We start from the raw sequence: 115,343 nt of genomic DNA, 5'->3' as shown, positions 1-115,343 counted from the left end.
GATCAAGCGGTTTTGATGGCTGATTGAGCTGTCATGCGAAAGCCCCGGCCTGTATAGGTCGGGGCTTTTTTTTGGGCGCTGGGTGGCGGGTCGTGGCGGCCTTTGGGCCGACCATGTTCTTGGGGTTTTGGGTGAATATCCGTTGCTTCGGGTGCTGCCGCTGGCGGTTTCGCCCTTACGGCGAGGCACTTTTTCCAGACGCCGAAAAAGTACCCAAAAAGGCTTGTCCCAACGTTCGGCCCGCTCGCTAAAGCTCGGGGTTCCTTCGCTCCGGGATTCATCCGGGGGGCATCGCCTACGGTTTGCTTCGCTGCACCTCCTCTCGATGTGTTTGGCTTCGCCAAACGGTCGCTGCGCTCCCACCCCCCGGATAAACCCCTCCACTCAGCCTGCCGACGGGACCGGTGGATCAAGATCAAGAGCTGCAGCCGAGCTAACGCTCATCCTGTTGAGTGGGGCGGCTTTGCCGCGTGGGCGGCACGCAAATCAAAATGTGGGAGCGAGCTTGCTCACGAAGGCGGCCTGACAGCCGGCCAGTCTTCTGTCAGATGTACTCAGTTCCACTGTAGGAGTGAGCCTGCTCGCGATGGCGGCCTGCCAGCCGACCAATCTTCTGTCTGATTTACTCAGTCCAATTGTGGGAGCGAGCCTGCTCGCGAAAGCGGCCTGCCAGCCGACCAATTTCCAGCAGGCTGCACCCGAATCAATTGGGCATTCGGTTTCTCACGGCTGTTGGAAAACCATGGCCCCGAGCCATTGCCGCCACATACAGCGTCAACACCAACAATCCTGCAACAATCCACGGAAACGCCCCAACCCCGGGATTGCCCAGCAACAAACCACCCACCAACCCCCCTCCAGCAATCCCGACATTCCACAGCGTAACCAGCATCGATTGCGCCGTATCGGCGGCCTCTTTTGCAGTTTTCGCCGAGGCGGTTTGCAGCAGCGACGGCATTGCACCAAACGCCAGTCCCCAAACAGCGGTGGCGATGTAAACCACGCTTGGCGAGTCGCGCCACAGACCCAGCGCTATCGCTGACAACATGAACAATCCGGCACTGATCAACACCAGTTCGCGCAACCAACGATCAATCAGACTGCCGACGATCCACAGGCTCAGCACCGAGGCGAGGCCGAAGACCAGCAACACGCGATCGACATTTGCAGCAAGCCCGGACGGCAGGAGGAAGGGCGCGATGTAGGTGTACAGCAAGTTGTGTGCGACGACGTAGTTGAGGGTGACAAACAATACGGATCGCACGCCCGGCAAGGTAAACACCTGACGCAGCGGCATGCGCTTCCCTACGCGTTCGCCGGCGAAGTCCGGTACTTGCCAGCGTACCCAGATCACCAGCACAACGGTCAGCGCGGTCATGATGGCAAAACTCAGGCGCCAGCCAACCAGGGTGCCGAGCAGGGTGCCGGCGGGTATTCCCAGTGACAGCGCAAGCGGTGCGCCGAGCATGGCGACGGTGATGGCGCGACCTTGCAGGTGCGGGGCGACCATACGGCTCGCGTATCCCGCCAGCAGTGCCCACAGCAATCCGGCAAATACCCCGGCAATAAAACGTGCAATCAAAGTCAGCCAGTACAGCTCTGACAGCGCGGTAATGCTGTTGGCGATGGCAAAGCCGCCGATGGCTGACAGCAGCAGCGGTTTTCTTCGCCAGCCTCGAGTGGCGATCGTCAGCGGAATCGCCGCCAGAATCGAGCCGATCGCATACAGCGTGACCAATTGCCCGATCAGCGCCTGGGAAACATTCAGGCCGCTGCTCATCTGCGGTAACAGGCCGGCGGGCATGGCTTCGGTCATGACCGTTATGAATCCGGCAGTGGCCAATGCCAGCAGTGCGCCGAGGGGTAATCGCTCGTGGCGATCGACAGGGTGTTCAAGTGCGGGGCAACCGAGTTGGGCATCGTTCATGAGCCGGCATCCATGTGCAAAGTTGACGAGAAGCACAGGGTAGGGCGCTGCACATCGGCGAAAAACGGGTTAAGGTTCCGAACATATCGGACACGGATGTCAGCAATGGGAGAGTGGTATGGATAGCCTTGGCAGTATTTCGGTGTTTGTTCAGGTCGCCGAGACGCGCAGTTTCACTGAGGCTGGCCGGCTGCAAGGAGTGTCATCGTCGGCGGTGGGCAAAAGTATTGCGCGGCTGGAGGCGCGCCTGGGCGTGCGCTTGTTTCAGCGCACCACCCGCAGCGTCACGTTGACCAGTGAAGGGGCGCTGTTTCTTGAACGCTGTCGCAAGATTCTTGCGGAAGTCGAGGCGGCGGAGTTCGAACTGTGCGATGCCGCTGCCAAACCCCACGGCAAATTGCGCATCAGCCTGCCGCAGGTACATGGACTGGTGATGCCGGTGATGAACGAGTTCATGGCGTTGTATCCGCAGATTGAACTGGATCTGGATTTGACCGATCGCATGGTCGATGTGGTTGAAGAAGGTTTCGATGCCGTAATCCGCACTGGTAAACCCCGGGATTCGCGACTGATGGCGCGACCGTTGGGCGATTTTCACATGGTGCTGGTGGCCAGTCCGGCTTATCTGGCGCAGCGCGGCGTGCCGCAAGCGCCGGGCGATCTGGCTGTGCACGCGTGCCTTCGGCACACCTTTCATGCCACTGGAAAACTGGAAAACTGGCCGCTGATTCGCGCGCAGGGAGCCGCAGAGCCGACGTTGCCGACGCGGTTGGTCAGCACGTCGATTGAGGCGGTAAGCCATGCGGCACTGGCCGGCATGGGCATTGCCTGTCTGCCGGACTTCATGACCCGCGAGGCCGAGGCGCAAGGGCACTTGCGTCGCGTGCTCGACGCGCATCTTGAACACATCGGGCAGTTCTGGGTCCTATGGCCATCGAGTCGTCACGCCACAGCGAAATTGCGCGTGTTCATTGATCATCTGGCGTTGCGACTTTTTCCCGCAACTGACGGTCGATAGCGTTGTAACTGCTTTAAGACACTAATCCATGCGCCGCAGGGTCGTGATCTGTTGCACAATACGCCCCGGACTGTTTTCTCTCAGGATGTTCAATGTTGATTTCCACTCCCATGCGTGTTGTCGGGTTGGCGCTGTTGTTGACCGCTGTTGCCGGCTGTTCGAAAGACAAGCCGATGTATGAGCATGAGAACTTCGATGACTCCGGTACGTTTTCGCGCAATTATCCGGTGACCGACGCAGTGAGCTGCGAGGCGGCCCGCCGTGCGTTGCTCAGCCAAGGCTACATCATCACCAGCAGCGACCCGAAACTGGTCAGTGGCCACAAGAGTTTCCAGCAAACCGGCGACACCCACATGGAGATCAGCTTCAACGTGGTCTGCGCCGATGACGGCAGTGCCGGGCACCATGCGACGATGTTCGCCAACGCCTTGCAGGATCGCTACGCGCTGAAGAAAACCAACAACTCGGCCAGCCTCGGCGTGGGTGTGTTGGGTTCGGTGTCGATGCCGATCGGCTCGTCCGACGATTCGATGGTCAAGGTCGCCAGCGAGACGGTGACGTCGCAGAAGTTCTACGAGCGTTTCTTTACGTTGGTGGAATTGTTCCTGCCGGCCGATGCGAAGAAAGCTGCGCATATCGAAGAGAAGCCCAAGGCTGACCTGGGTGTGCCAGAGGCGAAGGCGGCTCCGGCAGCGTTGGTGCCAACACCGTCTCCAACTCCGGCGGCTGAGCCTGCTGCGACACCTGCGCCTGCCGCAGAACCGGCGCCGGCACCTGCTGAGGCGACGCCAGTGACGTCTGAACCGGTTACGCCACCGGCAGAGGCCGCGCCGATCTCTCCGGCCCCGAACGCAGAACCTGCGCCGGCGACCGAAACCATCACGCCACCGGCCAACCCGGACATCCCGCCGCCATCCGAGCCGATTCCGGCGATGCCTGCCTCCGGTCAATAATCCAGCCTCACCCCAAACCCTGTGGGAGCGAGCCTGCTCGCGAAGACGGACTTTCAGTCAGCTCTGTGCTGAATGGTCTGACGCCTTCGCGAGCAAGCTCGCTCCCACAGTGGTTTCTGATGCACTTAAAATCTCGTTACATTCCCCTGACAAAATTGCCGCGATAAATTCCTGACCAGCTGCTACGTTTTATTCATGAAGGCCGGGTTTCACTTTTCCTTCACACGAGCACGTTAAGCTCGAGGCACTGGGCATTTGCTCAGGCCCATTCAAGAGAGCAGCAGGGGGATTACGCGATGGATGAATATCAAGAAGAGCTGCTTGAGTACCAGGCCTTTGAACTGGATCAACCCGAACCCGCCGAAGACGCCACCGAGCTTTAACTTGCAGCTTGTAGCTCACAGCTGCTTTTAAGCCGTTTTGCGATGGCTGCGACGGAATTCGCCGGGCGTCTGGCCGCTCCAGCGTTTGAAGGCTCGCTGGAACGCTTCGGCTGAAGCGAAACCCAGCAGGTAGGCGATTTCGCCGAAGGCCAGTTCGGTGTCGCGGATGTAGGTCATCGCCAGGTCCCGGCGCGTGTCGTTGAGGATTGCGCGAAACTGTGTGCCTTCCTCGGCCAGTTTGCGCCGCAACGTCCAGGTCGGCAGCTTCAGGCGTGCCGCCACTTCTTCCAGGTCGGGTTCCCGGCCACCATTGAGCAACGGCCCCAATAGCTGAGTGATGCGTTCGCGCAGGCTGCGGGTGCGGGTCAATTGTTCCAGTTCCCGTTCACACAGTTGCAGCAGATGCCGCCAGGTACTCGGGCAATGCTCGGGATTACGCTGTGCGAGGCTGTTGAGGTTCAGGCGCAGTTGATTACGCTCGGCGCCGAACTGGATCGGGCAATCCCCCAGTACGCTGTAAGCCTCGCGATAATCGGGCGCTTCGAATTCGATGTCGATGCGTTCAGCGCGCAGCGGCTCGCGGCTGACACTGGAGAGCTGATGTAGCCACCCGGCAATGATCGAGTCTACGACAAAGCGGTTATAGGCGTTATACGGGCTGATCGAGTAGAAACGCAGCCACGCGCCATGGGCGTCTTCGTGGAAACTGGACTGGCCGCGATAGTTGGAACCGTACAACGCCTCGAAACGGATCAGACAGCGCGCGGCTTCGCGCACGGTAGGCGCTTGTGCGGCAGTGACACCGGCCAGCCCGGCCTGGCTCAGGCGACTTAGCTGGCCCATGCGCAGACCCAGCGCCGAATTACCGGTCAGCTGAATCGCCGCGTGGCCCAGACGCATATAGCGCGGAATCGACAAGCGTGCCCCGGCCTCGGCCAGTCGCGCGGCGTCGAGGCCATATTGCTCCAGCAGCGGCTGCGGATCGACCGCATGACTGCGCACCGCATCGGCGAGGCTGTGCACAAAACCCACCGACAAATCCCCAAGGCGCATCGGCAGCGGCTTCATGGCTTACAACCAGATATTCAACAAACGCGCGCCACGGGCCTCGCCATCGGCGAACTGCTGGCCGTTGCTGCTGAGGAAACTCTGACCGGAACTGGCCTTGTCCCAGAACTGCCCACGCAGGAACACGCTGATCCCGGCAATCGCCCGACTGCTCGGCGGTTGTGCGGTCAGCGTCAGACGATGCCAGGCCTGTCCTTCGGTGACTTCACCGGGCTTGAGACTGACTGATCCCGGTGTACTTGAACCTTTGTAGCCGCGCCACGGTTGATTCCACGCACTCTGACCGAACACCTGCGCCGGTACCGCGACCAGTTGCGCGTTTTGCTCATCGAGTTTGCGGTAGTTATCCGGATACCAACTGTCGCTGCCAATCAGCACACCGAGGCGTCCGGCCGGGGTGTCGACCACGTTGAGCGAATGTTTGTCCGCACCCTCGATCACTTCACGTTGGTCGAACACCGGGTGCATCTGCCGCTGCGGCTGACCGAGCGGCAGGCCATCACGGCCAAACACCACGCTGCTGTTGAACAGGGCGCCGCTGCCGGGTCTCAGCCGGCCGTCACGGATGCTCGGTTCCGGCAACACGATCGAACCGGCCACCAGCGTTACGTGAAACTCCTTGGCCAAGCCGCCGAACAGGGCTTGGTAGTCCTTGGCCATGGCCTTGGATTTCATGCGCAGGTACGCGTCATTGAGGCGGTCACTGCCGTTGGCACTGAGCCAGGCGCGGGCGAACAACAACGGATTGCTTGCCGCCAGCCAGTTCATCGCCTCGGCGAGGGATGGCGCCTGGTACAACTCGTCTTTTTCCCCGCTGAGCAGCAGCCAGGTGCCGACGTTCTCCGGCAGCACCACGACGGTTTTGTCGTTCAGCAGGCCTTGATCCTGCGCTTGCTGCAGATAAGCCGCGAGTTTGCGGTGCAAGCGCTCGGGGCTTTGATAGTCGGTGGGAAACAGTTCGGGCTGGATGCCCAGCAGATTGCCACGATCGGCGGGGGTGCCTTGGTCGACTGCCACTTTAATGCGTAAGTCCGACAGGTAATGCCCCGCCGGCCGGTCCGCCGCCCACATGGCGTAGGTGGTCAGGGCGGCGACGAGGGCCATGGAAAAGAACAGGTATAAAAGTTTGCGCATGAAAACCAACAACTACCGGGTACAGGGTATGGCGACTAGGGTAGGGCCCATGGCCCTGGTTGCCAAGGGGCGCTGCGCATTTGGATCAATAAGTTGTCAGTTACGGTCATTGAGTGACAGCGATGCGACTCTTAGTCTGTCGAACATGACTGACGGGAGCCGCAGAGCGCCCGCAACTTTTCCGTGATTGCTCGTTGTGGAGTTACCGATGACCGCCGCTCATTACCCGCACCTGTTGGCCCCGCTGGACCTGGGATTCACCACGCTGCGCAACCGCACCCTGATGGGCTCGATGCACACGGGCCTTGAAGAAAAACCGGGCGGTTTCGAGCGCATGGCGGCGTACTTCGCTGAACGTGCCCGTGGCGGGGTCGGCCTGATGGTCACCGGCGGTATTGGCCCGAACGACGAGGGCGGTGTGTATTCCGGTGCGGCCAAGCTGACCACCGAAGAAGAAGCGCTCAAGCACCGCATCGTCACCCGCGCGGTGCACGACGCGGGCGGCAAGATTTGCATGCAGATCCTCCACGCCGGACGTTATGCCTACAGCCCGAAGCAAGTGGCGCCGAGCGCGATTCAGGCCCCGATCAACCCGTTCAAGCCTAAAGAGCTGGACGAAGAAGGCATCGAGAAGCAGATCAGCGATTTCGTCACCTGTTCGGTACTGGCGCAAACCGCCGAATACGACGGCGTCGAGATCATGGGCTCGGAAGGTTATTTCATTAACCAGTTCCTCGCCGCGCACACCAACCACCGTACCGACCGTTGGGGCGGGAGCTACGAAAACCGCATGCGCCTGCCGGTGGAAATCGTACGTCGCGTTCGCGAAGCGGTCGGCCCGAACTTCATCATCATTTTCCGTTTGTCGATGCTCGATCTGGTCGAGGGCGGCAGCACCTGGGATGAGATCGTCACCTTGGCCAAAGCCATCGAGCAGGCCGGCGCGACCATCATCAACACCGGTATCGGCTGGCACGAAGCGCGGATTCCGACCATCGCCACCAAAGTGCCGCGCGCGGCGTTCAGCAAGGTCACGGCCAAGTTGCGTGGCTCGGTGAAGATCCCGTTGATCACCACCAACCGCATCAACACCCCGGAAATCGCCGAGCAGATTCTGGCTGAAGGCGATGCCGACATGGTCTCGATGGCGCGGCCGTTCCTCGCCGACCCGGACTTCGTCAACAAGGCTGCCGAAGGCCGCGCCGACGAAATCAACACTTGCATCGGTTGCAACCAGGCCTGCCTCGATCACACCTTCGGCGGCAAGCTCACCAGTTGCCTGGTCAACCCGCGTGCCTGTCACGAAACCGAACTCAACTACCTGCCCGTGCAGCAGATCAAGAAAATCGCCGTGGTCGGCGCCGGCCCCGCCGGTTTGTCTGCCGCAACCGTTGCGGCCGAGCGTGGCCATCAGGTGACCTTGTTCGATTCGGCCAGCGAAATCGGCGGGCAGTTCAACATCGCCAAACGCGTGCCGGGCAAGGAAGAGTTCTTCGAAACCCTGCGTTACTTCAAGCGCAAACTGCAGACCACTAACGTTGAGGTGTGCCTGAACACCCGCGTCGATGTGGCGAAATTGATTGAAGGCGGTTACGACGAAATCATCCTCGCCACCGGCATTGCGCCGCGTGTGCCGGCAATTCCGGGCGTCGACAACGCCAAGGTGCTGAGTTATCTGGACGTGATCCTCGAGCGCAAACCGGTCGGTAAACGTGTGGCGGTGATTGGCGCCGGTGGTATCGGTTTCGACGTCTCGGAATTCCTCGTTCACGAAGGCGTGGCCACCAGTCAGGATCGTGCCGCGTTCTGGAAAGAGTGGGGCATCGACACGCAACTGGAAGCCCGTGGTGGCGTGGCCGGGATCAAAGCCGCACCGCACGCGCCGGCCCGTGAAGTGTTCCTGTTGCAGCGCAAGAAAACCAAGGTCGGTGATGGTCTGGGTAAAACCACCGGCTGGATTCACCGTACCGGTCTGAAGAACAAGCAGGTGCAGATGCTCAACAGCGTTGAATACCTGAGCATCGATGACCAAGGCCTGCACATCCGCATCGGCGAAACCGGCGAGCCGCAACTGCTGGCGGTGGACAATATCGTGATCTGCGCAGGTCAGGATCCGCTGCGTGAACTGCACGACGGTCTGGTTGAAGCGGGTCAGAATGTGCACTTGATCGGCGGCGCCGATGTCGCAGCGGAGCTGGATGCCAAGCGCGCGATCAACCAGGGTTCGCGCCTCGCCGCTGAGCTATAAGCAACGCTGCTTGACCTGTGGGAGCGAGCTTGCTCGCGAAGGCGTGGTGGCAGACGACATTGTGTTGGCTGACACTCCGCTTTCGCGAGCAAGCTCGCTCCCACAGGATTTGTGCACACTGCGAACCTTGTGAGCCTGCTCGCGATGGCGGCTTATGAGCGACTAGAATGCCGGCTCTGTCCAGATCGAATCGCCGCCCATGCTTTTGCCCCCCTCCGATTGGCTATCCCAAGCCCCGCTACAACCCCTTCAGCTCGACTGGCTCGCAACCGCCGGCATTGAAGTCGCCCTCCTGCGCCTCGACCAGATCGACCCGCTGATCAGCGGCAACAAATGGTTCAAACTCGTCGAACACCTCAAAGCCGCCGATCGTGCGGGGGCCGAAGGCATCATCAGTCTCGGTGGTGCCCACTCCAATCATCTGCACGCGTTGGCGGCAGCGGGGAAACGGCTGGGCTTCCAAACCGTGGGGCTGCTGCGCGGGCATGCGCAGGAAACGCCGACCGTGCAGGATCTGCAAGCGTTCGGCATGCAACTGCATTGGTTGGGTTACGGTGGCTATCGCGCACGCAATGAACCGGGATTCTGGGCGCCTTGGCACGCGCAGTATCCGCAGTTGTACGCCGTGCCCGAGGGCGGTGGCGGCTTAACGGGGGCGCTCGGTTGTGCGGCCATCAAACAGCAGGCGCAAGCGCAATTGCACACAATTGGCTGGAGTGATTATCACGCTTGGTGGCTGGCCTGCGGCACCGGCACGACATTGGCGGGATTGGTGCTCGCCGAAGCAGGGGCGCACCCGGTCTACGGCGCGTTGGCTGTGCCGGACGATCACGGCGTGGCGCCGCAAGTCGAGTCGATCCTGCAAGCCGCAGGGCAGGGCAACGAGGGTTATGAACTGATCGACGCCAGCCGTGGTGGTTTTGCCAAGGTCGATCCGTTGTTGCTCGCGTTCATTGAACAAACCGAGCAGGCCAGCGGCGTTCCTCTGGAACCGCTGTACACCGGCAAGGCGTTGCTGGCGCTCAAACAGCAAGTCGAGGCGGGCAGATTCGCAGCTGGCACGCGGCTGATCTTCATTCATACCGGTGGCTTGCAGGGCCGGCGCGGTTTTATCGCCAGCCCCTGACGGTCAACCGCGCTTGGGCATCATCCGCAGCAGGGTGTTATCGCGCACCACATAATGGTGATAGATCCCCGCCAGCGCATGCAGGCCGATCAACCAGTAGCCGATAGTGGCAATGAGCACATGCCAGCCCTCGACCTGTTTGGCGAAATTCTTGTTCTCCGCGACCAGCAGCGGCAGATCAAAACCATAGAACATCACCTGATGTCCTTCGGCGCTGGTAATCAGCCAGCCCAGAATCGGCATGCTGATCATGAACAGGTACAACGCCCAGTGCATCAGCCGCGCCAGCACAGTCTGCCATTGTGGCGAAGCAGGGAAGATTTTCGGCGCCGGGCCGAGGCTGCGCGCGAGCAGGCGAAACCACACCAGCACAAACACGGTCAGGCCGAGCATGTAGTGCACTTCGCGGATCAGCGTGCGCCCGCCACTGCCTTTGGGAAAGAGGCCGCGCAACTCCATGCTGGCGTACACCAGCACTAACAGGACCAGCATCAGCCAGTGCAACAGGACCGATACGGTGCTGTAGCGGGATTCGGAACTTGTCCACGGCATACGGTGTTTCCTCACAGATCAGGGTCGAAACCTGCCGTTCTTGAGCGACGGCATGCTTTAACTGTAATCCGCTTTGGCGGATTTGCCTGAGGCTGATCGGACTTTCAATGCCCTGAGTCAGGGCTTTGCCAATAAAAAACGCCAATGTCGGCAAGACGCTGGCGTTTGTGTTTGCAGCGTGCGGCGTAATCAGCTCGATTGCGGCATCTCACCCTTGGCCAGACGCTGGTTGATGTCGGCGATCACTTCCGGCAGATCGGTGATGGTGTCGATCATGTAGTGCGGGCGCGAGCCCTCGAACAGCGCGTGAATGCGTTTGCGCTCGCTGGCCAGCTCATCGCTGCCCAAGGCACGGAAGCCGGCGTAATCCAGACCCAGTGCGTTGCCCGAGCAGATCAGCGCCACCGTCCACATCCCGGCGCGTCGACCTTCAAGGATGCCCGGCACGGTGTCGTCGATCTTCACGCACGCCGCGACATCGTCGATGCCCAGCGCGATCACGTTGGCCAGGGCCTGCGCCGGCCATGGGCGACCATTCGGTACTTCGTCGGTGGCAACCACGTGATCGGCGACGTAGCCGTTGGTAGCGGCCAGTTCGACGACTTTATCCATCACTTGCTTCGGATAACCGGAGCAAGAGCCGATCTTGATGCCTTGCTGACGCAGGTTGGCAATGGTCTCCAGGGCGCCGGGAATCAGCGCCGAGTGCTCGGCGATCTTCTCGATCTGCAGTGGCATGAAGCGGTTGTAGATCGCGGTGACGTCGTCATCGGTCGGCGTGCGGCCGAACGCCTTGCGATAACGTTCGGCTACTTGCGGCTGATCGCAGAGGGTGCGGATGTGGTCCCACTTGCCCATGCCCATCGGGCCACGCGCTTCTTCGATGGAGACCTGCACGTCGAACTCGGCGAAGGCTTCGACGAAGATCTGCGTCGGTGCGAAAGAACCGAAATCGACCACGGTGCCGGCCCAGTCGAGGATCGCGGCTTGCAGCTTGTTTGGATTGACGTAGTTCATGGCAATTAAATTCCTGATTTGGCAATGCAATTCAAACTGTGGGAGCGAGCTTGCTCGCGAATGCGGTCTGACAGTCACCATTGATGTCGCCTGAGACGACGCATTCGCGAGCAAGCTCGCTCCCACAGGGGATTAAGGGTGGGTTTTAGATTTCTAACACTTCCATTTCGCGCAACACGTCGCCAACAGCCGCCACGGCCTGGCGCATTTCGTCCGGACTGACGTGGCCGATGCAGCCGACACGGAAGGTTTCGACCTGAGTCAATTTGCCGGGATAGAGGATGTAACCCTTGGCCTTAACCCGTTCGTAGAAGTCCTTGAACTGATAACGCGGATCTTGCGGCGCATGAAACGTAGCAATGATCGGCGCCTGAATCGCCGCTGGCAGGAAGCTGCGCAAACCGAGTTTGCCCATCTCGTCCATCAGCGCCTCGCAGTTGGCGGCATAACGCGCATGCCGCGCCGGCAGGCCACCTTCTTCGTTGTATTGCAGCAACGCTTCGTGCAGCGCCGCGACGACGTGGGTCGGCGGGGTGAAGCGCCATTGCCCGGTCTTCTGCATATAGGCGTGCTGGTCGAACAGGTCCATCGCCAGCGAATGCGAATTGCCGGCGGCAGCTGCCAGCGCCTCTTTGCGAGCGAAGACAAAACCCATCCCCGGCACGCCTTCCAGGCATTTGCCGGACGCGGCGATCAGTGCGTCGAACGGCACTTGCTGCGCATCCACTGGCAGGGCGCCGAAGGAACTCATGGCATCGATAATCAGGCGTTTACCGTGTTGCTCGACGACCTGAGCAATCTCCGGCAGCGGATTAAGAATCCCGGTGCTGGTTTCGCAATGAATCAGTGCGACGTGGGAGATGTCGCTGTCGGCGCGCAACAGGCGATCTACGTCAGCAGCGGTGGTCGGTTCGTCTTCAGCAGTTTCAAAGGTGCTGAACGAGCGGCCAAGCACTTCGCAGATCTTCGCCAGACGCTTGCCGTAGGCACCGTTGATCAGCACCAGGACTTTGCCGTCACGCGGCACCAGCGTGCCGATGGCCGCTTCAACAGCAAAGGTGCCGCTGCCTTGTAATGGCACGCAGTGGTGAGTCGCGGCGCCATTGAGGATCGCCAGCAATTGTTCGCAGAGGCTGGCGGTCAGTTGATTGAAGCGGTCATCCCATGACCCCCAGTCGACCATCATCGCCTGGCGAGTGCGGGCCGAAGTGGTCAACGGGCCGGGAGTGAGCAGGATGGGTTCGGCGATACTCATTCGTGTGTCCTCGGATAGCGCAGTGGGATGAAGCTACGGGGCATACGTTGCAATTCGCCGTTGCATCAATCAAATTGTTTGTTGTTATGCCAGCCATCAGCGAGAGTTATTCATGAACCTGTTCCAGCTCCGCGCGTTCGACGCCGTGGCCCGTGAAGGCAGCTTCACCCGCGCCGCCGCGCGCTTGTTCATCAGTCAGCCGGCGGTCACCGGGCACATCAAGGCGTTGGAGGAGCACTACCAGATCACCCTGTTGCGGCGCACCGCGCGACGAGTGGAACTGACCGAGGAGGGCACCAAACTCGCGGCGATTACCCGCGCGATGTTTGGCTTGGCGGAAGAGGCGCAGACGATGCTGGAGGCCAACCGGCAGTTGTTGACCGGACGGCTGGAAGTGGCGGCGGACGGGCCGCACATGGTTATGCCGATGCTGGCCAGCCTGCGTGCGCGCTATCCGGGGATCACGGTGAATCTGCGCTTGGGCAATGCTCAGGAAACCCTCGCGGCTTTGTTGTCGGAACACGCCGATGTGGCGGTGTTGACCGAAGTCGAGCCACGCAAGGGCCTGCATCTGCAGGCGCTAAGCGAATCGCGAATTTGCGCGCTGGTGCCAGCGGGGCATCCGTGGGCGATGCGCACCGGAGAAGTGAAGCTCAAGGAGCTGGATCAGGTGATCATGGTGCTGCGCGAGCCGAGTTCGATCACCCGGCGTACGTTTGATGACGCCTGCACGCAGGCGTCGATCCATCCGCGCGTGCTGCTGGAACTGGACAGCCGCGAGGCGGTGACCGAGGCCGTCGCGGCCGAGTTGGGCGTTGGTGTGGTGTCATCGGTTGAGGTCAGCCATGACCCGCGCGTGGTGGCGATCCCGATTGTCGGGCAGGGGCTGGTGAACCGGCACATGATCGGTTGCATGGAGCGGCGGCGGGAGTTGCGCTTGATTCAGGCGTTCTTTGGCCTCGCGCCCGCCGCCCGGTGATCGTTCCCACGCTCTGCGTGGGAATGCAGCCCGGGACGTCCCATCCAAAGCCGAACGCGGAGCGTCCTTTGAGGCGTTCCCACGCAGAGCGTGGGAACGATCAGGAACTGTTCACACAAGACTGTCGCGAACCATATCGAGGAAGGTCGACACCAACCGTCGATTGCTTTGCTCGCGCAAACACACCAGCGTTTCCGTCAGCCGTCGCGTGCAGTCGACAATCGGCAACGCACACACCCGCGAATCCGCGCCAAACTCCGCCGCCGAGACCACGCCGACACCAATCCCGACCACCACCGCCTCACGCGCCGCTTCCCGGCCTTCCACCTGAATCGCCGGGCGAATGCGAAACCCGGCCCGGGCCATTTCCTCTTCCAGTGTCTGCCTTGTCACCGATCCGTGTTCACGCAGCACCAGCGGCGTGTCATCCAGGTCTTCCAGGCAAATCGATTCACGCTCGGCCCACGGATGATTGCGCGAAACAAACGCCACCATCGGATCATTGCGCAGCGGCACACAGAGCAAACGTTCATCACTGACGTCACGCCCGAGCAGGGCTAAATCGGCCTGATAATTGAACAGGCGAAACAGTGATTCATCGGTGTTACCGGTCTCGATCTTCACGCTGATCCCCGGATAGCGTTCGCAGAACCGCGCGATCTGCGGCAGCACGTGCACCGGCGCATCCACCGCCAGAATCAGGCTGCCGGTCTGCAAGGCCTGGGATTCCTGCAGCAACTCCTGCGCTTCGGCTTCAATCACAAACAGGCGCTGGGTAATCGCCAGCAAGCGCTCGCCCAGGTCGGTCAGGCGCACGGAACGTTTATTACGGTGAAACAGCAAAACGCCGAAACGCTCTTCGAGCTTGCGCACTTGGTCGGATATCGCCGGTTGCGTGAGAAAAAGGCGCTCGGCGGCTTTGGTGAAGCTTCCATGCACGGCCACGGCGTGGAAGGCTTTGAGTTGGGCGTGAGACACCGACATGCAGTCACCTGATCGTTAAGTCAGTAACAAGCTGAGCTTATGTGTGAAATACGATAAATCGATTTTATTTATTAAACAGTAATTGCTTTGATCGGCTCACGCCATCGCTGACTGTCCGCTCGGGCAGCACGGTGGCCATGAGCCTGTGCGTGCAACAGCAGGACTCATCTGACCGATATCGCCGTAGGGACGGGGTGATATCGCAGTGCTCAACAATAAAAACACAGGCGTTTTGCTTAACGATTCTGCCGGCACACTCACACCCTGAGGTCAGAACCACCATGAACAAGCACATCGGCACCATTGCGCGTTGGCGCATGCAGATTTTCGCGATTACCTGGCTGGCGTACGCCGCTTTCTACTTCACCCGCAAAGCGTTTTCGGTGGCCAAACTGGGCATCGCCGAAGACCCCACCTTCATGCTCGACAAGATGGCCATGGCCAACCTCGATGCGATCTATCTGGCGGCTTACGCCATCGGCCAGTTCACTTGGGGCATGCTTGCCGACCGCTTTGGCCCACGGGTCGTGGTGCTCGGTGGTTTGCTGATTTCTGCCGCAGCAGCGCTGGTTATGGGCAGTTTTGCCACACTGCCGATCTTCGCTACTTGTATGTTGATTCAGGGTTTGGCGCAGTCCACCGGATGGTCGGGATTGTGCAAAAACCTTGGTAGTTTCTTCCCCTCTCAGCAGCGCGGGCGGGTGCTCGGCCTATGGAGTTCCTGCTACGCGTTCGGTGGCCTGGTGGCGTCGCCCTTCGCCGGTTGGTGGGCGTATACCTTGATGGGCACCTGGCACGCGGCGTTCATTTCCAGCGCGGTGGTGGTTGCCGTGGTCGCGGTGTTGTTTTTTATCTTCCAGCGCAACAAGCCGGAAGACGTCGGCTTGCCGGCGGTTGAGCCGGAGCCTGAACTGACCGCAGAAGAAACCGAAGCCAACAGCAAACTCAGTGTCTGGGAGCCGTTAAAGGAAATCCTGCGTAACCGCACGGTGCTGGTATTGGGCCTGGCGTATTTCATGTTGAAACCGGCGCGTTACGCGATTCTGCTGTGGGGGCCGGTGATTGTCTTTGAACAGATGCCCAGTGTCGGCAAGGTCGGCGCGGCGATCATTCCCACCTCGTTCGAACTGGCCGGGTTGCTCGGGCCGATCCTGATTGGCCTGGCCTCGGACAAACTGTTCGGTGCCCGGCGCATGCCGGCCTGCGTGTTGAGCCTGTTGGCGCTGACCGTGACGCTGGCGCTGTTCATGGGCGCGCTGCACACCGGCAGTGTGTTGTTGGTTGTCGCGTTGCTGTTCGTCATGGGCCTGACACTGTACGGCCCGGATTCAATGATCAGCGGCGCCGCTGCGATCGACTTCGGCAAAGCCAAGGCCGGCGCTACAGCGGCCGGTTTCGTCAACGGCTGCGGCTCGGTCGGCGCGGTACTCGGCGGTTTGCTGCCAGGCTACTTCGATTCGGTAACCGTGTTCATCGTCTTCGCCGGTTGCGCGCTGTTCTCGGCGCTGGTGCTGATTCCGCATTGGAACAGTCGCCCGGTCGGTGTGATGGAACCACGCGCCTCAATCCCCAATTGTCCGCTGACGATCAAACCCCTGCGTTCCTGAAACCCTTTGCCTCGCGGCCTGCTGCGGTGCTCGCGGCAGGCTGGGTCGTGGCCATCTGACTTGGAGAAACCCCATGAGACCGTTTTGGCTGGAGCAGGCCTTGCAGGCCGACAACTCGCAAACCTGCCCGCCGTTGCAGGGCGAAGTCCGCGCCGATGTGTGCATCGTTGGCGGCGGCTACACCGGGTTGTGGACGGCGATCATGCTCAAGCAACAGAACCCTGAACTCGACGTGTTGCTGATCGAAGCGGACATCTGCGGCGCCGGCGCCAGTGGGCGCAACGGTGGTTGTGCGCTGTCGTGGTCGGCGAAATATTTCACCCTTGAACGCCTGTTTGGCGTCGAGGAAGCGGTGCGTCTGGTCAAGGAATCGGAACGCAGCATCCATGCGATCGGCGAGTTCTGTGAGCAGTACGGCATCGATGCCGATTACCGCCTCGACGGCACGCTGTACACCGCGTCCAACCGCGCACAAGTCGGCTCGACCGATGCGGTAATCGCCGCGCTGGAGCGTAACGGCATCAACTCGTTCACCCAGCGTCCGCTCGCCGATGTGCAACGCATGGCCGGCTCCAGCAAACATCTGGAAGGCTGGTTCTCGCCGGCCGCGGCCAGTGTGCAACCGGGCAAACTGGTGCGTGGCTTGCGTCGGGTGGCGCTGCAACTGGGTGTGAAAATTCACGAAAACACGGCGATGACCGGGCTGGAAGAAGGACGCCCGGCACGCTTGCAGACGCCGGATGGCAGGGTGATCGCCGATCGCGTGGTGCTGGCAATGAACGCGTGGATGGCCCGTGCCTTCCCGCAATTCGAACGCAGCGTGGCGATTGTCTCCAGCGACATGTTGATCACCGAACCGCGGCCCGACCTTTTGCAGGAGATTGGTTTGACCAGCGGCGTGACGGTGCTTGATTCGCGGATTTTCGTGCACTACTACCACAACACCCCGGACGGCCGGATCATGCTCGGCAAGGGCGGCAACACCTTCGCGTTTGGCGGGCGGATGCTGCCGGTATTCGATCAGCCATCGCCTTATGCCGGCCTGCTGAAAAACAGCCTTGCGGACTTCTTCCCGGCGTTTGCCGATGTGAAAGTCGATGCCACCTGGAACGGGCCGTCGGATCGCTCGGTCACCGGTTTGCCGTTCTTCGGCCAGATGAGCAGCGCCGGCAATGTGTTTTACGGGTTCGGCTATTCCGGCAGCGGCGTCGGCCCGTGTCATATGGGCGGGCAGATTCTCGCTTCACTGGTGCAAGGCCTGGACAACCCGTGGACGCGCTCGCCGCTGGTCAATGGGCCGCTGGGCTACTTCCCGCCGGAACCTATCCGTTACCTCGGCTCATTGATGGTGCGCAACGCCATCCGCCGCAAGGAGCGCGCCGAGGATCATGGGCGGCGACCTCGGCACCTGGACGTGCGTCTGGCGAAATTCGCCGCGGCGGCGGGCAAGGCCGACAAAGGTTGAAACACTGCTCCTGCAGGCTGGCTCAGCGGGGATCGCTGTTGAGCAACCAGTCGAGCAACAAGCTGCTGTCACGTGCGGGTGGTGGTTCGCGAGGCGTAGGCTTGCGCGAGTTGCCCAGACACAGGATCGGTCGATCCGGGTCGCTGTCGAGGAAACTCACCCACACTTCGCTGCCGGCGCAGGGCAGTTCGTCCAGTGCGATTCGACCATTGGCTCGCGTCATGGCGATGGGTAACCAGATCGCGTCGTCATCAAGTGCTTGCGGGTGTTCCGAGGGCCACAGTCTGACGGCGACTCGACCGTGCTCATCGAGTTGTGCCGGTTGCCCGGCAGGCCCGAACACCTGCGCCAGGTGATATCCGGCAATGCCGGGACGGGCTTGCCTAAGCGCGGGACGAAAATCGGTTGACCAGGGCTGGGCAGCGAAATCGTTGTGGTAGCGGTGCAGGGCAGGGCTCGGGTCAAGAATCGACGGATGCTCCCCGTGATGACGGATCGACGTGAGCCGCCATTGTTCGTTGAAGTGGCTGATCGGATGCGCCGACACTTGCAGCAGATGCCCACTGAGCAAACCGACCCGATCACTGCGGCCATTGATCGTGCGGTGCTGGCAGCGTTGCCGCTCCAGATGCCGACGGCTGCGTTGTTCGTGGTGACGTTGCTCGAGGGAAGGTATTGGCGGCAGGGGATTTGCCGTGATGTGGTTGGCGGCATCGGCGCTGATCACCTGTTGCCCTCGATTACGCACCGCATGCAGCGTGGCGATGGGGGCAGCGTGGTGATGCTGGTACAGCGCACTGACGCAGGGAGAGGGCGTTTGCTCGCCGGCCTTGAAGGCAAGCAGCACCGGCACTTGGGGCAGGCTCAGGCTGTCATCGGCGAATACGACAATGTGGCCGTCCATTCGGTGTTCGAAGTGATAGTGGATGCCTTCCTCCTCGCAAAGCCTGTGCAGCAGCGCCAGATCACTTTCTTCGTACTGAATGCAAAACGGACGGATCGGGTATTGCCCGACGCTCATTTCAATTCGGTAGCTCTCAACGGGCAGGGCATTTTCCTTGAGCAGTTGCTGGAGAATCTGCGGCACGCTTCGTTGCACGAAGACCCGCCGTTTGCATGGCTGGGCCAACTTTTGCAGGCGCGGCACGACAGTTAGTCGATAGCCGATCCGATGCGTGCCGCGATGTTCGCAACGGGCACTGTCGATCAAGCCGTGAACCCCATGCTGGTCATCCAGGCGCAGGTAGGCCGGTTGGTGCAGGAAGTTATCCGGCGCCACGGCGGGGGCCAGGCCGATCAGTTCGATGTCGAAGCGATAGGGCTGGTTGAGCGCTTCCTCACCGTGGAAACGCACCACCGGCAGGCACAGGCCGCTGTCGGTAAGGGTCAGGGTAAAAGGACTTTCCTTGTCATTGAGCATTCGAACAGGCTCTGTCAGGCAATACGGGCCTGAGAGGGTACGAAACCACAGCGCTGAATGGTCATGTCAAAGGTGTTTTTCAGAATCCCCCTACAAGCACTGGTGAAGATGTCGATTCTGCATTGTGTTTTTTTGGTCGATTGCCGACTTTAGGCCGTATAAACTTGGCGCCACGCGTCGGCCAATAGATGTCTCGGCGCCACAGATCAAGAGAGTGAGTAATGGGCGCACAGTGGAAGGTTAAACACAAAGAAGCGGCAGCCAACGCCAGGGGCAAAATCTTCGGCAAACTGGTGAAGGAAATCACCATTGCTGCGCGCAACGGTGCCGATACCGCTACCAACGCACACTTGCGTCTGGTGGTTGAACAGGCCAAGAAAGCCTCGATGCCGAAAGAAACCCTCGATCGCGCGATCAAGAAAGGCGCCGGTCTGCTGGGTGAAGCGGTGCAATACCATCGCGTGACCTATGAAGGTTTTGCTCCGCACCAGGTGCCGCTGATCGTCGAGTGCGTGACCGACAACATCAACCGTACCGTTGCGGAAATCCGCGTGGCGTTCCGTAAGGGCCAACTGGGGGCTTCCGGCTCCGTGGCCTGGGACTTCAACCATGTCGGCATGATCGAGGCTTCACCGGACACCCCGGACGCCGATCCGGAAATGGCTGCGATCGAAGCGGGCGCGCAGGATTTCGAGCCGGGCGAAGACGGCGCAACGCTGTTCCTGACCGATCCTACCGATCTGGATGCGGTGCAGAAAGCGCTGCCAGAGCAAGGCTTCACCGTGCTGTCGGCCAAACTGGGCTACCAGCCGAAGAACCCGGTCAGCGGTTTGAGCGACGAGCAGATGGCTGAGGTTGAAGCGTTCCTCGAAGGCCTCGACAACCATGATGATGTACAGGACATGTTTGTCGGCCTGGCGGGCTGATCGGCTTCATCAGTGATGGCCTCATCGCGGGCGAGCCCGCTCCCACAGGTTCAGAGGCGTCCACACATTTTGTGAACGACCCGGACACTGTGGGAGCGGGCTTGCCCGCGATTGACTGCGCAGCAGTCAGCTTTCCTGCAAAACCGCAATCACTTCAGCAAACCCCGGCCGCGCCAGCACATCCGCCTGACAGCAACGTCGCTCCAGCTCTTCAAGCACCGCACGCAATTCATCGCTCAACCCCGAGTCGATGCGTGCCAGCAATTCCCCCAGCAAAATCCCGAACGCGCGCACTTCGATGCGTTGCAACGCGCGCGTTTCCGCCGTGTCGGCAATAGCGTGGAACGACGCCCCGCCAAAATCCCCGAGCAGGCAATCGCCGCGCTCGTTCAACAGAATGTTGTGCCCGTAGAGATCGCCATGGGTGATGCCTTGTTGATGCAAGTGCTGCGCTGCCGAAGCGATGCCTTTGGCAATGTTCAGCGCAACCTCGGCACTGAACCGGCAATCATCGGCATACACATCGCGCGAGCAGGATGCCAGGCTTGGCAGGTCGGCGAGGTTACGGAAGGACGGATTGATCAGTTGCATCACCAATCCCTGCTGGCCGTCGGGATGGCCACTGATGCGCCCCTCGATGCGGATCAGATTGGGATGCAGGCCGGCGGTGATACAGGCGTTCATTTCGTGCAGCGGGGAACCATCGCTGGTCATTTCACCTTTGTACAATTTCACCGCAACCGACGTCACTGAACCATCGTCGCGTTGCCAGCTCGCCCGGGAAATCACCCCCGAGGCACCTTCACCCAACCGTTGCTCCAGACGCAGCGCCGACCAGTCGATTGGCGGCGTCGCCTCCAGTGCGGCGGCGTCCGCCTCGGTCTCCAGCGGATTACCGGCGTAGGCCAGCCAGGTCAGGCTCGGCAGCGCGAGCAGCCACTGCGGCAGCTCGGTGAACCGGTTGGCGGAAATGCGCAGTAACTCAAGCCGATGGCAGTTGCTCAGCGAAGGCGGCAGCGCTTGCAGACGATTGCCGGACAGCATGAGTTTTTGCAGGGCCGGGCGCTCACCGAGTTCGCTCGGCAGGCTTTCGATGCAGTTGTCGGTCAGGATCAGCCAGCGCAGCTGAGGCGGCAGGGCTTGAGCGGGGACGTTGACGATGCGATTGGCCCTGAAGCCGATCATTGTCAGCGCCGCGCATTGGCCGAGACAGGCCGGCAGTTCGGTGAACGGGTTGTCGGAGCAGAACAGCACGCGCAGGCGCGTCAGACGGTGCAAGTCATCCGGCAGACGGCTCAGGGCGTTGCCGCTGAGATTGAGGATTTCCAGAGTGTCGGCCAGGTCGAAAATCTCGACCGGGAACTCGGTCAGGCCGCAAGACAGATCCAGCCGCGTGATGCCCGACAACTTGCCGGCGCGTAATTGAGCAAGGGTGTGCATGTTTGTATTCGCTAATGATCAGTGGAGCCGCTGAGGCGCTCGGAATGGGCGACATGATAACGGCAATACCCGGATTTGAAATTGGGTCGGTGGCGAAACTTCAGCTGCCTTTTGTGGGAGCGAGCCTGCTCGCGAAAGCGGAATGTCGGCCGCTTATGTATTGACTGACACCCCGTCTTCGCGAGCAGGCTCGCTCCCACAGGGCCGGTGTGGTCAGTCGACGTTGTGCATCTCTTGCAACTGCCCCAACCGACTGCGCGTGCGCGCCAGGTCAATGGCGTGGCCGTCGAGGCTTTCGCGCAAGGGCAGGCGACCCAGTAACGTCAGATGCTTGTCCTGGTCGTACAGCACGTCGATCAGGTTGATGAAGCGTTGTTGCGCGGCGATCGGGCATTCTCCCAGTTCCGGTAGATCATCAATGATCCAGCGGTCGAAACGTCGACACAGCTCCAGATAATCCATGACCGCCGTCGGCTGTTCACACAGATCGTTGAAGGTAAAACCAACACTTCGCTCTTTACACCACCGAGCCCGAATCTGCCGGGTGCCGACCGTTAGCGCAACGCCCGGCGCATCCGCGGGCGCCAGCTTCAGAGCGGCGCGTTGCGCTGGCGTGGCTGGCCACACGTAATGCCCTTGAGTGAATATCTGCTGCGCAGAGTGGCGCGTGTGACTGCGGTAATCGTGCGGGCCACCGACTTCCATCACTTGCATGCGGGTGTTGATCAGCTCGATCACCGGTTTGAAGCGGGCGTGATAGAGCGGATTGGGCAGCAGGCCTTCAGGCGGATAGTTGGAGGTCACCAGCAGCAGAATCCGCCGCTTGAACAACGCCTTGAAAAGCCGGGTGATAAGCATGGCATCACCGATGTCATGCACATGAAACTCGTCGAAACACAGCACCCGACAATCCTCCAGCAGTTCGTCGAGGGTCACTTCGAGGGCATCGTCCTGCTCGCGATGGCTGAACATGCCTTGATGCAATTGCGCGAAGAACTGATGGAAATGCAGGCGCCGTTTCTGCGTGATCGGCAGGGCCTGAAAGAAGCCGTCGAGCAACCAGCTCTTGCCGCGCCCGACGGCGCCGAACAGATAGAGGCTCGGCGCGGTTTGGCCGCTGGCGCCAAACAGCAGACTGGCCTGCTGTGCCATGCAATCGATGACGCGCTGCTGGCTGTGGCTGAGGGTGTAACCCTGACCGCTGGCCTTGTGCCGGAAGTAGTCGCGGATCGACTGGGCACTGGCGTCATGCCCGGCGCTGGCCGGCAAACCCTTGCCGAACCAGCGGCGCAACGCCGGCCAGCGCTGGATCAGTCGCGATCGTTTCGGCGGTTGGGCTGGCACGTTGGCGTCTCCGTGTTCGTAGAACCGGCTCCCGGAAGCGCGGCGACATAGTGTAACCAGACGCCGACTTGGCCAGCCACTGGGACGGGGCGAGAGTGGGCGGTTATTGAACAAACTTATGCGGCACGTACAGCAATTTTTAGCGACATGGCCCGACCACTTGCCAACCTTTCGAAACATATCCCGGGCGATCCCTGGATCCAATCGACTGGCGGAATCGTCGACCGTTGCTAACCTCAATCACAGAAACGACGTCGCAAGCGATCACTGACAAGGAATGGCGCAGTGAATACAGGGGTGGTCATCGGCCTGCTGGGAGTACTCGTTACGCCTGTCTATGCGGCGGATCTTCAGGTCGAAGTGCGCGTCGATGTGCAGCGCGGCTGCCAGTTGATCGGCCAGCAGCGCGAGGCCGGTATCGAGCAATTGGGTGTGCTCGACTTTGGCAGCAGCGCGCGTCTCGATGATCCGGCCGGGCCGTTGGCTGCAGCGCTGACCAATCAGCGCCTGCCAAGGCTGGAGTGCAACCCGGACACGCCGTACCAGATGCGCGTCGACGGCGGTTTGCACGGCGGTGTCGGGGAAGTCCGTTACATGGCAGGGGTGGCGGGCAGCAAGCCGATTCCCTATCGCTTGTATCAGGACGCGGCGCGACGACTGCCGCTGGTGGTGAACGTGCCGGTCAGCGGACGGGTGCCGGACAGCGGCACGGTGGAATTACCGCTATACGCGCGCATCGAGCGTTTGGCTGAAGTGCCGCGAGTCAGCCGTTATTCGGATCTGGTCAAGGTGACGGTCACTTGGTGATCGCGATGACAACAGGCACTCGGTGGACGCGGGTGCACAAGGAAGGCGCTCAAAGATGAGCGCGGTGATCGAGTCAGCGTAAAGGAGCAGGGACGGGCGCAATGACAGGCAGACACTGGATGGTGGTGGCGGCAGGTACGCTGGCTATGCTCGCAGACGATGCGCAAGCGGCGGTCAGCGGGCAGATCAATGCGCGGCTGATCCTGATTGCCGGCTGTGAAGTCAGCAACACCAGCACTCCCGCCAGCCCGGTCAGCAATCTCGGCACCCTCGATTTTGGCCTTCAGGGCCCCACCTGGAACGCGCCGATCAAGGCCAGTCTCGGCAGCGACAGCAGTGGCAAACTCAATGTCGCCTGCAATCCTTCAGTCACCGGTTTCACCGTCACTATCGACGGCGGCACCCACGGTGACGGCAACACCCGACGGCTGAGCAACGGCCGCCAGACCCTTCCTTATCAGCTGTTTGTCGATCCCTCCGGCACCCGGAGCTACAGCATCGGCCAGCAACACAATTTCGCTGTCACCAGCGCTGCGCAGATACCCATTCCGGTATTTGGCTCGGTGGTGGCGAATACCCGCGCGGTGCCGGCAGGGGTCTATACCGACACCCTGACGGTGACGCTCGACTGGTAACCCCGTAGAGGACGGACACCATGCGTACGTTTGCATCAAGGATAGGTTTGTCACTGCTCGGCCTGGCGCTGGTTTCAGGTGCCAACGCCGCCACCACGGTCACCGGCCAGATCACCTCCAGCCTGATTCTGATCAGCAGTTGTCAGGTCAATGGCGCCGGCGGTTCCACCGGGCTGAACTTCGGTGCGTTGAATTTCGGCACCGCCAACAGCCTGTTCACTACGGCCACCGGGCAAGTGCTGGGCGGTGGCGGCGGGGCGCTGTCGATTCTCTGCTCCAGTGGCACCACGCCGACGGTCAAGGTGCGCGCCGGTTCCCATGACGGCATGTCGCCGGGCGGCACGCGAGCGTTGTATGACGGGGTTGCCAATTATGTGCCGTACGACTTGTACACCGATGCCGGGCACTCGCAACTGCTGGCGATCGACGGGACCATCAATCTTGCGGCCAGCACCGGAGTCGCGCAGACGGTGAACCTCTACGGTCAGGCGGTGGGCAAAGCCGGTTTGCCGGCGGGAACGTACACCGACACCGTCGCTGTTGAACTGACGTTCTGATGCCATGTGCCGCCATGGCTGCGCCGCGCTGCTCTTGCTCTGTGCGGGCAGTGCGCCGCTGCCGCTGACGGCGGCGACCAGCCAGAGCTTTCAGGTCAGTGCCACGGTCACTGCGGGATGTCTGGTGGTGGGCGGGGTGTCGAATTATGGCGGGCTGAACTTCGGTTCACGTTCGGCGCTGGCGACCGGCACCGTCCAGGTCGCGCTGACCGGCGGCGTGCAGTTGCAATGTACACCGGGGGTGACGCTGAACATGAGCGTCGATGGCGGCCAGTACAACAGCAGCGGCCGGCACATGCAGGTCAACAGCGGCAGCGCGCGGGTGGCGTATGCGCTGTTTCGCGATGCGGCGTACAGCCAGAGCCTGGGCATCGGCCAGAGTGTGGCGGTGGCCTACAGCGATGCGAACAACATCAGCCTGCCGATTTACGGTCAGGTGCAATTGCCGGGCAATCAGCCTGGGGGGACGTACAGCGACGTGTTGCAGGTGCAGCTGTCGTGGTAAGGCGAAGTTGAATGGCCGACAAGGAGCAGGTTTATGGGGTCAGTTACGTCACGGCATTCTTTCCTGCGCTGTGCGATGTGGACGATGGTCATGCTTGGGGCAAGCCAGGCACATGCGGCGAGTTCGGTGCTGATCTGGCCGATCGATCCGGTGCTGGAGGCTGATCAACAGGCCAGTGCGCTGTGGCTGGAAAACCGCGGCAACGAAACCGCCAATCTGCAGATCCGCGTGTTCGGCTGGAGCCAGAGTGGTTTCGCCGAGCAATACCAGAACCAGCGCGACGTGATCGGCAGCCCGCCGGTGGCGAAAATCGAGCCGGGGCAGAAACAACTGGTGCGCCTGACCCGGACCAAAGAAGTGCCGCCGGGACAGGAACTGGCCTACCGGATCATCATCGACGAGATTCCTTCCGCACAACCCGCGGGCGCTGACGGAGGTAAAACTGCTGCGGCGATCCGCTTCCAGATGCGCTACTCGGTGCCGCTGTTTGCCTATGGCGCCGGGCTATGGAGCAAAGAAGACAGCACCCGCGCGCGAGATCCCAAGGGCGTCGGCCTGCCGCAGTTGAGTTGGCGCACGGTGGCCGTGGACGGCAAGCCGTATGTGGAAGTGCGCAATCAGGGCGCAGTGCATGCGCGGCTGACCGATGTCGCTATAAAGCAGGCCGGGCAGAGCAAACCGTTGGCTGAAGGGCTGCTGGGTTATGTGCTGCCCGGCGCGGTGATGCGCTGGCCGGCACCGACGCCGCTGACCAGTGATTCGGCGTTGCAGGTACGAGTAAATGGCGCGGCACAGGTGCAGAGCATCACGCCAGCCAAGTGAGTGAGTCGTAGCGCGGGCATCTGGCGTCGACGAAAGCGGTATCAGGAGGATTCAGTCCATTGACGGACGTAAAACGCGTATGAACCCAGCACGGGTTCGCCGTATTCAGCGTCCGTTGTGGCTCATCACCGGCGCGTGTTGCCTGATGTTCATTCAACCATCCGGGGCCGGCGATCTGCCGCCGCCACCCAGCGGCATGGAGGCCGTGAGTGATGCACAGTTGTTTCTGGAGCTGGTGGTCAACCAGATGAATACCGGACGCGTGGTGGCAGTGCAGCAGCGCGACGGGCGCTTGTTTGTCCCGGCGACGGCGTTGCGCGAAACCGGCATGAAGCTGCCTGATAATCTCGGCGCCGAGGTCGATCTCGACAGTCTGGCGGGACTGCACAGTGACTACGACAGTGTTGGTCAACGCTTGCTGCTGGACGTGCCGCCGGACTGGCTGCCGGAACAATTCATCGGCAATCGCCAGGCTTACCCGCGCACACCGGCGCTGAGCAGTTTCGGCGCGTTGTTCAATTATGACCTGTACCTCAACGACACCGACGATGCCGGCACTTACCTGGCGGCGTGGAACGAAGTGCGGCTGTTCGACAGCTGGGGCACGCTGTCCAACACCGGGCAGTATCGGCAAACCTTGTCCGGTGATTCGCTCAACACGCTGGACAACGGCTATCTGCGTTACGACACCACCTGGCGTTACTCCGATGACGAGCGGATGCTCACCTACGAGGCCGGTGACGTGATCAGCGGTGCGTTGCCGTGGAGCAGTTCGGTGCGTTTGGGCGGCGTGCAGTTTTCTCGGGACTTTGCCGTACGCCCGGATCTGGTGACCTATCCGTTGCCGCAATTTGCCGGTGAAGCAGCGGTGCCGTCCTCGGTGGATCTGTTCATCAATGGTTACAAATCCAGCAGCGCAGACTTGCAGCCCGGGCCTTACACGCTGACCAATATTCCGTTCATCAACGGTGCTGGCGAAGCTGTCGTAGTGACCACCGATGCGCTCGGTCGGCAGGTCTCGACCACGGTGCCGTTCTATGTCACCAGCACCTTGCTGCAAAAAGGTTTGAGCGATTTTTCCGTGGCTGCCGGTACGTTGCGTCGCGACTATGGTTTGAAGGATTTCAATTACGGCCCGGGTGTCACCTCCGGCAGCCTGCGCTATGGCGTCAGTGACGGCTTCACGCTGGAAAGTCATGCCGAAGCGGCCGATTCGCTGACACTCGGCGGCCTCGGTGGCAATTGGCAGCTGGGTAACTTCGGTGTACTCAACAGCGCGGTGAGTCAAAGTCGTTTCGATGGCGAGGGCGGTCAGCAATTAAGCCTGGGCTATCAGTACAGTAATCAGCGTTTCAGCTTTTCCTACCAACGCTTGCAACGCCACGATCAATACGCCGACCTCAGCGTGGTCGACAGCCCCTATATCAGCCTTAGCCGGCGCAGCGAGCAGGCGACCCTGAGTCTCAACCTCGACCGCTGGGGCAGCCTCGGTGCGGGTTATTTCGATGTACGCGCGGCGGACGATTCGCGCACGCGGCTGCTCAACCTCAGCTGGAGCAAACCGTTGTGGCGCAACAGCAGTTTCTACCTGTCGGCCAACCGCGAGATCGGCGACAGCAACTGGGCTGTGCAGGCACAACTGGTGATTCCATTCGATCTGCGCGGCAGCCTGGCGATCAGCAGCGATCGTAGTAAAACCGGGCAGAGCCAGCAGCGGGTCAACTACAGTCGCGCGGTGCCGACCGAGGGCGGCGTGGGTTTCAATCTGGGCTACGCCAAGGGTGATGGTGCTGATTATCGTCAGGCCGATGTCACCTGGCGTCTGCAATCGGTGCAGTTGCAGGCCGGTGTCTACGGCACTTCCGACGCCGAAACCCGTTGGGCCGACGCCAGTGGTTCGCTGGTGTGGATGGACCGTCAGGTGTTCGCCGCCAACCGTATCGACGACGCTTTTGTGGTGGTCAGTACCGATGGTTTTGCCGACATTCCGGTGCGCTACGAAAACCAGCAGGTCGGCCAGACCGACAAGAATGGTCACCTGCTCGTGCCGTGGAGCAGCGCCTATTACCGCGGCAAGTATGAAATCGATCCACTGAATCTGCCGGCCAACGTGCGCAGTCCCAACGTCGAACAGCGCATTGCTGTACGGCGTGGCAGCGGTTATCTGCTGGAGTTTCCGCTGACCCGAGTGATTGCCGCGAGCATCGTGCTGGTCGACGCGCAGCAGCGAGAACTGCCGCTGGGCGCGGGCGTGCTGCATGAGCAGAGCGGCACACGGACGGTGGTCGGCTGGGACGGGCTGGTTTATCTGGAAAACCTGCAGGCGCAGAACTCGCTGCAAGTAACACTGGCCGACGGCAAGACCTGTCAGGCGCAGTTCAGTGTCGATCTGAATCAGGATCAGGTGCCGTTGATTGGCCCGTTGGTGTGTCAATGATGTTCCGGCGATGGCTGTTATGTCTGGCACTGCTTATACCCGGGGCGGTGCAGGCCGCGTGTTCGGTGGTCAGCACCACGCCGGCGGCGTTCGGCATGCTCAGTTCGATTGCCGTGCGCACGACGTCGCAACCCAGTTCCACACTGAATGCGGGTTTGAGCTGTACCGGCTCTCTGTTGTCCCTGCTGACCAGCAACGATCACTTCTGGGGCACCGTTTCATCGACTCAAAGTGGTCTGGTCGGGCCGACCGGCGATGTCATCAATTACACGATCTACGCCAACAACAGCACCAGCTATCCGCTGACCCGCGGCACCGCCTATGACTTTGCGCGCAACGGCATCATCGATGCCTTGGGCCTGCTCAACGGTACGACGCCGAAAACGGTGCCGCTGTATCTCGGTACCACCATTGGCAGCAACGTCGCCGCCGGGGTGTATACCGAGACCCTGAGTATTTTCTGGAACTGGAATTACTGTTCGGGGATCGGCATCGGTGCAATCTGCATCGGGCGCGATATCGCCAACGGTACGACGTCGTTGACGGTGAACCTGACGGTGTCCAACGACTGCACGATTACTGCGCCGAACATTGCCTTCGGCAGCGCGCCGGTGGTCAGCGCGTTTACCCCGGTGACCGGACAGACGATCAATCTGGCCTGCACCAAGGGCAGTGCTTACACCGTGGGGTTAAGTGACGGGCAGAACGCGGTGAGTGTCGGCGGCCGGCGAAGGATGATTTCCGGGAGCAATTATCTGGCCTACGACATTTTCAAAAGTGCCGGCACCACGCGCTGGGGCAGTGTCGGCGCGGCACGGCGGGCGAGTACCGACGCCGAGGTCAATCCGGGTAACGGGTTGGGCACGGGCAGTCAGATCTTCAACTACAACGCGAAGATCTACACCGACCAGACCACGCCGCCGGCGGGCACTTATCTGGACAATGTGGTGCTCGACATAGGTTTCTGAGCCTGACGCTGATCCCTTGTAGGAGCTGTCGAGTGAAACGAGGCTGCGATCTTTTGATCTTGCCCTTAAGAACAAGATCAAAAGATCGCAGCGTGCCGCAGCTCCTACATAGAACAGCGGTGTTTTCAGAATTGCAGTGATTGCTTGAGCTGTTGCGCCGCCGGCGTATCAACCGGGCTGACCATCGCGTAGTTGTACCCGCCGCCCGACCAGTATTCGGCCTGCAAGTCGCCATCACTGCGGCTTCCACGGGGCAAAAAGGTGTTCTTCGGCCCCGGTGGGCGCACGTAGAAACTCACCTTGTGCCCGCTGCCATCCTCATACATGACCATCGCCGCCGGGCCTTCATCAGTGCTGAGCAGGCGTCCGCTGACCGGTTCAAATCCGGCCGCTTTGAGATCGGGCAAACGACTGACGCGGGTGAAATAGCGGTCGAGCCAGCGTTGCATGTCGCCGTCATTGTCGACCTTGTAATCGGCCGGCAGCATGCCTTGCTGGGCAATCAAGCGATAGGCCTGCAACGCATCGGTCATCGGCAACATGGGCGGGCGCACGAGAGTCATCTCCCGCGCTTGCCAGCCACTGAAACCGCCGACGCTGACCGCGATCAGCAACACCGCGGCGCTGGCCAGATGGCGACGTGACTGACGCTGGCGGCGCTGGCGAATCATGGCCGGATCAAGCGCCGGATTGGCCGGCTGCTGCAATGCGCCGCTGAGAGCCGCGCGCAATTGCTGGGCATCCTGTTGCCAGGCGCGAACCTGCGCCGCTTGATCCGGGTGACTGGCCAGCCAGGTTTCCAGCACACGCCGGTCGGCGTCGCTGAGCTGGTGGTCGACATAAGCGTGCAGGTCACGCTCGTTGGGAGGCAGGCTGATCATTTGAGTATCCGCAAAGAAGGGCTGCTGATTTCGCCGTCGCTGAGTTGGCGCAAGGCCTGGCGGGCGCGGGACAGGCGCGACATCACGGTGCCGATCGGGGCGCCGAGAATCTCGGCGACCTCTTTATAGGAAAGGCCTTCCACCGAGACCATCAGCAGCAGGGCACGCTGTTCGGTAGGCAGACGGTCGAAGGCTTGCAGTGTCGACTGGGCGATGACGGTGCGCTCGACCGAGGGCTCGGCATCGTCGCGTCCGGTGAAGAATTCGAGCATGCGCGCATAGCGTCGCGAGCGGCGATGGGCGTCGAGAAACTGCCGATACAGAATCGCGAACAGCCAGGCGCGCAAGTCGCCGTCGGCGCGTTTATCGCCCCAACTCGACAGCGCCCGCTCAAGGCTGGCCTGCACCAGATCGTCGGCGCTGCTGCTGTTGCGCGTCAGTGACACGGCAAAGCGGCGCAATCTGGGAATGATTTCTCTCAACTGTTCGTCGAATTCGCTCATGAAATTCTGCTAGTCACTACGCTGTGGACTAGGGAGACGTCCGCCGTTGGAGGTTATTCCACGTTCGGAAAAATAAATACCGTCGCGTGGAATAAACCCGGACGAGGTGCGTCTTGCTGATTCTTCCTACTTGTGGCCGATGGCCCTGGAGTTTTTCATGGTTGATCGTTCATCACCCGATGCTGCACCGCCCGGCGGGCCGCAGCGCCCACCACTGAGTGCGGCGAGCCTGATCCTGCGTCTGGGCGGCATTGCCGTGGTCGTCGCTGCGGTGGCTGGGGCGTTTGCCTACGTTCACGGTAACTTTGACCCACAACGCCTGACGCCAAAAACGCTGGTCGATGTGCTGGAGAAGAACAACGGCGTGCACCCCGGGTTTCGCCGTAACCACGCCAAAGGCGTGTGCGTGATCGGGCATTTCGAGAGCAGTGGCGAGGCGCGGGTGTTCTCCTCTGCGCAGGTGTTCAACGAACCGCAGACCCCGGTGGTCGGGCGCTTTGCGCTGCCGGCGGGTAATCCGTATGCACCGGACAGCAGCGTGCCGATTCGCAGTCTGGCACTGCGTTTCACCCAGGCCAATGGACAGCAGTGGCGCACCGGAATGAACAGCATGCCGGTGTTCCCGGTCGGTACGCCTGAGGCGTTCTATCAATTGCAGCAGGCGCAGTCGCCGGATCCGGCCACCGGTAAACCGGATCCGAGCAAGGTGCCGGCGTTCTTCGCCTCGCACCCGGAAACCGTGCCGTTCCTGACTTGGGTGAAGACGGCCAAACCTTCGGCCAGCTACGCCACCGAAACCTACAACAGTGTCAACGCTTTCTATCTGGTCGACGCCAGCGGTAAAAAGCAGGCCGTACGCTGGAGCATGACGCCGTTGGCGCGCGATGCTGCGGGTGCCACTGCACCCGAGGGCGGCGATTTTCTCGAGAAGGATCTGGTGCAACGTTTGGCGTCTGCTCCGCTGCGTTTTCAGTTGAATATCACTCTGGCCAATCCCGAAGATCCGGTAAACGACGCCAGCAAGACCTGGCCCGAGGGGCGCAAGGTGTTGAACGCCGGCACGCTGGTGCTGGAAAAAACCCAGCCGCAACTGAGCGGTGAATGCCGTGACATCAACTATGACCCGCTGGTGTTGCCGGCCGGGATTCAAGGTTCCGATGACCCGTTGCTCGCGGCCCGTTCCGCCGGTTACGCCGATTCCTATCTGCGCCGCACCAGCGAAGTCAGCCAGTTGCCCGCTGCCAAACAGGAGGCTCGTCCATGAGAACCCAACCGACGCATTTCGCACTGTTGGCGCGGCTGCTGCACTGGCTGATGGCGGTCATGATCATCGCCATGCTGTTTATCGGTGCCGGCATGGTCACCTCCGTTTCTGAGCGGCATGAATGGCTGATCCATCTGCACAAACCGCTGGGCATTGCGATTCTGGCACTGGTGATTGTGCGTTTGCTGGTGCGGTTCACTACTCGCCAGCCGCCGCTGCCAGCGGATCTACCGGGCTGGCAAGTGCTGGCGGCCAAGGCTTCGCATCTGTTGCTGTACGCGCTGATGCTGGTGCTGCCGTTGCTGGGCTGGGCAATGATCAGCGCTTCGGGTGAGCCGGTCATGCTCAGTACAACGATGCAATTGCCAGCGATCGTTCCGGCCGATGCGCAGCTGTTCGCGTTATTGCGCAAGGCTCACGGTTATCTGGCCTACCTGTTGTTTCTGACGGTGCTGCTGCACCTGGCGGCGGCGCTGTTTCATGGCTGGATCCGCCGCGACGAGGTGCTCGACAGCATGTTACGCGGTCGCGATCGCGGCTAACCCGTTTGAGTGGCGCATCGAGCCGGTGCGCCGCTTTTCAGGGTCAGCCACCAGTACGCCAGCGCCACGGCATTGATGGCCGCACCGAGCAGGCACACGCCAATCCAGCCGGCCCACGCGTACACGGCGGTCGAACCGATGGAGCCGAGCGCGCTGCCGATTGAGTAAAACAGCATGTAACCGGCGGTGAGACGGCTTTGCGCTTCGGGGCGCACAGCGTAAATCATGCTTTGGCTGGTGACATGCACGGCTTGCAGACCTAGATCCAGGGTGATCACGCCGAGCAGTAATGCCCACAGCGAGGATTGGGTGAGGGCAATAGGCAGCCACGAAGCGAGCATCAACAATAGCGAAAGACCACTGACCCATTGTCCGAGACCGCGATCGGCCAGATGCCCGGCCCGTGCGGCGGCCAGCGCACCTGCGGCACCGGCCAGCCCGAACAGTCCGATTTCACTGTGCGACAAGGACAGTGGCGGCGCGGCCAGGGGCAACACCATCGGCGTCCACAGCACCATCGCGCTGGCGAAGGTCAGCAGGGCGAGGATCGCGCGTTGGCGCAATACCGGTTCTTCTTTGAACAGGCTGAATACCGAGGTGATCAGTGCAATGTAGCCAGTCGCCGGTTGTGGGGATTCATGCTTGGGCAGAACGCGAAACAGCAGCAACGCCATCAACAGTGTCAGCCCGGCTGACAGGAAATAGATCGCTCGCCACCCAGCCAGATCGGCCATGCCGCCGGCAACCGTGCGTGCCAGCAGAATTCCCACCACGATGCCGCTGGTGACTACACCGACCACGCGCCCGCGTTGGGCCGGGATTGCTAGTGTGGCGGCGTAAGCCACCAACACCTGCGTCACCACGGCGAGCAGTCCCGTCAACGTCATGCCGAGCAGCAGCCAGACACTGCTGGGCGCCAGCGCGATCATCAACAACGCCGCTGCCGACAGAAGGGTTTGAGTGACGATCAATTTGCGCCGGTTGAGCAGATCGCCGAGGGGAACCAGTAACACAAGACCGATGCCGTAGCCGATTTGCGTCAGGGTGATGACGATGCCGATGGTCGCCGGCGACATGGCAAAGGCTTCAGCCATGGCGTCCAGCAGTGGCTGCGCGTAATACACGTTGCCCACGGCCAGACCGCACGCTACAGAGAAAAGCAGAACCACTGCGCTGTTGAGAGGTTGCATGTCCCGAGTCCTTTTAGGTTTCAAAATAAAACCTTATCGCTATTGGGTTTTATATTGCAACCTTATTGAGCGAATCAACGGACGGTAGAAAGCAGAAGATCGCAGTCAGACTGCGATCTTCGGGTCGTGCGCGGGGAGGGGGTCAGCGCAAGGTATCAACCATGTCTGCGATGGTCGTCAGCACATCTTTGCCCAGCTGTTTTGAGCGTTTGCCCGACCAGCCGGTTTCTTTGTCGGGATGGTCGTCGTGATCCTTGAACGGCATTTCCAGGGTCAGCGACAGGCAGTCGTATTTTTGGCCGACGCTGTTGCACGCCAGGGTCATATTGGCCTGGCCCGGTTCGTCGCGGGTGTAGCCGTACTTGGTCTGGAAGTCTTTGGTGGTGTGTTTCAAGTGGCTGCGGAAATGCTCTTCGAGCTTTTCGATACGCGGCGTGTAACCCGGATTGCCTTCGCAACCGGCGGTGAACACGTGGGGGATTTCTTCATCGCCGTGTACGTCGAGGAACAGATCGACGCCGTACTTTTCCATTTGCTGTTGTACGAAAAGTACCTCGGGGCTGACGTCCTGACTGGCATTCTGCCAAGCGCGGTTCAAGTCCTGGCCCATCGCATTGGTGCGCAGGTGGCCGTGGAAGGCACCGTCCGGGTTCATGTTCGGCACCAGATACAAATCAGCGCTGGCCAGTAGTTTGTTCAACACGGGATCGTCATGTCTTTCCAGGCGTTCGATCACGCCTTCCATGAACCATTCAGCCATGTGTTCGCCCGGATGCTGTTGAGCGATGATCCAGATTTTGCGCTGGCCTTCGGCGCCGGTGCCTTTGCGCAGCAGCTGAATGTCACGACCTTCGATGCTCTTTCCGGTGGCCAGCAATTCGGTGCCGGCCTTGCTCAGCGCCTGCTCGATCAGCCAATCATGACGGCCACGGCTATAGGGTTCGAAATAGGCGAACCAGGCGTGGGTCTGCTCGGCTTCGAGACAAAAGCGCAGACTGTCACCTTCAAAACTGGTTGGGATGCGGAACCAGTTGACGTGGTCGTAAGACGCGACTGCCTGATAGCCGGTCCAGGCTTTGTTATAGGAAGATTGACTCGCGTTGACCAGGCGAAACCAGTGTTCCTGATGAACATGCAGACCGCTGGCCTTGAAGTGGAACCACTGAAAGTGAGCGCTGCGGGTGTCCGGGCGAATGGCCAGAACCGGATTGAGCGGGTTGCTGATGTCGATGACTTGGATGTTGCCGCTGTCGAAGTTGGCGCTGATGTCGAACGAAGATTTGGCCACGGTCATAATCGATTCCTGAATATGATTTTTATGGCCGTTACTTTACACGCAGGCAGGGCTGAAACCGAGGGGAATTGCGGGGTGTGGCGGGGGGCGTCCTCCATGACGCGCAAGCAGCTTAGAGACTGTGCGATTGATTCTCAAGTGCTAATTGTCATTAGTTTGCCCCAATGTGGCGGGGCCCGGCTTGCCAAGCGATATTCTTTTGATATTATCCGCGCCATCGAATTTGCAGCACCTAAAGACTTCATTAGCCTGAAGACACAAGCCCGAAAAACGGGCAAAAAAAGACCCGGCAAAAAGCCGGGTCAAAAACCGTGATTAGCCTGATGAGGAGATAGTCCAGAAGACCGACCTAAGGTCTCTGGTCCATCGACTGATCTCGCGACCAGCTGCTTGCAATAATAATCATTATCATTTGCAAGTCAAATGTTTTTATCTGCGCGATGGGGAAATTCTTTCCCGTCCTTCCGCAATCCCGTTCCTCAGGCTTCATCGGCATCAAGCGAATGGTCGACCATCGCCCGCGCCATATCCACCATGTGCACCACTGAAAATGCCAGATCGCGACTCGCGCCTTGCAGGTTTTCGGCTGCCTTGAACGCCGTGGCCGCCGCACAGCGCAACAGGTCCGAGGCGTGCACCAGAGCTTCTTCGCCACTGAGATGGCGCCTGACATCGAAAAAACGCTCGTCGACCTCGGGTTCTGACACAGCTGGTTTCAAGTAATAGTCCAGCGCTCGCTGCGCTGCCGCATTGCCCTGAGGGGAGGTGAAGGTGGTGTCCATTTGCAGATCGGGCAAGTCTTTGCTGCTGATATTCATGATGAAGAGGCACTCCTTGGTCGATTGAAAATCCGTGCCCTCAGAATAGTACTATGTGTAGTTGTGACCAGAATTTAAATACTACAATATGTGTTTTGCTGGCCGAAGGCGTCGACGTAAGGTGCTGCACATGGATAAATGGATTGAGTTGGTCAAGGCCAAGATGAGTGAACTCAAAATCACTCAAACAGAGCTCGGAGAGCGCGTCGGCATGTCCCAGGGCGGGATCGGTCATTGGCTGAACAAGCGTCGCGAACCCGGCATCACGGAAATGAATCGCGTGCTGCAAGCTCTGGGCATGGATTTTCTCGAAGTGGTGCTGGTGATCCGGGAACCGCAAGTAACGCCTGACGACGACATGCCGCTGGCGCAGAAGTACAACCCGTACTTCCGTTACCCGGTCAGCGACTGGCAGACGACGTGCGAGGTGCGCGAGAGCAATGTGGCGTCCTACGCCAAGGCGTCAGGCAAGCAGCGCTTCGAACTGACGGATTACCACGCGCGTGGCTCGGCGTTCTGGTTGACGGTGACGGGAGATTCGATGACCGCGCCCAGTGGCCAAAGCATTGCCGAAGGCATGCTGATTCTGGTCGACCCGGCCGCCGAGGCGGTGCCCGGCAAACTGGTGATCGCCCAATGGCCCGACAGCACTGAAGCGATTTTTCGCAAGCTGGACGAAGAGGGCGGTCAGCGTTACCTGGTGCCGCTCAATCCGACGTGGCCGAAAGCCCTGCTGACCGATGAGTGTCGAATCATCGGCGTTGTGGTTCAGGCAACGGCGCGTTACTAGTCAGATCGATCCTCGCCCGGCGTAGGATCGATCCTCGCCATCACACGGCTTCCAGTTCAACCAAAGCGCTGCCTTCGCCAACCATTTCACCTTCCTGGCAATACAGCGCTTTGATCACCCCGGCATGCGGCGCACGGATGCTGTGCTCCATCTTCATCGCTTCCAGCACCACCAGTTGCGCACCGGCCTCGACCGATTGCCCGGCCTCGACCAGCACACGAACAATGCTGCCGTTCATCGGCGCGGTCAGTCCGCCCTGATGGCTGTGACTGGCTTCGACGGCGCTGATCGGATCGTACGTTTCGATGCGCCGCAACTCACCTTCCCATTGCAGGTACAGAGAGCCCCCTTGGCGGATGGCACGCAATGTACGACGAACGCCGTCGTGCTCGACGATGAGTGCTTCGCCGGACAGTCTGGCGTGATCATCGGTACTCAGCGTCAGCGCTCGATCCTGTCCCTCGCAACTCAAATGCAGGGTGATTTCCCGTGGCAATCCCGCACGCAAACCGCTGTTGAATGACCATGGCGAAGCAGGATCATCCTGACGCGCCAATTGCGGCAGACTCTGCGCCACAGCTTGCGCTGCCGCGTTCCAGAACGCATCGCTCAAAGTGCCCGGGGCAGGCAGCAATTGTTCCTGATAACGCGGAATAAATCCGGTATCCAGCTCCGCCGCCGCAAACGCCGGATGGGCGATGATCCGCCGCAAAAAATTGATGTTGGTTTTCAAACCGCCAATCGCAAATTCGTCGAGCATGCTCAACAAGCGCAACCGGGCCTGTTCACGATCCTCGCCCCAGGCAATCAGCTTGCCGAGCATCGGGTCGTAGAACGGCGAAATTTCATCGCCTTCCTCAACCCCGCTATCCACCCGGCGCCCCGGCCCAGCTGCCGATTCGCGATACAACGCCAGACGCCCGGTCGCCGGCAAAAAGTCATTCGCAGGGTCTTCGGCGTACAAACGCACTTCAATCGCATGACCGTTCAATGGCACTTGATCCTGGGTGATCGGCAACGCTTCACCCCGGGCAACACGGATCTGCCACGCCACTAGATCGAGACCGGTGATGGCCTCGGTCACCGGGTGTTCGACCTGTAGTCGCGTGTTCATCTCCATAAAGAAGAATTCGCCCCGCGCATCCAGCAAAAACTCCACAGTACCGGCGCCGACATAGCCGATTGCCTGCGCCGAACGCACAGCCGCTTCGCCCATGGCGCGACGTAGTTCCGGGGACAAGCCCGGGGCCGGAGCTTCTTCGACGACTTTCTGATGGCGCCGTTGAATCGAGCAATCACGCTCGTTGAGGTACAGGCAGTTGCCATGTTGATCGGCGAACACCTGGATTTCCACGTGACGCGGCTTGAGCAGGTATTTCTCCACCAGCATCCGCGAGTCGCCGAACGACGACTGCGCTTCACGCTGAGCCGAGGCGAGGGCTTCGGCCAATTGGCTGACGTCCTCGACGACTTTCATGCCTTTGCCTCCGCCGCCGGCCGTGGCTTTGAGCAGCACCGGATAACCGATGCGCGCGCAAGCATCGCGGAAGGTATCGAGATCCTGCGCTTCGCCGTGATAACCCGGCACCAACGGCACACCGGCGGTTTCCATCAGCGCTTTGGCGGCGGATTTGCTGCCCATGGCGTCTATGGCCGAGGCGGGCGGGCCGAGGAAAATCAGCCCGGCCGCTTCGATGGCGCGAGCGAATCCGGCGTTTTCCGAGAGAAATCCGTAACCCGGATGAATCGCCTGAGCGCCACTGGCCCTGGCCGCTGCGATCAATTTGTCGATTTGCAGATAGCTGTCGGCCGCTTTGCTGCCACCGAGATCAACGCGGATGTCCGCTTCACGGCTGTGTCGCGCTTCACGGTCGGTGGCACTGTGCACGGCGACCGTGGTCAGGCCCAGCGCTTTGGCGGTGCGCATCACGCGGCAGGCGATTTCGCCACGGTTGGCCACCAGCAGGGTGGTGAGAACGGGTGCGCTCATCAACGCGGCTCCTTGGTGGTGGTTGCGGCTTGCCAGCTCGGCGGACGTTTTTGCAGAAAAGCGCGTAGACCTTCCTGACCTTCAGGGCTGACGCGGATGCGGGCGATGGCATTTTCGGTGTAGCGGCGTAGCGCCGGGGTCAGCGCGCCGTTACCGACCTCACGCAGCAAATCCTTGCTGGCGCGCATGGCGGCGGGGCTGTTGAGCAATAAATTGTTGATCCACTGTTCGACTTGCTGATCAAGTTCGGCGGCTGGATAGCTCTCGGACAACAAACCGATTTCCCGTGCGCGTTGGCCGCCAAAGCGTTCAGCGGTCAGCGCATAACGACGCGCTGCACGTTCGCCAATCGCCTGCACCACGAACGGACTGATCACCGCCGGTGCCAGACCAATGCGTACTTCCGACAGGCAGAATTGCGCGTCATCGGCGCCAATCGCCATATCACAGCAACTGATCAACCCCAGCGCGCCACCGAACGCTGCGCCTTGAACGACGGCCACGGTGGGGATTTTCAGTTTGGCGAGGTTGTACATCAGCTCCGCCAGTTCGCGGGCGTCGTCGAGGTTGGTGTGGTAATCGAGCTCGGCCGATTGCTGCATCCACGCCAGGTCTGCGCCAGCGCTGAAATGCTTGCCACGGCCACGCACCAGCAAGAAACGCAGGCTGGCATCACTGGAGACTTTGTCGAGGGCGAGGATCAGCTCGCGGATCATCTCGGCGTTGAAGGCGTTGTTTTTCTCGGCACGATTGAGCCACAGGGTGGCGAAACCCCGAGGGTCGCTTTGCAGTTCGAGGGTGTTGAAATCGCTCATATTCATCCGTCTCCACGGTTCTTGCGGGAGCGAGCCTGATCGCGAAAGCGTTGTATCAGTCGGCATTTCCGCTATCTGACAAAGCGCATTCGCGAGCAGGCTCGCTCCCACAAAAAATTACATCCGGAACACGCCGAAGCGGCTCGGTTCGATTGGCGCGTTCAACGACGCGGACAGGGCCAGGGCCAGCACATCGCGGGTCTGCGCCGGGTCGATGACGCCGTCGTCCCACAGCCGTGCGCTGGAATAGTAGGGGTGACCCTGCTCTTCGTACTGGTCGAGGATTGGTTGCTTGATCTCGGCTTCCTGCTCGGCACTGAAGGTTTGGCCACTGCGTTCAGCCTGTTCACGCTTGACCTGCACCAGCACGCCGGCCGCCTGTTCGGCGCCCATCACGCCGATGCGTGCGTTCGGCCACATCCACAGGAAGCGTGGATCGTAGGCGCGCCCGCACATGCCGTAGTTACCGGCGCCGAAGCTGCCGCCGATGATCACGGTGAATTTCGGCACTTTCGCGCAAGCCACCGCCGTCACCAGTTTCGCGCCGTGTTTGGCGATGCCGCCGGCCTCGTATTTCTGGCCGACCATGAAACCGGTGATGTTCTGCAAAAACAGCAGCGGAATGCCGCGCTGGCAGGCCAGTTCGATGAAGTGCGCGCCTTTCTGCGCGGCTTCGGCGAAGAGGATGCCGTTGTTGGCCAGAATCGCGATCGGGTAGCCGTGCAGGTGGGCGAAACCGCAGACCAGCGTGCTGCCGAACAGCGCTTTGAATTCATCGAACACCGAACCGTCGACCAGTCGCGCGATCACTTCGCGCACGTCGAACGGCTGCTTGGCATCGGCGGAAACTACGCCATACAACTCATTGCTGGCGTACAACGGCGCAATCGGCGTGCGTTGCTGCACTTCTCCGAGCTTGCGCCAGTTGAGGTTGGCAACGCTGCGGCGGGCGAGAGCGAGCGCATGTTCGTCGCTCTCGGCGTAGTGGTCGGCAACGCCGGAAATCTTGCAGTGCACATCGGCGCCGCCCAGATCCTCGGCGCTGACCACCTCACCGGTCGCAGCTTTCACCAGTGGTGGCCCGGCGAGAAAAATCGTCGCCTGATTGCGCACCATGATCGCTTCGTCCGCCATCGCCGGCACATACGCGCCACCAGCAGTGCAGGAGCCCATGACCACGGCGATCTGCGGAATGCCCATCGCGCTCATGTTGGCCTGGTTGAAGAAGATCCGCCCGAAGTGCTCGCGATCCGGGAACACTTCGTCCTGACGCGGCAGGTTGGCGCCGCCCGAGTCGACGAGATAGATGCACGGCAGACGATTCTGCTGCGCGATGGTCTGCGCGCGCAGGTGCTTTTTCACGGTCAGCGGGTAGTACGAACCGCCCTTAACCGTCGCGTCGTTGGCGACGATCATGCACTCGACGCCTTCGACCCGGCCAATCCCGGCAATCACACCGGCGGCCGGGACGTCCTCGCCGTAAACCGCGTGGGCGGCCAGTTGGCTGATTTCCAGAAACGGCGAACCCGGATCGAGCAGGCGATTGATGCGTTCGCGCGGCAGCAATTTACCGCGCGAGGTGTGGCGTTCCTGGGCTTTCGCGCCGCCGCCCTGCGCCACTTGGGCGAGCAGGGTGTGCAGGGCGTCGACCTGTTTGAGCATCGCCGCGCTGTTGGCGGCGAACTCCGCTGAGCGAGGATTGAGCTGAGTGTGCAGAATCATGGCTTACTCCGTAAGCAGCTACGAGTTGCAAGCTTGGAGCGGCAAGTTAAAGCTGTTCTCTTGCAGCTTGAAACTTGCGGCTCGCCGCTGACGAAATTCATTTCGTTTCGTTGAACAGTTCGCGACCGATCAGCATGCGACGGATCTCACTGGTGCCGGCGCCGATTTCGTACAGCTTGGCGTCGCGCAGCAAGCGGCCCGCCGGGAACTCATTGATGTAACCGTTACCGCCGAGAATCTGGATCGCGTCGAGGGCCATTTGTGTGGCGCGCTCAGCGGTGTAGAGGATTACCCCGGCGGCATCCTTGCGCGTGGTTTCGCCGCGCTCGCAAGCCTGCGCAACCGCATACAGATAGGCGCGGCTGGCGTTGAGTTGGGTGTACATGTCGGCAACTTTGCCCTGGATCAGCTGGAATTCGCCGATGCTCTGGCCGAACTGTTTGCGGTCGTGGATGTACGGCACGATCAGGTCCATGCACGACTGCATGATCCCGGTCGGGCCACCGGACAGCACGACGCGCTCGTAATCGAGGCCGCTCATCAGCACTTTCACGCCGCCGTTGAGTACGCCTAGGATGTTTTCTTCCGGCACTTCAACGTCGTCGAAAAACAACTCGCAAGTGTTTGAGCCACGCATGCCGAGCTTGTCGAACTTGTTGCTGCGGCTGAAGCCTTTCCAGTCACGTTCGACGATGAACGCGGTAATGCCGTGCGGGCCTTTTTCCAGATCAGTTTTGGCGTAGATCACATAGGTGTTGGCATCCGGGCCGTTGGTGATCCAGGTTTTGCTGCCATTGAGGACGAAACGGTCGCCGCGTTTGTCGGCGCGCAGTTTCATTGAAACCACGTCGGAACCGGCGTTTGGCTCGCTCATCGCCAACGCACCGACGTGTTCGCCGCTGATCAGCTTCGGCAGGTATTTGCTTTTCTGTTCGTGGTTGCCATTGCGGTTGATCTGGTTGACGCAGAGGTTGGAGTGCGCGCCGTAAGACAGCGCCACTGAAGCCGAACCGCGGCTGATTTCTTCCATAGCCACGACGTGCGCCAGGTAACCCAGGCCTGCGCCGCCGTACTCTTCCGGCACGGTGATGCCGAGCAGGCCCATGTCGCCGAACTTGCGCCACATGTCAGCGGGGAACAGGTTGTCGCTGTCGATCTGCGCCGCGCGCGGAGCGATCTCCTTGGCAACAAAGGACTGAACCTGATCGCGCAGCATGTCGATGGTTTCACCGAGGGCGAAGTTCAGGGATGGATAGCTCATGGGTCACCTTTTGGCTTTTTTGTAGGGTGGGGAGGGCGGTCACTCAGCTCTCACCTTTACGTTAACGTAAGCCTGTGACGGATGACTGTCAATCACCCTTTACGTTAACGTCAACTTGAGCGAGAGTAGGATCAGTTCAAGATTGAAACGGAGCGGACCTTGTGGGAGCGAGCTTGCTCGCGAAAGCGTCAGATCAGTCAACATGGATGTTGAATCCGCTGGCCTCTTCGCGAGCAAGCTCGCTCCCACAGGAGTTAAATCCGGCAAAACCCACTAATAAAGACAATAGGGGTCGTCATGGATCAACCCAGTGCAAACCCGCAACGCAGCTACACCCATGGTTCTCAGGACAAAGCCTTGCTGGCGATGACCATCGGGCAGAAGTTCGATCACACCGTCGCGCAGTACCCCGATGGTGAAGCGCTGGTGGTGCGCCATCAGCAGTTGCGTTATTCCTGGCGACAACTGGCCGATGCGGTGGATCTGCACGCCAGAGCATTGCTCGCTTTGGGTTTGCAGGCCGGCGACCGCCTCGGCATCTGGGCACCGAACTGCGCGCAGTGGTGCATCACCCAAGTCGCTACGGCGAAAATCGGCGTGATCCTGGTCAACATCAACCCGGCCTACCGCAGCTCCGAACTCGAATACGTGCTCAAGCAATCCGGCTGCCAATGGCTGGTCTGCGCCGGGGCATTCAAGTCCTCCAACTACCACGGTATGTTGCAAGGCCTGGTGCCGGAACTGGCTGAACAATCCATCGGCCAATTGCGCAGTGAGCGTTTGCCGGAGTTGCGCGGGGTGATCAGCCTCGACCCGCAGCCACCGTCAGGTTTCCTGCCGTGGTCGCAATTGGCCGACATGGCAACCAGTGTCTCCAAAGAACAACTACACGAACGCAGCGACAGCCTGCACTTCGATCAACCGGTGAACATCCAGTACACCTCCGGCACCACCGGATTCCCCAAGGGCGCGACCCTCAGCCACTACAACATCCTCAATAACGGTTACATGGTCGGTGAAAGCATCGGCCTGGCCCCGCATGACCGTCTAGTGATCCCGGTGCCGCTGTATCACTGTTTCGGCATGGTCATGGGCAACCTCGGCTGCATCACCCACGGCAGTACGATGATTTACCCCAACGACGCGTTCGATCCATTGCTGACCCTGCAAACCGTTGCCGAAGAGAAAGCAACCGGCCTTTATGGCGTGCCGACCATGTTTATCGCCATGCTCGACCAGCCGCAACGCGGCGAATTCGATCTGTCGAGCCTGCGCACCGGAATAATGGCCGGCGCGACATGCCCGATCGAAGTGATGCGCCGGGTCATCAGCGAAATGCACATGAGCGAAGTGCAGATCGCCTATGGCATGACCGAGACCAGCCCGGTGTCGCTGCAAACCGGCCCGAACGACGAGCTGGAACTGCGTGTGACCACCGTTGGCCGCACGCAGCCACAGCTGGAAAGCAAGATCATTGATGAGGCCGGCAACCTCGTGCCGCACGGCACCATCGGCGAACTGTGCACCCGTGGTTACAGTGTGATGCTCGGTTACTGGAACAATCCGCAGGCCACCGCTGAAGCCATCGATGAGGCGGGCTGGATGCACACTGGCGACCTGGCGAGCATGAACGAGGAGGGTTACGTCAACATCGCTGGGCGTAACAAAGACATGATCATCCGTGGTGGCGAGAACGTTTATCCGCGTGAGCTGGAAGAGTTTTTCTTCACCCACCCGGCGGTGGCGGACGTGCAGGTGATCGGCATTCCGTGCTCACGTTATGGCGAGGAGATTGTTGCCTGGATCAAATTCCACCCCGGCCACAACGCTTCCGAGCTGGAGCTGCAAACCTGGTGCAAGGAACGCATCGCGCACTTCAAGACGCCACGGCACTTCAAGTTCGTTGAAGAGTTTCCGATGACGGTGACGGGCAAGATTCAGAAATTCAGAATGCGTGAAATTAGCATCGAAGAACTGAAAACTATCGAGCGGTAACCGCGACCTCTGTGGGAGCGAGCTTGCTCGGAAGGCGTCAGGTCAGCCAATATCTTTGTTGATGACACACCGCATTCGCGAGCAAGCTCGCTCCCACAGGGGATACGCAGTCAAAACACAAATCACAGAAAGCACAAAGGGGAGCCGAGGCTCCCCTTTAATTTTGTCGTCGCGTGCTCTTTTTTATTATTGAGGGTCGGTCTGTTGTTGTTTTTGGCAACCGTGGCCCTTTACCGCTGTTTTTGGCGACCCCCATCCGGGGTCAAGAGCAAACGTATTTTTTTGAGCGCTGATCTACTTTCTCGCTAAGCGATCCAACCGATTCGGGAGCTACCTGAAGGTAGTTTTATTGTTCTCTGCCCGGTTGCGGGTCACTCCTGAGAGCACCCTGAAAAGCACACCTTCTCCAAAAAAATCTGTTAGCTGCGTCTCTGCCGTGTTGTTTTTGTTATGTCAGAGTCGGTACGTCTTATTTTTATTGGTTTGCTGCTTTTTATTCTTGTTATGCCAAAGAGATAGCAGAAGCCGTGCCAACTTTTAAAATTCCTTATAAATCAATAGCTTGAGAATTACAGCGATTTTTCACTCCAGCGAAACCAGACAATTTGTTTCCGTGTTACTCGCTTGAACCCACATTTCGGACACAGCGGTAACACCTTGTCCCCTCACTGTGCGCTGCGAGCCTTGGCCACGCGCGAACCGCTCGGGCGACCGAGCACCGCGCTGATCTGCTGACCCGCGGCAATCAAGGCGTCCAGGTCGATTCCGGTCTCGATGCCGAGGCCGTTGAGCAGGTACACCACATCTTCGGTAGCAACGTTACCGCTCGCGCCTTTGGCGTACGGGCAGCCGCCGAGGCCCGCGATAGAGCTGTCGAATACTGAAATGCCTTCAAGCAGACTGGCATAGATATTGGCCATGGCCTGGCCGTAAGTATCGTGGAAATGCCCGGCGAGTTTTTCCCGTGGCACTTGCGCCGACACCACTTCAAACAAACGGCGAGTCGCGCCAGCAGTGCCAGTGCCTATGGTGTCGCCCAGCGAAACCTCGTAGCAGCCCATCGCATACAACTCGCGCGCGACCATTGCCACTTGCTCTGGCGCGACCGTGCCTTCGTACGGACAGCCGAGCACGCAGGACACGTAACCGCGCACGGTAACGCCGTGCTGTTGCGCCGCTTCCATGATCGGCGCGAAGCGCGCCAGGCTTTCGCTGATCGAGCAGTTGATGTTGCGTTGCGAGAAGGTTTCGGAGGCAGCGGCGAACACCGCGACTTCCTTGACGCCGGCGGCTATGGCGTCTTCAAAGCCGCGCAGGTTTGGCGCCAGTGCACCGTAGGTCACGCCGGGTTTGCGCTGGATCTGCGCGAACACCTCGGCGGAACCGGCCATTTGCGGTACCCAGTTGGGCGAAACGAAACTGCCGACTTCTATATAGCCGAGGCCAGCGGCGCTGAGAGCGTCGACCAGTTGCACCTTGTCGGCGACGCTGATCGGTTGGGCTTCATTCTGCAGGCCATCGCGCGGGCCGACTTCGATCAGGCGTACTTGGGAGGGGAGGGACATGGCGGTTGACCTGCTCTTTTGAATTCGTGGAGAACCCTGTGGGAGCGAGCTTGCTCGCGAATGCAATCTGTCATTCAACATCTATGGTGATTGACCCGGCGCATTCGCGAGCAAGCTCGCTCCCACAGGGAACAGTGTTTGATCCGTTAGATCGCCTGCTGGCTCTTGAGCGTCTGCTCCAGTGCCTGCACGCAGCGCTCTTCGGCGGTATCGAGTTCGAGCTTCATCTGCTCAATGTCGAGCAACTGCTGCTCCAACTGCTCGCGGCGCTCAGTGATTTTCGCCAGCATGCTGTTGAGCTGTTTGGTGTTACCGCTGGACGGGTCGTAGAGTTCGATCAGTTCGCGGCATTCGGCCAGCGAAAAACCGATGCGTTTGCCGCGCAGGATCAGCTTCAGGCTGACCTTGTCGCGCGGCGAATAGATGCGTTCCTGGCCACGACGCTCAGGACTGAGCAGGCCTTGCTCTTCATAAAAGCGAATCGCCCGGGTGGTGATGTCCAGCTCGCGGGCGAGGTCGGAGATGCTGTAAGTCTGGCTGCTCATGGAAGCGCTCGGAAAAAGGTCTTGGCGCTAAGCTAATGGCAGGTTGACGTTTACGTCAAGCGGGATGATTTGTTGTTGTCAGTGCTGGCCTCTTCGCGAGCAAGCTCGCTCCCACATGGTTCTGTGAACACCACAACTCCAGTGTGGGAGCGAGCTTGTCTCCGGGCGGCGTTCCGACGAAGAACGATGACTCGGTAAAAAGCCCTACACCTTATCGAGCTTCTTCTCCTGCGCCGTCACCTGCTGGCACAACTCGATCATCTGCTCGCGCATCCAGCGATTCGCCGGATCCTGATCGGTGCTTTCATGCCAATACAGATGCGTCTCCACCGGCGGCACATCATTCACTGGCAGATTAAACGCCTGCAGCTCATGCCGACGGGCGAAGCGCTCCGGCACGGTCATGACCATGTCAGTCTGCTGCATCACCTGCGACGCCATCAGATAATGCTGCGAGCGCAGAGCGATCTTGCGTTGAATGCCCATTTTGCCCAGCGCCAGATCGACATAGCCCAAACCACTGCGGCGGCTGGAAATGTGGATATGCGTCAGCGACAAATAATCATCCAGCGAGAGTTTTTCCTTGCCCGCCATCGGATGGCCCTTGCGCATCGCACACACGTAACGGTCTTCCATCAGCTTGACGTGACGCACCTGCGGGTCGGTGTTGAGCGGTGCATCCACGGCAAAATCCAGACGTCCGGCAGCCAGCTCTTTAGTGGTCTCGCGGCGCTTGGACAGAAAACTTTCGATGATCACCGTCGGCGCCAAGCGGCGCAGGCGCTGAAACAGCGGCGGCAGAATCACTGCCTCGGTGAGGTCGGTCATGCTGATGCGGTAGGTCTTGACCGCTTGCGCCGGGTTGAAAATGCGACTTTCCTGAACCGACACGCGCAGCAGCGACAGTGCGTTGCGCACCGGGCCGATGATGTTCTGCGCCATCGGCGTCGGCACCATGCCCTGCGCCGTGCGCACGAACAGCGGGTCGTTGAAGGTCTCGCGCAACCGTGCCAGCGCGTTGGACACCGCCGGCTGGGTGATGCCGACAATCTGCCCGGCGCGGGTCAGGTTGGCTTCGGTATAGATCGCGTCGAAGACGATGAAAAGGTTGAGGTCGACCTTACTCAGATTCATAACGCGGCTTCTCTTGTTATTTAGGGCGGTGTTTTGGGGGCTGGCAATCAGCCGATCATATATCGGTGATGAATGTTTATACACGCCGAGAATAGGCTAGGTAAATTATCAACGCTGTTCTAGCATCGATTGCATGACTTAAACAACCTCTGCCCAAGAAGGTAATTGATCATGGATTTCGCTTATTCGCCCAAGGTGCAAGAACTGCGTGAGCGCGTGACCGCGTTCATGGACACTTACGTTTATCCGGCCGAGGCGGTGTTCGAACGCCAGGTTGCCGAAGGCGATCGCTGGCAGCCGACCGCGATCATGGAAGAGCTCAAAGCCAAGGCCAAAGCCGAAGGCCTGTGGAATCTGTTCCTGCCGGAATCGGAACTCGGCGCCGGTCTGACCAACCTTGAATACGCGCCGCTGGCGGAAATCATGGGCCGCTCGCTGCTCGGCCCGGAGCCGTTCAACTGCTCGGCGCCAGACACCGGCAACATGGAAGTGCTGGTGCGCTATGCCAACGAAGAACAGAAACAACGCTGGCTCGAACCACTGCTGCGCGGCGAGATCCGCTCGGCGTTCGCCATGACCGAACCCGACGTGGCTTCGTCTGACGCGACCAACATGGCCGCCCGCGCTGTGCGTGATGGTGACGAGTGGGTGATCAACGGCAAAAAATGGTGGACCTCCGGCGCTTGCGATCCGCGCTGCAAGATCCTGATCTTCATGGGTCTGAGCAATCCCGATGCACCGCGCCATGCGCAGCACTCGATGATCCTCGTGCCGGTCGACACCCCCGGGGTGAAAATCGTCCGTCCGTTGCCAGTATTCGGCTACGACGACGCGCCACACGGCCACGCCGAAGTGCTGTTCGACAACGTGCGTGTGCCGTACGAAAACGTCCTGCTCGGTGAAGGTCGTGGCTTCGAGATTGCTCAAGGTCGCCTTGGCCCAGGCCGCATTCACCACTGCATGCGCTCGATCGGCATGGCTGAACGCGCACTGGAATTGATGTGCAAACGCGCGGTGAGCCGCACTGCGTTCGGCAAACCGCTCGCGCGTCTGGGCGGTAACGTCGACAAGATTGCCGACTCGCGGATGGAGATCGACATGGCGCGCCTGCTGACGCTGAAAGCGGCGTACATGATGGACACCGTCGGTAACAAAGTGGCGAAAAGCGAAATCGCGCAGATCAAAGTGGTAGCGCCGAACGTCGCGCTGCGGGTGATCGACCGAGCGATCCAGATGCATGGCGGGGCCGGGGTGTCGAACGATTTCCCGCTGGCCTACATGTACGCCATGCAACGCACCTTGCGCCTTGCCGACGGCCCGGACGAAGTGCACCGCGCGGCGATCGGCAAGTTCGAGATCGGCAAGTATGTGCCGAAGGAGATGCTGCGTAGCGAGCGCTGATCCTGGACTGAGAGATCCTGATCGTTCCCACGCTCTGCGTGGGAATGCATCCCGTGACGCTCCGCGTCACAGTAGCCGCGGAGCGTCCATGGCGGCGTTACCACGCGGAGCGTGGGAACGATCTGGCGAATATCAATACACCCAAACCTCAACCCGCCGATTCTTGATTCGCCCCTCATCCGCATTGTTCGCCGCCACCGGCATCAACGCACCAAAGCCACGAACCTCACGCAACACCACGCCGTTCTTCACCAACTCCCGCCGCACCGCCATCGCCCGCAGCTTCGACAGCAGATCCGCCCGTGCCGGGTCATCCTTGGCATCACCAAACCCGACCAGTGTCACCGCACGCTCGCTTTTGTCATGCCTCTTTATATAGTCGATCACCCGCGCCAGATCCTGACGCGCCTTGTTGTCGAGGTTCGCGCTGCCTTCTTCAAAACGGAAATTCACTGTCAGACGCTGGGCGTGACGGCTGAGGGATTGATAACCCTCGGGCATCAGCGCATTCGGCGCGACGCTCATGGCGTGCACGGTCTGGCTGATAAAACCGTTGGCGGCGACAATCGCCTGACCCTGACGACTTTGCGCAAACGTCACCAAGGCCTGTGTCCAGGGATTTTTGCTGTTGGGTGGCAGATAGAAGAACAAGCGCCGCGACAGTGGATAGTCTTCTGTGGCGATCAGGCTGTTCTGCGGCAACATTGATTGCGACGCGCCATCGGCGATGGCCACGGCTTTGGCCTGACGCACGTAGGGCAAGCCGATGAAGCCGATGCCTTGCGGATCGCTGCTCACCGCGTCGGACAATTGCTCGCTGGACTCAAACCTTTTCGCCGCGCTGTTCAGACTTTTCCCACGCCGGCTAAGGACCAGTTCTTTAAACGTGTCGTAGGTGCCGGACTGATCATCCCGCGCATATAAATGAATCGCACCGCCGCGCCCACCGAGGTCTTCCCAGCTTTTCACTTCGCCGGCGAAGATCCGCGCCAGTTGCTCAGTGTCCAGTTGCTGCAGCGGATTATCGGGATGCAGGATGATCGCCAGGCCATCGATGGCGATGACTTGTTCGGCTGCGGGGCTTTTCAGATCGCCGAGCGATTGCAAAGTCTGCAACTCGCTGTCTTTGATCTCGCGGGAAGACGCAGCCAGATCGGCGCTGGCGTTTTTCAATGCGGCAAAACCGGTGCTGGAACCGTGGGCGGCGACTTCAACGATCACGCGTTTGCCTTGAGCAGTCTGTCCGACGATGCGCAGTTCGTTGGCGGTGTCCGGGGTTTCGCGGTGGATTTTCAGCAGGCCTTGTTCCTGCAGCAAACCTTCGACCAGAGCCGGGCCGAGTTCGGCGCCGATGGTGTTGGAGCCTTGAATGCGCAGCGCCGGGCCGTTTTCAGGAAGGGGCAGGGGGGCGGCAGAAACCGTCAGCCACGCACTCAAGAGAAACACGCACAGAACACGCAGGGTCATGCCGGCACCGAATCAAGCCAAGGGGATTGCCGGGGAGATTAAGTCAGGCGCATGACCAAAAGATGACAGCGATCCCCTGTAGGAGTGAGCCTGCTCGCGATAGCGGTGGATCAATCAACTTAGATATTGACTGATCCACCGCTATCGCGAGCAGGCTCACTCCTACAGGGATTGCGTAAGGCTTGGGATCAGCTGAGTTCAAGCCAGATCGGCGCATGATCGGAAGGTTTTTCCATCCCGCGCAGTTCATAGTCCACGCCCGCCGCCTTCACCCGCGGCAACAAACCATGGGACGCCAGAATCACATCAATGCGCAGGCCACGCTTCGGCTCATCCTCAAACCCACGGCTGCGGTAGTCGAACCAGCTGAACATGTCGGTCACGTCCGGGTTCAGGTGGCGATAGCTGTCGGTCAAACCCCAGTTTTTCAGGCGCGCCATCCACTCGCGCTCCTCCGGCAGGAAGCTGCACTTACCGGTTTTCAGCCAGCGCTTCATGTTGTCCGGGCCGATGCCAATGTCGCAGTCTTCCGGGGAAATATTCACATCGCCCATCACCACCACGGGCTGTTCATTGTGGAACTGGCTTTCCAGCAGTGCTTGCAGATCGCTGTAGAAACGCTGCTTGGCCGGGAATTTGGTTGGATGGTCGCGGCTTTCGCCCTGCGGGAAGTAGCCGTTCATGATCGTCACCGGCACGCCATTGGCGTCGGCGAAGGTGCCCCAGATAAAGCGGCGCTGGGCGTCTTCTTCATCGGTGGCGAAACCTTTGTGGATGGCGATGGGTTCCTGGCGCGAGAGCATCGCCACACCGTAATGGCCTTTCTGGCCGTGGAAGTACACGTGGTAGCCGAGGGCGCGGACTTCTTCCAGCGGGAACTGGTCGTCGTGAACCTTGGTTTCCTGCAGGCCGATCACGTCCGGCTGGTGTTTTTCGATCAGCGCTGCCAGCTGATGCGGACGGGCACGCAGTCCGTTGATGTTGAAGGAAACGATCTTCATGGTCGGCAGTCCTGGCAAAAGGGCGATGCTAGCTGACATGGGGGAGATGGGCCAGTGTGGGGTGGGAGAAATCATTTTGGGCTGTGGGATTTGTGTTGTCAGCAATGGCGCCATCGCGAGCAGGCTCACTCCTACAGGGGGAACGCATTCCAAATGTAGGCCTTCGCCTACTCGCGATAGCGTCCGCCCAGTCGATGAAGATCCCGACTTGGTCTATACCTGTGGGGAACCACGCCACCCGCAAAAGGTTCGTACCAACAAGAGCGCCGCCATTTGCACGCGCCCCGGGGAGAATCACCGTCATGCCTGAAACCCAGACCGCCATCGCCGACATTCATATGCTCGATCGCGGCTATTCCCGCGAAGCCCGCTCGCTGCTCTATCAGGCCTATCGCCACGAGCCGACTTTCGGTTACCTGTTCGAAGCCGAGCGTCCCGGCTACGAACAACGCGTGCGGGCAACGGTGCGTGAGCTGGTCAAGCAACACTTTCTGCAGGACCTGCCCGCGATCGGCCTGCTGGTCAACGATCGCCTGATCGGCATCGCTTTGATCGCGCCGCCGCAACGACGCCTGGGCATCACCGAAAGTTGGGCGTGGCGTTTGCGCATGGTGCTCAGCACCGGTTTTCGCTGCACCCGCCGCTATCTGGAATACCACGATGCCGTTTCCGCCTGCGTGCCGACTGATTCGGTGCACATGCTGCCGCTGCTGGGGATTCACCCACAATTCCAGGGCAAACACTTTGGCGAACAACTGCTGACCGCCGTACACAACTGGTGCGCGGTCGATGAAACTTCGCAAGGTGTTGTGCTCGACACCGGCAACCCGCGCTACCTGGAATTCTATAAAAGGCAGGGTTACCAAGAGATCGGCGAAGTTGCTGTCGGGCCGGTGCGCGAACACGTGTTTTTCCACGCCAATCCGCAGGTGTTACAAACTGCAACAGCATGACAATCGAACTTCTTGGGAAATTTCCTGTTCTATCACGCTCCCAAGCCCGTGATAGCATCCGCGCCTATGAAGTTTCCAGGAAGATTTACCAGTGGCGTGCTCATGCTGTTATCCAGCTGCGCGGCGCTGGCGCAAAGTGAATTGGACGTGCGGATCAAGCCGTCCAACGATGAACTTAAAGCCAATATAGAAGGCTATATCGGCAGCCTCGGCGATCGTGACGAAGAAGCCTTGCAGCGCTTCAGTCGCGGTGCCGAAGAGCAGGCGCGCAAAGCGGCTCAGGCGTTGGGCTACTACCAGCCGCAGATTGAAAGTGACGTCAAGGGCGGCGACAAGCCGCGCCTGGTGCTGAACATCGATCCCGGCGAGCCGATTCGCCTGCGCAACGTTACCATTCGTGTCGACGGCCCGGCTGCTTCCCTCAAATCCTTTCGTGTACCGAAAAGCGACGTGCTCAAGTCCGGCGCGGTGCTCAATCATGGGCGTTACGAAGACGCCAAACGACTTATTCAGAATCAGGCTTCACGCTTCGGCTTCTTCAGTGGCCATTTCACCAGTCAAAAACTCATGGTCGACCCGCGCGCGGGTGTGGCCGATGTCGAACTGATCTTCGAAAGCGGCCCGCGTTATGCGCTGGGCAAAGTCAAATTCGAAGGCGACACGCCGTTCGACGAAGACCTGCTGCAACGCATGGTGCCGTTCAAGGAAGGCGAGCCGTACGATTCCGAGCTGATCGCTGAACTCAATCGCGACCTGCAATCGAGCGGTTATTTCGAAGGCGTGCGCGTCGATGCCGCACCGACCACAGCGAAGAATGACGTGATCCCCGTGGACGTCAAACTCGACACGCGCAAGCCGCGCACTATGGGTCTGGGCCTGGGTTATTCGACCGACGTCGGCCCGCGCATCAAAGCCAACTGGACCCGCCACTGGGTCAACCCGCAAGGCGACAGTTATGGCTGGGAAGCCGAGCTGTCGGCGCCACGGCAAAACGTCGGGCTGTTCTATGACATCCCGCTCGACCCGCCACTGACCGACAAACTGCGCTGGGCCGGCGGCTATCAATTCGAAGACATCGACGGCTCCGACACGCTGAGCAAGCTGCTGACTTTTGGCCCGGAATGGCACAGCAAATTACCGAGCGGCTGGCAGCGAGTGATCTCGCTGAAATGGCAGCGCGAAGAATATGAGCTCGGCGACGATTCTGGCCTGAGTACCTTGCTGATGCCCGGCATCAGCTACTCGTACCTGAAAAGCGACAATCGCATCGACCCGCACAACGGCTATCGCCTGAGCTTCGAAAGCAAAGTGGCCAAGGAAGGCCTCGGCTCGGACAACAACCTTTTATATGGCACCGCGCTGGTCAAAGGCCTGACCACCGTGTTCGACAAGCACCGCTTCCTCGGTCGCGTGCAGGTCGGCGGCAGCGCCACCAACGGCTACAACTCGATTCCACCATCGCTGCGCTTCTTTGCCGGTGGCGATCAGAGCGTGCGCGGTTACGACTATCAGAGCCTGTCGCCGAAAAACTCCGACGGTGACCGGATCGGCGGGCGTTACATGGTCGCCGGCAGTGTCGAGTATCAATACTCGATCGCCGAAAAATGGCGCGTCGCGACTTTCGTCGATCAGGGCAACTCCTTCAACAAACTCGAACTGCCGAACCTCAAGACCGGGGTCGGTATTGGTGTGCGCTGGGTCTCGCCGGTGGGGCCGATCCGCCTCGATCTGGCCCACGCACTCGACGACGATGGCGGCATCCGGCTGCACTTTTCCATGGGGCCTGAGCTGTGAAGCGTGTTTTGAAAATTACGGCGCTGGCGTTGTTGGCGCTGGTGTTGTTGATTGTATTGAGTGTCACCGCCGTACTCGGCACGGCGGCCGGCAGCCGCTGGGTGCTGGGCCTCGTGCCGGGCCTCAGCGTCGAGAATTTCCGAGGTCGCCTCGGCGGGCAATGGAGCGCCGATCATCTGGTGTGGCAGCAGGACAGCAGCCGCGTCGAGCTGAACAAGGCAATCTTCGCCTGGTCACCGCTGTGCCTGACGCGCATGACCTTGTGCATCGAACAGCTCAAGGCTGACCAGGTCATTCTGCAATTCCCGCCGAGCGAAGAGACGACCGAGAGCGGCCCGATCAAACTGCCGGATCTGCAATTGCCGGTGGCCATCGAGCTGGGCGACGTGCAAGTCGGCAGCCTGCTGTTCAACGGCAGCGAACAGCTCAAGGGCCTGCAACTGGCAGCGCACTGGACTGCTCAGGGCATGCAGATTGAAAGCATCAAATTGCAGCGCGACGACCTCAGCCTGAACCTATCCGGCACCCTCGCGCCGACCGGTAACTGGCCGCTGAACATCGCCGGTGACCTGACATTGCCATCGCCGGGCAATGAACCGTGGACGCTGGCGCTGAAAGTCGATGGCGATCTGCTGAAAACCCTCAACCTGCACGCCGACAGCCGGGGTTACCTCGATGGTCAGTTGAGCGGCGAGTTGCAACCGCTGGTGGAAAACCTGCCAGCCAAGGTGCGCATCACTTCCGACGCGTTCAAACCGAGCGCCGACCTGCCGGACACCCTGCAACTCAATCAATTGCTGTTGACCGGTGAAGGCGACCTGAAAAACGGTTACCAGCTCAACGGCAACGCCACGCTGCCGGCCGATAAAGGCCCGGTGGCGCTGTTGCTCAAAGGTAAAGTCGACGCCAGCGGCGCGCAGATCGCCGGCCTCGACCTGACGGCCAATGACAAGCAAAGCCTGAAACTCACCGGCAGTATTGACTGGAGCAAAGGCCTCAGCGCCCAAGCCAATATCAACTGGCAGGATTTCCCGTGGCACCGGCTCTATAACGAAATCGACGAGCCACAAGTCGCCTTGCGTACGTTTACTGGCGAAGTCTCCTACACCGACGGCCAATACCTCGGCAACTTCGCCGCCGCACTGGATGGTCCGGCGGGCGCGTTTACCCTGAGCAGTCCGTTCAGCGGCAGTCTTAAACAGATCGCCTTGCCGCAACTGAAAATGCAAGCCGGGCAGGGCAAGGCTGAAGGTCATGTCAACGTTCAGTTCGCCGACGGCATTGCCTGGGACACGGCGCTGGATTTGTCGGCGCTGAATCCGGCGTACTGGGTCGCCGAGTTGCCGGGCACCCTCGCTGGGCCGCTGAAAAGCAAAGGCGAAATGAAAAACGAGCGCCTGAGCCTCACCGCCGACCTCGACCTCAAAGGCAAACTGCGCGGGCAACCGGCGATCCTCCAGGCCAAGGCTGACGGCGCTGGCGAGCAGTGGAATCTCAACGCCCTGCAAATCCGCCTCGGCGACAACAGCATCAACGGCAAGGGCAGCCTGCAACAGAAACTCACCGGGCAGATCGACATCAAGCTGTCGCGTCTGGCTCAGCTCTGGCCGCAACTGCGCGGGCAGGTCAACGGTCAGGTCAATGTGGCCGGTACGTTGAAGGCGCCGCAGGGCAAACTCGACCTGCAAGGTTCGCAACTGGTCTTCCAGGACAATCGTCTGCAAAGCCTCAACCTCGATGCCACCCTCGACAGTGCACAACGGGCGAAGATCGATCTGAAAGGCAGCGGCATTCAGGCTGGTGACACCAACCTGGGCGTGTTGACCGCCAGCGCTCAAGGCGACATCAAGAACCAGAAACTCAACCTCGACCTGATCGGGCCGAAGCTGAAACTCGCCCTTGGTCTGGATGGCAATCTGGACAAGGGTAACTGGCGCGGTCGATTGGCCAGCGGCGATATTCAAGCCGGTGGCCAGGACTGGAAACTGCAAAATCCGGCCAGACTCGAACGTCTCGCCGACGGCAAAATCAACTTCGGCGCGCATTGCTGGATGTCCGGCAATGCCAGCCTGTGCGGTGAAGACCAACGGCTGATGCCAGAGCCGAAACTGCGCTACCACCTCAAGCAGTTCCCGATCGAAAGCCTCGCGCAGTGGTTGCCGAAAGACTTTGCCTGGAAGGGCAAGCTCAACGCCGATCTGCAACTGGATCTGCCGGCCAGCGGCCCCAACGGCGTGGTCAGCATTGACGCCAGCGGCGGCACCCTGCGCATGAAGGAAAAGGATCAGTGGCTGGACTTCCCGTACCAGACGCTGAAACTCACCAGCAAACTCACGCCCAAGCGCGTCGACACCGAACTCAATTTCGTTGGCGGCAAACTCGGCGAGTTGCTGGTGCAAGCGCAGCTCAATCCACTGCCGAAAAACAAACCGCTAAGCGGCTCGTTCCGCCTCAGTGGGCTGGATCTGTCGGTGGCGCGGCCGTTTGTGCCGATGGTCGAAAAACTCACCGGGCGCCTGAATGGCAGCGGCACGATTTCCGGCGGACTGCTGGCGCCGCTGGTCAACGGCACCGTGCAACTCAGCGACGGCGAAGTGTCCGGCGCCGAGTTGCCGATGGAGCTGCAGAACCTGCAACTCACCGCCCTGATTGCCGGCGAATCGGTACGCCTCGACGGCGGCTGGAAAAGCGGCAAGAGCGGGCAGGGCAGCCTCAACGGTAACGTCGCATGGGGCCAGGCGTTGGTGGTCGATCTGGCGCTCAAAGGCACGCAGTTGCCGGTCACCGTCGAGCCCTATGCCAAGCTCGAAGTGGCGCCGGATCTGAAGATTTCCATGGCCGGCGACGAGCTGAAAATCGCTGGCAAAGTGCAAGTGCCCAAAGGTGAAATTACCGTGCGTGAATTGCCGCCATCAACGGTAAAAGTCTCCGATGACACGATCATCGTCGGCGCGCAGACCGAAGAGGGCAAACCACCGATGGCGATGAAAATGGACATCGACGTGGTGGTCGGCGAAGACAAACTGGCCTTCGCCGGTTTTGGCCTGACCGCCAATGTGCAAGGTCATGTGCACATCGGCGACAACATGGACACCCGTGGCGAGTTGTGGCTCAACGACGGCCGCTACAGTGCCTACGGCCAGCGCCTGCAAGTGCGGCGTGCACGTCTGTTGTTCGCCGGCCCCCTCGATCAGCCGTATCTGGACATCGAAGCGATTCGCCAGACCGACGACGTGATCGCCGGTATTCGCCTGAGCGGCAGCGCCGAGCAGCCGACCACACAAATCTTCTCGGAACCGGCGATGAGTCAGGAGCAGGCGCTTTCCTATCTGGTCCTCGGCCGACCGCTGAGCACCAACGGCGAAGACAACAACATGCTCGCGCAAGCGGCGTTGGGACTGGGCTTGATGGGCAGTTCGGGAGTCACCAGCAGTCTGGCCAAGGACCTGGGGATTCAGGACTTCCAGCTCGATACTGCAGGCAGCGGCGATGCCACCAGTGTGGTGGCCAGCGGCAATATTACCGAGAAGCTCAGTTTGCGTTATGGCGTGGGCGTGTTTGAACCGGCCAGCACCATTGCGCTGCGCTACAAGCTGAGCAAGAAGGTCTATGTCGAGGCGGCGAGTGGCGTCGCCAGTTCGCTGGATATCTTCTACAAGCGCGATTTCTGACGCGCGTTTCCCCTGGCCGGGTCGCATCGCTGCGATCCGGCTCTCGCTGAATGCATTAGACTCTGCGCTACTTGAATGCTGCGCGGTTGGCGGCTGCCCGAAAACAAAAGAGACGCCTATGGTTCGCTTGAGTATGGTCTTGCTCGGTCACGACTTCGTCCGCAAGCGTTGGTCCGCGCTGGCGCTGACGGGCATTGTCTGGGGCGCGGCCGGAGTGGGCATCTTCATTGATGCGCTGGACGGCGTTCTGTATTTTCCGCTGCATCTCTTCGGCTATCTGTTGTTGCTCGAAGCCCTGATCCTGCTGCTGGTGCCGGCACCGCAAGCCGGGACCGCTGCGGCCCTGCGCAGAGCGCGAGGGCTGGCTTTTCTCTTGCTGGGACTGCTGATCGTCGACCGGCAACATGCTGCCGGGCTGATTCTGGCGGTGCTGTTTGGCGGGGCTTTCATAATCGATGGAGTATTTCGGCTGGCCGCTGCGGTGGTGGTGCGCTTTGTTGGCTGGCAAGTGTCGTTGCTGGCGGGGTTGTTCGAAATCGGCTTCGGCGTGTTTATCCTTGAACCGTACCCGACGCTTTATAAGGGCACGGTGCCGTTTTGCATTGGCATGAGCCTCTTCCTCACCGGTTGCGCCTTGTTGCGGCAAGCCGTGCGCTTCAAAAACCAGCTGCCACTGACCAGTCCTGCTGCAGTGAGTGCGCCGGCCAGCAGCGACGCGATGGTGATTCACGTCTGGACTCCCAGTGGCACCGTGGATGACACCCTAGTGCGCAATCGCCTCCTCAACCGCTACATCGCGGCAGTCGACATCAACGGCGTCATCTCCGCCGGCCATGCGGCGCTGGAATGTGGCCCGGACATTTACATCAGCCATTACCCGCAGGACGACATTGATCGTTCGGCGGGGGATTTTGTGCGCTTGCTGCGGGCGACGCCGAACAACGATGTTGCCGGCAGGTTTCTGCCCGACTATGCCGGTGAGGTGGCGGACTGGTGCCCGTCTTCGGTGCAGGTCAGTTTTGCCCACTATGACGCCCGGCGCCTGCATGCGTTCTGGACGGAGTATCGGCAGAACAGCACTTACAACCTGACCAGTCGCAATTGTTCCAGTGCTGTTGCCCATAGTCTTGAAGCGGCGCTGGAAGGAGCGATGAACCGGGGTCATTCGAGCATGCTCGACTTCGCCCGAGTCATCATCAGCCCCGAGTTCTGGGTCGCCGCGCAAGTGCGCAAGCGCGCCGAGGTGATGGCCTGGACGCCCGGACTGGTGCTCGATTATGCGCGGGCATTGCACGCTGCCATCGAGCCGGCACCGGCGGGCTGGCACAGTATTTATGCGGTGAGCAAGCGGGCCTTTGGGTATGTGGCCACTGCCTTGCGGGGGCGTGAGGTGCATCCTGTGCAACCGCCACCCGTGCATCCTTCCGACGATTCCTGACCGACGTTACACCGAGTCGCGCCCTTCGCGAGCAAGCTCGCTCCCACAGGTTTTGTGTCGTTGCCAATATTGTTTGGCTGACGCATGGCCTTGTGGGAGCGAGCTTGCTCGCGAAGGCGTTAGCGCGCGCGACATAAAAACCCACTCCACTGGTCAACTAATTGCAAAGCAACCTAACTATTGCGTTGACATTCGCTGCCTAGGCAGTAACATCTCGACATACATTCACTGCCTAGGCAGTTATTAGGTGAGCAAATGAAGCATTTCACCCCGGACGAATTCAAACATTGCCATCTCGGCCTGTTGCTTGGCCGTGCTGCGCTGCTCAAGGACCGGATCATCGACACCCACATGGAACCCCACGGCATCACCGCCGCGCAGTTCAAGGTATTGATCATCATGGCCCAGTTCGGCGTCGATACCCCGGCCGAGCTGTGCCGGCATCTGTCGCTCGACAGCGGTTCGATGACACGCATGCTCGATCGTCTGGAGCAGAAAGGCTTCCTGGCTCGCCAGCGCAGCGAAGGCGATCGCCGCCAGGTGCAACTCAAGTTGACCGAGCAAGGCCAGCAACTGGCCGATCGTCTGCCGCATATCGGCGCCGACGCGATGAATGAACTGGCCGGCGCCGTCACTCCGGACGAGTTGAAGACCCTGGAATACATCCTCAAGAAAATTCTGCTGGCAGCCGGTGACCCGATCACCATCCAGCGGTTAGGTGAACACAATGAGCGGTAAAACCTTGCGCAGCAGCCTGACACTGGTGCTGTCGGCGATGATCCTCGCCGGTTGCGCCAACTACAGCGGCCTCGACACTCAAGGCAAAAGCCTTGATGCGAAAAGCCTCAATGCCAGCCAGTCCCTCAACGGCGTGACCCTGTCGCCAGCCGCGTGGCCGAAAAGCGACTGGTGGACCAGCCTCGGCGATCCGCAACTCGATGGCCTGATCCGCGAAGCCCTGCACGACAGCCCGGACATGCAAATCGCCGAAGCGCGCGCCCATCAGGCCAGCGCCGCCGCGTATGCCGCCGACGCCGCCCGTTATCCGACCCTCGACGCCAGCGCCGGCATCAGCCGTTCGCGTCTGGCCAAGGATCAGGACCCGTTGGGGCAGGGCGATGCCTACGCCACCGTGCGTAACGTCAGCGCCGGTTTCAATTACAACTTCGACTTGTGGGGCGGTCAGCGTGATGCCTGGGAAGCTGCGCTCGGTCAGGCCCGCGCCGCTGAAGTCGACCGTCAGGCCGCGCAGTTGACGCTGGCCGCCGACGTCGCCCGTGCCTACAGCGATCTCGGTCAAGCGCACATCGTTTATGACCTGGCCAACGACGATCTCAAACGCACCAGGCAGATGCTCGACTTGAGCCAGCGTCGCCTCAGCTCCGGGATCGACAGCCAGTACCAGTTCCAGCAAACGCAAAGTCTGGAAGCCAGTTCCGAAGCCAGCCTGATCGATGCGGAAAAACGCCTGAACAGCGCCAAAATCGCCCTGGCCGTGCTGCTCGGCAAAGGCCCGGATCGCGGCAACGAAATCGCCCGACCGAAAGTCCTGCAAGCCAGCGCTGTCGCCATGCCGTCGGTATTGCCGGCCGAACTGCTCGGTCGTCGCCCGGATCTGGTTGCTGCGCGCTGGCGCGTCGAAGCGGCGAGCAAAGACATCGACTCGGCGAAAACCAAGTTCTATCCCAACTTGAACCTCACGGCCTCGGCCGGTGCCGAATCCTTGTTGGGTGACGCGATGTTCGGCTCGGCCAGTCGCTTCTTCAACATTGCCCCGACCATTTCGGTGCCGATCTTCGACGGCGGACGCCTGCGCGCCAACCTCGATGCTCGCGACGCCGATTACGACCTGGCGGTGGCGCAGTACAACAAAAGTCTGGTGAAAGCACTGGGCGATGTCAGCGACACGATCAACCAGTTGCGTGACATCGGTCGGCAGATCGGTGCGCAGCAACACGCCACCGACATTGCTCAGGATTCTTACAACACCGTCGTCCAGCGTTACGGTTCCGGCATCGGCAACTACCTGGACGTGCTCAGCATCGAGCAGCAATTGCTGCAGGCCCAGCGTCAGTTGGCCAACCTCAATGCAGAGCAGATCGACCTGTCGATTCAACTGATGCAAGCGCTGGGCGGCGGCTTCCAGGGTGACACCCTGACCGCAGCCAACGCCAGCCCAGCCACGCCGCACAACTAATTCAAGGTAATTGTCATGGCCACTGCCGAAAACACCCAAGCTCAAGGCAACACTCCGGACACCGGCAACCCGCGCAAGCGCAAAGTCATGCTGTTGGTGCTGGCCGTTGTGGTTGCACTCGCCTGCGCCGGCGTCTGGGCGTATCACGAATTCATCGGGCGCTTTAACGAAAGCACCGACGACGCCTACGTCAACGGCAACGTCGTGGAAATCACCCCGCTGGTCACCGGCACCGTGGTCAGCATCGGTGCTGACGATGGTGATCTGGTTCACGAAGGCCAGGTTCTGATCAATTTCGACCCCAACGACGCCGAAGTCGGCCTGCAAAGTGCGCAAGCGAAACTGGCGCGCACCGTGCGTCAGGTTCGCGGCTTGTACAGCAACGTCGACGGCATGAAAGCCCAGGTCAACGCGCAACAGGCCGAAGTGCAGAAAGCCCAGGACAACTATAACCGCCGGAAAAACCTCGCGCAGGGCGGGGCGATTTCCCAGGAAGAATTGTCCCACGCTCGCGACGACCTGACCTCGGCGCAAAACGCCCTGGCCAACGCCAAGCAGCAATTGAAAACCACCAGCGCACTGGTTGATGACACTGTGGTGTCGTCGCACCCGGACGTGATGTCGGCCGCTGCCGATCTGCGTCAGGCGTACCTGACCAATGCCCGCAGCACCTTGATCGCGCCGGTCACCGGTTACGTCGCCAAGCGCACCGTGCAACTCGGTCAGCGTGTGCAGCCGGGCACCGCGTTGATGGCGGTGATTCCGCTGGATCAACTGTGGATCGACGCCAACTTCAAAGAAACCCAATTGCGTGACATGCGTATCGGTCAGCCGGTCGATATCGAATCCGACATCTACGGCAGCGACGTGAAATACAGCGGCACCGTCGACAGCCTCGGCGCCGGTACGGGCAGCGCGTTTGCCTTGTTGCCGGCGCAGAACGCCACCGGTAACTGGATCAAGATTGTTCAGCGTGTGCCGGTGCGGATTCACATCAACGCTGAAGAACTGGCCAAGCATCCGCTGCGCGTCGGTCTGTCGACCAACGTTGAAGTGAACCTGCACGACCAGAGCGGCCCGGTATTGGCACAGCAGCCTCCACAAAAGGCTTCGTTCAGCACCAACGTCTACGACCGCCAACTGGCCGAAGCCGACGCGATGATTGCGCAGCTGATCCACGACAACAGCGCTGCGGTGAGCAAAACCGCGCAACGCTGATCCCGACTCTGATCCTGTGGGAGCGAGCTTGCTCGCGAAAGCGGTGTGTCATTCAGCATTGGTTTGTCTGACAGGCCGCCTTCGCGAGCAAGCTCGCTCCCACAGGGGCATGGCGTCAATCTGGTTTCATAGGATTCACAATGAGCAATAACGCCTCTTTCACGCCGCCCAGCCTGTTGCTCAGCACCATCGGCCTGTCGCTGGCGACGTTCATGCAAGTGCTCGACACCACCATCGCCAACGTGGCGCTGCCGACGATTTCCGGCAACCTCGGGGTGAGCTCGGAGCAGGGCACCTGGGTGATCACTTCGTTCGCCGTGAGCAACGCGATTGCGCTGCCGCTGACCGGTTGGCTCAGCCGCCGCTTCGGTGAGGTGAAGCTGTTTTTGTGGGCCACCATTCTGTTTGTGCTGGCCTCGTTTCTCTGCGGTATCTCGACGTCTATGCCGGAACTGATCGGCTTCCGCGTCCTGCAAGGTCTGGTCGCCGGGCCGCTGTATCCGATGACGCAAACCCTGTTGATCGCAGTCTATCCGCCCGCCAGGCGCGGCATGGCCCTGGCGTTGTTGGCGATGGTCACGGTGGTCGCGCCGATTGCAGGTCCCATTCTCGGTGGCTGGATTACCGACAGTTACAGCTGGCCGTGGATTTTCTTCATCAACGTGCCGATTGGCATCTTTGCGGTGATGGTGGTGCGTTCGCAACTGGCCAAACGTCCGGTGGAAACCAGCCGTCAGCCGATGGATTACGTCGGTCTGATCACGCTGATCATTGGCGTCGGCGCTTTGCAGGTGATTCTCGACAAGGGCAATGATCTGGATTGGTTCGAGTCGAACTTCATCATCATTGGTGCGGCGATTTCGGTGATTGCGCTGGCGGTGTTTGTTATCTGGGAAATGACCGACCAGCACCCGGTGGTTAACCTGCGGCTGTTCGCGTACCGCAACTTTCGCATCGGCACGCTAGTGTTGGTGCTGGGTTACGCCGGGTTCTTCGGCATCAACTTGATCCTGCCGCAGTGGTTGCAGACGCAAATGGGCTACACCGCCACCTGGGCCGGTCTGGCCGTGGCGCCGATCGGCATTCTGCCGGTGCTGCTGTCGCCGTTTGTCGGCAAGTACGCGAACAAGTTCGACCTGCGTTTGCTGGCCGGGCTGGCGTTTCTGGCGATTGGCTTGAGTTGCTTCATGCGCGCTGGTTTCACCAATGAAGTCGACTTCCAGCACATCGCGCTGGTGCAGCTGTTCATGGGTATTGGTGTGGCGCTGTTCTTCATGCCGACCTTGAGCATTTTGATGTCGGACTTGCCGCCGAGCCAGATTGCCGATGGTGCCGGTCTTGCGACTTTTCTGCGGACGTTGGGCGGTAGCTTTGCGGCGTCGCTGACTACGTGGATCTGGATTCGCCGGGCCGATCAGCATCATGCGTATATGAGTGAAAGCATCAGCACCTTTGAGCCGGCGACCCGGGAGACCTTGAATCATTTGGGTGGGGCGAGCCAATCGGCTTATGCGCAGATGGATCAGATTTTGACGAGTCAGGCGTACATGCTCTCTACCGTGGATTACTTCACGCTGCTGGGCTGGGGCTTTATGGGGTTGATACTGATTGTGTGGCTGGCGAAACCGCCGTTTGCTGCCAAGGCAGGGCCGGCTGCTTCTGGGCATTAAGGTCAAAAGCCCCTCACCCTAACCCTCTCCCAGAGGGAGAGGGGACTGACCGTGGTGGATGTTCGAGGTACACCGACTTGCAATACCGAGCCGAACTCAGGTTTTGAAAAGCATAGAGATCGGCTCCCTTTGCCCTTCGCCCCGTTGGGGAGAGGGGACTGTCTGACTTCAGTCGAACTCAGGTTTGAAAAGCACAGAGATCGGCTCCCTTTCCCCCTCGCCCCCCTGGGGGAGAGGGCTGGGGTGAGGGGGTAGCGATCTTCAGCCGTGCGGCAAAGCCAGTGGCGGGGCGAAGTCGAACGGTGCCAAGGCATACCCGCTCTCATCTACCTGCAACGCCCAACCTTGCCGATCCCAATCCCCCAGCACAATCCGCTTCGCCGCCTGCTCACCGAGCTGCAACTTGTGGATCGCCGGGCGGTGGGTATGTCCGTGAATCAGGGTTTTCACCCCGTATTCCTGCATGATCCGCGGAATCTCTTCCGGCGTGACATCGACAATGTCGTTGGCCTTCATCCGCGTCTGTGCCTTGCTCTCACTGCGCAGTTTGCGCGCCAGCTTATGGCGGCTGCTCAGTGGCAAGTTGCGCAGGATAAACAGGGTGATCGGGTTACGCAGATAACGCCGCAGCTTCATATAGCCGGCGTCGCGGGTGCAGAGACTGTCGCCGTGCATCAATAGCACTGGCTCGCCGTAAAACTGCACGACACTCGGGTCCTTCAACAACGTACAGCCAGCCTGCTTGCAGAAGGCCTTGCCGAGCATGAAGTCGCGATTGCCGTGCATCAGAAAAATCACCGTGCCGCTGTCGCTCAATTCGCGCAGGGCCTGGCAGATGGAACGCTGGAAGGGCGTCATGGCGTCGTCGCCAATCCACGCTTCGAAGAAGTCGCCGAGAATGTACAGCGCACTCGCCGAGCGGGCGCGTCCGGCGAGCAAATCCAGAAACGCCCGGGTAATGTCCGGGCGCTCCTCTTCCAGATGCAAGTCTGAAATCAGCAATATCACGCTTCGATGATCTCGGCTTTCTCGATGATCACGTCGTCTGCTGGTACGTCCTGGTGGCCGGCCTTGGAGGTGGTGGCAACGCCTTCGATCTTGTCGACAACTTCGGTGCCTGCAACGACTTTACCGAACACCGCATAACCCCAGCCTTGAGCGGTCTTGGCGGTGTGGTTAAGGAAGCTGTTGTTGGTGGCGTTGATGAAGAACTGCGCCGATGCCGAATGCGGGTCCATGGTGCGAGCCATGGCCAGGGTGTACTTCTCGTTCTTCAGGCCGTTATCAGCTTCGTTCTGGATGCTGGCGCGCTTGTCTTTCTTTTCCTGCATGCCAGGCTGGAAACCGCCGCCCTGGATCATGAAGCCCTTGATCACACGGTGGAAAACCACGTTCTCGTAATGACCGGCCTTAACATATTCGAGAAAGTTGGCAACGGTGATTGGCGCTTTTTCCGCGTCCAGTTCGATGACGATGTCGCCGAAGTTGGTGGTCAATTTAACTTGAGTCATGATCGCTACTCTTTATAAGGAATTCGTGGGCAATGGGAGATTTCGGCCCGTTACCGGTTCAGCCCGTGGGCCAAGGTGCGCAGTTTAGCGTGACAGGCGCGAATTTCGAGGCAGTTTTTCCAAATCCCTGCGATTAAATGCGCTCCTTTATAGGCCGTGCTCTGTCAGCCCCTTGACAGCATCGGCTATGATAGCGGCTTTGTTTTGTCTGGCCCCCTCTGCGGCCGCGCACATGTACGTCAAGGATCCTATGAGCAAGCCCACTGTCGACCCTACCTCGAATGCCAAGTCCGGCCCTGCCGTGCCGGTCAATTTCCTGCGGCCGATCATCCAGGCAGACCTGGACTCGGGCAAGCACACCCAGATCGTCACCCGTTTCCCGCCGGAACCCAACGGCTACCTGCACATCGGCCACGCCAAGTCGATCTGCGTGAACTTCGGCCTGGCCCAGGAGTTCGGCGGCGTCACGCACCTGCGTTTCGACGACACCAACCCGGCCAAGGAAGATCAGGAATACATCGACGCGATCGAAAGCGACGTCAAATGGCTGGGTTTCGAATGGTCCGGTGAAGTGCGCTACGCCTCGCAGTATTTTGACCAGTTGCACGACTGGGCCGTCGAGCTGATCAAGGCCGGCAAAGCCTACGTCGACGACCTGACTCCGGAGCAGGCCAAGGAATACCGTGGCAGCCTGACCGAGCCGGGCAAGAACAGCCCGTTCCGCGATCGTTCGGTAGAAGAGAACCTCGACTGGTTTGCGCGCATGCGTGCCGGTGAGTTCGCGGACGGCGCCCGCGTGCTGCGTGCGAAGATCGACATGGCCTCGCCGAACATGAACCTGCGTGACCCGATCATGTATCGCATCCGTCACGCGCATCACCACCAGACCGGTGACAAGTGGTGCATTTACCCGAACTACGACTTTACCCACGGTCAGTCGGACGCCATCGAAGGCATCACCCACTCGATCTGCACCCTGGAATTCGAAAGCCATCGTCCGCTGTACGAGTGGTTCCTCGACGCATTGCCAGTGCCGGCGCACCCGCGTCAGTACGAATTCAGCCGTCTGAACCTCAACTACACCATCACCAGCAAGCGCAAGCTCAAGCAACTGGTCGATGAAAAGCACGTGCATGGCTGGGACGATCCGCGCATGTCCACGCTGTCCGGCTTCCGCCGCCGTGGCTACACGCCAAAATCGATCCGCAACTTCTGCGAAATGGTCGGCACCAACCGTTCCGACGGCGTGGTTGACTTCGGCATGCTCGAATTCAGCATCCGTGATGATCTCGACCACACCGCGCCGCGCGCCATGTGCGTGCTGCGTCCGCTGAAAGTCGTCATCACCAACTACCCGGAAGGTCAGGTCGAAAACCTCGAACTGCCGCGCCACCCGAAAGAAGACATGGGCGTGCGCGCACTGCCATTCGCCCGGGAAATCTACATCGACCGTGACGACTTCATGGAAGAGCCGCCAAAAGGCTACAAGCGCCTGGAACCGGCCGGTGAAGTGCGTCTGCGCGGCAGCTACGTGATCCGTGCCGACGAAGCGATCAAGGACGCCGACGGCAACATCGTCGAACTGCGTTGCTCGTACGACCCGGAAACCCTCGGCAAGAACCCGGAAGGCCGCAAGGTCAAAGGCGTGATCCACTGGGTGCCGGCCGGCGCCAGCGTCGAGTGCGAAGTGCGTCTGTACGATCGTCTGTTCCGTTCGGCCAACCCTGAGAAGGCCGAAGACAGCGCGAGTTTCCTCGACAACATCAACCCTGATTCACTGCAGGTACTCACCGGTTGTCGTGCGGAGCCATCGCTTGGCAATGCACAGCCGGAAGACCGTTTCCAGTTCGAGCGCGAAGGCTACTTCGTCGCTGATTTGAAGGACTCGAAACCAGGTCAGCCGGTATTCAACCGTACCGTGACCCTGCGTGATTCGTGGGGCCAGTGATTCAAGGGATTTAACGTGCTAACGATCTACAACACGCTCACCAAGAGCAAAGAAGTCTTCAAGCCGCTGGATGGCAACAAGGTGCGCATGTACGTCTGCGGAATGACCGTGTACGACTACTGCCACCTTGGCCACGGCCGCAGCATGGTCGCGTTCGACCTGGTGACCCGCTGGCTGCGGTTCAGCGGTTACGACCTGACCTACGTGCGCAACATCACCGACATCGACGACAAGATCATCAACCGCGCCAACGAGAACGGTGAATCGTTCGAAGCGTTGACCGAGCGCATGATCGCCGCGATGCACGAAGACGAAGCGCGCCTGAACATCAAGAAGCCGGACATGGAACCGCGCGCCACGGATCACATTCCGGGCATGCACGCGATGATCCAGACCTTGATCGACAAGGGTTACGCCTACGCCCCGGGCAATGGCGACGTGTACTACCGCGTCGCCAAGTTCATGGGCTACGGCAAACTGTCGCGCAAGAAAATCGAAGACCTGCGCATTGGCGCGCGCATCGAAGTCGACGAGTCGAAACAGGATCCGCTGGACTTCGTACTGTGGAAAGCCGCCAAACCGGGCGAGCCAAGCTGGGAATCGCCGTGGGGCGCCGGGCGTCCGGGCTGGCACATCGAGTGCTCGGTGATGTCCACCTGCTGCCTCGGCGAGACCTTCGACATTCATGGCGGCGGCAGCGACCTCGAGTTCCCGCACCACGAAAACGAAATCGCCCAGAGCGAAGCGGCCACCGGCAAGACCTACGCCAACGCGTGGATGCATTGCGGCATGATTCGCATCAATGGCGAGAAGATGTCCAAGTCGTTGAACAACTTCTTCACCATTCGCGACGTGCTGGAAAAGTACCACCCGGAAGTCGTGCGTTACCTGCTGGTGTCGAGCCACTACCGCAGCGCGATCAACTACTCGGAAGACAACCTCAAGGACGCCAAAGGCGCACTCGAGCGCTTCTACCACGCGTTGAAAGGCCTGCCGAACGTCGCACCTGCCGGGGGCGAAGCGTTTGTTGAGCGCTTTACTACCGTGATGAACGACGACTTCGGCACGCCGGAAGCCTGCGCGGTGCTGTTCGAGATGGTGCGTGAGATCAACCGTCTGCGTGAGAGCGATCTCGACGCAGCGGCGGGTCTGGCGGCGCGTCTGAAAGAACTGGCGAGCGTGCTGGGTGTGTTGCAGCTGGAGGCAGATGACTTCTTGCAGGCGGGCGCTGAAGGGCGTGTCGATGCGGCTGAGGTTGATGCGTTGATTGCGGCGCGTCTGGCGGCTCGGGCCGGGAAGGATTGGGCTGAGTCGGATCGGATTCGTGATCAGCTCACTGCGATGGGCGTTGTGTTGGAAGACGGCAAGGGTGGGACTACCTGGCGTTTGGCTGACTGATTGCCGCGTTTAGCTTCAAAACAAAACCCGCCTTGTGCGGGTTTTTGTTTGGGCGCAAGAAAAGCCCCTCACCCTAGCCCTCTCCCAGGGGGAGAGGGGACCGAATGGGGGATGCTCAGGAAATACGCCGACCTGAACGTGCTGCACCGAATCCATAATCGACTGGTTATTTCAGGTCGATATACGCGGACCTGGCTGGCCTGCTCTGAATCCATAATCGACTCCTTTTTTCAGGTAGATGGATGACTCGAGACACCTCGGTCAGCTCCCTCTCCCTCCGGGAGAGGGCTGGGGTGAGGGTTGCTTTTGACGTTCGCGTAGGTCTTGATGTCGGCAACGCGTTCAGCCGGATGCTGAGCGGCGACGATCATGTAAGGGAAACACAATGGCTAATCACTACCGCGAGCTGCTAACGACCCCCGGTGCCACCGGGTTAGTGCTCGCGAGCTCCATCGCCCGCTTGCCGCAGGCAATGATCGGCATCGGCATCATCACCATGCTGGTGCAGCAAACCGGTGTGTACTGGCTGGCCGGCACAGTCGCCGGTACATTCACCCTGTGCAACGCGCTGCTCGGCCCGCACATCTCGAAACTGGTCGATCGACATGGCCAGAGCCGCGTACTGCCCGTCGTCACCGCGTTCAGCATTGCCATGCTGCTTGCGCTGATCACCGCCGTATACTTGCGCGCACCGGCCGCATTGCTGTTTGTGCTGGCGGCACTGGCGGGAACGATGCCGAGCATGCCCTCGATGATCCGCGCGCGCTGGTCGCAGTTGTTCCGGGGCAAGCCGCAGTTGCACACGGCGTTCTCGCTGGACACGGTCCTGACCGAACTCGCTTACATCATCGGTCCGCCACTGGCGATCGGTTTGAGCGTGAGCTTTTTCGCCGAAGCCGGGCCCCTTGTTGCGGTTGGGTTGCTGGCCGTCGGGGTGACGGCGTTTCTCCTGCAACGCGAGACTGAGCCCAAGGTTGTTGTGGGCCACGCCAGTCATGGTGGCTCGACCTTGCTGATCCCCGGCGTTCGCACCATTGTTCTCGCGTTGTTGGCGATGGGGGTCATTGGCGGAGCAATCGATGTCGCCGTCGTCGCGTTCGCCAATGCGCAAGGCTGGCCGGGGGCGGCCACCTTCATCCTCGCTGCCTATGCGTTCGGCTCACTAATCGCGGGCCTGACGTTCGGCGCGATGAGGGTTTCGCTGGCGATCGAAAAACAGTTTCTGATCGGGATCCTGGTCACGGCGTTCACCGGCGTGTTGCCTGTTTTTGCAACGGATGTTTATGTGCTGACAGCGGCGCTGTTTATCGCCGGCATCTCGTTTGCGCCGACGATGGTCGTGGTGATGAAAATGGGGACGATCATTATTCCTCCGTCGCGGATCACGGAGGGGCTGACGTGGATGACTACCGGTATCAGCGTTGGTGTTGCACTCGGTGGCATGCTGGCGGGCTTGGTTATTGATGCCTTTGGCGCGCGGGCGGGATTTGCGGTGGCTATTGGTGCAGGGTTGATGATGGTGGTGGTTGTGCTGATGGGGTTGCGCACATTGGAGGCGGCTTCGGTTACGCATGTTGAGCCGGAATTTTCGCCCTCACCCTAACCCTCTCCCCCAGGAGAGGGGACTGAATGGGGGATGTTCGAGAGATACACCGACTTGAACGTGATGCTTTGAATCCATAATCGGCACGATGTTTCAGGTCGATGTCCAGCGCCAGACACCTCGGTCAGCTCCCTCTACCTCTGGGAGAGGGCTGGGGTGAGGGGCGTGGAGTTCACTCAACCTTCAATCTGCCGCAACCGCTTGTAAAGCGTATTCCGACTCACCCCCAAACGTCGCGCCAGATGCGAAATATTCCCCCCGGAAGCCTTCAGCTCCCGGTTCAACGCCTCCACATCATTCAAATCCACCCCCAACGGCGCAGCGCTCTCCACCGGCTCCATCTCCAGATCAACAAAAAAATCATCCGGCAAATGCTCCAGCCTCACCGGCTGCTCCTCAGCCATCGCCAACGCCACCTGCATCACGCTGCTGACCTGACGCAAATTCCCCGGCCACGGATGACGGCTGAACAGCTCCAGCACTTCCTGGCTCAACCCCGCCCATTGCGTCGGCTCCCGATGCTGTTCCCACAACCGCTTAAACAATGCTTCCTTGTCACTGCGCTCGCGCAATGGCGGCAGCTCCAGCGTCAGTCCACCAATGCGGTAATACAAATCCTCCCTAAACCGCCCCAACTGCACTTGTTCACGCAGAGATCGGTTAGTCGCCGAGATAATCCGCAAATCCACCGGGAACAACTCGCTACTGCCCACCGGTTGCACACAGCGCTCCTGCAATACCCGCAGCAACCGCGCCTGAGTCGGCAACGGCATATCGCCGATTTCATCAAGGAACAACGTGCCTTTGTCTGCCTTGCGAATCAGGCCGATGCTGCCTTTCTGGTTGGCGCCGGTGAACGCGCCTTTCTCGTAGCCGAATAACTCTGACTCGACCAGTTCGGCGGGGATCGCCGCGCAGTTGACGGCGATAAATGCCTGTTTGCTACGCGAGCTGGCCTGGTGCAGGGCTTTGACGAATACTTCTTTACCGACGCCGGTTTCGCCGTGGATAAGCAGCGGAATGTCTTTCTCCAGCAAACGCTCGGCCTGACGCACGGCTTTTTCCACGCGGCTGTCGCCGAAGTGCAGGGTGTTGAGGCTGATGGCGGTGGGCGCGGCGGTTTTCGGTTCAGCAGCAAAAACGCGTGGTTGAATCGATGCCTGCTTCGGCCGCTTCAACAAACACTGAAAACGGTTGCGCCCGGAGGTCTGCAAGGCAAACGGCAGACCGTCGGGTTGATTGATCAATTCCAGCAGCGCCACCTTGAACAGGCTCTCGACACTGACCCGCGACAAGCGCACACCCAGCAAATTGTCAGCCCGCCGATTCGCCGACAACACCTGACCGCTCTCATCAAAGATCAACAACCCGGCCCACTGACTGTCGAGGTTGTTCAATCCTGTGTTGAAAGTCAGTTGAAAATGCTGGCCATGGAACAGGTTGAGGATCAGCCGGTTCTCCACGGTCTGGCTCATCATCTTGACCATGCCCAAGGTGTGCGAGGGCGGCAGATAGCTGTCGCTGGACACATCAAGCACGGCGATGACCTTGCGCTCGGCGTCGAAAATCGGCGCGGCGGAACCAGTCATGAAACGGTTGGCTTTCAAAAAGTGTTCATCGTGTTCGATGTGCACGGCCTGTTCACAGGCCAGTGCCGTGCCGATCGCGTTGGTGCCACTGGTTCGCTCCACCCAACTTGCCCCGGCCTGAAAACCCCGCGCCAGATTCGGCTCGATAAAGCGTTGCGTGCCCCACGAGGTCAGAACCTGGCCCTGATTGTCGGCGAGCATGATCAGGCAGTTGGAGTTGCTGAGGATGTTCTCGTAATAGGGCAGGACCTCCTGATGCGTGGTCTGCACCAGTGAGTGATGGCTGTCGAGCAACTGCGCAATGCCGGCGGCGGGCAACTGATCGAAGGCCGGCGTGCTTTGGTGGTCGAGACCGAACGCGCGGCAACGTTGCCAGGAAGTCTGGACGATCGCGTCGTGGGACAGCGGCGGGGCAGGTGCGGCCATGGCAGTGGGCCTCTGATGCAGCGATTTTTATTGTTGTTATAAATCCAGATCCTGAGCAAAACACAGATCAACTGTGGGAGCGAGCTTGCTCGCGAAAGCGCAGGATCAGTCACCGAATTGGTTGAATGACACACCGCATTCGCGAGCAAGCTCGCTCCAACAGGGGATCTCTATCGCATTCAAGATCGGGGAAAAAGCGTTCATAGAGTGTTGTTCACTATTGTTCATTGTCAATCGCCCAACTGTTCAAATGTGTTCAGCAATGAACGCTCAATCCCCACGCTTTCAACGATTTTCACGACAAATCAACCACTTGCCGTTTCTGGCACGAAACTCGCTCCCGTGCACAGGTCGCTTGACTCCAATAATAAAAAGGCCGAGCCCATGTCACTCACCCTGGAGCACGTCAGCCGCACCGTCGAGGGCCAGACCTGGATCGACGATGCGTGCCTGAAATTCGAACCCGGTTCGTTCAACGTTTTGCTCGGCCGCACCCTGTCTGGCAAAACCAGCCTCATGCGTTTAATGGCCGGGTTGGACAAACCGGATAGCGGCCGCATTCTGATGAACGGTGTCGACGTCACCCAACGCCCGGTGCGTCTGCGCAACGTGTCGATGGTTTATCAGCAATTCATCAATTACCCGACCATGACCGTGTTCGAGAACATCGCTTCGCCGTTGCGTCAGGCCGGTGTGTCGAAAGAGATCATCCATAGCAAAGTGCAAGAAACCGCGAAGATGCTGCGCATCGAGAAGTTTCTGCAGCGCTATCCGCTGGAACTCTCCGGCGGCCAACAGCAGCGCACCGCCATGGCCCGCGCATTGGTCAAAGACGCCGAGCTGATTCTGTTCGATGAGCCGCTGGTCAACCTCGACTACAAACTGCGCGAAGAACTGCGCCAGGAAATGCGCGAGCTGTTCAAGGCGCGTCACACCATCGCCATTTACGCCACCACCGAACCCAACGAAGCGCTGGCACTCGGCGGCACCACGACGATTCTTCACGAAGGCCGAGTGATTCAGAGCGGCCCCTCGACTTCGGTGTATCACCAGCCACAAACCGTGCTCGCCGCCGAACTGTTCTCCGAACCACCGATCAACCTGATGCCCGGACGCATCGCCGGTAACGAAGTCAGCTTCGCCAATTTTGTGCACTTCCCGTTGAACGTCGATCTGCGTCCGGTGGGCGAGGGCGAGTTCCGTTTTGGCGTGCGTCCCAGTCACATCTCGCTGGTGCCGAGCAACGATGACGACCTCGAACTGGCGGTCACCGTCGAAGTCGCCGAGATCAGCGGTTCGGAAACCTTCCTGCACGTGCGCAACGAGCATTTCCTGCTGGTGCTGCACCTGCCCGGCGTTCACGAATATGACGTCGATGCGCCGATCCGCATTTACATCCCGACCCACAAACTGTTCGTTTTCGATGCGCAGGGTCGTCTGGTGCAAGCACCGGGCCGGCGTGTCGCGAGGGTTGCCTGATGGCCGAAATCCGTTTGCAGCACCTCGCCCACAGCTACAGCAAAACCCCGAGCGGCGCGGAGGATTACGCGATCCGCGAGATGGATCACGTCTGGGAGCAGGGCGGCGCCTACGCTTTGCTCGGGCCGTCGGGTTGCGGCAAGTCGACCTTGCTCAACATCATTTCCGGCCTGCTCAGCCCTTCGCAGGGCCATGTGCTGTTCGACGGCAAAGCGGTCAACGACCTGACGCCGGAGAAGCGCAACATCGCCCAGGTTTTCCAGTTTCCGGTGGTTTACGACACCATGACCGTGTTCGATAACCTCGCTTTTCCCCTGCGCAATCAGGGCATGGCCGAGGCGAAAGTGCACAGCAAGGTGCAGGAAATTGCCGAAGTCCTCGACCTGCAAAACCTGCTGAGCAAAAAGGCGCGCAACCTCACCGCCGACGAAAAGCAGAAAGTCTCCATGGGCCGTGGTCTGGTCCGCGACGACGTCTCGGCGATCCTCTTCGATGAACCGCTGACGGTGATCGATCCGCACCTGAAGTGGAAACTGCGGCGCAAGCTCAAGCAGATCCACGAGCAGTTCAACATCACCATGGTCTACGTCACCCACGATCAACTCGAGGCCTCGACCTTCGCCGACAAGATCGCGGTGATGTACGGCGGCCAGATCGTCCAGTTCGGCACGCCACGGGAATTGTTCGAGCGGCCGAGCCACACCTTTGTCGGCTATTTCATCGGCAGCCCGGGAATGAACCTGATCGAAGTGCAGCCGCAACCCGGCGGCGTCGGTTTCGCCTCGACGCACTTGCCGTTGTCCGACGCCATGCAGCGACATATCGAGCACGGCCAGTGGAAAAATCTGAAGGTCGGTATCCGTCCTGAATTCATTCACGTGTGGGACGAGCCGTTTGATGACGCGATGCAGGCTAGGGTCGTACACGTCGAAGACCTCGGCACCTACAAGATCATGACCCTCGACCTCGACGGCGCGCCGTTGAAAGTACGGCTGGCCGAAGACAAACCGGTGCCGCAGGGCACGGCGTACATCAGTTTTCCGGCGCAGTGGCTGATGGTTTATGCCGATGAGTTTCTGCTCGAAGCCGATGAAGAGGTGCAGCCATGAACAAGGTGCAGAACAACAAGGCCTGGTGGCTGGTGTTGCCGGTGTTCCTGCTGGTGGCATTCAGTGCGGTGATCCCGATGATGACCGTGGTCAACTATTCGGTGCAGGACATCTTCGACCAGTCCAGCCGCTACTTCGTCGGTGCTGACTGGTACAAGCAAGTGCTCCTCGATCCGCGTCTGCACGATTCATTGCTACGCCAGTTCATCTACTCGGCCTGCGTGTTGCTGATTGAAATTCCGCTGGGTATTGCCGTCGCGCTGACCATGCCGACCAAGGGTCGCTGGTCGTCGGTGGTGCTGATCATTCTGGCGATTCCGTTGCTGATCCCGTGGAACGTGGTTGGCACCATCTGGCAGATTTTCGGCCGGGCCGACATTGGTCTGCTCGGCTCGAGCCTCAACGCGATGGGCATCAGCTACAACTACGCGGCCAACACCATGGACGCCTGGGTGACGGTGCTGGTGATGGACGTCTGGCACTGGACTTCGTTGGTGGCGTTGTTGTGCTTCTCCGGATTGCGCGCGATTCCCGATGTGTATTACCAGGCTGCGCGCATTGATCGGGCCTCGGCCTGGGCGGTGTTCCGCCATATCCAATTGCCCAAACTGAAGAGCGTGCTGCTGATCGCGGTGATGCTGCGCTTCATGGACAGTTTCATGATCTACACCGAGCCATTCGTGCTCACCGGCGGCGGGCCGGGCAATGCCACGACCTTCTTGAGTCAGACATTGACCCAGATGGCCGTAGGGCAATTCGACCTCGGTCCGGCAGCGGCGTTTTCGCTGGTGTACTTCCTGATCATCCTGTTGGTGTCCTGGCTGTTCTACACCGCCATGACGCACTCCGACGCGAACCGCTGAGGCCCGGCCATGAGCAAAAGAAAGCTGATTCCGTTGCTGGTCTACATCCTGTTCCTGCTGGTGCCGATCTACTGGCTGCTGAACATGTCCTTCAAGAGCAACACCGAAATCCTCGGCGGCCTGACACTTTTCCCACAGGACTTTACGCTGGCGAACTACAAGGTGATCTTCACCGATCCGAGTTGGTACAACGGCTATCTCAACTCGCTGTATTACGTGAGTTTGAACACGGTGATCTCGCTGAGCGTGGCGCTGCCGGCGGCCTATGCGTTTTCGCGCTACCGTTTTCTCGGCGACAAGCACCTGTTCTTCTGGCTGCTGACCAACCGTATGGCGCCGCCAGCGGTATTTTTGCTGCCGTTCTTCCAGTTGTATTCGTCGATTGGCCTGTTCGACACGCACATCGCCGTGGCGTTGGCGCACTGCCTGTTCAACGTGCCATTGGCGGTGTGGATTCTCGAAGGCTTCATGTCCGGTGTGCCCAAGGAAATCGACGAAACCGCCTACATCGACGGCTACAGTTTCCCCAAGTTCTTCGTGAAGATTTTCATCCCGCTGATTGGCTCTGGCATCGGTGTGACGGCGTTCTTCTGCTTCATGTTTTCCTGGGTCGAATTGCTGCTCGCGCGCACGTTGACCTCGGTAAACGCCAAGCCGATCGCGGCGGTGATGACGCGCACGGTTTCCGCTTCGGGTATCGATTGGGGTGTGCTGGCGGCGGCGGGGGTGTTGACCATTCTGCCCGGCATGCTGGTGATCTGGTTTGTTCGCAACCACGTGGCCAAGGGCTTTGCCCTCGGTCGGGTCTGAGGAACTGATGATGGAGTGGATGAGCTGGACTACACCTACCGCAGCATTCTTCATTGTCATCGGCCTGATTCTGGTCGGCATGACCACGTGGGAATTGCGCTCGCCGAGCATCCTGCGGCGAGGTTTTCTACCGATTGCCACCACCCGTGGCGATCGCTTGTTTATCGGTCTTCTCGGCAGCGCCTACCTGCATTTGCTGGTGATCGGCGCCACCGACTGGAGCATCTGGGTGGCGTCCGCGTTGTCCCTGGTGTGGCTGTTGGCTGTGATGCGTTGGGGCTAGTCGAGTCGTTCGGCAACGCGGCTCCACAACTTAAACAGGAGGTCTCTATGTTCGACAAAAACAATAAGCTGCGACATAGCATTTCATTGGCAGCCATGCTGGCACTCAGCGGTTTGAGCGCGGTCGCTTGGGCTGATGCCTACGAAGACGCGGCGAAAAAATGGATCGGCAGTGAATTCAAACCGTCGACCCTGACGGCCGAGCAGCAACTGGAAGAATTGAAGTGGTTCATCAAGGCTGCCGAGCCGTTTCGCGGCATGGACATCAAGGTCGTTTCCGAGACCTTGACCACCCACGAATACGAGTCGAAAGTGCTGGCCAAGGCGTTCAGCGAAATCACCGGGATCAAGCTCACCCACGACCTGCTGCAAGAAGGCGACGTGGTCGAGAAAATGCAGACGGTGATGCAGTCCGACAAGAACATCTATGACGGCTGGGTCAACGACTCGGACCTGATCGGTACGCACTTTCGCTACGGCAAGACCGAGTCGATCACCGACCTGATGGCCAACGAAGGCAAGAACTTCACTTCGCCGACCCTCGACATCAAGGACTTCATCGGCATCTCGTTCACCACTGCGCCGGACGGCAAGATCTATCAACTGCCCGACCAGCAGTTTGCCAACCTGTACTGGTTCCGCGCTGACTGGTTTGAGCGCGCCGATCTGAAAGCCAAGTTCAAGGAAAAGTACGGCTACGAATTGGGCGTGCCGGTGAACTGGTCCGCCTATGAAGACATCGCCAAATTCTTCAGCGAAGACGTCAAGGAAATCGACGGCAAGCGCGTTTACGGGCACATGGATTACGGCAAGAAAGACCCGTCGCTGGGCTGGCGCTTCACCGATGCCTGGTTCTCCATGGCCGGTGGCGGCGACAAGGGGCTGCCTAATGGCTTGCCGGTGGACGAGTGGGGGATTCGTGTCGAGGATTGCCACCCGGTCGGCTCCAGCGTGACTCGCGGCGGCGACACCAATGGCCCGGCGGCGGTGTTCGCCACCACCAAGTATGTCGACTGGCTGAAGAAGTACGCGCCACCGGAAGCGGCGGGCATGACTTTCTCCGAGTCGGGGCCGGTACCGTCGCAAGGCAACATCGCCCAGCAGATTTTCTGGTACACCGCGTTCACCGCCGACATGACCAAACCGGGCCTGCCGGTGGTCAACGCCGACGGCACGCCGAAATGGCGCATGGCGCCGTCGCCGCGCGGGCCGTATTGGGAGGAGGGCATGAAGCTCGGTTATCAGGACGTGGGTTCGTGGACGTTCATGAAGTCCACGCCTGAGAAACAGAAACTGGCGGCGTGGCTGTACGCGCAGTTTGTTACTTCGAAAACCGTTTCGCTGAAGAAAACCATTGTGGGTCTGACGCCGATTCGCGAGTCGGACATCAACTCGCAGGCGATGACCGATCTGGCGCCGAAACTCGGTGGCCTGGTCGAGTTCTACCGCAGCCCGGCCCGCGTGCAATGGACCCCGACCGGCACCAACGTGCCGGACTATCCGCGGCTGGCGCAACTGTGGTGGAGCCATATCGCTGAAGCAGCGAGCGGCGAGAAGACCCCGCAACAGGCGCTCGACGGTTTGGCCAAGGATCAGGACGCGATCATGACCCGTCTGGAGCGCTCCAAGGCCCAAGCGGTGTGCGCACCGAAAATGAACCCGGAACGCGATGCGCAATACTGGTTTGATCAACCGGGCGCACCGAAACCGAAACTGGCCAACGAGAAGCCGAAGGGCGAGACCGTGAGCTATAACGAACTGCTGAAATCCTGGGCGGATGCGCGCAAGTAAAAGCTGAAATGTGAAAGGCGAACGGCACCGGAAGGTGCCGTTTTTTTTTGTGCCTGATCGACCGCAATCGCGAGCAGGCTCACTCCTACAGAGGTTTGCGGCGTACACCGCATCTGTGAACGACACAAAAACCTGTAGGCCTTCGCCTGCTCGCGATAGCGGTGTGTCAGACGAAAAAGATATCGACTGACCCGCCGCCAGCATTGATGTGTGCCGGTACTGGATGTGTCTTGATCAGACCAGAACAGCCAGATCGGTGTACCGAGCAACCAAAGCATCAGCCGTGAGTAACTTCATCGGTTCGGTCATTGCTGTGGCCACGATAATGCGGTCAAAAGGATCGCGATGATGGTGCTCAAGATCCTTCACTGCGATGGCGTGCTCTGCAGTCACTGGCAGTTCGATAAAGCCACTGTCGAGACAATATTGGCGGACTTCTTCCAGATCAACATTCAGCTTGCCGAGCCCGACCTTGATCGCCATTTCCCAGAAGGTGGCGGCGCTGATGTAGATTTCGGCGGCGTTCTCAATCAATTTTCTGGCTTTGCCGGACAGTCTGGCGTCATCACTGAGCGTCCAGAGCAAAATGTGCGTGTCGAGCAGAAGCCTCATACTTGAGTGCCCTCAAATGCATCAAGCATGTCATCGGGCAATGGTGAGTCGAAATCGTCGGGCAACACCAGTTTGCCTTTCATTGCGCCAATACGCTGAGCGCTGGGTTTTCCTACGGGAACGAGGCGAGCCATCGCCCGCCCATGCTTGGCAATCGTGATGACTTGGCCAGCAGCGGCATCATCGACGAGTTTGGATAAATTGTTTTTGGCTTCAGCCAACGGAACGATGATCATCAGCTCACCCCTGTATTCTGGACAAATATAGCCAGAATATTTCAACGCTGCCAAACCATAGACTTCTTCATCCCATTCGCAAACGATATCCCTGTTCATTTTTAGCCTCTCGTCGGTATTCCATCTGCCAAGGCCTCCACGATAGAGCTATCTACTCAAAACTGGCTGTAGGACAAAACGGAGGTTGCGGCGAGAGCTTTCGGCGTTTGTGTGGGGACGGGAGCAAATCGGTAAAAAATCGTACAAAAATATCGACTGACCCGCCGCCATCGCGAGCAGGCTCACTTCTACAGGTTTCAGTGGTGTCCACAAATCCTGAGTACCCCGCAAATCACTGTGGGAGCTTGCCTGCAAGCGAAGGGGTCATTGGCGTCACCGCAGGAAACCCAAGACGAAACACGGTCATCGCCCCCGGCAAGCTCTTAACCTCCGCCACACCCTGATGCAGGCTCATGATCGAGCGCACAATTGCCAGCCCCAATCCGGTGCTGCCCTGCGAACGCGAGCGGCTGCTGTCGACGCGGTAGAAGCGGTCAAACAGATGTGGCAAATGCTGCGCTTCAATCCCGGCACCGGGGTTGCTGACCAGCAGGGAAGCCTGCGTCGCACTCTGTTCAATCAGCAGCGTCACGGTTTTCCCGTTCGGGCAATGACGCAGCGCGTTGGACAGCAAATTCGAAATAGCCCGCTGAATCATCAGCCGATCGCCCATCACCTGTGCGCTGCCAATGACATTCAAATGGATCTGCTTATCCTGCGCCGACAACGAAAACATCTCGGCGACTTTCGCCACTTCAACCTGCAGCGCCACCGCTTCAAACGGCGCCAGCGCCGACGGATGACTTACCTGCGCGAGAAACAACATGTCCGAGACAATCCGCGCCACACGCTCCAGTTCCTCGGTGCACGACACCAGCACGTCCTTGTATTCCTCGGTCGTGCGCTCGCGGGACAAGGTCACCTGCGCTTTGCCCATCAGGTTGTTGATCGGTGTGCGCAGCTCATGCGCCAGGTCATCTGAGAACTGCGACAACTGCTGCACCCCGGCATCGAGCCGATGCAGCATGAAGTTGATGCCTTGCGCCAGTTCGCTCAATTCCTGCGGCATGTTGACCACGGACAGCCGGTGTTCCAGATCCTGGGTCGAGACCATCGCCGCCACTTTGCGAAACTCGCGCAGCGGCGCCAACCCGCGTTGCACCGCGCCCCACGCGGTCAAGCCGATAAACACCAGCAACAACGGCAAGGCCATCAGCGTCGAGCGCAGATAGGCGCTGAGCAAGGCCTGATCGTGCGCGTTGTCCATCGACAGCAGCACCGGCACGCTGTTGCCGTCCTTGAGACGAATCAGCTTGGAAACCGTGAGGAATTTCGCCCCTTCAGCATCAATGCTGTCGGAGTAGGTCAATTGATCAGTGGTCGCTCGCACCGCTTTCAATTCAACCCGTGGATCGGTCAAACCGCTGCCGGATTTGAGCAGCGGCGCGCGCAGCTTCGAGCGGTCATAAATCGTCAGCGTCAGGTTGTCATGGCCCATGACCTGATCGAGCAGAATGTGCGGTTTGCCGGTGATTTCATTGGCATCGACGTACAACGACAGGCTGTGCTCGACCTGCGCCATCTTCTTTTCCAGACTGTCCCGAGACAGCGCATTGAGCTCATGGGTCAATGCGAAATAGGCAAGGATAGCGAGGAACACCACCAACAGCGCGCCGAGAATACTCACTGTCAAACCCAAGCGCATTGACAGGCTGGAAGGCTTCATTCCCGCGCCTCCAACACATAGCCGACACCGCGCAGGGTGTGTATGAGTTTGCTGTCGAACGGGTCGTCGATTTTCGCCCGCAAGCGGCGGATCGACACTTCGACCACGTTGGTGTCGCAGTCGAAATTCATGTCCCACACCAACGAGATGATTTGTGTGCGCGTCAGCACTTCGCCGGACTGGCGCATCAGCAGATGCAGCAGAGCGAATTCCTTGGTGGTCAGGTCGATACGCTGTTGCCCGCGAAACGCGCGATGACGGCCCGGATCGAGTTCCAGGTCAGCCACTTTCAGCACCTGCGGCACCGGGATGTTTTCACTGCGGCGCATCAACGTGCGCACCCGCGCCAGCAGTTCGGGAAACTCGAACGGCTTAACCAGATAGTCGTCGGCGCCCAGATCGAGGCCACGAATCTTGTCGGCCAGACGCCCGCGTGCGGTGAGCATCATCACTCGCGTGGCGTGGGTTTTGCGCAGTTGTTCAAGCACGCCCCAGCCGTCCAGTTCGGGCAGGTTCACATCGAGAATAATCAGGTCATAGGCCTGTTGTTGCGCCAGGTGCAAACCATCGGCGCCGGTGGCGGCGTGATCAACCACATATCCACTTTCGGTCAAACCCTGATGCAAGTATTCGGCAGCTTTAAGCTCGTCCTCGACGACAAGGATTCGCATGATCTTTCACCACTTTTATTTAATGGGTATTTAATTTAAAAACCCTCACCCTAACCCTCTCCCAGAGGGAGAGGGGACTGAATGCGGGATATTTCAGAACTACACCGACGTGCAAAAACTTTACTGAATCTGTAATCAACTTGATGTAACAGGTCGATAAATAACGCAAGACACTTCGGTCGGCTCCCTCTCCCCCCGGGAGAGGGCTGGGGTGAGGGGAAGTCTGGACGATAAAGGTTGTAGCGGCTACAGGGTCAACGACCAAACGCTTTAAAACAGGGCTCTGCGACAGTTGGTCACAGTGCGAGCCACGAAATTCTCGTAAGTTTTATTCCGGCAAGTGCTGTTCAGCAGATAACTACCGTGTTTTTGTTTCGATGTATTTCGATAAAACCATTTGCACTTCGCATCCTAGAACAAAACAACTTCGGCAAACCGTGGATAACGGATTTGTAATGTTCCAGTCACCTTGTCGATAAGTTCAAAACCCTACCGTGGCGGCGTTGAAGAATCTTGAATAAAGGAAGTCCGCCATTGCCCGGTTTAATAGAACTGACGGCGCAATCACGCCTGAAAAAAACAGTCAGCGGCCTGGTGTTGTTGGCCAGCGCCGGCCTGGCGAACGCCTCGACCCTGACCCTGGATCAAGCCCTGCAAAGCGCCTTCACCGGCAACCCGGAGCTGGCCGCTGCGCAATGGGAAATTGGCATTGCCGAAGGCGATCGCCAGCAGGCCGGTCTCATCCCTAACCCCGAAGTATCGTGGGAGGCCGAAGACACCCGCCGCGATTCACGCACAACCACGGTGATGCTTAGCCAGCCAATCGAACTGGGTGGCAAACGCGGCGCACGGATCGACGTCGCCAGCCGTGCGCAAGATGCCGCCGGGATTGAACTGGAGCGCAAACGCAATGCCTTGCGTGCCGATGTAATTCAGGCATTCAACAGCGCGCAAACCGCGCAGCAACGTTTGCAGCTGTCCCGGCAATCCCTGCAATTGGCCGAGCACGGTTTGCGGGTGGCGCAAGGACGGATCGAGGCGGGTAAATCGTCGCCGGTCGAAGGTACTCGAGCACAAGTGCAGCTCTCGGAAGTGCGCCTTGAATTGAGCCGGGCAGAGCGCGATCAGGCCACTGCGTACCAACAATTGGCGCAAGTAATGGGCACACCGTTGCCGACGTCGACCACGGTGCAGGCACCCACGCAAAGCATGCCGGCCGTTCCGCCACCGACAAGATTGCTCGAGCGTTTGAACGAAACCGCCGAACTGCGTCTGGCCAAGTTGCAGATCGATCAGCGCGAAGCATCGTTGGGCCTGGAAAAGTCCCAGCGCATCCCCGATCTCACCGTGAGCATCGGCAGTCAATACAGCGAAACCGAGCGCGAGCGGGTCAACGTGGTTGGGCTGTCGATGCCGATTCCGCTGTTCAACCGCAATCAGGGCAACGTGCTCGCCGCAGCGCGCCGAACCGATCAGGCACGGGATCTGCGCAACGCCACCGAGCTGCGCTTGCGCACGGAAATCCAGACCAGCCTCGAGCAATGGCAGACCGCTAACGGCGAAGTCACTGCGTTCAACCAGACCATCCTGCCCGCCGCGCAAAGTGCGGTCGACAGCGCCACGCGCGGTTTCGAAATGGGCAAGTTCGGCTTCCTCGATGTGCTCGATGCGCAACGCACATTGATCAGCGCTCGCAGCCAATACATCCAGGCCGTCAGCGAAGCGACCGACGCCCGCGTACGCATCGAACGGATCTTCGGCGACCTCAGCGTCAGCCGTTGAATTTCACTTTTCAGACAACTGCGCGATGGCTCGGCGCAGAGGAGTTTCCATGGATAAAAAATTGATGGTGGTCGCGGTGGCGACGTTGGCGTTGGGCATTGGCATCGGCTCGCAGTGGTCAGGTCACTCAAGCATCGACGCGCATGCCGATGAGGCCGCTGAACACGCCGATCACGCGCAAGAAAGTTCAGCGGCGGAACATGCCGAAGAAGGGCACATCGAATTGAGCGCCGAACAAATCACTGCCGCCGGCATTCAACTGGCCGAAGCGCGGGCGCAAACCATCAGCCGCGGCCTGCCGTTCCCCGGCGAAGTGCGCTTTGACGAGGACCGCACCGCCCACGTCGTGCCACGCGTGCCGGGCGTGGTCGAGTCGGTGGCGGTCAATCTCGGGCAGACGGTGAAGAAGGGCCAGTTACTGGCGGTGATCGCCAGTCAGCAGATCTCCGATCAACGCAGCGAACAAGCCGCCGCGCAGCGTCGCTTGGCCTTGGCGCGCACCACCTACGAGCGCGAGAAAAAGCTCTGGCAGGACAAAATCTCGGCCGAGCAGGATTTCCTCCAGGCCCGCCAGGCGCTGCAAGAAGCCGAAATCGCCGTGAGCAACGCCCGGCAAAAGATCAGCGTGCTCAGCGGCAGCGTGGTCGCCACCGGCGGCAACCGTTACGAATTGCGCGCGCCGTTCGACGGCGTGGTGGTGGAAAAACACCTCACGCCGGGGGAAGTCGTTGATGAAACCACGGCGGCATTCACGCTCTCGGATCTGTCGCGAGTGTGGGTCACGTTCGGCGTTTCACCGAAGGATCTGAACAAGGTTCAAGTAGGCAAAGCGGTCACCGTCAGCGCCCCGGAATTGAACGCGGAAGTCGTCGGCAGCGTGGCTTACGTCGGCAGCCTGCTCGGCGAACAAACCCGCACCGCAACCGTTCGCGTCACTCTGGAAAACCCCCAAGGTTCGTGGCGCCCCGGTCTGTTCGTCACCGCGCTGGTCGCTACCGACAGCCGCGAAGCGCAAGTCGCCGTGCCGGAAACCGCGATCCAGACCGTCGAAGACAAACCCACGGTGTTCGTTCGCACCGACGACGGTTTCGAAGCCCGCGCGGTTGAGCTGGGCAGTCGCGCCGCCGGCCACGTGGAAATCACCCAAGGCCTGGAACCGGGCGCGCAAGTCGCCAGCGCCGGCAGCTTCGTCCTCAAATCGGAACTGGGCAAAGCCTCAGCCGAGCACAGCCACTGATCCGGAAGAATCCCATGTTCGAACGCCTGATCCAGTTTGCCATCGAGCAGCGCATCATCGTGCTGCTCGCCGTTCTGCTCATGGCCGGCATCGGCATCGCCAGTTATCAAAAGCTGCCGATCGACGCCGTGCCCGACATCACCAACGTCCAGGTGCAGATCAACACCGGCGCCGCCGGGTTCTCGCCGCTGGAAACCGAGCAGCGCATCACCTTCCCGATTGAAACCGCGATGGCCGGTCTGCCGGCGCTGGAACAGACCCGTTCACTGTCACGCTCGGGCCTGTCGCAAGTGACGGTGATCTTCAAGGACGGCACCGACCTGTTCTTCGCTCGCCAATTGGTCAACGAACGTTTGCAGATCGCCAAGGAGCAATTGCCCGAAGGCGCGGAAGCGGTCATGGGGCCGATTTCCACCGGTCTCGGCGAGATCTTTTTGTGGACAGTCGAGGCGAAGGAGGGCGCGCTGAAGGACGACGGCACGCCGTACACGCCGGCTGATCTGCGGGTGATTCAGGACTGGATCATCAAGCCGCAATTACGCAACGTGCCGGGTGTCGCCGAGATCAACACCATCGGCGGTTTCGCCAAGGAATATCAGATTGCGCCGGACCCGAAACGCCTGGCGGCGTACAAGCTGACGTTGACCGATCTGGTCACCGCGCTGGAGCGCAACAACGCTAACGTCGGCGCCGGTTACATCGAGCGCAGCGGCGAGCAGTTGCTGATCCGCGCGCCGGGGCAAGTGGCGAGTACCGAGGACATCGCCAACATTGTCATGGCCAATGTCGACGGCACGCCGATCCGCGTGAAGAACGTAGCAACAGTCGAAATCGGCCGCGAACTGCGCAGTGGCGCGGCCACGGAAAACGGTCGGGAAGTGGTGCTCGGCACCGTGTTCATGCTGATCGGCGAGAACAGCCGCACGGTCTCGCAAGCGGTCGCCAGCAAGCTTGAACAGATCAACAAATCCTTGCCGCAAGGTGTGGTCGCCGTGCCGGTGTACGACCGCACGCACCTGGTCGACAAAGCCATCGCCACGGTGAAAAAGAACCTCATCGAAGGCGCGATTCTGGTGATCGCGATTCTGTTTCTGTTCCTCGGTAATATCCGCGCGGCGCTGATTACCGCGATGGTAATTCCGCTGTCGATGCTGTTCACCTTTACCGGCATGTTCAGCAACAAGGTCAGCGCCAACCTGATGAGCCTCGGTGCGCTCGATTTCGGCATCATCGTCGACGGCGCGGTGGTGATCGTCGAAAACACCCTGCGCCGCTTGGCTCACGCGCAGCAGCATCACGGCCGATTGTTGACCCGTGCCGAGCGTTTCAAGGAAGTCTTTGCGGCGGCGAAAGAGGCGCGGCGACCGCTGATTTTCGGCCAGTTGATCATCATGGTCGTGTACCTGCCGATCTTCGCCCTGAGCGGCGTCGAAGGGAAAATGTTCCACCCGATGGCGTTCACCGTGGTGATTGCGTTGCTTGGCGCGATGCTGTTGTCGGTGACCTTTGTACCGGCGGCCATTGCTTTGTTCGTGACCGGCAAGGTCAAGGAAGAAGAGGGCGCGGTGATGCGTGGCGCGCGTCGTGTTTATGCGCCGGCGCTGGCCTGGGTGATGAGTCATCGTGCTGTCGCGGTGAGCGCTGCTTTGGGCGTGATCGTGCTCAGCGGTGTGCTCACCAGTCGTATGGGCAGCGAGTTTGTGCCGAGCCTCAGTGAAGGGGATTTTGCCCTGCAAGCGCTGCGCGTGCCGGGCACCAGCCTGACGCAATCGGTGGATATGCAGCAGCGCCTGGAGACGTTGATTCTGGCCAAAGTGCCGGAAGTCGAACGTGTTTTCGCTCGCACCGGCACCGCCGAGATCGCCTCCGACCCGATGCCGCCGAACATCTCCGACAGCTATGTGATGCTCAAGCCGAAAGAGCAGTGGCCGGACCCGGACAAATCCCGCGAAACCTTGATGGCGGAACTGCAAGCTGCGGCCGCGACGCTGCCGGGCAGCAACTATGAACTGTCGCAGCCGATCCAGTTGCGCTTCAACGAATTGATCTCTGGGGTGCGTAGCGATGTGGCAGTGAAGGTGTTTGGTGATGACATGGACGTGCTCAATGCCACGGCTGCGAAAATCGCTGCTGCCATGCAAAAGGTCAACGGCGCCTCCGAAGTGAAGGTCGAGCAAACCACCGGGTTGCCGGTGCTGACCATCAACATTGATCGCGATAAAGCGGCGCGTTATGGGCTCAACGTGGGTGACGTGCAGGACACCATTGCCGTTGCGGTCGGCGGGCGTCAGGCCGGGACGTTGTATGAGGGCGATCGGCGTTTCGACATGGTCGTGCGCCTGTCCGATGCCATGCGCAAGGATATCGACGGCTTGTCGGCGTTGCTGATTCCGGTGCCGGCGCCTTTGAATGCAGCGGCCAATCAGATCGGTTTCATCGCGCTGCAAGACGTCGCCAGCCTCGACCTGGTGCTGGGGCCGAATCAGGTCAGCCGCGAGAACGGCAAGCGTCTGGTGATCGTCAGTGCCAACGTGCGTGGGCGCGATATCGGTTCGTTTGTCAGCGAGGCAGGCGAAGTGATCGAGCGTGATGTGCAAGTCCCGGCCGGTTACTGGACCAGTTGGGGCGGCCAGTTCGAGCAGCTGCAATCGGCGGCCAAGCGCTTGCAGATTGTGGTGCCGGTGGCGCTGCTGCTGGTGTTCGGGTTGTTGTTCATGATGTTCAACAACCTGAAGGATGGTTTGCTGGTGTTTACCGGGATTCCGTTTGCCTTGACGGGTGGGGTCATGGCGCTGTGGTTGCGCGATATTCCGTTGTCGATTTCCGCTGGTGTCGGGTTTATCGCGTTGTCCGGGGTGGCGGTGTTGAACGGCTTGGTGATGATTGCGTTTATTCGTAATTTGCGCGAGGAGGGACGGTCGCTGTCCGATGCCATTCACGAAGGTGCGCTGACGCGTTTGCGGCCAGTGCTGATGACGGCGCTGGTGGCGTCGCTGGGGTTTATTCCGATGGCGCTTGCGACCGGCACCGGCGCGGAGGTGCAGCGGCCACTGGCGACCGTGGTGATCGGCGGGATTCTGTCTTCCACGATCCTCACGCTGCTGATCTTGCCGGCGCTCTACCAACTCGCCCATCGGCGGGATGGCACCTGTTAGTTCTTACAGTATCGGTAAACCGCAAAAGCGCTCATTCTTCACTCAAAGGTGAGAAAGGACGCTTGTGACCATGAATGTTCACCACGACGCCGCCACGCCGACACTGTCGGTCATTGATCCACGTTCGCTGATGATCCGCAGCGTCGGCTACTGCCGGCATCCGGACTCGCCCGGCATCGACCCGCGCATTACCCGGCAAGTATTCGATGCGGCGGGACATCAGATAGCGGCGTGGGATCCGCGATTGTGGGGAACGGCGCCGAAGCCGAACCTGGCCACCACGTACGGATTGAGCGGGCAGGCATTGCTGACGGACAGCGTCGACGCCGGGTGGCAGTTGAGTCTGCCGGATCAGGCCGGCTCATTGCGTTGTTCCTGGGACGCCCGAGGTAGCGAATGCCATCGCGACTATGACGACCTGCTGCGCACGATTGTTGTGACGGAGCAGGCCCGTGGCGAATTGCCTCGTGTGGTTGAGCGATTGAGCTATGCCGATGCAGGTGATGCCTTCGCCCAGCACAATCAGTGCGGTCGCCTGATCCGCCATGATGACCCGGCGGGGACCCGGTTCATCCACGACTATGGTCTGGCCGGTGCCGAGCTGGTCGAATCGCGGCGCATGCTGACGGACCTCGATCTGCCCGACTGGCCCCGCGACCCTGAACACCGTGATGTGTTTCTGGAGGAGCAGTCTTATGTCACCCGCTACGTTTTCTTTCCGACGGGCGAATTGAAAGAGCAGACCGATGCCATGGGCAATGCCCAAACGTGCCAATACAACGTGGCGGGAAAACTGTCCGCGACATGGCTTCTCCCTGCCAGTGAAGGTAAGCAACCCACACGTCTGGTCGGTGCTATCCGTTACAACGCGCACGAGCAGATCGAACAGGAGACCGCCGGTAATGATGTCACGACCCACGCAGAGTACAGCCCTGAGGATGGTCGGCTGCTGAAGCTCAGCGCAGCCGTCGGCGAACAAACACCCTTGCAGGATTTGCACTACGTCTACGACCCGGTGGGCAATATCGTCAGCCTTGAAGACAAAACCCAGGCCGTGACTTACTTCAATCAGCAGCGCATCGACCCGGTCAGCCGCTATCGCTATGACAGCCTGTATCAATTGGTTGAGGCCAAAGACTGGGAAGTCAGCCAGCCGAGCCATGGCCCGGCATTACCGGATCTGCTGCCCACACCGCTGGACCCGAATCAGCGGCGCAACTACACCCAGACATTCGCCTACGACGCGGCGGGCAATCTGCTCACCCGGCATCACAGCGGTGCGCCGGGTTTTTCGATGTTTACCTCTGCTAACAGCAATCGAAGTCTGGCCCAGCGCGACGATGGTTCCCTGCCGGGAGAACCGCAGATTTCGGAAGGATTTGATCTCGCTGGTAATCAGTTGGAATTGCAGCGCGGACAGGCCATGAGTTGGGATGTGCGCAATCAATTGAGACGAGTGACGTTGGTGCGACGCCAGGACGAGCCGAATGACGACGAAGGTTATGTCTACGACCGACCCGGCCATCGGTTGCGTAAAACTCGCCTCAGCCAGACATCCGGGCAAACCCTGAAATCAGAAGTGCGTTATCTGCCGGGTCTTGAGGTGCATCGCGAAAAGGATGGTGTAGAGAGGCATGTGATCAGTGTCGAAGCCGGGCGTAATCAGGTGCGAATGCTGCATTGGCCTGATGGCGCTGAAAGCGATCAACTGCGTTACAGCCTGGGTGATCATCTCGGTTCCAGCGTTCTGGAGTTGGATGATGGCGCGGGGATTTTGAGTCAGGAGCACTATTATCCGTTTGGTGGTACGGCGTGCTGGGCGGGTAAAAGTGCTTTGGTTGCGAAGTACAAAACTATCCGTTATTCGGGTAAGGAGCGCGATGCGACGGGGCTTTATTATTATGGTTATCGGTATTACGCATCGTGGTTGCAACGCTGGATAAATGCTGATCCGGCGGGTCCTGTTAATGGGTTGAATATTTTTATTTTTGTTTCTGATAATCCAATAAAATTAGCGGATCTGGACGGTCGGGTATATCAAGGGAAAGATGATATTTTCGAAAAGATTGGTTCAGGAATCATTGTTGCTCGTGGGGTGGCGGAATTTCCTCCAGATAAACAAGCTCTTATTATCGATTCATTCAGAGAAGTAGAACATATTTATGCAAGTGCGGAAGCTGCTATGAGTTCGGACTTGGTAGATCACGCGAAGATATTGGAGAGCTACTTTGGCTCGGAGTATGAAACTGTCAAAGTCCGCGTTTTGGAAAGTTTTAAGAAAGGTCAAGAATGGGCAAGAATGTACCAAGAGCCCAGCGGACAGGACAAGATTGTGGGGGTCTTCACTGATATCGCGTTTGCTTGGGTATATAAAGATGACAGGAATGGGAGGATATTTTTGAATGTAAATTCGTTCGAGAGGAATAGATTAACTCATACGCTTGGGCATGAGGTTACGCATTTGAAAGAAGTAGATGGAATTGCCGGGATTCAAGCCATGGATTATTTTTACTTGCCTGGAAAAATGCAGCGGCCGGGTTCGGAAAATTTCATGAAGGGGAAGGTGCCAGACGATCGTATTGTCAATGCACAACTTCCGAACGCCAGAAGAGAATTTATTATCGGGGTGGCGAGGCATTCCGGAGTGGATCCATTTTCACTGGACTACGATACTGCTGCTTCACTATTCAATCAAAACCCAAGAATAAGGACGCAAATGGCCGCTGAAAATGCGGACAGTATCATGGCTGCCGCTACTGAACTCAGCCATCGATTTTCCGATAGCCAAGAGTTTCACAAGCTCCTTTATGGTTGATAATGGGGCAGCTTCACGAAGCTGTATCGAGGCTGCGGCCAGATCCGGTTCATCACTGGCGCTGCCGGTGAGCCGCAGACGCAACACCCCGCCAGCAGGCTGGCTCCCAGAGTTGGTTTCGTGTCCGGCTTCGAAAGAGTGCCCGGCACATAACGGATATGTAATTTCCCCGCCACCGTCACGAAAGGTTCGGATTGTTACCTTGATCCCGTCAGCTACTTAAACGAGGAATCAACGATGAAACTTGCCCGAATCAGTGCTTTCGCAGTCGCTCTGGCGATCTCTTCCGTGGCGTTGGCCGAAGGCGGCGGTGACCGTACTTTCGAGCGGATGATGAGCAGCAACGACCGCTCCATGGAGTTGTTCGTCGCCAAAGAAAAAGCCGCCGGCAACCCGGTTGTCGTCACTGACAAGAAAGACGACAAGACCCGCGATCTGTAAGCCTGCTGCACTTGAACAAGCCCGTTATCGCGCATCGATGTCGGGCTTTTTTTTACGCCCGGATGTGAAGGAAAGCGATATGAAAGTACTCAAGTTGATTGCATTCACAGCAGTCATGGCGATGTCTGTGAATGTGCTGGCTGAAGGTGGCGGTGATCGCACTTTCGAACGCGCACTCAGCGCCAATGCCAAAGCCATGGAACAGTACGCCGCCAACCAGGGCAAAGCGCCGCCGGTGGTGAAGGATTACGAATACGGAATGAAGCTGGACGTGGTCAAAGTGGTGAGCGTGGTGAAGCCGCAGGCTGCGTGCAATGTGGTGCCGACGGCCATGACTTATGAGGATTCCACAGGTCAGCTCAACACGATCAAGTACAACGTGATGGGCGTGTGTCGAAACGGCGGGAGCTGAATCCTTTACGGCGAAACGCGGCCCCATGCAGGAGCTGCCGAAGGCTGCGATCTTTGGATCTTGATCTTGAAAATCAAAGTCAAAAGATCGCAGCCTTCGGCAGCTCCTACAGGGTTGATGTTCAATATCACGATGCGTATTTCAATTCGTGATGTTTAAGGTTTTTGTGGGAAGCGCGGAACCTTCCCACAATGTTTTCAGGTTGTCCGTCGGACGCCAGCTCTCTAGCCTGTGTGGGTCGCTGCCAATTCAGCGATCGGGATTGGAACCCCGCGGCTCAACTGAAGCAAGACGCACTGTTCATGACGTATGCTTGCGCACTTTCATGTGTGCACTCCGTTATGGCGGCTGTGCGCGGGAGACTTCGAGTCTGTCGGGTTTGCTCAGTTGCCCGGGTTCCAACCTGCGTACAGCTGCCACCCTTTCGCGTGGAACCGAAAGGGCCAGCTCCACCTTCAAGCTGAGTAAAACATTATGAAAAAGCCAACCCCGAATCCCCCCGAAACAGACGCCATCCCCGACGCCAACTCAACATCCCCCTACGTTTCCGTCGACACCCGAAAACTCCACGAAGCCGCCGATCGCGCGCTCGACTTCTACCTCAAACCATCGGCCGCCATCATGTCCGCGCCTTACGTCCCCAACCAGATGTTCCTCGTCAATCCCAAAGCCGATACCGAATCATTACTGGCCAACGCCAGCGAATCCCTCGCCTCGGCGACGGTGATGCTCGGTGACTTCGCAGCGATGCTGGGCGGCACCCATCGCAAGACCCTGCTCGGTATCGCGCAGGTCGTCATGCTCGGCGAACTGGCGGTTAACAAAGCACTGGATAACGTAGATCCAAACGCGTAGTTATCAATGGCCAGTTTTTAACAGTTGTTTTTGCGTTGAGCTCAAAATCCTGCCCCCTCACCCCAGCCCTCTCCCCCGAGGGGGCGAGGGGGAAGGGAGCAGATCTTCAAACCATTCAAAATCAGAGTACGCCTCGGTTTTTCGGGTCGATGTATCTTCGACAACCAACTCGGTCAGTCCCCTCTCCTCCAGGGGGAAAGGGAGCAGGCTTTCGAGCCATTCAAAACCAGAGTACGCCTCGGTTTTTCAGGTCGATGTATTTCCACTAAGCAGCGCGGTCAGTCCCCTCTACCTCTGGGAGAGGGCTAGGGTGAGGGCCGGGCCTAAACCTGGAAAAACATAACCACGGCAAAACGCAGAGCAAAAAAAAGCGCCCCGAAGGACGCCAAAAGATTCACCTCTTACCAAAGGAGCAAGGAGCTTCTAAAGGTGAATTTGCATCAACCGCGCAATCAAAGAATCGCCAACGGATACTCGACAATCACCCGCACTTCATCCAGATCCGACTCGAACGCCGTGGCGCGGGTTGTGGCTTGGCGCAAGCGCAGCGAGAGGTCTTTCATCGAACCGCTCTGCACCACGTATTTGACTTCCACATCGCGTTCCCAACGCTTCTGATCGGTCAGCGGATTACCCTCGGCATCGCGGCGCATGTACACCGCGTTGGCGTTGGAATAGTCAGCGTCGGTGCCGCGCGCGTAACGGGTCATGAACGACAGACCCGGTACGCCGTAAGTGCTCATGTCGAGGTCATAACGCGCCATCCACGAACGTTCTTTCGGCGAGTTGAAGTCGCTGTACTGGATCGAGTTGTCGAGGAAGATCGAGTCGGACTGGCGCAGGTAATCGAAGTCGTCATTGCCGTTGTTGCGCTGGTGGGAGAGGGCGACGGAGTGGGCTCCAAGTTTGACGCCAACGCGGCCGCTCCAGATGTTGTTGTCGAATTCGCCGAGCAGTTGTTTGCCTTCATCGACGGCTTTGTAATAGTTCAGCCCACCGAACAGTGAGAGGTCATCGGACAGCGGATACGTCCAGGCGGTGCCAGCGTAATACTGATTCCACGCATCCTTGAGACGGCTGGAGTACAGGCTGAAACTGAGATTCTTGTTCAGCACATAATCACCGCCGCCATACGCGATCCACGGCGAATTGACCGGGCCTGCGTAGAAGGTGGCGAAGTTCTCGCGCATGTCGCTGGATACCGGTTGGCTCATCGCGTGCAATCGACCGCCCTGCACCGACAAACCGTCGATGCTGGTGTTGGTCGCCGTCACGCCGCGAAAGCTTTCCGGCAACAAGCGCGAGTCACCCGCCGCGACCACCGGGTTGACCGGGAACACATCACCGACCTTGACCACCGTATCGAACGCGCGAATTTTCGCGGCACCACCGGCCTTGGTGTATTCGTCCCGCGCCTCGCCGTCGCTGTTGACCGGCAACACATCAAATGAACTGCGCCCGCCATTACGGCCGTCACCGGTGTCGAGCTTCAGACCAATCATCGCAAAAGCATCGACACCGACGCCGACGGTGCCTTGAGTGAAACCGGATTCGAACTTGCTGATCACGGCATGCGCCCAGGCTTCGGAATAACCGTTGCCGGTGGGGCTGGACTGGCCGTTGCGATGATCACGATTGAAGTAAAAGTTGCGGTTGAGCACCGTCAGGCTGCTGCCTTCGACAAAGCCCTCGGGTTTGTCTTCTGCAAACACCACGGACGGCCCTGAGCCGACCACCATCGCTAAAGCGGCCATCGATATTTTTGTAGGGTTAACCATCAAACACTCCTTGGGTTCGGCAGAACGGGAACGTGCGTCGGCGTGGGTTTTATTGTTCGACGGGGCAGGGCCCGCCGGCATGGTCGCCGGGTGACATCGTTGCAAGCTGCGGATAACGCCAGGGTGATGAGGGAATTACAATTTCGTCATGAGCGGGACGCTCTGAGGGTGCGAGCAGGCTCCCACAGGTTGCAGCGGTGTGCGCAGAGAGGCCCTGAGTCACTGTGCGGGTTGGTTTGCCAGCGATGGCCAGCGATTTTTGCCAAGCATGAGTGAACCCAGAAAACTCACTACTCTGTTTCCCGATGTCGATTTACGAGCCCCCTCTATATGGGGATCCACAGACCGTGCGAGGCCTTTGAGCATGTCCTTATCTCGCAACATCAAAAGCGAAAACAGGGCCAGCGTATCGGCATTCGATGCCAGAAGGTGCTCCGACTCACCAGGGAAAGGATTTTTCTCTCTTAACTCGGTATGAATTTCAGAGATGTGGATGGGTAAATCCTGGAGTCGTGAGGCAGTTTCACTCTCAGAAGTGCCAAAGTGAAAATGACTTTTGGGATACCCGAACGGATCTTCCGTATCCGCAACGAGATGAGACAGTTCATGAATCAGAATTCTGGCTCTGCCAATGACGTTATTTGACCTGAATAGCTCCGTTACGAAGATGCGTCGATGCGCGTCGTCTGTAATGACAAAGGCGTTCTCTTCAAGTAGTACGTCGGCTCTACTTTCCAAATACACAATCTGATCACGAAGATCTCCTCCGCGTTGGTACCTGGGTATTTCTTCGTGAATGGCCTTGTAACTCCGCAGCATAGATTGAGCAACTGTCAGTCCGGAATCCAGTTTAGCGGTACGGCTGCCTCCCAAAAATGAATCAAGTCCATCCGGATTTGCTGATTCCAGATACTTGATGGTGTCTTTGATTAATTTTGCGCTTAATTTCCAAGCCGCATCATTGGTTTTGGAGAATTCAATTTCGCCGGCAGCTAAAGCTTCGGTATTTCCTCGATACATTACGGCGTAGTCATACTTGCTTTCTGTGGCTATTTCTTCGTTCTGGTCGTTCGCCCCTTGATGTAACAACCCTAGGACGTCGTATCCGCTGGATGGATTGTTCTTCACGAACCTGTATAGATTAAGCCCGTCAATCGCACCGGCCGGATCCGGATTCAACCACCGCTGCAACCACGCCACGTAACACCTGAACCCATAGTAATAAAGCCCCGTCGCATCCCGCTCCTTGCCCGAATAGCGAAGGATTTTGAAACTCGCCTCGATCTCTTCGCGTCCGGCGAACCAGGCCGTGGTGCCAAACGGGTGATAACGCTCATGACTTATCACTTGGCCGGCGCTGTCGAGCTCCAGCGTGCAGCTACCCAAATGGTCGCTGAGGCTGTAACGCAGTTGATCGTTGGCGATGCCTTGGGGCGGTTCGGATTTCCAGTGCAACACCAGCACGCTGCTGCGCCCGGCCTGAACGCTGATGACCTGCAACGTTTCGCCCGTGCCGCTGTGGGTGCGGATTTGCAGATTCGGCAGGTAACGCACTTCAGCGATCAGCACCCTGGCGTTGGTTTGCATCTGCCGGACTTTGCGCAGGCGCATGCCGTCGGCACCGTAAACGTATTGCTCGTGATCGTCTGCCGCGCCGTCACGCTCTACCGGTCGAACTTCGCGCAACTGGTTGCGCAGATCCCAATGCAAAGATTGCCCCGGTTGCAGGGCAAGCAGATTGCCGTTGGCATCGAAGCCGTTGCGAAAATCTTCTTCGTCCGGCTCCACGCCATCTAATACGGGCAGACAGCGGTTGCTTTGGGCGGCGGCGAGCAGGCGATGGCTGTGTTTTTGCGCACCTTCGTGAGTCAGTTCCAGGAGATTGCCACCGCGATCATAGCGGTAGGTCTGGGTGTATTGGGTGACTGCGGCTGGATCGTTAATAGAAGACCATAGCGGGCCTTGATTGGCGCTGCCGGCCTCCCATCCGGTTGCTTTGATCAATTGATAGAGGCTGTCATACCCATAGCGATTGATCGGCTCGATGCGCTGGTTGGCGAAGTAACGGATCGGCAGCGCGGCGTCTTCGATGCTGAGCACGTTGCCGACCGGGTCATAGGCATAGCGCAGGTCTTGCAGAAGTTCGTCGTTGCGTGTGGCTTGCAGTCGGGTCAGGCGACCATCCTCGGGCGCATAGTGCAGCGCGGTGATCACGTCGTTGCCGGCGGTTTCCTGCTCGGTCTGGCCTTGGGCGTTGTACTGAATGGCGTTGACCAGCGTTTTCGGCCGGAGTTGTTCATCCAGTTGCAGGCGTACTTCGCGCAGCTGTCCGGCGAGGCTCTGTGCGAAGAACTGGCGGTGACCTTTGGCGTCAGTCTGTTCAATGGTTTCGCCCAGGGCATTGAACACCGAACGGCTCGTAGCCCCGGCGCCGGTTTCGATCAATACTTCGCGGTCGGGCAGCGGTTCGGGCCAATCGGGAAAATCGAGGGAGTGCAAAAAATGCCGAGTCTGCTGCACAACCCCACCCGTCAATCCGAACTGTTCGAACAACTGTGTGCCGGCCGGATCATCGTGCCGTATTAGTTGTCCGCATTGGTTACGCGTGCCGAACGTCGGATCGCTGCCGCCATAACCATAGCGCTCCGTACACAGAGGCTCGCCGTCGCGGGCGTGCTCGAATACGGCCAGTGGTCGCAGTTGTCTGTCGTACTCGACTCTGCTTTGGCTACCCCGACCATCCCAACTGTGCAACGGCTGACGCGTTTCGCCACACAGACTGACGCGCCATCCGGCGTCGACGCTGACGGTGCTCAACACCAGACCCGACAGGGAACAAGTAGTGGTGAAGTTGGCGGGGACTGATGCATCGGTCATCAGGCGCGCATCCCTTTTTGCACTGACCCGACCTGTCGGATCACGTGTTGTTTGGTCGATTCGCGGGTCAGCGGTTTCAGCGATGGCGCTGCGGCAATAGCCAATTGAACGTATCACCAGATTGCGCGGGTCGATAACCGTCAGCGTAGGAGTGCTGTCGTTCACGTTGAGCATCTGGGCTGGCATGAGCGAATGTTTCATTGAGGTTTCTTCGAAAATGCGATGAAGTTGCCCGTCGATCGCCCCTTATTGCCCGGCGCACCTGCATCCATCAAAACCACATTGGATTGATCGATCACGCCCAGCGCACTGGAGTCTCCGCCGTCCAGATTGAACGACCGGCCGGGCACCGCATTCAAGCGGTCGATTCTGGCCATGACCTGTGCCCATTCCGGCAATGTAAATCCGGAGGAGTCGTCGCTACGGCGACTGTCTCCGATTCCAATCACCAAGCGTGTGCGGGCTGAAGTGTCACTTTGCCCTGGCGGAAGGCTAATCGCCGAACGATTGTTAGGTCGGTTGGCATGCCCAAGTTCTCCCGGGATATTGCTCTCGGAATCGAACTGGAACCTGGGTTCATCAAGATGTTGCTGGGTAAATGCAGGCTTACCGTCGCGGGCAAGCAATGGACCTGTCTGAATGAACGAGCCATTGCTCATTCTCAGATCGACATAGCTGTCAGCGTAGTCAGCAGGAACGGGCACTGAAGGTTTGTGTTGTCCATCGATGAAGCTGGTACCGATCGAAGCCCATGAAGGTGCCTGCGTGGAGGCTCGTTGGCTGTGGTTGTAGAAGCCGCCGTTGAGGTAGGCCGTCCATTTTGAGTCCGGAGCACTGATCGCCGCATTCAAACCCGCCGCAGAAGCGGTTTTCAGACGTACAGGTTCATCTCCGCCGACGATTCGGCCTTCGTAACTCGAATCAATCGAAAGATAGAAAAGTGTTCGGTCACGTTTGAAACTGCGTGGCAGATCAATGCCCGCTTGCTCGAAAACTCCAGCATTGCCCTGGAGGGCAACAGCGATAATGCCGGGAGCGATTGTGATGATGTCGCGGTCTTCACGCTGCTGTAAGACGCTGTCGATGGCAAATCTCCATAACCCTCGAGCTCTTTCTGAATCCAGCCCGTCAGGGTCAATGTTGGTGACGGGATTGCCTTCGACAAACCGAAAGTAGTTGAGTCCGGCCGCGTCTGCGGCCGGATCGGGATTTAACCAGCGCTGGCACCAGGGAACGTAATATCGATGTCCATAGTAATAAAGCCCTGTCGCATCCAGCTCTTTGCCCGAATAACGCACGGTTTTATAGCTGACGGAAACGGCTTCACCGTCAGACCACGCCGTCGCGCCAAACGGGTAATAGCATTCCTGAGAGATGACGTTGGCGTTTTGATCCAGTTCAATCGTGCTGGAGCTCAAGTGATCCGTCAGGCAGTAACGCTGTTGGTTGTTGGTGATCGGCGCCGGTGGAGCGTCCGGCCAATGCAGCACCCGCGTGCTACCGCCTCCTGTCGGGACGACGATGACGTGCAGCTCTTCACCGGTGCCACTGTGAGTGTGGATTTCCAGACCAGACAGATAACGGGTTTCGATGATATTGGTCTGGCTTCGGGTCTGTAGAGAACGCACCTTGCGCACGCGCGTGCCGTCGGCGCGATAGACATAACGTTCGCAGTCGTTGGCAGCGCCTTTGCGCGTTACCGGTCGAACTTCGATTAATTGATTGCGCACATTCCAAATCAATCCTTGTCCGGATTGCAGGGTTAGCAGATTGCCGTTGGCATCGAAGCTTCGGCGAAAGTCTTCATCATCTGGTTCCACGCCGTCGCGTACCGGCAGGCAGCGGTTACAGTGAAGCTGGGCGACCATTCGATGCCCCGGGTTCTGTGTACCGACGTGAGTCAGCTCCAACAAATTGTTACCGGTGTCGTAGCGATAACTCTGACGATAATGACTCACGGCGTTGGGATTATCAGAGAGTGAAGATGGACCATGGCTCGCGGGCATCGCTTCCCAGCCGGCGGCGGCGATGAGTTGGCCAAGGCTGTCGTAACGGTATTGGTTGATCGGTTTGATTAGCTGATTGGCAAAAAAACGATTCGGCAGGGCCGCGTTTTCGATGCTTGTTACCTTACCTGTCGAGTCCAGGGTGTAGCGCAGATCCTGCAACGGCTCGTTCTCGCCCAGCCGTGACAGCTTGCGATTCAGGCGCCCGTCCTCGACATCGTAGTGGTAAGCATTGATCACGCCGTTGCCCATGACTTCCTTTTCGACCTGAGCACAGGCGTTGTATTGGATAGCGCTAATCAAGGTTTTTGCAGTGATGCCGGTTTTCAGTTGCACGCCTGCCTCGTGTAACTGACCACTGAGCGTGTACCGAAAAAACTGCAGATTCCCTTTGCCATCCGTTTGTTGGGTCTTTTCACTCAGCGCACTGAAACTGCAAAGGGTTGTTACGCCAATTCCTGTTTCAAGCAACTCGTCGCGCTCGTTCGCCAGCGCAGGCCAATCGGGATCTTCCAGCTTGCTCAGAAAATGCCGAGTCTGCTGCACAACCCCACCCGTCAATCCGAACTGTTCGAACAACTGCGTGCCGGCCGGATCATCGTGGCGGATGAGTTGCCCGCACTGGTTACGCGTGGCGAACGTCGGATCGCTGCCGCCATAACCATATCGCTCCGTACACAAAGGCTCGCCGCCGCGGGCGTGTTCGAACACGGCCAGTGGTCGCAGTTGTCTGTCGTACTCGATTTTGCGTTGGCTACCGCGACCATCCCAACCATGCAACGGTTGACGCGCCTCGCCCGACAGACTGACGCGCCATCCGGCGTCGACGCTGAGCGTAGACAGCACCTGAGCGCTCAGCGAGTACACCGTGGCGAGGTTGGCGGGCGCGGAAGCGTCGGCGAACAAGCGTGGATCTCGCTGCGCCACCAACCGCCCGGCAGCGCCATGGTGATGGGCAGTGATGCGTGCCTCAGGTGTGCCGGCATCCTCGCGCCAATACGCTATCTGCCGCACCGCTAAGCCACGGTTATCGATGACGCTCAGGTTCGGCGTCTGTGCATGGATGCCAGGATTTATGTCCACCAGTTCCGTCGCCGTTGTTCCGGTGGAGGCTCGAACAGGTCGTTCTCATCGAATGCCACGTTGCACCAGATCCAGTACCAGATTGCCCGGCGCAAGGGTTTCGGTTCCGCCGAGGGGCCTTGCGGCATTTCTTTCGCCAGTACGGTTTCGGTCGGGCGGCCCGCCGCATCATAGAACTGTTTGTCGTGGAAGGCGTGCTCGCGCATCGAGCGGTCGTTGATGTAGCGTGGTTGATCGGCGAAGTAGGACCGGTAGGTCCGCACTTGTTTGCCTTTGTTGTTGTATTCCACCCGTGCACTGACGCGCCAGCGTCGCGGCACGTCTGCCTCAAGCGGATGACCTTCGGCGTCGAGGCGCAGTTCGCCGTTTTCATCGACCTGCCAGGATTTGCCCGGCTCGACTTCCTGCTTGGTCTGCAAGGTGCGGCCAAAGCCATCCAGACACGCGATACTGACCCGCACTTGCATTTCGGGGTCGCCGGGATAGCGATCGGCCAACAGCGCGACGGAGTACACGGGTTCACGTTGTGATGCATCGATTTGCTGCTTCAACTCGGTTTCGTTTGCGTCGAGACTTTCCAGTCCCGCTACATGCTGCCGAGCGCGGTCGCACAGGTGTTCGCTGGGCAAGATGAAGCCTTCAGCCTTGGCCCACGCCAGCCAGTCAGGGGAGGGTGCGGACGTGCGGCTGATACGACCCATCCAGCTGAAGGTGTCCCAGAAGCTGACGCTGGCGAAATTTCCGATGGCTTTTTTCGGATTGGCGATGGCGAAGGCCGGGTCGCGGTCTGGCGGTGGCACATAGGTCTGCAGTGGGTCGAAACCCACCGGTTCGCCCAGTTCGGTGCCATGAAAACTGCTCACCAGCGGTTCACCGAACGCGTTGCAACGTGACTCCTGAATATTGTGGTTGGCGTCTTCGATGGCCGCTGGCAGGAAGGTACGGTAATCGACATCGAGGCTGCGGGTGGTGCAACCGTCGGGCAAGGTCACCGCAGTGGTCAGGCACCAGTAGGCGTCGTAGGTGATGAGGGTTTCGCCGTGACTTTGCGTCTCGCGGTATTTCTGCACATTATAGAAACCGTCTAGCTTGTGGTACGTGGGGAAGCCCCGATGCACCGACCACAGGTAGTTTTTCGCGTCTTCGGGATCTGCCAGCGGCGCCTTTTCAGCCTCGGGCAAAAACAGCTCCATGATGTGGTAACCGACTTCGGGCGACTGCAGTTTTTCCTTGAGGTTGAAGGGCATGTCGCCCTGCTCGTTTCTGAGTTTGTCGTAGGCGGTGAGGGCGATGGCATCCAGTTCTGCCGTTTCCACATAGGCAGGTAAACCTTGGAAGGTCGCTTCGCCGGGTGCGAGGGTCTGACCGTTCTCGGGGTTGATGTAGCGCTGCATGGACAAGCCGGACAACACCGCCTGTTTTGCCCACGGCCCGTCGTCCTCGCTCATTTGCAGAAAGTGGTCGTGATGGATCTGGGCAGCGGTCAGTTCAGTTTTTTCCAGCACCAGGGCATTGCTGCGCTGCTGAAACGGCAGCCCAAGGCGCCAGGCCTCTTCATTCGCCAGGTGAACGGGCTGCGCCCGGGTTTGCGTCAGATACCACTGCTGTTGTGCAGGGTCATGAGCATCCTTCCACCATTGCTGATGGTGCTCATCAGTGAACGGCGGCGGATCATCGACGGTTCGGCGTCGCGCGTAGTGCACGGTAAACCCGTGCAGACTCGTACCGTATTCATCCCACTCAAGGTTGAGGTGGTGCTGGCACAACGGATCGTCGGCGACAGCGGCCTCGTACTGGTAGCTGATGGACTCCAGATCCAGAACTTGAAGCACCGCGTAGGGCTGGTGTTGGTTTTTGGGTCGCAGTCTGCGCACCGCGTATCGGTTTTCCTGAACGGCGTAGGGCACGGCGGTAGTGGGGGCGTCGTCCGCTGCGTAGATTTCCGAGCGCAACGTAGTCCCGCTCAGGGCGCGGGCTATTTCTCGGGCGGTGTCTTCGTCGAATGTACTGAGCGGCTGCGTCGCGCGGTCGTTGAAGTGATAGTTCTGCAGCAGCGTGGGTCGCAGGTCTACGGCGTCCTTGTCGCGGCTGTAATAACCGTCTCTTGGCGGATCGATAAACTCGCCAGTGTGGAACCAGGTTTTGCTCAGGATCGGCGCGGTAAAACCGGCACGCGCGCGCTCGGCCGCCGACGCTTCGGTATCGCTTTGCAGGAGCAGGCGAAAACCGCGAAATTCGCGCTCGAAGCGATCGTAATAACCACCGCGATAGCTGAAGGTCTGCGTCAGCGTGTTGCCAGTGATTTCATCGCACTGGGTCTGCCGGCTGACCAAGTGCAGGGCCATTGGCAGCGCGCACACCGGGTTTTCGATACCGGCGGCGTGCTGCTCGTGTTTCTCGTCCAGCCATTCCTGTGCGGAACTGCGGTAGGTCACGCTGCTGACGGCGCCCATGTTGTTGCAGGTGCGGTTCATCAGGTAGGGCTTGGCCTTGACGAAATCATAGCGCCAGTGCCGTGGCGTCATGTGCGGCACGGTGAGGATCAGGCTGGAACACCCCAGCCCTTGCAGGTCGGCGGTGCTGACCTGGCAAAGGGGATCGTAATGCACACCTTCCGGCCACGGCAGGGCGATTGGCGTCTGCTCATAACCCTGACCGCAGTGGTTCATTAACACCTGCAGGTTATCGGGCTGCAGATAAATCAGATCCACCGCCCCCGAGCCGTCAAGGTCGGCCAGCAAGACCTGTGCAGCATTGAATTGGTGGTAGGCAAAGGGCAAGGCGCACAGCACAAAGCCTTTGCCGAAACGACCACGCCCCAGATTCGGCCAGCATTTGACTTCGTTATGACGGATACGCACCAGATGTTGCTGACCGCTGCCGAGCACGTCGGCGAACGCCACCAGTTCCGCCGAGGTATTGCTCAGCACAGGCAGCTCATCGTCATTCCCCTCGGCGGTTTTGTACGAGTGGGGCACGTCGATGCCGTCGGCAAATCCCGCCGTGCACTGGTTGGCGTAAAGCCGCACGCTACGAGTGCCGATCAGCGCCAGATCACTCAGTCCATCACCCACCAGATCGGTCATCTTCGCCATCGGGTGCAAAAATTCGCCGGGGAACGCGTCGAAGGGGACGAACCCGGACCAGTTGCGATCCGGGTCGAGGGTAAAGAAGCCACACAGGCCCGGCGTGGCGACCACCCAGTCGAGCTTGCCATCGCCGGTCAGGTCGGTCAGGGACTGATGAACCGGTTTGCTGCTGTCGGCCGTTGGCTGGTGGTCAAGGCGTTTCCAGTCGCTGTAGCTGACGTCGTCACCGCTGGCCGCCGCACGTAACGGCTCGCGGTAATACCAGGCCTGGTCATACCGACACAGCACACCTGCCATGCCTTCACCGTACAGGTCCACGAATTGATAACGCTGGCCGTCGTTGAGGCCCGGCGTGTCAGGGAGGCGGATCCAGCCCTGAAGTTTTGCATCCAGCTCAAAGGCGTTGTAACTGAACTCCGTCGGCGGCTGGTTTTCCGTCTGGCCCAGGCCATCGTAGGCTTGCGAGTGTGCGGCCGTCAGGTGGCTGTAACCTAAAGGGCTGGTTCGGTGTTCCAGCAGCAGGCGCTGGACCAGTACAGGGTCATCTCCCAGTTCCTTGGGAAAATGATGAAACATCAACACCTGCCGACACAGGCGCCGGGTACCCAGTTCGAAACCGTAGGCGTAGATCCAGAACGGGTCGCTGCGTTCGGGCCACGGCTGTTGTTCCGCGAAGGTTGGCACTTGGGTCAGATCAGTGCTGCGCTCGCCATAATCGAACACCAGTTGAAAGTGCCACAGCTGGTTTTTCCAGCTGCCGGGGACCCATGCGTAAAGGTGGGGATGCGCTTTTTCGTTGCCGTAGCAGATGCGTTCGAGATAACGCTGAGCACTGTAGTCGCGAAACTGCGGCGCAACGGGCGCGCCTGTATCGGGCTTGTACTGATAGACAATGTGCTCGCCCTGGGTGTTGAGACTTTCGTCGATCATCCACACGCCGACGCGTTGCGGGTCACCTGGGTCGGCGCGGCGCGATTCGTTGCTGGTGCCGTACATATGCAGGCTACCGTCGGCACCGTGGATCAGCCAGAAACCCGGCTTGTCCGCACTGTTTGACCAATGTTCGATCAGGGCAAAATCGCCCTCGACCCGAGGCCAGTGACGCACCACCTGGTATTCACTGCCCAAGGGCAATTTGTTGTAAAAGGACGCACTGCGAGAGATCAACTCACCGTTGTCATTGCGCTCGGGCATCCATACATCGCCACTTGGACCGACGACCTGGTCGGTGCCGTCGTAGGTCGGCACACCTTTGACGGTGCGCAGGGTGATGGCATTGACGGTGAACTGCCAGCCGATCCCGCAGGGGCTGTTGCCGGTGTCGTTGCTGTAATTCAACGCCACGGACGGGGCAAAGCCGCGCCCGGGGGAAATCGGCAGGGGCACTGCCAGCGACGCCGTTCCTTTGGTGCCGATGCCGCCCCAGCCCTTGCCGATGCTTTGGATGGCGCCGCCCATTTTCGGCAGGGCGGGGGTGTTGATCTGCATCGTTGACTGTTGCTGCGGCGATTGTTGTTCGTTCATAGCGAACCGCCTTCGCGTCGGGCCGTGTAGCTCACGTGTACGATGATGTCGTTGAGGGATTGGAGCATGGCCTCCTGAGCTTCGTGGTTGGGGAAGATCAGGCTCCAGCGTGATATGGCGCCGGTGTACTCGAAGGGCAGGTAACGTTCGTCCTGAAAGTTGAGCTGGAACATGCCGTTGTCTTCCAGCGAGGTGGAGAGCGCAATCTGCTGACTGGCGCGCAGGTTTTCCTTGGCGTTACCCGCCGTGGCGGCCATTTCCACCTTGCTATAGGTTTGTCGCAGTACGGCACGAATGTCTTGATAGGGGCCAAGGCAGGCCGGCAGAGTCACGCTGATGGTCTTGATTCGGCGCAGGTAGTGATTTTCACCGGCGTAATCGTCTTCGAACATGGCTTGGGTCAGTTCGAATTCGCAGGTGCCGTTTTCGACCAGTGATTTTTTGATTTCAGCCCACGGTTTATTGAGGGTTGGCCCCGCGTCCTTGTCCTTCAGTTCCTTCAGGGACACGGTTTTTCTGATTTCCAGATCACGCCGGTTGTTCTGCAGATACTGGCTGTGCATCTGTTGCAGACTCATTTTCAGTTCTTCGCCGGCACCGAGGCCGCGGTAGCTGGCATTCCACGCGCCGGGGCGGATGAAGGTCCGGGTGAAGTCGCCCATCTCGTATTGCCAGCAGGCTTCGGCGGCCTGACACAGAGACTGCGCGGTGGTGTAGGCGGTGTGGTAGAAGCTCGCGAATTTGCTGTTGAGCCAGTCGTAGGTCTGCGAGCGGCTGAAGCGGTTGCTGCTTAGCAGGAAGTCATGGGTGGCCTTGGCCTGGTTGAGCGCGGTTTGCGCCTGGCGCAGTTGCAGTTGGGTGGCTTTGTGTTGTTCTTCGTAGACGGCGAGTTGGGCTTTGATTTGTTCGGCTTCGAGTTTTGATTGGTCGTGGGCTTGGGTCCACTCCTGGTTGCGGCGGCGGTATTGTTCGATGCGGTCCATGAGCTGTCCGCTGGTGGACAGCACTGACGACGCTTCCAACAGCATGGCCATGACACTGGAAGCCGGCGCTTCGATACGCTGGCCGCCTACCGCAAAGCCGATAATGTTCGGAGCGCCTTTTGCCGACTCGGCAAATGCCTGAACCGCGTGTGCCCCGGCTTGAGTCGCGCCGCTCAGGAAGTGAGTCGCTCCTGCCGCTATTTCCAGAGCGTTCACACCTTCGTTCAACAATTTCTCGTAATAGCTGACTCGTGCCTCGATGATTGCCTGACTGGCTTGTAGAGCGGCTTTGTTTTTTTCATCAATTTTCGTGGCCTGAACCTGTATCTCCACCGCCACCTTCGCCAGATTCCATGCTTGCTGCTGTTGCAGCTCAAGATATTGCGCCTGCTCCTTGCGCTCGATCAGCGACAACAGCGTCGAGCCGAACTGGATCACGCTGTCCACCGCGTTCTGCGCCAGAGCGAACATGAAACTGAAGCGGTAATGGGGAATCTGCGGACTCAACAACCGACTCAGCGCCGCCCCGGACAGGCCCTGGCCCCAGGCAGCGAGCAGCGCGCGCGGATCCAGCGGTGCCGCGAACAACGGCAGGTTCAAGGGAGTGCCCGCCATGTCGAGGTTGTGCCGCAGGTTGTGCAAGCGGCTTTCGGCGCGCTCCCAGTGCATGATCAGTTCGGGGTTGAAGGGGCGACGGAAATACTCAACGTCAACGCTCGCCAGTAACGGGTCATCACCGTTAGGTCGCAGGCACAGCAAGGGTGCCGCCTCCGAAGCCGGGGCCTTGCCGATACGCAGCGGTGGCTGTTGCTGGAGCTGCTGGTGCGCGGCGATCAGGCGTTGTTCGAATTCACGCAGTTGTGCATTTTTCGACGAGCTCAAGGCGTCGAGCGTGAGTGGCAACCAGTCGTCGATCTGACGAACATCCGGGCGCGGCCCCAGCAAATCCATGACGTGAACGTAGCGTAACTTGGCTTCAGCCAGCCCGTCCGGCGTCAGCTCTGCGTACGCCAGATCGGCCTGTCGGCTTTCAATCTCGATAAAGAGTTTCCACAGCGCCTTGCGAAAGTGCACTGGAAAACTCAGGGCAATCTGATGTGGATCGTCCGGGAACAGAATGGCCAGGCTGGGGTTGGCCGGGCCGGGCCACACGGGTTCCTCCAGCGGCACCGCCTGCCAGTAACCCGGGTGCCCCGGGTCGGCGCTTTGGCGTGTCGGGTCAAACAGATACGACAGCCACTGTTTCGCCTCGTCGTACTGCTGCTCTTCGTTCAAGCGGTAGGCCACCAGCCATGGCAAGTACAGAAACAGTTCAAGGAAATACAGGTAGTAGCCCCCGGAGAAATCCATGGCTTGTGCACCGAGACCATCGGGGATGGGCGGTTCTGTATGCTGGGTCTGGGTTTCCCATCTCAGCAGGGGTTCCATGCCGTTTTCGGCCAGGTTGATCAGTTGCCGGGCGAAGGTGGTGTTCATGCGCACAGGCGTCCGAGCACGAAAGTTGCCGCTTTTTCCATCGGTGAAAGCGATGTTTGAACCCGTGAAGTCAATGAACTGCGCCTTGCCCAGTGACGGGCTGTCACCCAGAGACGGGTCGATCAAGCTGTTGATGCTGGGCGCTATTTGCGTGGTTGTGGGAGGCACTTCTGCCCATTCGATGCTCAGCGCTTTGAGCGCTCCGCCAACTAACGTATTTGCTTCATAAACCAGAACGCCATAGATCAGCGGGATTTTCAGTGCTTTCGTATTCTCGGGCCACTGGACCGGCCAACCGTCGGGCTGGAGGGTGGACTGGTCGATCGAAAACGAATGAGTCACCGACGAACCTTTTGACAGGAGGCTGACGATGGGGGAGGAGGCCAGCATGCGCATCCCGCTGAATGTCTCAGGTGGCTGTTCGGAACTGACATCCAGCGAGTGTGCGATGAAATGCTGGTAGCCAATGCTGCTGGTGTTGCGCGTTGGTGAGTGATGAAGATAGATCTGATTCTGATTGGTGGTTGACCGCCAGAAGGTCAAAAAAATCACATTTGAAGACATCAGTTCATAGAGAACCCTTCGGTTTGCGCGTTTACCTGCCAGGCTCGCTGTTTCTCCTTGTTTGGTGGCGGGCACCCTGAATTCAGTTGGGGTACCGTAGTCGGCGATCAAGCTACGAAGGCGGTCTGGCACGCCCATGAAACAGAATGCCGTTTCCGCGACATTCATGAATTCGGTGCCAACGGGTTCAATGGTTGAGCCTGAAAGTAGCGGAACTTCAAGATGATTTTCCGATGGGTCGAACACCAGCGTAACTTTGATGAGCTCCTTGTTTTTATCTTTATCATCGAAGACGGAAAATTTGAGGACTTGGAGACTGCTGAATCCTGCCTCCAGGCTTGTGGTCAACTCGATATTGGACTCCGCCCGGTTATAGACAAGGTCAACGTCTTTCACGCTGGTCTTGATTCGCGACTGCCAATCCCAATAATCCCAGGTGGGCTTTTCTTTCTCCGGTGTCTGGTGAACGACAGCACCAAAAACCAGTGTGCCGGAGGGAAGCCAGTACTGAAAGCGTCCAGCGTTCCTATAGGCGAAGATGTGGCCGACCAGCAGCACGTGCGCTTTGCTTTCATCAGAAAATGCGCGGCCAGGTGGTGCATTTGGTCTGACATTCGGCACCACGCCAAACGAAGGGTACAGCGGCGTGACATTGAAGTTTTTATCGATTCTTACCGTTCTCAGAAAGTCATATGTGTCTTCGCTGCCGGATGTACCTGTTTTATCTGGAACGTATTTGGAATACAGCGCCAAGAACATCGACTCGGGCGACGTCGAGTGGTCATACACCGCGATGGTCTGGGTTTCCTCGGCAATCTGCTCCAGCGGCTTATCGATCAGCGCTGGAGTCTGGCAGTAACTCTCGATGTAGATTCGCGGCGTGCTCCAGGTGTCGTCGTATTTCTTGTAACTGGCGTACAGACGGAACCGCGGATTGACCTTGACGCTCGGGTCGGCCTTTGCCTCAACAGGGGCCTGCATGGCGTCTGTATCCTGAAGCTCCAGTTCGGCCCAGACCACGTAAAGCCGATTGTTGAACCAGCACGGACGGATAGTGTGTTCCAGCGCCTTTTCTGAAATCGGTACGTTGGCTCTTTGCCAATCCGACCAGGCATTGGGCAGCGGCTTGTCGAACTTGTTCGGGATTTCGCCGGGTGCCTGCGCAGGCTCTTTCACCGCGCGCTGAGACATGTCCAGTGAGCGCCAGTAATAGGCATTTTCGGCGGGGGATTTGCCGACGAAATAATAGGTTCTGTTGGCAAAGTCTTCGCCATCAATGTAGCAGTTGCAGATCTTCAGGTTGGCGATTTCCTCGAACCTGGCGAGGTAAGCCAGCACGGCGGTCTGCACGGTCTCAGGCTGAATTTGCGCTTGGTTGAGGTCATTTTCCAGTTGCTCGAAACTGGCGGTCTTGGTCAGGCGCAGGGTCGGGTCCAGGTAGATGTCCGGGAAGGTCCGCAACTGCTGGAGGGCGGCCCAGACCGGATAGCGATTAAGGCCATCGCGCCAGGTCTTGGTCTGCAGAGGGGTGACGCTGTCATCGCTGTAACCGGGTTCCAGGTTCAGCATCATGCAATTGATTTGCTGCTGGTAACTGGCAATGGCACAGGCCACGGGGCTGGTCGGCACATTCTGGCTGACCAGTACATCCAGTAACCAGAATTCATAAAGGTCATTGGCGGTCTTGATCCGTTGGGCCAGTCCCTGCTCGATCAGGTAGGGATCGCTGGGCACGGCTTCATGCAGGTACAGAGCGAGCATCGCGTCACGCAATGCCTCGTTGAGCGGGGCGTCGAAGGCAGTCGTCATGATCGTTCCTTAACCATTGGCTCGTGAAGCGTCAGAGTCAGAGTGGGTGGCCATGACCGCTTCACCGACGGCTTTCCACTCATTCAGCGTACTTGTGTGATTCAGCCCTGTGGCTTGCAGTAGCGCCTGGGCGGATAAACCGCTGGCCTGACAAGTGGCTTGGCATCGACGGATCCAGTCGACGTGCGCCATCGAACGGGCGCGTTTATCGGGGAGGGTGTTGGTCAGCTCGGCTATTTCCGTCTCCGACCACTCCAGCAAACGAGCGAGGGCAGCGTTGGCCGTTTCGCTGGCGAGCTGGCGCAGCGCCTTGTTTTTCAGTTGGGCCTTGGCCGGATTGGCGCAGCTGAAATAACTCAGTACGCTGTCTTCCGATTGACTCTGGCCGTGAAACCAATGACTGAAACGTTCGAGCAGGTAAACGTCGCTGAGGCTGGGCTCGCTGTTGGAGCCCCCATACGACTCGCCAGCCAGCCACGCTGGATTGACCAAAAACAGGCGCAAGGCGCTGTTGCTCAAGCGCAGTTGCACAACGATCTCGGCGTGGCGCGCAACACGCCGGTAATCCTCGATCAGCGTCTGCGACAGCGGATCCTTGAGTGCTTGCAGCAAAAGGTTGTACGGCGTAGACCAGGCCCAGTCAGTGACTGCCCGGCAGCGATCCGGCGCGAGTTTGGCGGTTTCCTGGAACAGCCCTTCGAGTAACCGGGCTTGTCGGTCATGTGCACCGAGCAGGAACTCGACGAGTTTCTCTGCACAAGCGTCTTTGACCGGCTGGTTCAGATCGAGGTCTTTGAGCGCGTTAACCACATCGGTCTGCAACCAGGTGACGGGTTCATCCACCAGCGTCAGCGGTCGATCAAGGCCAGTCAGCAGGCCGTCTGGGTTGAGGAGGCTGTGTTCGACCAGCAGCTGGAACCAGTTGATTGCTCCTTGCTTGCGTTTGCCATCGTTCTGCAGCGGCAGACCCAAAGCGTTTACTTGCGCCTCGGTCACCAGACTTTGGCGCGTGTCGTTCTGCAATCTGGCCAGACGCGCAAGCAGATCATCGGGAAGAGGCGCCTCTCCAGCCATTTTGACGTGCTGATCGCTCGGCAGCTCTTCGACCTTGGACTGAGCATTGAGGCCCAGGCGTTGCAGTAACTGAGGCACGGTCTGCTGGCTGTCGTTGAGCCAGTCGAAAGCCCAGTCCAATTGCATCAGCACATCGAGGATGTCCGGTGTTGCTTTTGCCGTCTGTGCACTTAAGCGGCCGCTGGCCAGGGCCGTTTTGTAACTGCTTCCGCCGAGGAGGCCCGCCAGTGCCAGCAAGTCTTCGACCGAGTGCCCGAACAACCGGGCAATCCGCGCCTGGCGGTACAACGAAGAGACGGTAGGCAAGTCTCGTTTGAGTTCACCCACATGCTTTTCGGTCTGGCGAACAATCAACAGCAGGGAATCTTCGGTCGGTTGCACACCGAGTCCGGCACACAATTGCAGCAGGGTTTTCTGCGTCGCGGCATCCGGCGTGGTCAGATTGATGGGCGTGTCGTCGAGGATCAGCGGTGTGTCGAACAGCTGCACGCGGTTGAACACGCGATCGAACAACGGCACCTCGTCCTTGCCACTGGCATAGGGGCTGAGGTCGTGCATCAGCGTCGCGAACTCTTCGGGTTCGATGCTGTAACGCTGGTTCAGGTAGCGATAAACCCCCAACGCACGCAGGGTGTTTTCGTTCAGCTCCAGCCCTAGGTTGGCTTCGCCCTCGGCGCGGATGGCACTGATGATCAAGGTGTCGAGTTTTGCGAAGGTGATGCCGGTCCAGCGTTGCAGACGGATCATCCGCTGCAGGCGATCGAGGCGATCGAGTGAGGTTTTGCTCAGGCGCCATTGTTTGCTGTCACCCGACTCGATCTGCTCAAGCCCTATGGCGGTGTCTGAATCATCACGCGGGACTGCTTCGGGGGCCGGTTCCAGTTCGCTGTCGTACAGATCGGTGCCGGGGCCGGTGCCATTGACATAGCAGGCAGCGTAGTGAGTCGGATAAGGAAACTCCAATACCTTGTTGGTGGCACCCCGCGAGGCAATCCTGTTGGGGTTTGGCTGCAGGTTTGGACAATTGGGTGACACGCGCACTGCGTAGCTGCGGCGGGCCACAAGCTGCTCGACCTGTTCGGCGTTCAGACCGGTGTGTTGCATGAAGTCGGTCAGCAGGGTCAATTGCCACAGAGGTGAGTCGTCGGTGACTTCGACGCCGTAGGCGCTTTTGAGAAAGTTCTGCTCTGTCGTCGTCAGGCTGTAATGGTCATCCAGTGTAAAGGCGAAGCGCTGTCTGGCCAGATGGATCGGTTCGGCTGCGGTTCCGGTGGCAGTGATCAGATCGAATCTGGCGGTGTACCCCTGCTCGGTGGGGGTCGGAAATGAGGTGGCGGCCTTGAAATGCGCAATGATGGAGTTACCTGTATCGTGGAGACGATTCACCAGCCATCCAGTCCCTGACAGGTTCTGGAGGTTGGAACTCAGATCGATGCTGGCAGGCTGGGTCTCTGCGTTCTTGCGAAAGATCAGTGAAACGACGGTTTTGGCACCGGCTGAACCTGTTGGCGTGTCCGCCACCGGACTCGCGGTCGCATCTGCCTGCCCCGACAGCAGCAAGTAACACCTGCTCTGTGTGGTATGCGGTCGCAGATACGCGCTGAGTGGGCTTTTCCAGCCATTGATCAGATCATTGCGGGTCAGATAAAAGTCGCTGAATACCGAGGGTTCGATCAGCAATTCCTGTTGTTGCGGACTCAACCCGCATAACAGCCGTTGCGCCTGTAATGCCGGATGCTGGATCTGCCCATAGTCGTTGATTGCCGTCTCTTTGATTGGCAGCAACAGGCTGGCCCGGTAATTCACCTCGCCCAGACGCGGCTTTTTATCAGCCAGCCCCAGTTGGCATTGATGGTGATAGAAGTTGTAAGGCAAAACGAAGGGGTAGCGCCGCTCGGCCAGTACTTGATGGGTGGACTTGGGCTGGTCGGAGGGATTGCCATCCAGGTGAGAGCGCAAATGGCTTTCCAGCACCTGCATGACGATTTCCAGCATCGGCCGTGGCGTGAACGTGCTTTCGTGGGTTATCAACAGGTCCTTCAGATCAGGACGGCGTTTATCCATCAACAGGCGCTTAGGGTCTTCACTGGTTTCTTCCAGTTCGAGGGAAAACTTCCTGAGGTGAGTCAGGTAGGCCACGGGACTGTCGTTGGCGGCAATGGCCCCGACCTTGGTGAACTCGTCCCAGTTCTCGTTGAACATGCGTTGATAGGTAGCGCCCAGCGGGACCAGCGCGCGAATACCGCTGCGCTGAGCAAGTTGCTGAAACGTACCTGACGAGGTCTGGTATTCCCGGAACAAGCGCGAAATCAACGCCGCATACTTCATCGCGTTGTCGTAAGCCACATCGGCGTTGGCGTCGGAGTATCGGGCGAGCTGGCGAGCGAAGGCGGACTTGGGCAGGCGCACGATATCGAAGACGGAAGTGAAGCCCATTTTCTGCATGGCTGTGGGGAAGTCTGTGCGGCCTTTTTTCAATCTGGCATCGGAACTGATGAGGGCGTTCATCAGGGAGGGGGTCTCGGCCATGACTTTGGATCTCCTGCCAGAGGGGGAAGCATCGGAAAAATGCCTGGGCAGGAACAAGGTAATGACAAAAGAATCTTGAGTAACCTGTCAAACCTGACAGGTATTCGGTAGTTTTTTAGGTCCTATTGAAATAAGTCGAATTGTTTTTATTCGATTATGAAAAATTTCGGTTTTTCATGCTTCAACTACGACCGTTCGTCGGGACTGTCAGAGTTGACAGGTAGGCGCAAGGAATGCCCGAAGTTAAGAATTGCATCTGAAGATCGGCGAGTACGCCGGTATACCAGGAGCGATTGATATGGATGACGAAAACAAGCTGCAACCAAATGGCTTGTGGCCGGCGCCGGTGATCTTGTCACCTGGAAGTAACTCTACAGTCTCGGCAGGCGGTTTCAACATCGTCGCTTTATCCCCTGGAGGAATTACTGACAGTTGGAAAATTGAATGCTGGGGCGAGGCTACTGACCATCATGGATCAGAAGGTGAGTGGGTAAAGATGGAGCATTGGGTACCCGATACTTCTTTCGATCGCTTTGGTGCGTACTTTAATTTCAAAGTCAGATACAAACAGGCCTGGATCTGGAGTAATTGGGCGGAATGTCACAATTTGTACGTGCCGTCACGTCAACCTCCCAAACCGCCTAAACCGACCATCAACACGCCACCTAATCCGGCCGCAGCAAAAGAGGTACTGACCATTACCAGTGTCGCGACCGGCACTGTGACCCTGCAAATGTCTACCGCCGCAGGCGCAGCGGTGGCAGGCAGTTTTACCGGCAGCGGCTCGACACGCACTTTCACACCGACAGCGAACTGGGCAGCGGGTACAACGCAGGTCAAGGTTGTGCAGACACTCGGGGGTGTGGCCTCCGATCCAAGCAATCTGGTTAGCGTTCAGGTAAAGCCCGCAAAGCCAACCATCGTCGCACCCGCCAACCCTATCTTTGCAAACCAGACGCTAACGATTATCGTGCTGGCGAATGCAACTTCCCTGCAAATGACTACCCATTCAGGCGCAATAGTGGAGGGGAGTTTCTCGCCAAGCGGTACAGTCCGTGTCTTCAC

At 59.3% G+C, this 115,343-nt stretch carries 84 protein-coding genes (1 of these 84 running past the window's edge); 47 read left to right on the top strand and 37 right to left on the bottom strand.

All coding sequences use genetic code 11. The annotated features are described in order from the left end of the window. A protein-coding gene (locus tag FGA82_RS25235) for a SurA N-terminal domain-containing protein (protein WP_141129180.1) crosses the window boundary here: on the top strand, positions 1–16 show its final stretch. Its footprint begins 1,856 nt before the window's first position; 16 of the gene's 1,872 nt are visible here — the last part of the coding sequence; its start codon lies off the left edge, out of view; it ends in the stop codon at positions 14–16. Between the two features lie 687 nt (positions 17–703). Here FGA82_RS25235 and FGA82_RS25230 read toward each other — a convergent pair. Beyond that, positions 704–1,927 carry an MFS transporter gene (locus FGA82_RS25230; RefSeq protein WP_141129179.1) on the bottom strand — a complete coding sequence of 408 codons (1,224 nt, stop codon included), beginning with the start codon at positions 1,925–1,927 and terminating at the stop codon, positions 704–706. A 118-nt stretch (positions 1,928–2,045) separates the two neighbouring features. Between FGA82_RS25230 and FGA82_RS25225 the strand changes: the two genes are divergently transcribed. Further along, positions 2,046–2,945, top strand: a complete 900-nt coding sequence (locus FGA82_RS25225; RefSeq protein ID WP_141129178.1) for a LysR family transcriptional regulator — start codon at positions 2,046–2,048, stop codon at positions 2,943–2,945. 92 nt (positions 2,946–3,037) lie between these two features. Then, complete coding sequence (locus FGA82_RS25220) at positions 3,038–3,898, top strand: DUF2242 domain-containing protein (protein WP_141129177.1); 861 nt, start codon at positions 3,038–3,040, stop codon at positions 3,896–3,898. A gap of 410 nt (positions 3,899–4,308) precedes the next feature. Here FGA82_RS25220 and FGA82_RS25215 read toward each other — a convergent pair whose 3' ends face one another. Continuing rightward, a complete protein-coding gene (locus FGA82_RS25215) occupies positions 4,309–5,349 on the bottom strand; it encodes an AraC family transcriptional regulator (RefSeq protein ID WP_141129176.1) in 1,041 nt (346 codons plus the stop codon). A gap of 3 nt (positions 5,350–5,352) precedes the next feature. Continuing rightward, entirely contained in the window at positions 5,353–6,483 is a 1,131-nt protein-coding gene (locus tag FGA82_RS25210; RefSeq protein ID WP_141129175.1) for a nitrilase-related carbon-nitrogen hydrolase, read from the bottom strand. Between the two features lie 208 nt (positions 6,484–6,691). On the opposite strand from FGA82_RS25210, the gene FGA82_RS25205 reads away from it, so the two are divergent. Together FGA82_RS25205 and FGA82_RS25200 are read left to right on the top strand one after the other, a co-directional pair. Continuing rightward, positions 6,692–8,731 (top strand): NADPH-dependent 2,4-dienoyl-CoA reductase, encoded by a 2,040-nt coding sequence (locus tag FGA82_RS25205; RefSeq protein WP_141129174.1) that lies wholly within the window; start codon positions 6,692–6,694, stop codon positions 8,729–8,731. Between the two features lie 199 nt (positions 8,732–8,930). Beyond that, the gene (locus tag FGA82_RS25200; protein ID WP_141129173.1) at positions 8,931–9,857 is read left to right on the top strand and encodes a 1-aminocyclopropane-1-carboxylate deaminase/D-cysteine desulfhydrase; all 927 of its coding nucleotides are present in this window, start codon (positions 8,931–8,933) and stop codon (positions 9,855–9,857) included. A gap of 3 nt (positions 9,858–9,860) precedes the next feature. Here the strand turns inward: FGA82_RS25200 and FGA82_RS25195 are convergent, their stop codons facing one another. The 3 genes from FGA82_RS25195 to FGA82_RS25185 all read right to left on the bottom strand — a co-directional run bounded on the left by FGA82_RS25195 (position 9,861) and on the right by FGA82_RS25185 (position 12,681). Further along, on the bottom strand, positions 9,861–10,409 hold the full coding sequence (locus FGA82_RS25195; RefSeq protein ID WP_141129172.1) for a cytochrome b: 549 nt from the start codon (positions 10,407–10,409) through the stop codon (positions 9,861–9,863). A 189-nt stretch (positions 10,410–10,598) separates the two neighbouring features. After that, a complete protein-coding gene (gene phnX / locus FGA82_RS25190) occupies positions 10,599–11,426 on the bottom strand; it encodes a phosphonoacetaldehyde hydrolase (RefSeq protein WP_141129171.1) in 828 nt (275 codons plus the stop codon). Between the two features lie 145 nt (positions 11,427–11,571). Beyond that, positions 11,572–12,681 (bottom strand): 2-aminoethylphosphonate--pyruvate transaminase, encoded by a 1,110-nt coding sequence (locus FGA82_RS25185; RefSeq protein WP_141129170.1) that lies wholly within the window; start codon positions 12,679–12,681, stop codon positions 11,572–11,574. 112 nt (positions 12,682–12,793) lie between these two features. On the opposite strand from FGA82_RS25185, the gene FGA82_RS25180 reads away from it, so the two are divergent. Beyond that, positions 12,794–13,660, top strand: coding sequence for a LysR substrate-binding domain-containing protein (locus FGA82_RS25180; protein ID WP_141129169.1), 867 nt, complete (start codon positions 12,794–12,796; stop codon positions 13,658–13,660). A 111-nt stretch (positions 13,661–13,771) separates the two neighbouring features. Here the strand turns inward: FGA82_RS25180 and FGA82_RS25175 are convergent, their stop codons facing one another. Next, the gene (locus FGA82_RS25175; RefSeq protein ID WP_141129168.1) at positions 13,772–14,644 is read right to left on the bottom strand and encodes a LysR family transcriptional regulator; all 873 of its coding nucleotides are present in this window, start codon (positions 14,642–14,644) and stop codon (positions 13,772–13,774) included. Between the two features lie 281 nt (positions 14,645–14,925). Between FGA82_RS25175 and FGA82_RS25170 the strand changes: the two genes are divergently transcribed. Together FGA82_RS25170 and FGA82_RS25165 are read left to right on the top strand one after the other, a co-directional pair. Next, positions 14,926–16,251, top strand: coding sequence for an MFS transporter (locus FGA82_RS25170; protein WP_141129167.1), 1,326 nt, complete (start codon positions 14,926–14,928; stop codon positions 16,249–16,251). Between the two features lie 73 nt (positions 16,252–16,324). Then, positions 16,325–17,716, top strand: coding sequence for an FAD-dependent oxidoreductase (locus tag FGA82_RS25165; RefSeq protein ID WP_141129166.1), 1,392 nt, complete (start codon positions 16,325–16,327; stop codon positions 17,714–17,716). A gap of 22 nt (positions 17,717–17,738) precedes the next feature. Here the strand turns inward: FGA82_RS25165 and FGA82_RS25160 are convergent, their stop codons facing one another. Further along, positions 17,739–19,136, bottom strand: a complete 1,398-nt coding sequence (locus FGA82_RS25160) for a type VI secretion system Vgr family protein (RefSeq protein ID WP_141129165.1) — start codon at positions 19,134–19,136, stop codon at positions 17,739–17,741. A gap of 221 nt (positions 19,137–19,357) precedes the next feature. Between FGA82_RS25160 and FGA82_RS25155 the strand changes: the two genes are divergently transcribed. Beyond that, positions 19,358–20,062, top strand: coding sequence for a YebC/PmpR family DNA-binding transcriptional regulator (locus tag FGA82_RS25155; protein ID WP_141129164.1), 705 nt, complete (start codon positions 19,358–19,360; stop codon positions 20,060–20,062). A gap of 126 nt (positions 20,063–20,188) precedes the next feature. Here the strand turns inward: FGA82_RS25155 and FGA82_RS25150 are convergent, their stop codons facing one another. Both FGA82_RS25150 and zapE read right to left on the bottom strand, forming a co-directional pair. After that, positions 20,189–21,502 (bottom strand): leucine-rich repeat-containing protein kinase family protein, encoded by a 1,314-nt coding sequence (locus tag FGA82_RS25150; RefSeq protein WP_141129163.1) that lies wholly within the window; start codon positions 21,500–21,502, stop codon positions 20,189–20,191. A 213-nt stretch (positions 21,503–21,715) separates the two neighbouring features. Continuing rightward, a complete protein-coding gene (zapE, locus tag FGA82_RS25145) occupies positions 21,716–22,846 on the bottom strand; it encodes a cell division protein ZapE (protein ID WP_141129162.1) in 1,131 nt (376 codons plus the stop codon). Between the two features lie 285 nt (positions 22,847–23,131). Between zapE and FGA82_RS25140 the strand changes: the two genes are divergently transcribed. The 7 genes from FGA82_RS25140 to FGA82_RS25110 all read left to right on the top strand — a co-directional run bounded on the left by FGA82_RS25140 (position 23,132) and on the right by FGA82_RS25110 (position 29,577). Beyond that, complete coding sequence (locus tag FGA82_RS25140; RefSeq protein ID WP_141129161.1) at positions 23,132–23,653, top strand: Csu type fimbrial protein; 522 nt, start codon at positions 23,132–23,134, stop codon at positions 23,651–23,653. A gap of 101 nt (positions 23,654–23,754) precedes the next feature. Then, positions 23,755–24,288, top strand: coding sequence for a Csu type fimbrial protein (locus FGA82_RS25135; RefSeq protein ID WP_141129160.1), 534 nt, complete (start codon positions 23,755–23,757; stop codon positions 24,286–24,288). A gap of 20 nt (positions 24,289–24,308) precedes the next feature. Then, positions 24,309–24,845: a Csu type fimbrial protein gene (locus FGA82_RS25130; RefSeq protein ID WP_141129159.1), complete on the top strand. Its 537-nt coding sequence runs from the start codon at positions 24,309–24,311 to the stop codon at positions 24,843–24,845. 4 nt (positions 24,846–24,849) lie between these two features. Continuing rightward, a complete protein-coding gene (locus FGA82_RS25125; RefSeq protein ID WP_141129158.1) occupies positions 24,850–25,350 on the top strand; it encodes a Csu type fimbrial protein in 501 nt (166 codons plus the stop codon). A gap of 33 nt (positions 25,351–25,383) precedes the next feature. Beyond that, complete coding sequence (locus FGA82_RS25120) at positions 25,384–26,172, top strand: fimbrial biogenesis chaperone (protein ID WP_141129157.1); 789 nt, start codon at positions 25,384–25,386, stop codon at positions 26,170–26,172. Between the two features lie 79 nt (positions 26,173–26,251). Further along, positions 26,252–28,609, top strand: a complete 2,358-nt coding sequence (locus tag FGA82_RS25115) for a fimbria/pilus outer membrane usher protein (protein WP_141129156.1) — start codon at positions 26,252–26,254, stop codon at positions 28,607–28,609. Beyond that, on the top strand, positions 28,606–29,577 hold the full coding sequence (locus FGA82_RS25110; RefSeq protein ID WP_141129155.1) for a Csu type fimbrial protein: 972 nt from the start codon (positions 28,606–28,608) through the stop codon (positions 29,575–29,577). Before FGA82_RS25115 ends, FGA82_RS25110 begins: the two co-directional genes overlap by 4 nt. A 125-nt stretch (positions 29,578–29,702) precedes the next feature. On the opposite strand, the gene FGA82_RS25105 is transcribed toward FGA82_RS25110, so the two are convergent. Both FGA82_RS25105 and FGA82_RS25100 read right to left on the bottom strand, forming a co-directional pair. Next, positions 29,703–30,458 (bottom strand): anti-sigma factor family protein, encoded by a 756-nt coding sequence (locus FGA82_RS25105; RefSeq protein ID WP_141129154.1) that lies wholly within the window; start codon positions 30,456–30,458, stop codon positions 29,703–29,705. After that, complete coding sequence (locus tag FGA82_RS25100) at positions 30,455–30,961, bottom strand: sigma-70 family RNA polymerase sigma factor (RefSeq protein ID WP_016983921.1); 507 nt, start codon at positions 30,959–30,961, stop codon at positions 30,455–30,457. Before FGA82_RS25100 ends, FGA82_RS25105 begins: the two co-directional genes overlap by 4 nt. A 157-nt stretch (positions 30,962–31,118) precedes the next feature. Between FGA82_RS25100 and FGA82_RS25095 the strand changes: the two genes are divergently transcribed. Together FGA82_RS25095 and FGA82_RS25090 are read left to right on the top strand one after the other, a co-directional pair. After that, complete coding sequence (locus FGA82_RS25095) at positions 31,119–32,225, top strand: catalase family peroxidase (RefSeq protein ID WP_141129153.1); 1,107 nt, start codon at positions 31,119–31,121, stop codon at positions 32,223–32,225. Continuing rightward, positions 32,222–32,767: a cytochrome b gene (locus tag FGA82_RS25090; RefSeq protein WP_141129152.1), complete on the top strand. Its 546-nt coding sequence runs from the start codon at positions 32,222–32,224 to the stop codon at positions 32,765–32,767. The genes FGA82_RS25095 and FGA82_RS25090 overlap by 4 nt, the downstream gene beginning before the upstream one ends. Here FGA82_RS25090 and FGA82_RS25085 read toward each other — a convergent pair. Beyond that, the gene (locus FGA82_RS25085; protein WP_141129151.1) at positions 32,764–33,957 is read right to left on the bottom strand and encodes an MFS transporter; all 1,194 of its coding nucleotides are present in this window, start codon (positions 33,955–33,957) and stop codon (positions 32,764–32,766) included. The two genes, FGA82_RS25090 and FGA82_RS25085, sit on opposite strands and share 4 nt — an antisense overlap. Before the next feature lie 142 nt (positions 33,958–34,099). Then, the gene (locus FGA82_RS25080) at positions 34,100–35,251 is read right to left on the bottom strand and encodes a M14 family metallopeptidase (RefSeq protein WP_141129150.1); all 1,152 of its coding nucleotides are present in this window, start codon (positions 35,249–35,251) and stop codon (positions 34,100–34,102) included. 96 nt (positions 35,252–35,347) lie between these two features. On the opposite strand from FGA82_RS25080, the gene FGA82_RS25075 reads away from it, so the two are divergent. Beyond that, positions 35,348–35,566, top strand: coding sequence for a hypothetical protein (locus FGA82_RS25075; RefSeq protein WP_141129149.1), 219 nt, complete (start codon positions 35,348–35,350; stop codon positions 35,564–35,566). Between the two features lie 164 nt (positions 35,567–35,730). Here the strand turns inward: FGA82_RS25075 and FGA82_RS25070 are convergent, their stop codons facing one another. After that, on the bottom strand, positions 35,731–36,069 hold the full coding sequence (locus FGA82_RS25070) for a DUF6124 family protein (protein WP_141129148.1): 339 nt from the start codon (positions 36,067–36,069) through the stop codon (positions 35,731–35,733). Between the two features lie 130 nt (positions 36,070–36,199). On the opposite strand from FGA82_RS25070, the gene FGA82_RS25065 reads away from it, so the two are divergent. After that, positions 36,200–36,859: a LexA family protein gene (locus tag FGA82_RS25065; RefSeq protein ID WP_141129147.1), complete on the top strand. Its 660-nt coding sequence runs from the start codon at positions 36,200–36,202 to the stop codon at positions 36,857–36,859. A gap of 40 nt (positions 36,860–36,899) precedes the next feature. On the opposite strand, the gene FGA82_RS25060 is transcribed toward FGA82_RS25065, so the two are convergent. The 4 genes from FGA82_RS25060 to FGA82_RS25045 form a co-directional block, all read right to left on the bottom strand. Further along, on the bottom strand, positions 36,900–38,849 hold the full coding sequence (locus FGA82_RS25060; RefSeq protein WP_141129146.1) for an acetyl/propionyl/methylcrotonyl-CoA carboxylase subunit alpha: 1,950 nt from the start codon (positions 38,847–38,849) through the stop codon (positions 36,900–36,902). After that, positions 38,849–39,664: a gamma-carboxygeranoyl-CoA hydratase gene (locus FGA82_RS25055; protein WP_141129145.1), complete on the bottom strand. Its 816-nt coding sequence runs from the start codon at positions 39,662–39,664 to the stop codon at positions 38,849–38,851. The genes FGA82_RS25060 and FGA82_RS25055 overlap by 1 nt, the downstream gene beginning before the upstream one ends. A gap of 117 nt (positions 39,665–39,781) precedes the next feature. Next, positions 39,782–41,386 (bottom strand): carboxyl transferase domain-containing protein, encoded by a 1,605-nt coding sequence (locus FGA82_RS25050; protein ID WP_141129144.1) that lies wholly within the window; start codon positions 41,384–41,386, stop codon positions 39,782–39,784. Positions 41,387–41,483: 97 nt separating this feature from the next. Then, the gene (locus FGA82_RS25045; RefSeq protein ID WP_110719347.1) at positions 41,484–42,647 is read right to left on the bottom strand and encodes an isovaleryl-CoA dehydrogenase; all 1,164 of its coding nucleotides are present in this window, start codon (positions 42,645–42,647) and stop codon (positions 41,484–41,486) included. A 297-nt stretch (positions 42,648–42,944) separates the two neighbouring features. Between FGA82_RS25045 and FGA82_RS25040 the strand changes: the two genes are divergently transcribed. After that, positions 42,945–44,642 (top strand): AMP-binding protein, encoded by a 1,698-nt coding sequence (locus FGA82_RS25040; protein ID WP_141129143.1) that lies wholly within the window; start codon positions 42,945–42,947, stop codon positions 44,640–44,642. 665 nt (positions 44,643–45,307) lie between these two features. On the opposite strand, the gene FGA82_RS25035 is transcribed toward FGA82_RS25040, so the two are convergent. From FGA82_RS25035 to FGA82_RS25020, 3 genes are all read right to left on the bottom strand, one after another. Further along, positions 45,308–46,207: a hydroxymethylglutaryl-CoA lyase gene (locus tag FGA82_RS25035; RefSeq protein ID WP_141129142.1), complete on the bottom strand. Its 900-nt coding sequence runs from the start codon at positions 46,205–46,207 to the stop codon at positions 45,308–45,310. A gap of 146 nt (positions 46,208–46,353) precedes the next feature. Next, complete coding sequence (locus FGA82_RS25025; RefSeq protein ID WP_007917234.1) at positions 46,354–46,752, bottom strand: MerR family transcriptional regulator; 399 nt, start codon at positions 46,750–46,752, stop codon at positions 46,354–46,356. Between the two features lie 204 nt (positions 46,753–46,956). After that, on the bottom strand, positions 46,957–47,886 hold the full coding sequence (locus FGA82_RS25020) for a LysR family transcriptional regulator (RefSeq protein ID WP_016986544.1): 930 nt from the start codon (positions 47,884–47,886) through the stop codon (positions 46,957–46,959). Between the two features lie 171 nt (positions 47,887–48,057). On the opposite strand from FGA82_RS25020, the gene FGA82_RS25015 reads away from it, so the two are divergent. Further along, positions 48,058–49,287, top strand: coding sequence for an acyl-CoA dehydrogenase (locus FGA82_RS25015; protein WP_134178261.1), 1,230 nt, complete (start codon positions 48,058–48,060; stop codon positions 49,285–49,287). Positions 49,288–49,419: 132 nt separating this feature from the next. Here FGA82_RS25015 and FGA82_RS25010 read toward each other — a convergent pair whose 3' ends face one another. Then, entirely contained in the window at positions 49,420–50,754 is a 1,335-nt protein-coding gene (locus tag FGA82_RS25010; RefSeq protein WP_141129141.1) for a substrate-binding domain-containing protein, read from the bottom strand. Positions 50,755–50,942: 188 nt separating this feature from the next. Then, the gene (gene xthA / locus FGA82_RS25005; RefSeq protein ID WP_141129140.1) at positions 50,943–51,755 is read right to left on the bottom strand and encodes an exodeoxyribonuclease III; all 813 of its coding nucleotides are present in this window, start codon (positions 51,753–51,755) and stop codon (positions 50,943–50,945) included. 302 nt (positions 51,756–52,057) lie between these two features. On the opposite strand from xthA, the gene FGA82_RS25000 reads away from it, so the two are divergent. From FGA82_RS25000 to FGA82_RS24965, 8 genes are all read left to right on the top strand, one after another. Further along, on the top strand, positions 52,058–52,708 hold the full coding sequence (locus FGA82_RS25000; protein WP_141129139.1) for a GNAT family N-acetyltransferase: 651 nt from the start codon (positions 52,058–52,060) through the stop codon (positions 52,706–52,708). A 66-nt stretch (positions 52,709–52,774) separates the two neighbouring features. Next, complete coding sequence (locus FGA82_RS24995; RefSeq protein WP_141129138.1) at positions 52,775–54,502, top strand: autotransporter assembly complex protein TamA; 1,728 nt, start codon at positions 52,775–52,777, stop codon at positions 54,500–54,502. Then, positions 54,499–58,173, top strand: a complete 3,675-nt coding sequence (locus tag FGA82_RS24990; RefSeq protein ID WP_141129137.1) for a translocation/assembly module TamB domain-containing protein — start codon at positions 54,499–54,501, stop codon at positions 58,171–58,173. The genes FGA82_RS24995 and FGA82_RS24990 overlap by 4 nt, the downstream gene beginning before the upstream one ends. Positions 58,174–58,291: 118 nt before the next feature. Continuing rightward, on the top strand, positions 58,292–59,611 hold the full coding sequence (locus tag FGA82_RS24985; RefSeq protein ID WP_141129136.1) for a DUF308 domain-containing protein: 1,320 nt from the start codon (positions 58,292–58,294) through the stop codon (positions 59,609–59,611). Positions 59,612–59,866: 255 nt separating this feature from the next. Further along, the gene (locus FGA82_RS24980) at positions 59,867–60,349 is read left to right on the top strand and encodes a MarR family winged helix-turn-helix transcriptional regulator (RefSeq protein WP_077573642.1); all 483 of its coding nucleotides are present in this window, start codon (positions 59,867–59,869) and stop codon (positions 60,347–60,349) included. Then, entirely contained in the window at positions 60,339–61,808 is a 1,470-nt protein-coding gene (locus FGA82_RS24975; RefSeq protein ID WP_141129135.1) for an efflux transporter outer membrane subunit, read from the top strand. Before FGA82_RS24980 ends, FGA82_RS24975 begins: the two co-directional genes overlap by 11 nt. 15 nt (positions 61,809–61,823) lie before the next feature. After that, complete coding sequence (locus FGA82_RS24970) at positions 61,824–63,026, top strand: efflux RND transporter periplasmic adaptor subunit (protein ID WP_008082123.1); 1,203 nt, start codon at positions 61,824–61,826, stop codon at positions 63,024–63,026. A gap of 140 nt (positions 63,027–63,166) precedes the next feature. Next, entirely contained in the window at positions 63,167–64,696 is a 1,530-nt protein-coding gene (locus FGA82_RS24965) for a DHA2 family efflux MFS transporter permease subunit (protein ID WP_016986555.1), read from the top strand. 261 nt (positions 64,697–64,957) lie between these two features. Here the strand turns inward: FGA82_RS24965 and lpxH are convergent, their stop codons facing one another. Then, positions 64,958–65,704, bottom strand: a complete 747-nt coding sequence (gene lpxH, locus FGA82_RS24960; protein WP_141129134.1) for a UDP-2,3-diacylglucosamine diphosphatase — start codon at positions 65,702–65,704, stop codon at positions 64,958–64,960. Continuing rightward, positions 65,701–66,207, bottom strand: a complete 507-nt coding sequence (locus FGA82_RS24955; RefSeq protein ID WP_141129133.1) for a peptidylprolyl isomerase — start codon at positions 66,205–66,207, stop codon at positions 65,701–65,703. The genes lpxH and FGA82_RS24955 overlap by 4 nt, the downstream gene beginning before the upstream one ends. A 250-nt stretch (positions 66,208–66,457) precedes the next feature. Between FGA82_RS24955 and FGA82_RS24950 the strand changes: the two genes are divergently transcribed. The 3 genes from FGA82_RS24950 to FGA82_RS24935 all read left to right on the top strand — a co-directional run bounded on the left by FGA82_RS24950 (position 66,458) and on the right by FGA82_RS24935 (position 71,156). Continuing rightward, positions 66,458–68,155, top strand: coding sequence for a glutamine--tRNA ligase/YqeY domain fusion protein (locus FGA82_RS24950; protein ID WP_141129132.1), 1,698 nt, complete (start codon positions 66,458–66,460; stop codon positions 68,153–68,155). 15 nt (positions 68,156–68,170) lie between these two features. After that, positions 68,171–69,553 carry a cysteine--tRNA ligase gene (gene cysS, locus FGA82_RS24945; RefSeq protein WP_077573639.1) on the top strand — a complete coding sequence of 461 codons (1,383 nt, stop codon included), beginning with the start codon at positions 68,171–68,173 and terminating at the stop codon, positions 69,551–69,553. A 385-nt stretch (positions 69,554–69,938) separates the two neighbouring features. Continuing rightward, a complete protein-coding gene (locus FGA82_RS24935; RefSeq protein ID WP_141129130.1) occupies positions 69,939–71,156 on the top strand; it encodes an MFS transporter in 1,218 nt (405 codons plus the stop codon). A 176-nt stretch (positions 71,157–71,332) separates the two neighbouring features. Here FGA82_RS24935 and FGA82_RS24930 read toward each other — a convergent pair whose 3' ends face one another. Beyond that, positions 71,333–73,171, bottom strand: coding sequence for a sigma-54-dependent Fis family transcriptional regulator (locus FGA82_RS24930; RefSeq protein WP_141129129.1), 1,839 nt, complete (start codon positions 73,169–73,171; stop codon positions 71,333–71,335). 384 nt (positions 73,172–73,555) lie between these two features. On the opposite strand from FGA82_RS24930, the gene FGA82_RS24920 reads away from it, so the two are divergent. From FGA82_RS24920 to FGA82_RS24895, 6 genes are read left to right on the top strand one after another with little or no spacing between them, the layout of a single operon-like run. Beyond that, complete coding sequence (locus FGA82_RS24920) at positions 73,556–74,650, top strand: ABC transporter ATP-binding protein (RefSeq protein ID WP_007912480.1); 1,095 nt, start codon at positions 73,556–73,558, stop codon at positions 74,648–74,650. Beyond that, positions 74,650–75,759 carry an ABC transporter ATP-binding protein gene (locus FGA82_RS24915; protein WP_064389296.1) on the top strand — a complete coding sequence of 370 codons (1,110 nt, stop codon included), beginning with the start codon at positions 74,650–74,652 and terminating at the stop codon, positions 75,757–75,759. Before FGA82_RS24920 ends, FGA82_RS24915 begins: the two co-directional genes overlap by 1 nt. Next, positions 75,756–76,622 carry a carbohydrate ABC transporter permease gene (locus FGA82_RS24910; RefSeq protein WP_007912484.1) on the top strand — a complete coding sequence of 289 codons (867 nt, stop codon included), beginning with the start codon at positions 75,756–75,758 and terminating at the stop codon, positions 76,620–76,622. Before FGA82_RS24915 ends, FGA82_RS24910 begins: the two co-directional genes overlap by 4 nt. A 9-nt stretch (positions 76,623–76,631) precedes the next feature. After that, a complete protein-coding gene (locus FGA82_RS24905; RefSeq protein WP_008083745.1) occupies positions 76,632–77,432 on the top strand; it encodes a carbohydrate ABC transporter permease in 801 nt (266 codons plus the stop codon). A gap of 10 nt (positions 77,433–77,442) precedes the next feature. Continuing rightward, a complete protein-coding gene (locus tag FGA82_RS24900; RefSeq protein WP_007912485.1) occupies positions 77,443–77,715 on the top strand; it encodes a DUF2160 domain-containing protein in 273 nt (90 codons plus the stop codon). Positions 77,716–77,762: 47 nt separating this feature from the next. Beyond that, positions 77,763–79,505: an ABC transporter substrate-binding protein gene (locus FGA82_RS24895; protein WP_034155766.1), complete on the top strand. Its 1,743-nt coding sequence runs from the start codon at positions 77,763–77,765 to the stop codon at positions 79,503–79,505. A 234-nt stretch (positions 79,506–79,739) separates the two neighbouring features. On the opposite strand, the gene FGA82_RS24890 is transcribed toward FGA82_RS24895, so the two are convergent. From FGA82_RS24890 to FGA82_RS24875, 4 genes are all read right to left on the bottom strand, one after another. Next, on the bottom strand, positions 79,740–80,117 hold the full coding sequence (locus FGA82_RS24890) for a type II toxin-antitoxin system VapC family toxin (protein WP_008083738.1): 378 nt from the start codon (positions 80,115–80,117) through the stop codon (positions 79,740–79,742). Further along, positions 80,114–80,452 (bottom strand): type II toxin-antitoxin system Phd/YefM family antitoxin, encoded by a 339-nt coding sequence (locus FGA82_RS24885; protein WP_249384285.1) that lies wholly within the window; start codon positions 80,450–80,452, stop codon positions 80,114–80,116. The genes FGA82_RS24890 and FGA82_RS24885 overlap by 4 nt, the downstream gene beginning before the upstream one ends. A gap of 232 nt (positions 80,453–80,684) precedes the next feature. Further along, positions 80,685–82,118, bottom strand: coding sequence for a heavy metal sensor histidine kinase (locus FGA82_RS24880; RefSeq protein ID WP_141129128.1), 1,434 nt, complete (start codon positions 82,116–82,118; stop codon positions 80,685–80,687). Next, positions 82,115–82,789 (bottom strand): heavy metal response regulator transcription factor, encoded by a 675-nt coding sequence (locus FGA82_RS24875; RefSeq protein WP_141129127.1) that lies wholly within the window; start codon positions 82,787–82,789, stop codon positions 82,115–82,117. Before FGA82_RS24875 ends, FGA82_RS24880 begins: the two co-directional genes overlap by 4 nt. Positions 82,790–83,323: 534 nt before the next feature. Between FGA82_RS24875 and FGA82_RS24870 the strand changes: the two genes are divergently transcribed. From FGA82_RS24870 to FGA82_RS24835, 7 genes are all read left to right on the top strand, one after another. Then, positions 83,324–84,571 (top strand): TolC family protein, encoded by a 1,248-nt coding sequence (locus tag FGA82_RS24870; RefSeq protein WP_141129126.1) that lies wholly within the window; start codon positions 83,324–83,326, stop codon positions 84,569–84,571. Positions 84,572–84,620: 49 nt separating this feature from the next. After that, positions 84,621–85,808, top strand: coding sequence for an efflux RND transporter periplasmic adaptor subunit (locus tag FGA82_RS24865; RefSeq protein WP_141129125.1), 1,188 nt, complete (start codon positions 84,621–84,623; stop codon positions 85,806–85,808). A gap of 14 nt (positions 85,809–85,822) precedes the next feature. Continuing rightward, positions 85,823–88,963, top strand: a complete 3,141-nt coding sequence (locus FGA82_RS24860) for a CusA/CzcA family heavy metal efflux RND transporter (RefSeq protein WP_141129124.1) — start codon at positions 85,823–85,825, stop codon at positions 88,961–88,963. A gap of 70 nt (positions 88,964–89,033) precedes the next feature. Next, positions 89,034–91,778, top strand: coding sequence for an RHS repeat-associated core domain-containing protein (locus FGA82_RS24855; RefSeq protein ID WP_141129123.1), 2,745 nt, complete (start codon positions 89,034–89,036; stop codon positions 91,776–91,778). A 237-nt stretch (positions 91,779–92,015) separates the two neighbouring features. Continuing rightward, complete coding sequence (locus FGA82_RS24850; protein WP_141129122.1) at positions 92,016–92,219, top strand: co-regulatory protein PtrA N-terminal domain-containing protein; 204 nt, start codon at positions 92,016–92,018, stop codon at positions 92,217–92,219. A 79-nt stretch (positions 92,220–92,298) separates the two neighbouring features. After that, positions 92,299–92,631: a DUF2790 domain-containing protein gene (locus tag FGA82_RS24845; protein WP_141129121.1), complete on the top strand. Its 333-nt coding sequence runs from the start codon at positions 92,299–92,301 to the stop codon at positions 92,629–92,631. Positions 92,632–93,105: 474 nt separating this feature from the next. Beyond that, positions 93,106–93,486 carry a DUF6124 family protein gene (locus FGA82_RS24835; protein ID WP_141129120.1) on the top strand — a complete coding sequence of 127 codons (381 nt, stop codon included), beginning with the start codon at positions 93,106–93,108 and terminating at the stop codon, positions 93,484–93,486. A 452-nt stretch (positions 93,487–93,938) separates the two neighbouring features. Here FGA82_RS24835 and FGA82_RS24830 read toward each other — a convergent pair whose 3' ends face one another. From FGA82_RS24830 to FGA82_RS24805, 6 genes are all read right to left on the bottom strand, one after another. Next, complete coding sequence (locus FGA82_RS24830) at positions 93,939–95,264, bottom strand: OprD family porin (RefSeq protein ID WP_141129119.1); 1,326 nt, start codon at positions 95,262–95,264, stop codon at positions 93,939–93,941. A 219-nt stretch (positions 95,265–95,483) separates the two neighbouring features. After that, entirely contained in the window at positions 95,484–98,342 is a 2,859-nt protein-coding gene (locus tag FGA82_RS24825) for an RHS repeat domain-containing protein (RefSeq protein ID WP_249384284.1), read from the bottom strand. Continuing rightward, positions 98,339–101,230, bottom strand: a complete 2,892-nt coding sequence (locus FGA82_RS24820; RefSeq protein ID WP_141129118.1) for an RHS repeat-associated core domain-containing protein — start codon at positions 101,228–101,230, stop codon at positions 98,339–98,341. The genes FGA82_RS24825 and FGA82_RS24820 overlap by 4 nt, the downstream gene beginning before the upstream one ends. After that, positions 101,221–105,843: a SpvB/TcaC N-terminal domain-containing protein gene (locus FGA82_RS24815; RefSeq protein ID WP_141129117.1), complete on the bottom strand. Its 4,623-nt coding sequence runs from the start codon at positions 105,841–105,843 to the stop codon at positions 101,221–101,223. The genes FGA82_RS24820 and FGA82_RS24815 overlap by 10 nt, the downstream gene beginning before the upstream one ends. Beyond that, the gene (locus FGA82_RS24810; RefSeq protein WP_141129116.1) at positions 105,840–110,675 is read right to left on the bottom strand and encodes a neuraminidase-like domain-containing protein; all 4,836 of its coding nucleotides are present in this window, start codon (positions 110,673–110,675) and stop codon (positions 105,840–105,842) included. The genes FGA82_RS24815 and FGA82_RS24810 overlap by 4 nt, the downstream gene beginning before the upstream one ends. Before the next feature lie 9 nt (positions 110,676–110,684). Further along, entirely contained in the window at positions 110,685–114,278 is a 3,594-nt protein-coding gene (locus FGA82_RS24805; RefSeq protein WP_141129115.1) for a Tc toxin subunit A, read from the bottom strand. A 298-nt stretch (positions 114,279–114,576) separates the two neighbouring features. On the opposite strand from FGA82_RS24805, the gene FGA82_RS24800 reads away from it, so the two are divergent. Next, positions 114,577–115,343: Ig-like domain-containing protein (locus FGA82_RS24800; RefSeq protein WP_212760554.1), on the top strand; the 767-nt coding region annotated here is incomplete at its 3' end.

Origin of the sequence: Pseudomonas fluorescens (assembly GCF_005938625.1) — a bacterium.
GTDB classification, from domain to species: Bacteria; Pseudomonadota; Gammaproteobacteria; order Pseudomonadales; family Pseudomonadaceae; genus Aquipseudomonas; species Aquipseudomonas fluorescens_BD.
This window is presented reverse-complemented; position numbering and strand designations above follow the sequence as displayed.

Coding starts and splice junctions, on each gene's coding strand:
- FGA82_RS25230 (WP_141129179.1), bottom strand. CDS start 1,927: ATGAACGATGCCCAACTCGGTTGCCCCGCACTTGAACACCCTGTCGAT.
- FGA82_RS25225 (WP_141129178.1), top strand. CDS start 2,046: ATGGATAGCCTTGGCAGTATTTCGGTGTTTGTTCAGGTCGCCGAGACG.
- FGA82_RS25220 (WP_141129177.1), top strand. CDS start 3,038: ATGTTGATTTCCACTCCCATGCGTGTTGTCGGGTTGGCGCTGTTGTTG.
- FGA82_RS25215 (WP_141129176.1), bottom strand. CDS start 5,349: ATGAAGCCGCTGCCGATGCGCCTTGGGGATTTGTCGGTGGGTTTTGTG.
- FGA82_RS25210 (WP_141129175.1), bottom strand. CDS start 6,483: ATGCGCAAACTTTTATACCTGTTCTTTTCCATGGCCCTCGTCGCCGCC.
- FGA82_RS25205 (WP_141129174.1), top strand. CDS start 6,692: ATGACCGCCGCTCATTACCCGCACCTGTTGGCCCCGCTGGACCTGGGA.
- FGA82_RS25200 (WP_141129173.1), top strand. CDS start 8,931: ATGCTTTTGCCCCCCTCCGATTGGCTATCCCAAGCCCCGCTACAACCC.
- FGA82_RS25195 (WP_141129172.1), bottom strand. CDS start 10,409: ATGCCGTGGACAAGTTCCGAATCCCGCTACAGCACCGTATCGGTCCTG.
- phnX (WP_141129171.1), bottom strand. CDS start 11,426: ATGAACTACGTCAATCCAAACAAGCTGCAAGCCGCGATCCTCGACTGG.
- FGA82_RS25185 (WP_141129170.1), bottom strand. CDS start 12,681: ATGAGTATCGCCGAACCCATCCTGCTCACTCCCGGCCCGTTGACCACT.
- FGA82_RS25180 (WP_141129169.1), top strand. CDS start 12,794: ATGAACCTGTTCCAGCTCCGCGCGTTCGACGCCGTGGCCCGTGAAGGC.
- FGA82_RS25175 (WP_141129168.1), bottom strand. CDS start 14,644: ATGTCGGTGTCTCACGCCCAACTCAAAGCCTTCCACGCCGTGGCCGTG.
- FGA82_RS25170 (WP_141129167.1), top strand. CDS start 14,926: ATGAACAAGCACATCGGCACCATTGCGCGTTGGCGCATGCAGATTTTC.
- FGA82_RS25165 (WP_141129166.1), top strand. CDS start 16,325: ATGAGACCGTTTTGGCTGGAGCAGGCCTTGCAGGCCGACAACTCGCAA.
- FGA82_RS25160 (WP_141129165.1), bottom strand. CDS start 19,136: ATGCTCAATGACAAGGAAAGTCCTTTTACCCTGACCCTTACCGACAGC.
- FGA82_RS25155 (WP_141129164.1), top strand. CDS start 19,358: ATGGGCGCACAGTGGAAGGTTAAACACAAAGAAGCGGCAGCCAACGCC.
- FGA82_RS25150 (WP_141129163.1), bottom strand. CDS start 21,502: ATGCACACCCTTGCTCAATTACGCGCCGGCAAGTTGTCGGGCATCACG.
- FGA82_RS25135 (WP_141129160.1), top strand. CDS start 23,755: ATGACAGGCAGACACTGGATGGTGGTGGCGGCAGGTACGCTGGCTATG.
- FGA82_RS25130 (WP_141129159.1), top strand. CDS start 24,309: ATGCGTACGTTTGCATCAAGGATAGGTTTGTCACTGCTCGGCCTGGCG.
- FGA82_RS25125 (WP_141129158.1), top strand. CDS start 24,850: ATGTGCCGCCATGGCTGCGCCGCGCTGCTCTTGCTCTGTGCGGGCAGT.
- FGA82_RS25120 (WP_141129157.1), top strand. CDS start 25,384: ATGGGGTCAGTTACGTCACGGCATTCTTTCCTGCGCTGTGCGATGTGG.
- FGA82_RS25115 (WP_141129156.1), top strand. CDS start 26,252: ATGAACCCAGCACGGGTTCGCCGTATTCAGCGTCCGTTGTGGCTCATC.
- FGA82_RS25110 (WP_141129155.1), top strand. CDS start 28,606: ATGATGTTCCGGCGATGGCTGTTATGTCTGGCACTGCTTATACCCGGG.
- FGA82_RS25105 (WP_141129154.1), bottom strand. CDS start 30,458: ATGATCAGCCTGCCTCCCAACGAGCGTGACCTGCACGCTTATGTCGAC.
- FGA82_RS25100 (WP_016983921.1), bottom strand. CDS start 30,961: ATGAGCGAATTCGACGAACAGTTGAGAGAAATCATTCCCAGATTGCGC.
- FGA82_RS25095 (WP_141129153.1), top strand. CDS start 31,119: ATGGTTGATCGTTCATCACCCGATGCTGCACCGCCCGGCGGGCCGCAG.
- FGA82_RS25090 (WP_141129152.1), top strand. CDS start 32,222: ATGAGAACCCAACCGACGCATTTCGCACTGTTGGCGCGGCTGCTGCAC.
- FGA82_RS25085 (WP_141129151.1), bottom strand. CDS start 33,957: ATGCAACCTCTCAACAGCGCAGTGGTTCTGCTTTTCTCTGTAGCGTGC.
- FGA82_RS25080 (WP_141129150.1), bottom strand. CDS start 35,251: ATGACCGTGGCCAAATCTTCGTTCGACATCAGCGCCAACTTCGACAGC.
- FGA82_RS25075 (WP_141129149.1), top strand. CDS start 35,348: ATGACGCGCAAGCAGCTTAGAGACTGTGCGATTGATTCTCAAGTGCTA.
- FGA82_RS25070 (WP_141129148.1), bottom strand. CDS start 36,069: ATGAATATCAGCAGCAAAGACTTGCCCGATCTGCAAATGGACACCACC.
- FGA82_RS25065 (WP_141129147.1), top strand. CDS start 36,200: ATGGATAAATGGATTGAGTTGGTCAAGGCCAAGATGAGTGAACTCAAA.
- FGA82_RS25060 (WP_141129146.1), bottom strand. CDS start 38,849: ATGAGCGCACCCGTTCTCACCACCCTGCTGGTGGCCAACCGTGGCGAA.
- FGA82_RS25055 (WP_141129145.1), bottom strand. CDS start 39,664: ATGAGCGATTTCAACACCCTCGAACTGCAAAGCGACCCTCGGGGTTTC.
- FGA82_RS25050 (WP_141129144.1), bottom strand. CDS start 41,386: ATGATTCTGCACACTCAGCTCAATCCTCGCTCAGCGGAGTTCGCCGCC.
- FGA82_RS25045 (WP_110719347.1), bottom strand. CDS start 42,647: ATGAGCTATCCATCCCTGAACTTCGCCCTCGGTGAAACCATCGACATG.
- FGA82_RS25040 (WP_141129143.1), top strand. CDS start 42,945: ATGGATCAACCCAGTGCAAACCCGCAACGCAGCTACACCCATGGTTCT.
- FGA82_RS25035 (WP_141129142.1), bottom strand. CDS start 46,207: ATGTCCCTCCCCTCCCAAGTACGCCTGATCGAAGTCGGCCCGCGCGAT.
- FGA82_RS25025 (WP_007917234.1), bottom strand. CDS start 46,752: ATGAGCAGCCAGACTTACAGCATCTCCGACCTCGCCCGCGAGCTGGAC.
- FGA82_RS25020 (WP_016986544.1), bottom strand. CDS start 47,886: ATGAATCTGAGTAAGGTCGACCTCAACCTTTTCATCGTCTTCGACGCG.
- FGA82_RS25015 (WP_134178261.1), top strand. CDS start 48,058: ATGGATTTCGCTTATTCGCCCAAGGTGCAAGAACTGCGTGAGCGCGTG.
- FGA82_RS25010 (WP_141129141.1), bottom strand. CDS start 50,754: ATGACCCTGCGTGTTCTGTGCGTGTTTCTCTTGAGTGCGTGGCTGACG.
- xthA (WP_141129140.1), bottom strand. CDS start 51,755: ATGAAGATCGTTTCCTTCAACATCAACGGACTGCGTGCCCGTCCGCAT.
- FGA82_RS25000 (WP_141129139.1), top strand. CDS start 52,058: ATGCCTGAAACCCAGACCGCCATCGCCGACATTCATATGCTCGATCGC.
- FGA82_RS24995 (WP_141129138.1), top strand. CDS start 52,775: ATGAAGTTTCCAGGAAGATTTACCAGTGGCGTGCTCATGCTGTTATCC.
- FGA82_RS24985 (WP_141129136.1), top strand. CDS start 58,292: ATGGTTCGCTTGAGTATGGTCTTGCTCGGTCACGACTTCGTCCGCAAG.
- FGA82_RS24980 (WP_077573642.1), top strand. CDS start 59,867: ATGAAGCATTTCACCCCGGACGAATTCAAACATTGCCATCTCGGCCTG.
- FGA82_RS24975 (WP_141129135.1), top strand. CDS start 60,339: ATGAGCGGTAAAACCTTGCGCAGCAGCCTGACACTGGTGCTGTCGGCG.
- FGA82_RS24970 (WP_008082123.1), top strand. CDS start 61,824: ATGGCCACTGCCGAAAACACCCAAGCTCAAGGCAACACTCCGGACACC.
- FGA82_RS24965 (WP_016986555.1), top strand. CDS start 63,167: ATGAGCAATAACGCCTCTTTCACGCCGCCCAGCCTGTTGCTCAGCACC.
- FGA82_RS24955 (WP_141129133.1), bottom strand. CDS start 66,207: ATGACTCAAGTTAAATTGACCACCAACTTCGGCGACATCGTCATCGAA.
- FGA82_RS24950 (WP_141129132.1), top strand. CDS start 66,458: ATGAGCAAGCCCACTGTCGACCCTACCTCGAATGCCAAGTCCGGCCCT.
- FGA82_RS24935 (WP_141129130.1), top strand. CDS start 69,939: ATGGCTAATCACTACCGCGAGCTGCTAACGACCCCCGGTGCCACCGGG.
- FGA82_RS24930 (WP_141129129.1), bottom strand. CDS start 73,171: ATGGCCGCACCTGCCCCGCCGCTGTCCCACGACGCGATCGTCCAGACT.
- FGA82_RS24920 (WP_007912480.1), top strand. CDS start 73,556: ATGTCACTCACCCTGGAGCACGTCAGCCGCACCGTCGAGGGCCAGACC.
- FGA82_RS24915 (WP_064389296.1), top strand. CDS start 74,650: ATGGCCGAAATCCGTTTGCAGCACCTCGCCCACAGCTACAGCAAAACC.
- FGA82_RS24910 (WP_007912484.1), top strand. CDS start 75,756: ATGAACAAGGTGCAGAACAACAAGGCCTGGTGGCTGGTGTTGCCGGTG.
- FGA82_RS24905 (WP_008083745.1), top strand. CDS start 76,632: ATGAGCAAAAGAAAGCTGATTCCGTTGCTGGTCTACATCCTGTTCCTG.
- FGA82_RS24900 (WP_007912485.1), top strand. CDS start 77,443: ATGGAGTGGATGAGCTGGACTACACCTACCGCAGCATTCTTCATTGTC.
- FGA82_RS24895 (WP_034155766.1), top strand. CDS start 77,763: ATGTTCGACAAAAACAATAAGCTGCGACATAGCATTTCATTGGCAGCC.
- FGA82_RS24890 (WP_008083738.1), bottom strand. CDS start 80,117: ATGAGGCTTCTGCTCGACACGCACATTTTGCTCTGGACGCTCAGTGAT.
- FGA82_RS24885 (WP_249384285.1), bottom strand. CDS start 80,452: ATGAACAGGGATATCGTTTGCGAATGGGATGAAGAAGTCTATGGTTTG.
- FGA82_RS24880 (WP_141129128.1), bottom strand. CDS start 82,118: ATGAAGCCTTCCAGCCTGTCAATGCGCTTGGGTTTGACAGTGAGTATT.
- FGA82_RS24875 (WP_141129127.1), bottom strand. CDS start 82,789: ATGCGAATCCTTGTCGTCGAGGACGAGCTTAAAGCTGCCGAATACTTG.
- FGA82_RS24865 (WP_141129125.1), top strand. CDS start 84,621: ATGGATAAAAAATTGATGGTGGTCGCGGTGGCGACGTTGGCGTTGGGC.
- FGA82_RS24860 (WP_141129124.1), top strand. CDS start 85,823: ATGTTCGAACGCCTGATCCAGTTTGCCATCGAGCAGCGCATCATCGTG.
- FGA82_RS24855 (WP_141129123.1), top strand. CDS start 89,034: ATGAATGTTCACCACGACGCCGCCACGCCGACACTGTCGGTCATTGAT.
- FGA82_RS24850 (WP_141129122.1), top strand. CDS start 92,016: ATGAAACTTGCCCGAATCAGTGCTTTCGCAGTCGCTCTGGCGATCTCT.
- FGA82_RS24845 (WP_141129121.1), top strand. CDS start 92,299: ATGAAAGTACTCAAGTTGATTGCATTCACAGCAGTCATGGCGATGTCT.
- FGA82_RS24835 (WP_141129120.1), top strand. CDS start 93,106: ATGAAAAAGCCAACCCCGAATCCCCCCGAAACAGACGCCATCCCCGAC.
- FGA82_RS24830 (WP_141129119.1), bottom strand. CDS start 95,264: ATGGTTAACCCTACAAAAATATCGATGGCCGCTTTAGCGATGGTGGTC.
- FGA82_RS24825 (WP_249384284.1), bottom strand. CDS start 98,342: ATGAAACATTCGCTCATGCCAGCCCAGATGCTCAACGTGAACGACAGC.
- FGA82_RS24815 (WP_141129117.1), bottom strand. CDS start 105,843: ATGAACGAACAACAATCGCCGCAGCAACAGTCAACGATGCAGATCAAC.
- FGA82_RS24810 (WP_141129116.1), bottom strand. CDS start 110,675: ATGACGACTGCCTTCGACGCCCCGCTCAACGAGGCATTGCGTGACGCG.
- FGA82_RS24805 (WP_141129115.1), bottom strand. CDS start 114,278: ATGGCCGAGACCCCCTCCCTGATGAACGCCCTCATCAGTTCCGATGCC.